At 47.2% G+C, this 115343-nt stretch carries 83 protein-coding genes, 1 tRNA gene and 1 pseudogene (2 of these 85 only partly in view); 32 read left to right on the forward strand and 53 right to left on the reverse strand.

The annotated features are described in order from the left end of the window. The 3 genes from KD145_RS03830 to KD145_RS03840 form a co-directional block, all read right to left on the reverse strand. Nucleotides 1-11372 carry the 5' portion of a non-ribosomal peptide synthetase gene (locus tag KD145_RS03830; RefSeq protein WP_212004588.1) on the reverse strand. The gene continues 2650 nt to the left of window position 1, outside the view, so 11372 of the gene's 14022 nt are visible here — the first part of the coding sequence; its start codon is at nucleotides 11370-11372; its stop codon lies off the left edge, out of view. A 50-nt stretch (nucleotides 11373-11422) separates the two neighbouring features. Further along, a complete protein-coding gene (locus tag KD145_RS03835; RefSeq protein WP_212004589.1) occupies nucleotides 11423-13048 on the reverse strand; it encodes an MBL fold metallo-hydrolase in 1626 nt (541 codons plus the stop codon). Nucleotides 13049-13603: 555 nt separating this feature from the next. After that, complete coding sequence (locus KD145_RS03840; RefSeq protein ID WP_212004590.1) at nucleotides 13604-13804, reverse strand: hypothetical protein; 201 nt, start codon at nucleotides 13802-13804, stop codon at nucleotides 13604-13606. 278 nt (nucleotides 13805-14082) lie between these two features. Between KD145_RS03840 and KD145_RS03845 the strand changes: the two genes are divergently transcribed. After that, entirely contained in the window at nucleotides 14083-14220 is a 138-nt protein-coding gene (locus tag KD145_RS03845; RefSeq protein ID WP_212004591.1) for a hypothetical protein, read from the forward strand. On the opposite strand, the gene KD145_RS03850 is transcribed toward KD145_RS03845, so the two are convergent. Continuing rightward, a complete protein-coding gene (locus KD145_RS03850; RefSeq protein WP_212004592.1) occupies nucleotides 14221-15009 on the reverse strand; it encodes a phage integrase SAM-like domain and Arm DNA-binding domain-containing protein in 789 nt (262 codons plus the stop codon). It abuts the gene before it with no gap. A gap of 1578 nt (nucleotides 15010-16587) precedes the next feature. Here KD145_RS03850 and KD145_RS03855 point away from each other — a divergent pair. The 3 genes and pseudogenes from KD145_RS03855 to KD145_RS03865 all read left to right on the forward strand — a co-directional run. Continuing rightward, nucleotides 16588-17058, forward strand: coding sequence for a hypothetical protein (locus tag KD145_RS03855; RefSeq protein ID WP_212004593.1), 471 nt, complete (start codon nucleotides 16588-16590; stop codon nucleotides 17056-17058). Nucleotides 17059-17060: 2 nt separating this feature from the next. Then, entirely contained in the window at nucleotides 17061-18734 is a 1674-nt protein-coding gene (locus tag KD145_RS03860) for a tyrosinase family protein (protein WP_212004594.1), read from the forward strand. A 165-nt stretch (nucleotides 18735-18899) separates the two neighbouring features. Beyond that, a pseudogene (locus KD145_RS03865) lies at nucleotides 18900-19978 on the forward strand (IS3 family transposase); the annotation flags it as partial. 941 nt (nucleotides 19979-20919) lie between these two features. On the opposite strand, the gene KD145_RS03870 reads toward KD145_RS03865, so the two are convergent. The 8 genes from KD145_RS03870 to KD145_RS03905 all read right to left on the reverse strand — a co-directional run bounded on the left by KD145_RS03870 (nucleotide 20920) and on the right by KD145_RS03905 (nucleotide 32180). After that, nucleotides 20920-20992 (reverse strand) — tRNA-Lys (locus tag KD145_RS03870). Between the two features lie 93 nt (nucleotides 20993-21085). Beyond that, on the reverse strand, nucleotides 21086-23023 hold the full coding sequence (locus tag KD145_RS03875; protein WP_212004595.1) for a heparinase II/III family protein: 1938 nt from the start codon (nucleotides 23021-23023) through the stop codon (nucleotides 21086-21088). 6 nt (nucleotides 23024-23029) lie between these two features. Next, nucleotides 23030-24247, reverse strand: a complete 1218-nt coding sequence (locus KD145_RS03880; protein ID WP_212004596.1) for an alginate lyase family protein — start codon at nucleotides 24245-24247, stop codon at nucleotides 23030-23032. A gap of 66 nt (nucleotides 24248-24313) precedes the next feature. Beyond that, nucleotides 24314-25333, reverse strand: coding sequence for a DUF4466 family protein (locus tag KD145_RS03885; protein ID WP_212004597.1), 1020 nt, complete (start codon nucleotides 25331-25333; stop codon nucleotides 24314-24316). Between the two features lie 22 nt (nucleotides 25334-25355). Next, nucleotides 25356-25760, reverse strand: a complete 405-nt coding sequence (locus KD145_RS03890; protein WP_113619190.1) for a hypothetical protein — start codon at nucleotides 25758-25760, stop codon at nucleotides 25356-25358. A gap of 32 nt (nucleotides 25761-25792) precedes the next feature. Next, nucleotides 25793-27649, reverse strand: coding sequence for a RagB/SusD family nutrient uptake outer membrane protein (locus KD145_RS03895; RefSeq protein ID WP_212004598.1), 1857 nt, complete (start codon nucleotides 27647-27649; stop codon nucleotides 25793-25795). A 10-nt stretch (nucleotides 27650-27659) separates the two neighbouring features. Next, a complete protein-coding gene (locus KD145_RS03900; RefSeq protein WP_249219732.1) occupies nucleotides 27660-30815 on the reverse strand; it encodes a TonB-dependent receptor in 3156 nt (1051 codons plus the stop codon). 657 nt (nucleotides 30816-31472) lie between these two features. Next, on the reverse strand, nucleotides 31473-32180 hold the full coding sequence (locus tag KD145_RS03905; protein ID WP_212004599.1) for a FadR/GntR family transcriptional regulator: 708 nt from the start codon (nucleotides 32178-32180) through the stop codon (nucleotides 31473-31475). Nucleotides 32181-32428: 248 nt separating this feature from the next. On the opposite strand from KD145_RS03905, the gene KD145_RS03910 reads away from it, so the two are divergent. Then, on the forward strand, nucleotides 32429-32596 hold the full coding sequence (locus KD145_RS03910) for a hypothetical protein (RefSeq protein ID WP_212004600.1): 168 nt from the start codon (nucleotides 32429-32431) through the stop codon (nucleotides 32594-32596). A gap of 43 nt (nucleotides 32597-32639) precedes the next feature. On the opposite strand, the gene KD145_RS03915 is transcribed toward KD145_RS03910, so the two are convergent. From KD145_RS03915 to KD145_RS03990, 16 genes are all read right to left on the reverse strand, one after another. Next, complete coding sequence (locus KD145_RS03915; RefSeq protein WP_212004601.1) at nucleotides 32640-34643, reverse strand: glutaminase family protein; 2004 nt, start codon at nucleotides 34641-34643, stop codon at nucleotides 32640-32642. A gap of 299 nt (nucleotides 34644-34942) precedes the next feature. Continuing rightward, nucleotides 34943-36271, reverse strand: a complete 1329-nt coding sequence (locus tag KD145_RS03920; protein ID WP_212004602.1) for a hypothetical protein — start codon at nucleotides 36269-36271, stop codon at nucleotides 34943-34945. A 209-nt stretch (nucleotides 36272-36480) separates the two neighbouring features. Next, nucleotides 36481-38793: a family 20 glycosylhydrolase gene (locus KD145_RS03925; RefSeq protein WP_249219733.1), complete on the reverse strand. Its 2313-nt coding sequence runs from the start codon at nucleotides 38791-38793 to the stop codon at nucleotides 36481-36483. Nucleotides 38794-38888: 95 nt separating this feature from the next. Continuing rightward, a complete protein-coding gene (locus tag KD145_RS03930) occupies nucleotides 38889-39518 on the reverse strand; it encodes a pseudouridine synthase (RefSeq protein ID WP_308219043.1) in 630 nt (209 codons plus the stop codon). 1 nt (nucleotide 39519) lies between these two features. Then, a complete protein-coding gene (locus tag KD145_RS03935; protein WP_212004603.1) occupies nucleotides 39520-40002 on the reverse strand; it encodes a hypothetical protein in 483 nt (160 codons plus the stop codon). A gap of 202 nt (nucleotides 40003-40204) precedes the next feature. After that, entirely contained in the window at nucleotides 40205-45217 is a 5013-nt protein-coding gene (locus tag KD145_RS03940; RefSeq protein WP_212004604.1) for a DUF4132 domain-containing protein, read from the reverse strand. A 47-nt stretch (nucleotides 45218-45264) separates the two neighbouring features. Further along, nucleotides 45265-45690, reverse strand: a complete 426-nt coding sequence (locus KD145_RS03945) for a hypothetical protein (RefSeq protein WP_212004605.1) — start codon at nucleotides 45688-45690, stop codon at nucleotides 45265-45267. 81 nt (nucleotides 45691-45771) lie between these two features. Then, nucleotides 45772-46182, reverse strand: a complete 411-nt coding sequence (locus KD145_RS03950) for a hypothetical protein (RefSeq protein WP_212004606.1) — start codon at nucleotides 46180-46182, stop codon at nucleotides 45772-45774. 5 nt (nucleotides 46183-46187) lie between these two features. Then, a complete protein-coding gene (locus tag KD145_RS03955; RefSeq protein ID WP_212004607.1) occupies nucleotides 46188-46724 on the reverse strand; it encodes a YceI family protein in 537 nt (178 codons plus the stop codon). A 127-nt stretch (nucleotides 46725-46851) separates the two neighbouring features. Beyond that, a complete protein-coding gene (locus KD145_RS03960; protein ID WP_212004608.1) occupies nucleotides 46852-47916 on the reverse strand; it encodes a hypothetical protein in 1065 nt (354 codons plus the stop codon). Beyond that, nucleotides 47916-54521: a fibronectin type III domain-containing protein gene (locus KD145_RS03965; RefSeq protein ID WP_212004609.1), complete on the reverse strand. Its 6606-nt coding sequence runs from the start codon at nucleotides 54519-54521 to the stop codon at nucleotides 47916-47918. The genes KD145_RS03960 and KD145_RS03965 overlap by 1 nt, the downstream gene beginning before the upstream one ends. Nucleotides 54522-54555: 34 nt before the next feature. Further along, nucleotides 54556-59937, reverse strand: a complete 5382-nt coding sequence (locus KD145_RS03970; protein ID WP_212004610.1) for a T9SS type A sorting domain-containing protein — start codon at nucleotides 59935-59937, stop codon at nucleotides 54556-54558. A 16-nt stretch (nucleotides 59938-59953) separates the two neighbouring features. Continuing rightward, nucleotides 59954-61747, reverse strand: coding sequence for a hypothetical protein (locus KD145_RS03975; protein ID WP_212004611.1), 1794 nt, complete (start codon nucleotides 61745-61747; stop codon nucleotides 59954-59956). 154 nt (nucleotides 61748-61901) lie between these two features. After that, on the reverse strand, nucleotides 61902-62819 hold the full coding sequence (locus KD145_RS03980; RefSeq protein ID WP_212004612.1) for an ADP-ribosylglycohydrolase family protein: 918 nt from the start codon (nucleotides 62817-62819) through the stop codon (nucleotides 61902-61904). Nucleotides 62820-62837: 18 nt separating this feature from the next. Continuing rightward, complete coding sequence (locus KD145_RS03985; RefSeq protein ID WP_212004613.1) at nucleotides 62838-63569, reverse strand: DUF481 domain-containing protein; 732 nt, start codon at nucleotides 63567-63569, stop codon at nucleotides 62838-62840. Nucleotides 63570-63646: 77 nt separating this feature from the next. Further along, the gene (locus KD145_RS03990; protein WP_212004614.1) at nucleotides 63647-65794 is read right to left on the reverse strand and encodes a GDSL-type esterase/lipase family protein; all 2148 of its coding nucleotides are present in this window, start codon (nucleotides 65792-65794) and stop codon (nucleotides 63647-63649) included. A 137-nt stretch (nucleotides 65795-65931) separates the two neighbouring features. Between KD145_RS03990 and KD145_RS03995 the strand changes: the two genes are divergently transcribed. Beyond that, nucleotides 65932-66351, forward strand: a complete 420-nt coding sequence (locus tag KD145_RS03995; protein WP_212004615.1) for a 3-hydroxyacyl-ACP dehydratase FabZ family protein — start codon at nucleotides 65932-65934, stop codon at nucleotides 66349-66351. Nucleotides 66352-66440: 89 nt separating this feature from the next. Here KD145_RS03995 and KD145_RS04000 read toward each other — a convergent pair whose 3' ends face one another. Both KD145_RS04000 and KD145_RS04005 read right to left on the reverse strand, forming a co-directional pair. Then, a complete protein-coding gene (locus KD145_RS04000) occupies nucleotides 66441-67250 on the reverse strand; it encodes a methyltransferase domain-containing protein (protein ID WP_212004616.1) in 810 nt (269 codons plus the stop codon). Between the two features lie 9 nt (nucleotides 67251-67259). Beyond that, complete coding sequence (locus KD145_RS04005; RefSeq protein ID WP_249219735.1) at nucleotides 67260-67739, reverse strand: DUF4920 domain-containing protein; 480 nt, start codon at nucleotides 67737-67739, stop codon at nucleotides 67260-67262. Between the two features lie 226 nt (nucleotides 67740-67965). Here KD145_RS04005 and KD145_RS04010 point away from each other — a divergent pair, with 226 nt between their 5' ends. After that, nucleotides 67966-68724 carry an SDR family NAD(P)-dependent oxidoreductase gene (locus KD145_RS04010; protein ID WP_212004617.1) on the forward strand — a complete coding sequence of 253 codons (759 nt, stop codon included), beginning with the start codon at nucleotides 67966-67968 and terminating at the stop codon, nucleotides 68722-68724. A gap of 65 nt (nucleotides 68725-68789) precedes the next feature. Here the strand turns inward: KD145_RS04010 and KD145_RS04015 are convergent, their stop codons facing one another. The 5 genes from KD145_RS04015 to KD145_RS04035 form a co-directional block, all read right to left on the reverse strand. Continuing rightward, nucleotides 68790-69533, reverse strand: coding sequence for a GNAT family N-acetyltransferase (locus KD145_RS04015; protein WP_212004618.1), 744 nt, complete (start codon nucleotides 69531-69533; stop codon nucleotides 68790-68792). A gap of 181 nt (nucleotides 69534-69714) precedes the next feature. Continuing rightward, nucleotides 69715-71607 (reverse strand): hypothetical protein, encoded by a 1893-nt coding sequence (locus tag KD145_RS04020; RefSeq protein WP_212004619.1) that lies wholly within the window; start codon nucleotides 71605-71607, stop codon nucleotides 69715-69717. After that, complete coding sequence (locus KD145_RS04025; RefSeq protein ID WP_249219736.1) at nucleotides 71604-73154, reverse strand: NAD(P)/FAD-dependent oxidoreductase; 1551 nt, start codon at nucleotides 73152-73154, stop codon at nucleotides 71604-71606. The genes KD145_RS04020 and KD145_RS04025 overlap by 4 nt, the downstream gene beginning before the upstream one ends. A 360-nt stretch (nucleotides 73155-73514) precedes the next feature. Then, nucleotides 73515-74189 carry a DUF6882 domain-containing protein gene (locus tag KD145_RS04030; RefSeq protein ID WP_212004621.1) on the reverse strand — a complete coding sequence of 225 codons (675 nt, stop codon included), beginning with the start codon at nucleotides 74187-74189 and terminating at the stop codon, nucleotides 73515-73517. A gap of 34 nt (nucleotides 74190-74223) precedes the next feature. Then, nucleotides 74224-75525 carry a hypothetical protein gene (locus KD145_RS04035; RefSeq protein ID WP_212004622.1) on the reverse strand — a complete coding sequence of 434 codons (1302 nt, stop codon included), beginning with the start codon at nucleotides 75523-75525 and terminating at the stop codon, nucleotides 74224-74226. Between the two features lie 168 nt (nucleotides 75526-75693). Between KD145_RS04035 and KD145_RS04040 the strand changes: the two genes are divergently transcribed. Together KD145_RS04040 and KD145_RS04045 are read left to right on the forward strand one after the other, a co-directional pair. After that, nucleotides 75694-76383 (forward strand): alpha/beta fold hydrolase, encoded by a 690-nt coding sequence (locus KD145_RS04040; protein ID WP_212004623.1) that lies wholly within the window; start codon nucleotides 75694-75696, stop codon nucleotides 76381-76383. Nucleotides 76384-76461: 78 nt separating this feature from the next. After that, complete coding sequence (locus KD145_RS04045) at nucleotides 76462-76965, forward strand: GNAT family N-acetyltransferase (RefSeq protein WP_212004624.1); 504 nt, start codon at nucleotides 76462-76464, stop codon at nucleotides 76963-76965. Nucleotides 76966-76967: 2 nt separating this feature from the next. On the opposite strand, the gene KD145_RS04050 is transcribed toward KD145_RS04045, so the two are convergent. The 6 genes from KD145_RS04050 to KD145_RS04075 all read right to left on the reverse strand — a co-directional run bounded on the left by KD145_RS04050 (nucleotide 76968) and on the right by KD145_RS04075 (nucleotide 80494). Next, nucleotides 76968-77474 carry a DinB family protein gene (locus KD145_RS04050; RefSeq protein WP_212004625.1) on the reverse strand — a complete coding sequence of 169 codons (507 nt, stop codon included), beginning with the start codon at nucleotides 77472-77474 and terminating at the stop codon, nucleotides 76968-76970. A 28-nt stretch (nucleotides 77475-77502) separates the two neighbouring features. Beyond that, the gene (gene catB / locus KD145_RS04055) at nucleotides 77503-78135 is read right to left on the reverse strand and encodes a type B chloramphenicol O-acetyltransferase (protein ID WP_212004626.1); all 633 of its coding nucleotides are present in this window, start codon (nucleotides 78133-78135) and stop codon (nucleotides 77503-77505) included. Nucleotides 78136-78290: 155 nt separating this feature from the next. Further along, nucleotides 78291-78434: a hypothetical protein gene (locus KD145_RS04060; RefSeq protein WP_212004627.1), complete on the reverse strand. Its 144-nt coding sequence runs from the start codon at nucleotides 78432-78434 to the stop codon at nucleotides 78291-78293. Nucleotides 78435-78600: 166 nt separating this feature from the next. Then, entirely contained in the window at nucleotides 78601-78981 is a 381-nt protein-coding gene (locus KD145_RS04065; protein ID WP_212004628.1) for an SgcJ/EcaC family oxidoreductase, read from the reverse strand. Between the two features lie 39 nt (nucleotides 78982-79020). Beyond that, entirely contained in the window at nucleotides 79021-79590 is a 570-nt protein-coding gene (locus KD145_RS04070; RefSeq protein WP_212004629.1) for an isocitrate lyase/phosphoenolpyruvate mutase family protein, read from the reverse strand. 88 nt (nucleotides 79591-79678) lie between these two features. Continuing rightward, a complete protein-coding gene (locus KD145_RS04075; protein ID WP_212004630.1) occupies nucleotides 79679-80494 on the reverse strand; it encodes a helix-turn-helix transcriptional regulator in 816 nt (271 codons plus the stop codon). Nucleotides 80495-80636: 142 nt separating this feature from the next. On the opposite strand from KD145_RS04075, the gene KD145_RS04080 reads away from it, so the two are divergent. After that, complete coding sequence (locus KD145_RS04080; RefSeq protein WP_212004631.1) at nucleotides 80637-81074, forward strand: nuclear transport factor 2 family protein; 438 nt, start codon at nucleotides 80637-80639, stop codon at nucleotides 81072-81074. Nucleotides 81075-81114: 40 nt separating this feature from the next. Here KD145_RS04080 and KD145_RS04085 read toward each other — a convergent pair whose 3' ends face one another. The 3 genes from KD145_RS04085 to KD145_RS04095 form a co-directional block, all read right to left on the reverse strand. Continuing rightward, nucleotides 81115-82395, reverse strand: a complete 1281-nt coding sequence (locus KD145_RS04085; RefSeq protein ID WP_212004632.1) for a nuclear transport factor 2 family protein — start codon at nucleotides 82393-82395, stop codon at nucleotides 81115-81117. Nucleotides 82396-82410: 15 nt separating this feature from the next. Further along, nucleotides 82411-83034, reverse strand: a complete 624-nt coding sequence (locus tag KD145_RS04090; protein ID WP_212004633.1) for a DsbA family protein — start codon at nucleotides 83032-83034, stop codon at nucleotides 82411-82413. Nucleotides 83035-83108: 74 nt separating this feature from the next. Then, nucleotides 83109-83690 carry a Crp/Fnr family transcriptional regulator gene (locus KD145_RS04095; protein WP_212004634.1) on the reverse strand — a complete coding sequence of 194 codons (582 nt, stop codon included), beginning with the start codon at nucleotides 83688-83690 and terminating at the stop codon, nucleotides 83109-83111. A gap of 85 nt (nucleotides 83691-83775) precedes the next feature. Here KD145_RS04095 and KD145_RS04100 point away from each other — a divergent pair, with 85 nt between their 5' ends. Further along, the gene (locus KD145_RS04100; RefSeq protein WP_212004635.1) at nucleotides 83776-84678 is read left to right on the forward strand and encodes an AraC family transcriptional regulator; all 903 of its coding nucleotides are present in this window, start codon (nucleotides 83776-83778) and stop codon (nucleotides 84676-84678) included. A gap of 82 nt (nucleotides 84679-84760) precedes the next feature. Then, nucleotides 84761-85594 carry an oxidoreductase gene (locus tag KD145_RS04105; RefSeq protein ID WP_212004636.1) on the forward strand — a complete coding sequence of 278 codons (834 nt, stop codon included), beginning with the start codon at nucleotides 84761-84763 and terminating at the stop codon, nucleotides 85592-85594. 159 nt (nucleotides 85595-85753) lie between these two features. Here KD145_RS04105 and KD145_RS04110 read toward each other — a convergent pair whose 3' ends face one another. Together KD145_RS04110 and KD145_RS04115 are read right to left on the reverse strand one after the other, a co-directional pair. Continuing rightward, nucleotides 85754-86587 (reverse strand): M57 family metalloprotease, encoded by an 834-nt coding sequence (locus KD145_RS04110; protein WP_212004637.1) that lies wholly within the window; start codon nucleotides 86585-86587, stop codon nucleotides 85754-85756. Nucleotides 86588-86981: 394 nt separating this feature from the next. Continuing rightward, a complete protein-coding gene (locus tag KD145_RS04115; protein ID WP_212004638.1) occupies nucleotides 86982-87815 on the reverse strand; it encodes a M57 family metalloprotease in 834 nt (277 codons plus the stop codon). 237 nt (nucleotides 87816-88052) lie between these two features. Here KD145_RS04115 and KD145_RS04120 point away from each other — a divergent pair, with 237 nt between their 5' ends. After that, nucleotides 88053-88526: an OsmC family protein gene (locus tag KD145_RS04120; protein WP_212004639.1), complete on the forward strand. Its 474-nt coding sequence runs from the start codon at nucleotides 88053-88055 to the stop codon at nucleotides 88524-88526. A 20-nt stretch (nucleotides 88527-88546) separates the two neighbouring features. Here the strand turns inward: KD145_RS04120 and KD145_RS04125 are convergent, their stop codons facing one another. After that, nucleotides 88547-89443, reverse strand: coding sequence for a LysR substrate-binding domain-containing protein (locus KD145_RS04125; protein WP_212004640.1), 897 nt, complete (start codon nucleotides 89441-89443; stop codon nucleotides 88547-88549). A gap of 92 nt (nucleotides 89444-89535) precedes the next feature. Between KD145_RS04125 and KD145_RS04130 the strand changes: the two genes are divergently transcribed. From KD145_RS04130 to KD145_RS04180, 11 genes are all read left to right on the forward strand, one after another. Then, the gene (locus tag KD145_RS04130) at nucleotides 89536-90417 is read left to right on the forward strand and encodes an MBL fold metallo-hydrolase (RefSeq protein WP_212004641.1); all 882 of its coding nucleotides are present in this window, start codon (nucleotides 89536-89538) and stop codon (nucleotides 90415-90417) included. 112 nt (nucleotides 90418-90529) lie between these two features. Continuing rightward, the gene (locus KD145_RS04135; RefSeq protein ID WP_212004642.1) at nucleotides 90530-90883 is read left to right on the forward strand and encodes an S-adenosylmethionine decarboxylase family protein; all 354 of its coding nucleotides are present in this window, start codon (nucleotides 90530-90532) and stop codon (nucleotides 90881-90883) included. Between the two features lie 15 nt (nucleotides 90884-90898). Continuing rightward, nucleotides 90899-92191, forward strand: a complete 1293-nt coding sequence (locus KD145_RS04140; RefSeq protein WP_212004643.1) for a DUF4178 domain-containing protein — start codon at nucleotides 90899-90901, stop codon at nucleotides 92189-92191. After that, nucleotides 92182-92388 (forward strand): hypothetical protein, encoded by a 207-nt coding sequence (locus KD145_RS04145; protein ID WP_212004644.1) that lies wholly within the window; start codon nucleotides 92182-92184, stop codon nucleotides 92386-92388. Before KD145_RS04140 ends, KD145_RS04145 begins: the two co-directional genes overlap by 10 nt. Nucleotides 92389-92399: 11 nt before the next feature. Beyond that, nucleotides 92400-92615 carry a DUF350 domain-containing protein gene (locus tag KD145_RS04150; RefSeq protein WP_212004645.1) on the forward strand — a complete coding sequence of 72 codons (216 nt, stop codon included), beginning with the start codon at nucleotides 92400-92402 and terminating at the stop codon, nucleotides 92613-92615. A gap of 14 nt (nucleotides 92616-92629) precedes the next feature. Then, nucleotides 92630-94129: a polyamine aminopropyltransferase gene (locus KD145_RS04155; protein WP_212004646.1), complete on the forward strand. Its 1500-nt coding sequence runs from the start codon at nucleotides 92630-92632 to the stop codon at nucleotides 94127-94129. Further along, complete coding sequence (locus KD145_RS04160; protein ID WP_212004647.1) at nucleotides 94104-95747, forward strand: FAD-dependent oxidoreductase; 1644 nt, start codon at nucleotides 94104-94106, stop codon at nucleotides 95745-95747. The genes KD145_RS04155 and KD145_RS04160 overlap by 26 nt, the downstream gene beginning before the upstream one ends. 134 nt (nucleotides 95748-95881) lie before the next feature. Next, on the forward strand, nucleotides 95882-97168 hold the full coding sequence (locus KD145_RS04165; RefSeq protein ID WP_212004648.1) for a nodulation protein NfeD: 1287 nt from the start codon (nucleotides 95882-95884) through the stop codon (nucleotides 97166-97168). Nucleotides 97169-97180: 12 nt separating this feature from the next. Further along, nucleotides 97181-97948 carry a slipin family protein gene (locus tag KD145_RS04170; RefSeq protein ID WP_212004649.1) on the forward strand — a complete coding sequence of 256 codons (768 nt, stop codon included), beginning with the start codon at nucleotides 97181-97183 and terminating at the stop codon, nucleotides 97946-97948. 47 nt (nucleotides 97949-97995) lie between these two features. Continuing rightward, nucleotides 97996-98505, forward strand: coding sequence for a GNAT family N-acetyltransferase (locus KD145_RS04175; protein ID WP_212004650.1), 510 nt, complete (start codon nucleotides 97996-97998; stop codon nucleotides 98503-98505). A gap of 18 nt (nucleotides 98506-98523) precedes the next feature. Continuing rightward, nucleotides 98524-99177, forward strand: coding sequence for a hypothetical protein (locus KD145_RS04180; protein WP_212004651.1), 654 nt, complete (start codon nucleotides 98524-98526; stop codon nucleotides 99175-99177). A gap of 140 nt (nucleotides 99178-99317) precedes the next feature. Here the strand turns inward: KD145_RS04180 and KD145_RS04185 are convergent, their stop codons facing one another. Continuing rightward, nucleotides 99318-99980, reverse strand: coding sequence for a hypothetical protein (locus KD145_RS04185; RefSeq protein WP_212004652.1), 663 nt, complete (start codon nucleotides 99978-99980; stop codon nucleotides 99318-99320). Between the two features lie 480 nt (nucleotides 99981-100460). Between KD145_RS04185 and KD145_RS04190 the strand changes: the two genes are divergently transcribed. Continuing rightward, a complete protein-coding gene (locus tag KD145_RS04190; protein WP_212004653.1) occupies nucleotides 100461-102230 on the forward strand; it encodes a hybrid sensor histidine kinase/response regulator in 1770 nt (589 codons plus the stop codon). Between the two features lie 49 nt (nucleotides 102231-102279). Here the strand turns inward: KD145_RS04190 and KD145_RS04195 are convergent, their stop codons facing one another. Then, a complete protein-coding gene (locus KD145_RS04195; protein WP_212004654.1) occupies nucleotides 102280-103230 on the reverse strand; it encodes a hypothetical protein in 951 nt (316 codons plus the stop codon). A gap of 180 nt (nucleotides 103231-103410) precedes the next feature. Beyond that, the gene (locus KD145_RS04200) at nucleotides 103411-105039 is read right to left on the reverse strand and encodes a hybrid sensor histidine kinase/response regulator (protein ID WP_212004655.1); all 1629 of its coding nucleotides are present in this window, start codon (nucleotides 105037-105039) and stop codon (nucleotides 103411-103413) included. 292 nt (nucleotides 105040-105331) lie between these two features. On the opposite strand from KD145_RS04200, the gene KD145_RS04205 reads away from it, so the two are divergent. The 7 genes from KD145_RS04205 (at nucleotide 105332) to KD145_RS04235 (ending at nucleotide 111913) form a co-directional block, all read left to right on the forward strand. Beyond that, nucleotides 105332-106192: an AraC family transcriptional regulator gene (locus KD145_RS04205; protein WP_212004656.1), complete on the forward strand. Its 861-nt coding sequence runs from the start codon at nucleotides 105332-105334 to the stop codon at nucleotides 106190-106192. Nucleotides 106193-106266: 74 nt separating this feature from the next. Continuing rightward, the gene (locus KD145_RS04210; protein WP_212004657.1) at nucleotides 106267-107433 is read left to right on the forward strand and encodes an NAD(P)/FAD-dependent oxidoreductase; all 1167 of its coding nucleotides are present in this window, start codon (nucleotides 106267-106269) and stop codon (nucleotides 107431-107433) included. Between the two features lie 103 nt (nucleotides 107434-107536). Beyond that, nucleotides 107537-107902: a hypothetical protein gene (locus tag KD145_RS04215; protein WP_212004658.1), complete on the forward strand. Its 366-nt coding sequence runs from the start codon at nucleotides 107537-107539 to the stop codon at nucleotides 107900-107902. Nucleotides 107903-108005: 103 nt separating this feature from the next. Then, a complete protein-coding gene (locus KD145_RS04220) occupies nucleotides 108006-108374 on the forward strand; it encodes a hypothetical protein (protein WP_212004659.1) in 369 nt (122 codons plus the stop codon). A 70-nt stretch (nucleotides 108375-108444) separates the two neighbouring features. Beyond that, the gene (locus KD145_RS04225; protein ID WP_212004660.1) at nucleotides 108445-108801 is read left to right on the forward strand and encodes a hypothetical protein; all 357 of its coding nucleotides are present in this window, start codon (nucleotides 108445-108447) and stop codon (nucleotides 108799-108801) included. Nucleotides 108802-108956: 155 nt separating this feature from the next. Next, nucleotides 108957-110015, forward strand: coding sequence for a hypothetical protein (locus tag KD145_RS04230; protein WP_212004661.1), 1059 nt, complete (start codon nucleotides 108957-108959; stop codon nucleotides 110013-110015). A 257-nt stretch (nucleotides 110016-110272) separates the two neighbouring features. Further along, nucleotides 110273-111913, forward strand: a complete 1641-nt coding sequence (locus KD145_RS04235; protein WP_212004662.1) for a peptide MFS transporter — start codon at nucleotides 110273-110275, stop codon at nucleotides 111911-111913. Between the two features lie 87 nt (nucleotides 111914-112000). Here the strand turns inward: KD145_RS04235 and KD145_RS04240 are convergent, their stop codons facing one another. The 3 genes in view from KD145_RS04240 to KD145_RS04250 are tightly spaced (at most 38 nt apart) and all read right to left on the reverse strand, a layout consistent with a single transcriptional unit that may run on beyond the window. Then, complete coding sequence (locus KD145_RS04240) at nucleotides 112001-113818, reverse strand: OmpA family protein (RefSeq protein WP_212004663.1); 1818 nt, start codon at nucleotides 113816-113818, stop codon at nucleotides 112001-112003. Between the two features lie 18 nt (nucleotides 113819-113836). Continuing rightward, complete coding sequence (locus KD145_RS04245; RefSeq protein ID WP_212004664.1) at nucleotides 113837-114838, reverse strand: type IX secretion system membrane protein PorP/SprF; 1002 nt, start codon at nucleotides 114836-114838, stop codon at nucleotides 113837-113839. A gap of 38 nt (nucleotides 114839-114876) precedes the next feature. Next, on the reverse strand, nucleotides 114877-115343 hold the end of the coding sequence (locus KD145_RS04250) for a Calx-beta domain-containing protein (protein WP_212004665.1). Its footprint extends 24292 nt past the window's final position; only the last 467 of its 24759 coding nucleotides appear in the window; its start codon lies off the right edge, out of view; it ends in the stop codon at nucleotides 114877-114879.

The following is a 115343-nucleotide window of genomic DNA, read 5'->3' on the forward strand; positions in this document are numbered from 1 at the left end:
TAATCTGCATACTGCACCGGCAGCGGTGGCAATGTGATGGAATGCCCCGCGGCATAGGCATTGTACAACGCGGCCAGCTCCCGCACGATGATACCGGTGGACCAGCCATCTGATGCAATATGATGCATGGTCACCAGCAGCAGATGATCTTCAGCACCCTGTGTTACCAGATGTGCACGCAGCATATGATCCTGCGACAGGTCAAAGGTTTCCTGACTTTTTACCGCCAGATATGCGGACAAGGTACTTTCGTCTGCGGTACGGAGGGTATCCGCCGCATGCGTCAGTTCCCATCTGTCGGCTGCCAGCACCTGCTGATACGGCATGCCTTCATACGGTACCATCACGGTGCGCAGCACTTCATGACGGTTCACGATGGTGCGCAATGCTGATGACAACGCGGCTACATCCAGGCGGCCATGCAGCCGCAGTACAGCGGGTATATGATAAGGTAAACTACCTTCCAATTGATCGATGAACCACAAACGTTCCTGGCTATACGATAATGGTATGCGTTCACTTCTTTGGACGGCCTTTACAGGCGGTATCTGTGAAGATTTATCCAGTCCCTTTACATATGCTGCCAGCTGCGAGACAGTAGGATAAATAAAGATATCCCTCACAGTCAGTTCTACTTCCAGTTTCTTGCGGACAGCAGCAACTACCCTTATTGCAAGCAGAGAATGCCCACCCAGTTCAAAGAAATTATCGCGGGTTCCTATACGCGGTGTTGCCAGCAAATGCTCCCATATATCTGTCAATGTCTGCTCCATTGTATCAGCTGGTGCTACATAGACATCTGTAGTATATGCCCCGCTATCGGGTTCCGGCAAGGCCTTTTTATCTATTTTACGGTTGGCGGTTAACGGCAGCTGATCAAGTTTCACAAACACAGCAGGGATCATATACTCCGGCAATTTTCCTTTCAGATAAGCCAGCAATGCATCCTTGCTGAATGCAGCACCGGGCACAATGTATCCAACCAGCAGATTATTGCCAGCGGCGTCCTGTTTCACCGTCACTACACACTGGCTTACCAGTTCACTCTTTAATACGATATGCTCAATTTCACCCAACTCTATACGGAACCCGCGAACCTTTACCTGATCGTCTGCACGACCAATGTATTCCATGTTGCCATCCGGCAGCCATCTTCCGAGGTCACCGGTACGGTACATTCTTTCACCGGGGCAGAAAGGATCTTCCACAAATTTCGCTGCTGTCAGTTCCGGGCGGTTCAGGTAGCCACGGGCTACTGCCAGGCCGGCCACACATATTTCGCCGGGCACACCCTGCGGGCACAGCTGCAGGTTGTTGTCCAGCACATACATCCGTAGGTTACGAATAGGGGTACCTACCGGCACCTGCACTACATCCGGTGCTTCATTCATGAAATAGAAGCTCACGTCGTCAGATGCCTCCGTGGGCCCGTAAGCGTTAGCTACCGTAATATTTCCAAAACGTTCGTGCGCAAACCACTGCTCCAGCAGGGAAACAGTGACCGCCTCTCCTGTCACCAGCAGGTAATCCAGCGACTGCAATGTTACATCCGACTCTTCCTGCAATACAGAGGTAAGATAGGAAGGTACCAGCTGTAACAACGTCACTCCCTGCTCCTCCACTGTTTTAATGAACAGGTCGGGGCGATGTATAAGACTTTCTGTATAGATGACCGTTCTGCCTCCGCACACCAGCGCATTCACCATCTGCCATACAGAAATATCGAAGGTATAGGGAGCAGTAAAAGCCAATATGGTGGAAGGATTCATGTCGAATTCCTCTATCATGGCCAGCAGGTGGTTTAACAGACCTGCATGTTCTACCAGCACACCTTTGGGTTTTCCGGTAGAACCGGAAGTATATAATACGTAGGCAAGATGTTGTTGCGTGGCAACGGGTGGTAATGCAGTTCGTGGCTGATTGTTTAATATATCTTCTTCATCTGCTGATATTACAGCTGCTGTTATATCTGCAGGCAGCAATACACTACTGCGCTGATTCGTAACCACCACCTGTGCTGCGGTCTCTTCCAGTATATATCGTACCCTTTCTTCCGGGAACTTAGGATCAATGGGCACATAAGCTCCACCGGCCTTCCAGATAGACAGTACCGCGATGATCATTTCAGGGCAGCGGTCTATAAACACCGGTACTTTGCTGTCGGCTCCAATTCCTTTACTACGCAGGAGATACGCCAGTTGATTGGTACGTTCATGAAGTGAGTGGTAGGTGATTTCCGTTTCTTCAAACTGAATAGCCACCGCGTCGGGATATCGCTGCACCTGTTCTTCAAACAGCGTCACCACGGTCTGATCTGCCGGCAGGTCAATCACCGCGCCGGTAGCAAACGTCTGTAACGTTTGTTTTTCTGCGGTAGTCAGTATGTTCAGTGTACTGATCTGCTGTGCCGGAGCTGCTATTACTGAGCGCAACAACTGCTCAAAATGTCTTGTCATCCGTTCGATTGTAGCCGCATCAAATAAGTCGGTACAATATTCTGCGTAGCCTTTGAGGCCATCAGCATCTGCTTCCAGGCAGAAGCTCAGATCAAACTGTGTTGTAGTTCGTTCTACATCTTCTCTTGCCAGCTGAAGATCCCCTAACTTCAGATCTGGTATATCCGGCGTGTTCAGTAAATCGAACATCACCTGGAACAAGGATGTCCTGCTCAGGTCTCTCTTCTTTTCCACCGCTTCCACAATCATCTCAAAAGGCACCTCCTGGTTATTATAGGCGGTGATCGTTGTCTCTTTTACCTGATGCAGCAATGCTGTAAACGAAGGATTATCGCTCAGATCACTGCGCAAGGGCAGTGTATTCAGAAAGAAGCCAATCAGGTTCTCTGTTTCCTGTTGTGTTCTTCCGGCAATAGAAGTACCTACGCAAAGGTCCTCCTGTCCGCCATACCGGTACAGCAACACTTTGAATGCAGTCAGCAATGTCATAAACATGGTAACGCCTTCCCGCAGGGATAGCGCCTGCAACTGATCAGTTAACGCGCTGTCCAGGCGGAACCACAGAATCGTTCCGCGGGTGCTCTGAATAGCAGGACGCGGGTAGTCTGTAGGTAATTGCAATACCGCTGTATTCTTCAGTTTATTTTTCCAGTAGTCCAGTTTTTTATTCAGCAAGGCGCCTTCCTGGTAAGTACGCTGCCATATGGCAAAATCAGCATATTGCATGGCCAGCGGAGATAACAACGGAACAGTACCCGATTCAAATGCCCTGTACAATTCGATCAGTTCATTCATCAGTATTGAAACGGACCAGGCATCAGCGGCTATGTGGTGTATTATCAACACGAGTGCATGCTCATCAGCGGCAATCTTCAGGAGATGGGCGCGTAACATATGATCACGCGAGAGATCGAAGGGAATGGTTCCCAGAAAACGGACATAAGACTGAAAAGTGTCCGGGTTATATTGGTACGGCTCATGATCTGTTGTACTGAACTGCCACAGATCTTTGTCCAGTATATGTTGATACGGAATACCTGCACCTGGTTTGATCACGGTGCGCAGCACCTCATGCCGGTTAACGATGGTCTGCAATGCCCTGGCCAGCGCCTCATGATGGAGACGACCTTTCAGCCTGAACATCCCTGACATATGATACGGCACACTGCCCTCGAGCTGGTCTATAAACCACAGCCGTTCCTGGCTGAATGAAAGCGGAATATACTCCGGCCTTTCATATACAGTTTTTGCGGGTAGCGCATGCACAGGAATTTTCTCAGATAACTGATCTGATAACGCTGCAATGGTAGGGTACTCAAATACCACGTTGACGGGAACTTCAACATTCAGCTCTTTTCCGATTGCTGTAGTGAGTCTTATCGCCAGTAATGAATGACCACCCAAATCAAAGAAGTTATCATAAATACCTACCTCTTCGCGGTCAAGTAATTTCAACCAGATCTTTTTCAGCAACTCCTCCGTTTTATTGCGGGGCATTGCCTCAGTACCTGCTGACAAAGCCTTTCCATCAGGGTCCGGTAGCGCCTTTTTATCGATTTTACCATTTGCAGTGAGCGGCAACGCATCCAGCTCCAGCAGTACAGCCGGCACCATATAACCGGGCAATCTGTTATTCAGGTAGGTAATGATGGCGGCCCTGTCAAAATTACCCTCGGGTACTACATAGCCTGCCAGATAATTGCTACCGTCACTTCCCTGCCTGGCAAGTACCACTGCTTCTCTTACCAACCCCGATCCGGACAACGCACTTTCAATTTCACCCAGTTCTATGCGGAAACCGCGGATCTTCACCTGTTCATCCCTACGGCCAAGATATTCGATATTCCCGTTGGGCAACCACCGGCAAATATCTCCTGTTTTATACATCCTTGCCCCCGGTGTTACATCAAATGGATTGGCCACAAATTTCCCTGCGGTCAGCGCTTCTTGTTGCAGGTATCCCCTTGATACACCTGTACCCGATATACAAAGTTCCCCCCAGATGCCGACAGGGCATAACTGTTGCTCATTGTTTACGATGTATACAATGGTATTATTTACAGGGATACCTATTGGAGGTATTACATCTTTGTCTTTCTCCGATAATTCATAATAGGTTGTGATTACACTATTCTCTGTAGGCCCGTAGTTGTTGAACAACCTGCATGTTAAACCGGTTATATCCGTCGGACCTAGTCTGTCGCCACCGGTAAGCAGGTATTTCAGCGCAAGTGGTTTATTTCTTATTTCTCTTATTACATCTCCGAAGATGGCAGTAAAAACAAGACTGTGTGTGATCTCATGCCGGGCGTATATTCGTTCGAGATCATGAGGGGAAGATCGTACCGTATCATCCAGCATAAATACAGTAGCGCCGCTACACAAATGCGGCCACACTTCCCAACCAAAAACATCGAAGCCTACCCCGGTAACCACTGTTGCCCTGGATGATGATGTAACATCATAAGCCTTCGTATACCAGTGAACCATGTTCATCAGGCCCTTATGTGCAATCATCACTCCTTTGGGATTACCTGTTGAGCCGGAAGTATAAATTACATTTGCCAGCTGCTCTGCATCCAGAGGTATTCCCGTCTCCGTTACCGGATAGGCAATAGCATCATCCGGTACAATTACTTTCACAGGTGTTTCTCGCCCTGTAAGGTCCAGTATAATATCATTGCTGGTAATAATTATTTCTGCACCGGTATCGGTCAGCATATAGTTGATACGTTCCGGTGGATAGGCCGGATCAATGGGCACATAGGCGCCGCCCGCCTTCATAATTCCAAGCATAGCTACTATGATCTCTGGCGTGCGTCCCATGCAAACCGGTACCAGTGTTTCCTTTCTCACACCAAGGCTGCGCAGGTACTGAGCCAGCCGGTCAGACTGTTCATGTAGCTTACCGTAAGTCCATCGGGTGTCTCCTGAAACGAGTGCTGTAGCGTCCGGAGTACGGTTAGCCTGTACAGTGAAGTAGTCCACAACCGTCTTATCATCCCCGTATATGACCTTCGTATTATTGAATACTTCCAGTAACTGATGTTGCTCTTCCTTCGTTAATACTGCCAGGTCTCTGATTTGCCTGATATCAGTAGTGGTTATCTGCTGTAATACATAAACGAAATGCCCTTGTATTCTCTCTATGTAAGCGCTATCCAGCAGATTGGTATTGTAACCGAAAAGGATGCTGATTTCCCGACCTGTGGTAACTCTTATCCCTAACGGATAATTCATTTGTTCGTGCAGTACGGCACCTTCCGTACGCGAGCGCCATGATTGGGATACCGGAAAGTTCTCGAAGGCGATGAAGCTGTCAAAAAGCTCTTCATCTGCCTCTACCCATTGTTGCAGCTCACTAAGTCCTACATACTGATACTCCCTGCTTTGTAACTGCCCTCCCTGTAATTCGTGCAGCCATTGAGTGATGTTTGCCGAAGGATCAATTTTTGTATACAGGGGCAGGGTATTAATGTAAAGCCCTACACGCTGCTCTATACCAGGCAGATCTTCAGGGCGGCCGGATACCGTTACGCCAAAGGCAACGTCATTGCAACCTGTATAATGATACAGGAGATAAGACCATACTCCCTGCATCAGCGTATTCACTGTAATACGATGCTGCTGTGAATATTGCTGTATCTGATCCGTAAGACCTGTATCCAGCCATATCTCTTTTTCAGCATAAACGCCCTGGCCTTTCGTGCGGTCAGCGGCAGCGGCAGTAAATGATAATGTACCCGTTTCAGCGATGCCAGTCAGATAGTTCTTCCAGTATAATTCCGACTGCTCTTTATCAACCTGTTGCTGATAACGGATATAATCTTCATAATTATCATCCGGCAGTACCGGCAAAGGTTTCCCAGCCACCAGTTCATCATAGGTAGTGAACAGTTCCTCCATCAGTATTTGTAGCGACCATCCATCCAGCAGAATATGATGAAAAGTCCAGAGTACATGGTAGTAGTCTGCTTTCAGGCGGATCAGCGCAACGCGCATCAACGGCGCCACTGTAAAATCCAATCCTTGCCGGCGGTCTTCCGCCTCATATGCCAGCAATGCGTTTTCCTGTTCTTCACTGTCAAGATCAGTATAATCCAGCACAGTAACCGGCAGATCGGCCTTGTGGTATACGCACTGAACAGGGATGCTGAACATGCCGTGATAAAATCCGCTTCGCAGAATACTATGCCGTTGCAGCAGCTGCTTCCAACTTTGAATGAACAGCTCTTCATGCTGTACAGACAATCTGTAATTCAATTGTTCTATATACAGGCCTGCCTGTTCATTATACAACCGGTGAAACAACATACCTTCCTGTAATGCGCTTAACCGGTACAAACGCTCTACCTGTGGCCGCCTTACAACACCCCGGTAGGTATCATTTAAAAAATCATCTAGTTCTTCATTGCTCACTACACCACCTAACCCGTAATCAGCAGGAGTATAAGCAGGAGTTGCTGCATTCGCCACACAATGATCAATCAGCGCATGCAGGTGAGATAAATAGTTGTCTGCGAGTGTCGCCACACTTTCCGGTGAAAAGTGCCGGGTGCTGTAACGCCAGTAGAACTGTAATTTCCCGTATTGTACGATACAATTGACAGCTATTTTCTCTGTTATCGTATAACCGTCACCGATACCCGCTCTCAGCGCGTCACCGGTTATATTTAAATGATCACCACCGCTCAGGAAACTATCCAGTTGCCCCAGGTAATTAAATACCACATCGGGATAAGCTACCTCTTGCAGAAAATCTGCCTTATGCATGTATTTTAACACCCCATATCCAATGCCTTTGTCTGGCACACAGCGCAACTGCTCCTTTATATCTTTCAGCAATGCGCCGGAAGAACTGCTACTTCCGGCATCCAGCAATACCGGGTAGATACTTGTAAACCAACCCACAGTATGACTGATGTCTGTTCCTCCTGTAACCTCCTCTCTGCCATGCCCTTCCAGTGCAACGGATACAGCAGAAGCACCATTCCATTCCGACAGCGTGAGCGCCAGCGCAGTTAAAAGTATATCATTGATCTCGGTGTGATACGCCTGTGAAGACTCCTGCAACAGCCGTTGTGTTTGTACAACATCAAGATTATTACTATAGGAAGATGTTTCTCCGAAGGTGACATCTCCGTTGTAGGATGTATCAGTCCTTAATGGAAGCTGTTGCTGTACAACCTGTTTCCAGTAACCGGTTTGTTCCTGCAAACGCTTTCCTTGTCCGTAGGCCTCCAGCGCATGGAGCCACTGACGATAGCTGGTACCTTTGGGCCCCAATATTTTTTCCCGGTCCTGTGGCGCTGTTTTAAGGAGCAGCTCCAGGTCCGACAACAGTATGCGCCAGGAAACGCCATCTATAGCAAGGTGATGTACTACCAGCAGCAAACGGTTATGCGATTCAGTGTCTGGTGTCAGTAATAATGCAGCACATAACAGTTTACCTTTTAAAATATCGGGCTGGCGCTGATAGTATTGCTCGTAACTTGCGATCTCGGCATGCAGTCTTTCCTCGGGTAACCCGCGCAGGTCAATTGTTTCCAGCCCGCCTTCAAAGGCGCCGTAATGCTGTTCCCAGCCCTTTTTATCATGCTTGTAAACAAAGCGTAGTGCATCATGGTAGGCGACCAGCAATTGTATCGCCTGCGTCAGTGAAGCTGTTTCGGTATGTTTGTTTACCGTTAATAAAATATATTGGTTAAAATGATTATCTGCATCATATGGCGCTTCAAAATACATTTGCTGAACAGGCAGCAGTCCGCTGTTTCCCTTCAGCTGACCCTGTTCTTCCTGTACAGTATGCTGCTGTGGCTGATCAAGTAATGCAGACAGACCGGCTATTGTCTGGTGCCTGAATATGTTATTGGGCTGTAGTTCCAGACCGGCACGCCGCATACGGCTTACCAGCTGGATCGTGATAATTGAATCTCCGCCCAGTTCAAAGAAGTTATCATATATACCCACTTTACTGGTGTGTAATAATTCCTGCCAGATATTGGCCATTAATGCCTCTGTTTCATTGCGGGGTGCAACGTAACTACGTGCAGGCATGTCCGTATCATCCGGTTCTGGTAGCGCGTGCCGGTCCACCTTCCCATTGGGATTCAGTGGCAGCAGTTTCTGCTCAATAAAGCGGGCAGGAATCATGTATTCCGGCAATCTGTCTTTCAGGTAAGCGATTATTCCATCCCTGTTAAAGTTACCTTCAGGCACTACATAAGCAATCAGCCGCATATTACCGCCGGCATCAGCTCTCGCCACCACTGCCACCTGGCTCACCATTTCGCATGAGGACAGCACACTTTCAATCTCGCCCGGCTCAATGCGGTGACCACGGATCTTTACCTGATCATCGATACGGCCCAGATATTCTACATTACCATCAGGCAGCCAACGCCCCAGATCTCCGGTCTTGTAAAGCCACTTGTTTTCTCCTCCACTGAATTTATCTGCAATAAACCGTTCAGCTGTCAACGCCGGACGATTGAGGTAACCACGGGTAACCCCTGCTCCTCCGACATATATTTCTCCTGCCACGCCTACCGGCATTATCTGCATGGAGCTGTCCAGAACATAAGCCTGACGATTATTCAACGGGACACCTATTGGTGTGTTCTCCCGCAAACCATGTTTTGTAATGGAATAACATAAGGAGAAAGTTGTATTTTCCGTAGGCCCGTATCCATTAATAATATCAATATGAGAATAAACACTACGGAGTTTTCCGATATGTTTCTCAGAGATTTTTTCACCACCGACCAATACGGCCTGAAGCTTTTCAAAGACGGTGATATCTGTATCTACCAACTGATTAAACCAGCTTGCCGAGAAAAACATCTTTGTGATCTGGTGTCCGTGCAGATCCTGTTTTAACTGCCCCGCATCCAGCAGGTTATACCGCGGACTCAGTACCAACTGGCCACCATTCAGCAATGCGCCCCAGTATTCGAATGTAGTGGCATCAAACGAAATCGATCCCGCGCACAAAATGGCATCCTCCGGAGTAAATGTTGTATAGCCGGCATTGCGGACCAGGCTTACAACATTAAGATGAGTAACCATTGCTCCTTTAGGTTGTCCTGTTGAGCCGGAAGTATACATCACATATGCCAGATGTCCCGGATTTATATCAACTGATTGTATTGCAGCACCCACCTGCTTATCTGACAGATTCAGTGTATCAATACAGACGGTTGTTACATTTCCGAACAAGTGTTGATAGGTGCTGTCAGCCAGTGCCACGGTGCACCTGATGTCTTCCAGCATATAATTAATACGGGCTGCGGGATAATGCGGATCGACAGGCACGTAAGCTCCGCCAGCCTTCAATATGCCCAGTATGCCAATCATCATTTCCAGCGATCTGTCTACGCAAACAGGGACCAGGCTTTCCGTTGTTACGCCTTTAGCGCGGAGATGGTACGCCAGCTGATCTGACTGTTCATCCAACGTGCGATAGGTTAGAAAACGATGCTCAAATACGACAGCTGTCGCCTCAGGTATGCGCGCCGCCTGCTCTCTGAATAATGAAACGATCGTACCGTTGTATGGATAATCAGCAGTCGTGTTGTTGAAACTTTTCAGCAGGGCTAGTTCCTGTTCAGGTATTACCCGGATGTTCTTTACTTTCTCCTGTAATCCTGATCCAAACTGACTGAAGATAAGCAGGATCCGCTGAAGGAATAATCTCACCTCATCGGTAGTGAAATACTGTAGCTGGAAATCGATCTTTATTTGTAGCGGATGATGTTCACTATAGTCTCTCCACCAGAACTCCAGCGGATACCGCCCGGAATTATTGGGCACATCAGAAAATACTGCCTGCAAGTCTTCGCCAAAGTCAAGTTCAAAATCAAGCGCTGCATAGTTGACAACAACTTCCACGAGATGATCATCAGCAGCGTTGATTTTAAGGCGCCTGCTAAGATCGCCTATGGTATAGTTCTGATGCCGGTAATCCCTTTTCTGGGCGGCAACGACACCTTTTATCAGATCTGCCAGCGTCATTTCGCCATCATACATTCCTTTAAATGGTAGTATGCCGGCAAACATGCCAACCACATTACGTTGTACCCGGCCTCTTCTTTTATGCAGCGAAGTGCCAAAGACCAGTTCAGACTGTCCGGATGTGCTCGCGAAATATATCATCAGTGCGGCAATAGTGAGCTGTTGCAGGCTGGAACCTGTTTTCGCCTGTATATCATCCAGGAGGTCTTTCTCAGCAGCAGTAAGGTCTGTTACAAGTGTGTCTGTCGCCTTATGGCTGTTCTCTTGCTGCTGGTACATCTTCCGCAATACCTGCACCGGTTTCTGTGGTATTATTTCCTGCCAGTACTCTCTGTCAGCAGCATAAGCAGCTGTGTTATAATATGCTGCTGCGTCCTGGATTTCCTTTTTATACGAAGGATAGGTGAACGCTCCGGGATCATCCGTCAACAAGGCTTTATACTTCGCAGCCAGGTAATGAAGACTTAATGAAACCCCATATCCATCGGTAACTAAATGATGACACTTGAGCACATACCAGTACTCATCTGGTGCTACCCTGACCAGGTAATGCTCTGCCAGAGGATTTTCGGGCTTTATGACGAAGGGAATATTAAACAGCTCTTTTATCCATTGGCCGGCGCGCTCTCGGTCATTGCTAAAATCGAGCTCTGTTAACTCCTGTTGCTGATATTCATCTTCAAAGCATACTCCAGGCTCCTGACTATCCGGATCAAATCTCATTCTGAAAGCATCGTGCACAGCCGGTAGTGATTTCACCGCCTTTATAAACGTCTCCCTGCACAGGTTTCCGGTCAATTTCGTATAGCCGCCAATATTGTAATATGGGTTCTCTGCATTGATCAACTGATCCATGTATACATCCTGCTGTGCAGGATGTAATGGAATAATCTGTTGTAACATAATTATGCTTGTTCTTATTATAAAGGAAAGGAGAGTTACCAGGTACAATGCTACTCAGTGTCGAGTATTACATCTTTCCTGTTGTAGAGAAGTTCTTTTTCGCCATAGAGGCGCTCGGCTGCAATACCTCTGTTTTTACAGACTTTCACGAGCTTATTTGACTGCACAATAGGATTTGATTCGTCCGTATACTGGATACTGCTGATAAACTCTACCCAAGGTTCCATTCCCATTGCATATACATACACTTCATCGGGTTCAAATATATCTACCAGTGTCATGCCTTTCGCACAATCAGATCCCGCCAGCCTACGGCTACCATCCTGTTCCCTTGTGACTTTCCTGGTCATCAGCGGACCATACAACCAGGTTAATGGCGCGCCATCGCATTCCATCCCGAGGAAAAGCACATCTATGTTACCTACCTGCCGCTGAATGTTGCTGTAGAGAGCAGGTTCTACCACCCTGGAATCAGCCATGAACATAAGCTTAAAGCCGCTTATCTCTACCAGGTAACAGGCCTTCCCGATGATGTTCAGGTCTGAATGTTCGCCTGTGAAAGGTAGTGCTGTAATAGCAGTATCTCCTTCTCTGAGTGTCTGCATTTCTGCCAGGTCAGTAACATTGCTGAAGCCGATATTATCGAACATAAGTTTCAGTTCAGGGTCTACCAGCTTTCCACCGGCAGTACGAGGCACTATAAAATGCTTCACCTTATGCCTGAGCGGAAGCAATGTTTCAAACAGGATATGGTCCTGGTGGTTATGCGTGATCAGCACGTAATCTATTGTCTCCGGCAGATCAACGTCTGAAAAATGCTCCAGGCCTGTACTGTAACCATAATAACTGATCAGCGGATCTACAAGAATGGACACATCTTTTGTTTCAATGAGTATACAAGCATGCCCGTAGTACCGCATACGTATTTTATCACCGGTGTACTTGTTGTATGGCGGCGGAGCTTCGTCAGTAAAAAATGTTTCGAACAGCGCCTCCTCCCGGGAACCGGATACGCCCAACAACTGTTTGATCTTACTCAGCTCAGACGGTGTTCTTTTCATCCTTGCCAACTCGTCAATACCCTTATGATCAAACGGAATATTCAGATGCAATACATTTTCTTCATCCAGTCGCGGTGTGCTTAAACAGAAAGGCCTGTGATCATTATTGGTAATCCATAGTGCCAGGCTCTGGGAGTCGGGTTTGTAATATTCGCTTTGGTACAGGAGCGGTTCGAATAATCTGAAGTCGGCATTGTTGTTCCTGTCATAATAAAGCTCCACATATCCTTTCAGGGTATCCGGCACTTTTTCGTACATAGCGTCCAGACCCATTCCCTTGGCATCCCTGGTCAGCAGCCCATCAAGTTCCTTTATGGCACTTGCCAGCTGGATAGCCTTTTCCTGCTGCTTTAATGTTTTATCTCTCAATGATTTGATCTCATCCACCCGTTTGCCGCCCAGGTCCATAAAAGGGCCTCCTTTCATTTTAGGAATGAGAGCAGCTTCAGCGTGTGCATGCGGCGCTTCAATGTAAGAATCAATGATCGACAAATGCCGGCCTACAATATTCATCGCGGCTGTAGCAGGAGAAATCAGGTGACTCCATGCGTACCATCTGTCAAATAGTGGTTCAAAAACTACGTTAGGCTTGAGGTATACTTTTTTCTCACTCATAATAATGTGTTTAATGCTCCTTATTATATATTGACATGGGAAATTTTGCCCGGAAGTATTCCGGACATAGAGGTCCTGGTCGTGCTCAAGAGACACGACAGCAGAATATCAGCCCGCCATTTTGCGGGTCGATAAAAAATTATGATAGCTTCCAGATTGTGACGCCATGGCAGACAGTATCATCTACTGTCAGATTAATTTCAATACATTTTGTAGAAAAACGGATCCCCCATCAGTGAGACAGTTCGATGGTATCGTGGTTTTTCATATGCCGCATATTACTAAAGGTGTTTCTCAATAAAGAGGCGTATTAATGTAATCTTGCTTGGCTGGACAGATTGTTATTTACTTGGTTTCCTTTGTGTTTGGCAATTCATATTACGGCTTCAATTAATGGTTTCTAAAAATATCCAGGAAATATTTACCCTATTGGCACTCGGCTAATAACACAGGAACTAAATTATAACGCAAGCCTGAAGCAAAATGGCAGTGACTATATTTTATTGATAAAAAACATATTCATGATAAAAAAAGCCAAACTTTTATCCATGAATATCATCTGTTCATCACCTCTGTAATTTTAAACAGGGGTTTGTAAATAAGTCCGGGAGTTTGAAATGTAGAGGGTTGCCCCGGTTGTGAAAGACGGTTAACTTCTTCACGCAGTAATAGACGCAGCATTTGCCAAGACCTTTCCGGTTCAATCGGGCAAAGCCTTGGCGCTGCCTTCTGCACACTGTTTTCTCTTTTGTCCATACTTTACCGATTTAAGGCACGAATATGCACAAACGATAAAAAGAAATCAGGTTAAGTTTGTCTAACAAATCAGCACATTTGTCGCTTGGGGTCAGATAGTTTGCCTTGCTGGCTTTATCGAAAACATAAAATAGCAGCACCAATGCACGGTTAGAAAGCTGATCCTGTTTGCGTTTCTCTAGCTATGAACGCTCCCGGCCTTCATAAGTAGCAATAGCCGTTTCAAGTTTAGGGAAAAATCTCTGCTGAAAAAACGACGATATACAACGTCATACAAAATGAGATACACACCAATGCCCAAAAATACGGTCGAAAGAAAAATAACAGAATGGTGGTTACTGAAAGGCAAAACAGAAACAACACTTACACCAATCAATAGCAAACATGCCAAACGGTATTATTCCAATAGTCATTAATCAACTGGTGACGTGTTGCCGTTGCAGGCCAATTTGCATATAACTAGCATTGTTAGTCGTGGGTCTGAGAAAATTGTTTGTAGATGTAATGGTAGTTAACGGGAGAATCAAATGTAAAAAAGGATTGCAGCCGCCTCTGGATTTAAAGCCGCTCAATGGACTAACAGGTAGCCACCCCTGATCTACAGCAAGTTTGAGCATTTGCTTTAAAATCTTTACATACTTCATGGCAGTGTTGCTGCCCATTTTTTTAGTAGTAGTGAGATAATGCTCAAAATCCGGGGCAAACGAAAATTTGATTTCCTCCAAAGGCTTATCCGACACATGGAAATAGTGTTTAAGAAACGCTACCACCTTGTCTTTAGTGATCTCAAAACGTTTGAGCGTTCTTTCTGATTTCGTTTTCGCCTTTACCTTCTCGCCAAACCGCCTGTTATGGAAGTCTATGGCTTCGCACAAGGTTCTTTTATGCTCAATGATGCCCAAAAAAGAATTTTTCAAGCCTTGCGCCGTTACTGGCTTCCCGCTTGTAACCGATAGGCTGTAATGCTTTTGCAGATCGGATTTCAGGGTGATCAACTGGCGATTGATTGCTTTTGCTTCTTCGGAGTTACCTTTTACACACTGTCCCGCTGCGCTCCATGATTCAGGGTTGACATACTGGTAGGTGGAGAGTTCAGCGCGTTTGTTGCCAACAGTCAGACGAAGATAGATAGCGGGTTTGCTGTTTTTGCAGCGGCTCCTGTTAAGCCATAGTAAGATAGAAAAACTTAGATGACCTTTCTTCATAAAACACTTGTTTTACGTTAACCAATTTTGTTTCAACTTCACTTATCCTGACTTCACTTAATATCAGTCAAACACAATACAGATAAGCACTTCAGGCCAGTGTAGGTTAGCACAATTTATTCATTATTCTGCTAACCGCAACGCTCACTTTTCTATCCTTATTTAACTTTACAAAACTTTACGACAAAAAACAGAAAAGCCTTGTAGAATCTGATTCTACAAGGCTTTAATTACGTAAGAGTATCTATTTTTACTCTTGGTGGTGATCCCGCTGGGATTATATCAAGAAAACCTGTAATGAAATACAATGGTCCTTTTATCAAGGGTTGATTTTATAAGCCGGGAATGCCTGGAATTTTCGGATTTTCCTCGTAATCAGTTAAAGCATCGTCGTAGCTAACCACATTGATGTGGTAGATGGAAAAGAAACCATTTTTCTTATCGTAGTCTACGTCACAAGGCAAGCACACTGATTTTGGAAAAAATTAGTCCCCGCAACTGATAGTGTCCTGAGCCGTTTGTAGCAATAACTAATCGTCATTTCACCAATTCGACTTTGACGGGTATTTTTCCCCTTTTTTAACCTGGCCACACTTCCGCCAAAATAGATGCATCGACCAAACCATCTGTACCAACAATCAAATTATTCTTTAAACACATACAAATTTAATACACATTTAAAATTCGCTCTGGCAACCCTCTTGACTAAATGGTTTTTTTATCTATTTTCGATTACATAAAAGTTATGGATTACCATTTTTTTCATCACTCTAAACCTCAAATAACTGTAATACAAATGTTGTGAAATTACCCTCAGAAGGCAGGCCGGTATTAACTTTCCACTAGGCGTTCATTTCTGTAAGACCTCTTTTCTCTTTCCTGATGGATGCGACAGCCGGATAAAGTACCAGATATCGACAGAACAGACGACAAACTGAAAGTGTATATAGATGCATTTGAAAAGCTGGAGAAAGCAGAAAAGAAAAAAGGAATACGTTGATATTTAGAGATTAAATTATTTCTCAGAAAGTCCTTATTCTTACTATAGTAAAAACCGGATCTTCCATAACAATAGTTAGTAAACCTACCAATTTAAAAGAAAAAATTTTTTTAGGACTAATTATTTTTTAATAGCTTCGGTTACCACCGATCACCAAAAAGACATCAGCTCTATTTGAATGATTCAATGTAAGTGTTTACCCATAGCATTTTCGCATAACATTTTAAACCTCATATAACCAAAGTTCACAACCTCTTTCATTATAATACCCACGTATTGATGCCAGTATTTTGCATTGTTGCAATTATCTGAGTTTATTGTCCTGACTGAACCGGCATGCATAGCGTGTCTTTGGCGGAGCTATGCTGCTGCGTTTCCCGTTCTCTGATTTCTTCCAGTGCATGAGTATACTGATTGTCTTACCTATAAAATGTTGTCTTATGAAAAATGGCATCTCCTATTTCTTTCATAGCAACCATTGCAGAGATGGTACTGCTAATTCTTCTAAAACCCTTTTCCGTGGCTGAATTACGCATAAATATCTTTCAGCCTTTTCTTTTACAAAATTAATATAGGCTATGGAAAATTTAAATGAATGCAACACTTGTAATTGCCATGTCAGGCATTCCGGTGAGCAGCAATCATCGGGGACGATACCCTCGAAAACCGTCAGGAGCGTACCTTCGGTCATATTGAGCATCCTGATTGCTTTTTTCCCGAAATGTCCTATGTGCTGGGCTGTTTATATGAGCATGTTCGGTAGCCTGGGATTGGCGAAGCTACCTTATATGAAATGGCTGCTGCCCGTAATGATGATCTTCCTGGCGATACATCTTTTCTTTTTGTATAAGCGGATAAGAGTGGCAGGATACCTGCCTTTCCTTATCAGCATGCTGGGTGCGGTTTTTATTATGAGCAGCCGCGCATTCTTCCCTGGCACACAATGGTCGCTGGTTGCGGGCGTTGGCATGATCCTGACAGGGTCTTTACTGAATAATTTCCCCAATGTATCCTTGAAACTTATTCACAAGAAACACAAAATTGCTTAACTATGGAAAAAAATGGCATAGGCGTTCGCCGCTCTATAATTGAAATTCAGAATGATTATGATGCAGGCATCAATAATGATCTGGAAAAACTAATGACAGCATGGGCGTATATTAAAGCGTTACCACCCACTGACCCTAACTCCTTTTTTGTGATAGGCGGGTATCACGGAGAACCATTTGCCGGGGAAGGCGCTACAAACCCGGAATGGTGGGGTGGCTACTGTAATCACCAGAATGTGCTTTTCCCCACCTGGCACAGGGTATATGTATACAAGCTGGAAAAAGCCCTGCAGACCACTCCTGGTTGTGAGGATGTAATGCAACCCTATTGGGATGAGACAGATTCCTATTCAACCACATATGGTATACCGCGTGCGCTTACAGTTCCGAAGTTTACATTCAAGGGAGAGTTCCCGCAGTGTTTGCGTGATAAGGGAATTGTACCTGATGATAATAATGCCATCGATAATCCACTGGCCTCATTTATATTCCCTAAAGAAATAACTGACCAGGTGAACAATGACGACTCAGTTTATAGCAAACCACAAGGTTACCAAACAGTAAGATACCCGCTGTCTGGCCTTGTGGGCACGCCGCAGGCCCAAGCCACTACTTACGAGTATAATGCTAATTTCTTTGATCCGAACGCCAATATTGCCTTGCTGAATGCGAATGTATTACAATGGCTTAATAATGTGACTTACTACATACCCGGATGTGGCCCAGGAGACGGGACAACACGACCGGCAGGTATAGCAAAGGCATTCAGTGATTGTCTTGACGCTCCTATTTATACGATATTTTCCAATACGCAATCTGCTGCTTATTATGGTAAAGGGTACACTGCACTGGAGCATCCGCACAACGATATTCATTTGGCAGTTGGTGGTTTTACTCTTCCTACCGGCATAAATAACGGAGGCTATGATGCATCTCAGCTACCGGACGCAAATGGTGATATGGGCGAGAATGATACGGCAGGACTGGATCCCATCTTCTTTTTTCACCACTGTAATATAGATCGTGTGTTTTGGTTATGGCAGCAAAAGCAGGGTTTTACAGAACGTTTTGACATCATCGAAGACCCCGCAGATCTGGGTACCTCAAATGGTTTCAATGGCGGTGCCGGACAAGGCCCTGCCAACGGGCAAACGGAGAATGAAACACTGACTATGACAACTGCGCTAAAACCGTTTATAAAAACAGATACTACCTATTTCACATCAGAAGATTGTATAAATATTGAATCACAGCTAAATTATACCTATACCGATGGCTCATTGTCGCAAAACGATGTTGTTGCGGCTGCAAGAGCTGCCAAGGCTGTTGATTCAAAGAGAAGCGATCTGCATCTCTATATTTCAGGGCTTAGCAGAGGAGGTATCAAAGGCTCTTTTATCGTTGGTGTGTATGCCACCAAGGGGGATGACAAAAGATATCTTGTCGGTTATCAGTCTGTACTGAGCCGCTGGGATGTTGGTGGTTGTGCTAATTGCCAGGCGCATCTGGGAATATCCGGAGCCGTTAGTCTGAATCAGTACACGGAGGAAGAGGTCAGCGGAATGAAATTTCATCTGGAGATTTTTGGCCGTGAGAAACAGAATACAGAACGCTTTAAACAGTTCAGAGCATTGGTTGCAGCAGATACGCCGCCTTATAAGCTGGAGGTAAGGTAGAATTCCTATTGATGAAAAAAAGAGGGCGTCTCAATGAAGTGAACCCGAAAAGTTAGACACTTTTTGGGGCACTTCACAAAAGGCTGATCTCCTCCCCAAAAACTGTAGCACTGAAAATTAGAAATTTCGGGGTAATTCTTCATAACTTAAAGGAGCAAATTGCCCATGAAAAAGACCAAATTTACTGAGGCTCAGATCGTATTTGCGATCAAACAATCCGAGACAGGGATATCCGTAGAGGAAATCTGCCGGAAATTAGGGATTAGTCAGGCTACATTTTACAACTGGAAAAAGAAGTATGGAGGCCTGGATCCATCCGAGCTACGGCGTTTAAAGCAATTGGAAGATGAAAATGCCAAGCTGAAGAAGATCGTAGCGGAGTTAAGTCTGGATAAGCAGATGCTGCAGGATGTGCTCAAAAAAAAGTATTAAGGCCAGCTCAAAAGCGAGAGCTGGCCCAATCCTTAAGCCAGATGTATAAGACTCCCATCCGTCAGTGCTGTCGTGTACTGATGATTCCTGCGTCGGTTTATTACTACAAATCTCACAGGAGGGAGGACCGCCCCTTACGGAAACGTATTAGGGAGATCGCTGATACGAGGATACGATATGGTTATCGTCGGATTCACACGCTTTTGCGTCGGGAGGGCTGGACAGACAACCATAAACGGACTTACCGGATATATAGGGAGGAGGGATTGAACCTTAGGAGTAAACGCCCCCGTCGGAACAAATCCGCAGCTCACCGGCTGGAGCGGCCATTGCTTACAGAATTATATCAATGCATATCAATGGATTTTGTATCAGACGCGCTCTATGACGGGAAAAAATTCCGATCGTTAACTGTAGTGGATAATTATAGTCGGGAATGCCTCGCTATCCACGTAGGAAAATCATTAAAAGGATACGATGTTGTAGGGGTGCTGGAGCAGCTGCGAATAGGTCAGGGAATTCTCCCTAAACGCATACAAACCGACAATGGCAGTGAGTTCATATCTAAAGAAATGGACAGATGGGCGTATCAGCATAAGGTTACAATGGATTATTCCCGTCCTGGTCGCCCGACTGATAATCCTTATGTGGAGTCCTTCAATGGGAGTTTCAGGGATGAATGCCTGAATGCCCATTGGTTCTTATCTTTGGAGGATGCTATGGAAAAAATTGAGACATGGAGGATTGAATACAACCAGTATCGCCCACATAGCTCTCTGAATGACATGACACCAGCGGAATTTGTTGAAGCATGCAAAAAAGAGGGTGTACAAAACGAAGGCCTACCGCTTATTTCTACCTCCAGTCAGATGACTTTTGTAACATCCAAACAGAACTCAACGGCATCAAAAAAGTCATCTGGCCGGACGCAGATTTTTAAGCAAAAAAACACCCCGAAATTCTAGTTCTGGGCGCTACTAAATTGGGGAGCACTTCATTACCCCGAAATTTCTAATTTTCAGTGCTACAGTTTTTGGGGAGGAGATCAAGGCGTCCTCTTTTTTTATGGAGTACTAAATTCAATGATGTGTTTTTCGTTTTTATAGTACAGCCAAAGGAAAAAGACTTTCTGCAATCGTTAAAGCAAACCTTGAGAACCACCCAGTCCGTGTAGTGGATAATGTGATCGAAAAGACAGACATCACCTATAACTATATTTCTTAACTTAGTAAAAGCCGGTTAACCTGTAACAATAGCCCTGATAAATTCTTACGAACTCAGCGGCGATGAAGTTCGGCATGCGATAACTAAATATGGAAATTTCGACGCTGTATTAAAAACAAATCCCAACGGAAATCCAACCGGAAACACTTATTCGGCAGCAGCAGAAATTGGCGCTGACCATTCCTGAAAAAATACGACGTATCCTGGAGGGTACAGGATATTTCCCTATTCATTTAATTTTTTTAACTCCGCAAGAAGAGATTGAAACTAACTTTATTAAAAAGCAAAATTGCGTTTCTATTCTGTAGTCTGGACTTTACAAATAATATTTAGTCAGAATTGATCTTTCAATATCCGCACAATGTGGTTGAATGCGTAGATTCCAACACATATATTTCATATCTTAGTAAAAGCTGATTAACCTGTATAAAGTACAGTAAGGAAATCGGAGTTATATAGAAGGAATTCGACTAAATGCTCAACTAAAAAAGAAAAACCTGCGACTAGCGCAGGTTTTAAAAGTTGTCTGTGATCCCGCTGGGACTCGAACCCAGGACCCATACATTAAAAGTGTATTGCTCTACCAACTGAGCTACGGAATCATTACCTTTTCTCTAAGGGAGTGCAAAGATAGAAAATAATTTATTTCTACCAAATATATAACCATATATTTTGCAAGCACTTAAAAAAAGAGCTTATCGTGTGGTTACAGTAAGTCCCGATCTGGCCTGTATTACAGGGGCTACACACTTAAAGCTCACCCGGTAAATATTATCGCCCCATTTCTGCCGGATACCCTGGTCTTCCATCGTTTGAAGGGTTACTTTTTCTACGGAGGCTTCCAGCTGACGGGCTGGATAAGACACCATAAAATCTCTGGAAGTAGTATGGATGACCAGCTTTCCCGGCTGAAGGATACTCACCGGATAACAGGTCATGAGGTGTTGGATGAAGGTACCGGCAGCTTTCAGAGACACCTGGTCTTCGATCTGTACAGAACGCCGGCGGTTGAGCCGGATGCTTCGCTTCCACTGCTCAATACCGGCTGCTTCCGGATAAGTAGCTGTCAGGTCCAGTGACAGCTGACTGTAGCCTGCGGCGGACTTATACTCCACCTGGGTGGCTTTATAACGGGGACCCGGTAATTGCGTATATCCGTTGACGTCAGGCAGGTTATGGTAATCGGAGCGGTTAAACCAGATATCGTAACGTTTATCACTGAAAGTACGGGCCGTATAGGTACCACGCCCCACATCGATGATGACAGGCAGACCGTCATAGTAAACGATATAGTTACCGACGTCGTTATGATTATGACTTTCGTCGTTGCTACCTCCTTTGGCTGCTACATAAAAGCCACTGACATTACCACCATGATCGCGGGCCACCATCACCTGCAGATCAGGCCACCAAACGTTTTGCGGCATCGGTAGTCCTTTGGGGGTTGCTTTCACTTCCTGTTGCAGGAAGAGGGAGAAGAAGTTACGGAAGAAATGATAGTTGCCGCCGAAGGTCCTGTCTTCCCGGAAATAATACGCGCCAAAACGCATCATATCCGTATCAGCGATCGCTTTACCAAAACGGTAGATCATCATACCGTCCATACCGGGCTGTGGGTCTGCGTCGGCAAAGTCCAGAAAATAACGTTCGCTGATCTGTGCCTGGTAGATAAACTGTCCCATTTTCCTCACTTTATCATCCTGGAAGACATAGTTAAAAGCATGATGGGTGGCCAGGTCCAGCAGCGAGATGTTGTCAAACAGCGAGGCTGCGGCTGCACCCCAGTAACCGGGTCCTTCGTCACAACCTCCGTCTGCGGGATAAGGGTCCAGGAAGTTGTCCAATGTCAGCAGTATATGCTGCACGGCGGATATCCGCTTGTGTTCATCCTTTTCGAGTAATAGTACGGCGTTGAGCCAGTTGGAGCAGATCCAGGGGTTCCAGTTATTGGGACGGCGACCGCTGCTGGCATTGCCCATCCAGCCATGATGTTTGGTCATCAGTGGCTGGAAGATACGTTTATCGGTTTCTTCGTATATGCGTTTCCGGATTTGCGGTGAAACAGCATCCAGCTGGTCTCCAACGTAATAATCCACCCAGGCGAGCAACGTGGCTGTTTCTGCAGAAAACAGCTCTACAAACGGAGAAGACACATCAGGCAGGCCCGCATAGTCTTTCCCTTTGGGCAAATGAGCCGAAGCTCCCCAGAAAGATTCTTCACAAACAGACCACACCCCGTTGATGATATCATCAGTGAAACGGCCTTTATGCTCCAATATTTCAGCGAGTAATAAAGTGGCCAATGCCTCCCGTTTACGGTTGGCAATCGCCTGATAATCGCTGCGGTTACCGGTTCGCACGATCAGCAGAGAAGTGGTGGCCGGTATGCCGGGCCATTCATAATGCAGATACCCGGTTGCTTTTTTAATGATAGCGGCTGCCTGTTCCCGATCTATAGCTGCCCAGGCAGCATCACCGGCAGGTGGAAAAGGGGTCCAGGAGGTACGCGGTATCAACAGCCGTTCCAGCTGCGTGGTGGTGTATTTCCCACTCAGGAGATGCTGTGCTGCTGCCTGCAGTGAGATCATACAACTCAGCAACAGCCCTATTGTCCAGCAAAAAAAATTACGCATAAAACATCAGTAAGTACGGTGAGTAAGACGGTACAAGTCAGAGGGAACAAATGGATGCTGCTGCCATAAAGTGGCAAATCCGGCCTCCGGATACCTATCGGCGGCCCTCACGGTCAGCGCTGTAAAACTATCCGGGTTCAGCGGTTTGATCTGCTGGTAGGTCCATTTCTTTTGGCCTGCGGCATAAGGCAGCATCCACCGGAACGCTTGCTCCAGGCTCTTTTGAGCCGGGCTTTCATAATGCCACAGGTCAATAGCTGTATTTTCCGCCAGCAGGGCCAGCTGCACAAATCCTTCCAGGTTCATCTGCGAATAGTTCCATGACAGTGTCCTGGCCAGCTCCAGTGGCTGGCGGCCATCCGGGGTCAGCTGACGGTCTATCCGCTGTTTCGTTTGTCCGTTCAGGATAGTCGCGGCCAGTTCACGCTGTTCTGTAAACAATGCCATCACTACCGCCTGCACATCGTACCAGGTGCCGTGATTGTTGAGCTGACGGGCTTCATCCAGCCCAATGGGACTGGTACGCATCCATTCCAGAAAACGGCGGTACCAGGACTGTATACCGGCATAGTCGTCTGTTGTCAGCTCCGGCGCAGCTTTCAACAGCTGAATACCATCCACCAGCATAGCGGTATTATGTGTATCTATGAGCCCTATCCCCCGCCCTTCCGTAATACCTGGTATGGCCTGACCGTAGTTGAGATGCGGATTCATCAGCGTAGCGCTGTCCAGAAACCAGGCTCGCAGCAGTTTTACGGCATGTGCCGCATAACGGGATTCCCCTGTGAAATACCAGGTTACACCCAACGTATATACGTCCCGGCACAAAGCATTGTAATATTCCGCGTCCTGTATATCGAATCTTTCGGGATTAACAACACCATCCCGGCGTACATAGGGCAATCCATCCGGCTTGGTGGAATCAGGCCACCAGTAAGGGCCTACACTCATATAGTCGTGTACGTTACCACTGGGTGGCAGTTTCTTTTTAAATGTAACGGAATAAATCCCATGCTGTAAAGTTTTCTCGGCTGTTGCCTGCAAACCTTTGAGAGCCGCCAGCAGTCCGCTATCCCCTAACTGCAGTTTTATTTTATTCGCCTCCAGGGTGGCTGATTTCAGTAAAAACGTTTGCACATCAATGCCACCAGCCGGGTGAACAAACTGCTGCGCCACCGCTCCCAACCCCGCCAGCAACAGACATATGGAGAGAAGATATTTCATATGTGGAATTTTTAAAAAATGCGAATGATGAACCTGAGGGTTCATCATTCGCATAATAGGTTGATCTTACTTCAGCGTATAACGTTTGATACTGATCCTGGCGGATTGCCCGATATTATCAACTTTATTGATGAAGATATAGGCGCGGTATTTACCATCACCGGTTTCCACCCACACACCGGCTTCTTCTTTCAGCCCCAGTGCAAAATCCGGAGAGGTAGACATATCCAGCTTTTCGAAGTCGGGATCATCTACGAAGGTAGTGCCGTATTTCAGACCCGCCAGATGGAAGTCCTGTACGTTCCAGGCTTTGCTCAGTTTCGTATCCCTGTTAACGTTAGCTGGTAATGTAACACCTGGCAGATAGTCTTTAGGCGCAGCAGGCGCTACCAGCGCATGTCCAAACTGTACAGACAAACTACGATACAGATATACCAGGTCTATCTTTCCGGGATTGGCAGCAGCCTCTGTAGCATTATACAACGCCATATCTGCGATAGACAGATAACACTTGTCGTTGTTGGTAGGAATGAGGTTCAGCTTCATGTCCATTTTGGCAATGGTATAAGGCCCCATCTCATAAGTTATTGTCTCTCCATTGCTGCTGGTAGCGCTAAAGGTGAACTTCACCGTTTTACCTCTTGCTTCTTCCGGTATTCTGTAAAAATAACGGAGGGTTACCGCATTGGTGTCTTTGGTGAAGGTTGTCACATTCATCCCTTCTTTTGTAACAGAGCGGGCACCAACACCTACCGGCACATCCACCCCGCTGCCGTTGGTATAAAAAGAGCTGTCCTGCAGATAGGTGGCAGAATTGGGCAGATCACCGGTTTTCACCTGGACACCCGGAATGGATGCCACTACCTGTGCAGACACCAGCTTGCCTTTGGATGCAGGAATAGCGATAGCATAGGCAAATTCTATATTCAATCCTACGATATTAGGTCCCAGCGAGCGTTTGATACAATCGTTCTGCAGCTCATTTTTAGGCGTAGGCACACTATAATCCTTGTTCTTCGTACAGGCCGTCATCAGTAGCAGGGAAGCGAAGAACAGCGGGATATATGAAAAATGTTTACCAGTCATAATACGTGTTTTAAAATACAACTCACTTTTGCACGGTGATAATAACGGTATAAGTCTTTCTTACCTGCCGGTTGCCGGAAACCACGGTATATTTTTTCGGGTTTGCCAGATCAGAGAAGTCAACTTTACCGGTGATCTTTGGGTCCAGTTTAGCATCGGTAACGAGGGTGAACTGTGGCCACAGGTTCTTCAGGTCTGTACCAAACAGCACTTCCTGCTGAATGGTGCAGGCAACGGTATCAATCACCGGTGCTTTGGAGCGTACCGTCTGGAAATCGGCGCCCAGCAACTCAAAATTGCTGACATAACATTCCGCACGGGCAGTGATCAGCAGGCCGTCTTCATCTACCGGGGTCTCTTTTTTGCAGCTGCTCCAAACCAATGCTGTCATCAGCAGGATACAGTTTATGATGGCATATTTTTTCATCGCTTGTTGTTTTTTTGTTAGATAGATAATCACTACATCCACGGCGTGTTCTGTGTCAGGTTGGGGTTGCGGTCACGCTCACTCTGCGGTATTTTGAAGATGTAACACTGCGCTATATCCCTGTCCGTAGCATTCTGGAAGTAGCGCTGTGCCTGCGCACCCCAGGTGTCCATACGCCATACGCCGGGGCCTCCGGGTGGGTTCCAGTTTTTCTCCAGGGTTCTCCAGCGACGTACATCAAACGGGCGCAGACCTTCTCCCAGCAATTCTACGATACGCTCTTGTTCGATGGCACTAAAGAAGGATACTTTATCAGCGGTTTTACCACCAGCCAGTGGCGGAAGGTTACCACGGCGACGCACCCTGTTCACCAGCGCGATCGCATCGGCCTGCGGGCCATATGCTTCATTGGAAGCTTCAGCATACATCAGGAAAACATCTGCCAGGCGCATTACCGGGAAACTGTAGTCCCCATCACTACGGCCCTGTCCGGCGTAGTTGCGCAAAAATTTGCGGAACACATAACCGGAGTTGGTACCATCCGTATTATACGAAAGGAAAGTAGTACCGTCTATCACGATAGGCTGTGCCCATGTTTTATAGATATAAGGTACCCAACCGGTAGATTTAAGAGAGGCCATACCAACACTCACTTCATAATCCCACATAATGGAAGCCTTCATACGATAATCGCGGTTGGCGTAGCTGGCCGGATTAACGGCGGAATTCAGTTTAGTCCTGGCACCCGTTACAGTAGAGGGATTGGTAGGTATCAGCTTCGGTGCAAAATCGCCGGTAACAGTAGACTGGTACCTGTCGGCAATTTCATAACGCGGCGTTATCCAGCACTGGGAGCCTTCATGGGAGCGGCCTGCAAAATCACGCATCAGTTCTTCTCCCTGGAAAGTACCAGTACCACCATGTGCAAAGGCCATGACCATTTCACCATCACCATTCGCTGCCGGTGTAAACAGGTAATAATAGTTGGGAAGTTTTTCTGCTTTGCCCAGGGTATCGCATTCACCGGGTGCTCCGCCACGGAAAAGGTCCAGACCATAATCATTGATTACATGTTTAAAGTCTTCTGCAGCGGCCTGATAGGCAGCGGTAGCCGCAGCCGTGCTGGGTTTGAATGTGCTCAGCTCCGGCCAGCCGTTTTTGTTCCAGCATGCCCAGTACAGCTGCAACTTGCCACGAAAAGCTAGGGCAGCGGGTTTGGCGGCACGTCCCATCTGATCAGATTTGGCAGGCAGTTTATCAAAAGCATAGGTAAAATCAGCCATGATGGAGTCTTTTATCTGCGCAATGGGCATACGGGCCAGTGAGGCCACTTCATCATTGGAGGTCACACTGTGGCCCAGGTAAGGCACATCTCCCCACATGGAGATAAGACGGAAATAAACCATGCCACGCAGCAGTCTTGCTTCGGCCAGGATACGCTCCAGTTTGGGCACAGACACATTGGTGCCGGTAGCCAGCATTCTGTTGACATTATCGATCACATAGTTGGTACGGTTCACTCCTCCGTAGAGGTATTTATACATAGCGTCAAACTGCTGCCCAAAACCGGAAGGGCTATAACCGGTAGAACCGGTGTTCACCACATAGGCACCGCCATGCTGCAAATCGTTACTAACAGTGCTGGTACCTCTGGTCCTTACATATTCTCCCTGACCATCAAAATAATAATCCCGGTCAAAGAGTGGTCTTACGTCTGCATAAGCACCCATGATGCCGGCAAGCGCATCGGCATCTGTTTTCCAGAAAACGTTTTCACCCACTTCTGTAGTAGAAGGCTGGTTCAGCAGATTTTTGGTACAGCTGCCGCCCATCACTACAAAGCTTGTAAGAGCAGCTATTAAACGTATCGTTGATGTTGTTTTTTTCATGATTACAGCTTTAGAGTCCCACATTAACACCAATGGAATAGGATTTATTCAGCGGATAGGCATTGCTTCTGTTACCAGTCTGTTCAGGATCAAGACCCCGGAAAGAAGTAAGCGTAGCAATGTTTTCAGCAGACCCGTAAATACGGAAACTGTTGATACCGATCCGTTTGATCAGACTAAGCGGAAGCATATAACCCAGCTGAATATTTTTCAGACGCAGGTAGGCAAGGTTGTCCAGCCAGAAGGTAGATTCTTCTCTGTTACCACCGGGACCGCCTATACGAGGCCATCCACCGTCCCTGTTTTCTACAGACCATGGATTAGTCCAGTGTGACCAGGAAGCCGCATAGCGGCTGGCAGAGAAGTTTACATCGTTGTAGTTGTTGAGCCAGAAATCTTTACGACCGGCAGAACCCTGCAACAGAAAAGCCAGGTCAATTCCTTTCCAGGAGGCGTTGAAGCCCATAGCAAAGTTGGTGGTAGGTCTGTCGCGTTGTACGTTGGGATAAGCGACTTTATCGTTGTCATCTATTCTACCGTCACCATTCACGTCTTTACGCAGAATATCCCCCGGGGAAGCACCTTGCGGGGTATTGTTGTATATATCCTGCCAGGTTTGTGCGATGCCCTTATCCTGATAGGCATACAGGAAGTGATAAGGCATATTCAGGAAAGTGTAGCCACGGCCCAGGTACTCGTTCCATTTTTCGAGGGAGGTCCTGTTGTAGGAAGCGTTGAGGTTTACGCCGTAACGTACCGGCCCGAAATGGTCTGACCAGTTGAGGTTCAGCTCTACGCCCTTATTGCGCAGGTTCCCGATATTTTTGCGCGGAGCTGCATAAGCGCCGCTCAGCAGGATAGACATATCGGAAGGTCTTACCATGCCGGTAGTAAGTCTGTTATAGTAATCCAGTTCCGCATTGAGGCGGCCATCCAGGAAACTCAGGTCCAGACCGAGGTTAAAGACTGCCGTGTTTTCCCAGGTGAAGTCAGGGTTGATCATTTTACGGTATACGAGCCCTTTGGCGATGGCGGCATCAACGTAGTAATGGCTGCCATACAAGGTGGACTGCTGTTCATAACGGCCTACGCCACTGTTGTTGCCCAGCTGTCCGTAGGAAGCACGGAATTTACCGCTGGTGAGGTATTTACTGAGGAAAGGTTTGAGGAAACTTTCTTCTGTAAAGCGCCATCCCAGCGCCACAGAGGGGAAGAAGCCGTACTGGTGTCCGGGCAGGAATTTCGAAGAACCATCATAGCGGAAGTTGGCCTCAAACAGATAACGATCAAAGGCGGTGTAGTTAATACGGCCGATATAGGAACGTAGTCCTTCCGTAGAGCTACCGCCGCTGGTACCCTGTATGGTGGTGAGGGCAGCATCTACTTCATGTAAACCGGGGAACAGCCTGTCATTGCGGGAGGAGCCCTGGAAACGGTCGTACCAGTATTCTTCGCTGTACACCCCTGTTACCGTCAGATCGTGGTGGGTGCCAAAAGCTTTGTGATAGGTCAGGCGTCCGTTCAGCATGGTTTTGTAACCGGTAGCGGTATTATTGGAAACACCGGCATTATCGCCTACGTATACACGGCTGCCGTTTATACCCGACTGGAAGTTGAAAGCGGTGGCCGGTGTGGCAGCAGAATAGGCAAACTGATTGTAGTAATTGAGTGAATAATCTACCCGGCCGGTCAGTCCTGTGATGGGTGTCCAGTCCAGATAAACGTTTGCATTTGCTTCCTGGCGGTTTTGACGGTTGAGGGAGTTGGTATACACCACATAAGGGTTATAGGCCTGCGGATCTTCTCCATAGGCCATTACGCCGCCGAATTTACCAGTAACGGGATCGTAGGGTGTAATACCGGCGATGGCATAACGCATATCAAAGCCCGCGGTGTTGGTAGAAGAAGTATCGGTGAAACCGTCTTCCAGTGCGTAGGTGAATTTAGACCAGTTGCCATTAAAGCGGATACCGGTGTTCATGTTCCTACGCAGTTTATAGTCGTAGTTAAAGCGTGCGTTGTAGCGGGTATAGTCGTTGTTGATCTGTAAACCTTTCTCATCCTGTACGCCAATAGAGAGGTAGAAGTTAGAGACATCATTGCCTCCGGAAGCGGAAAGGTTATAGTTCTGAGAGGTACCGGTGCGCATGATGATATCCCACCAGTTGGTATTGGGATAACGCAGCGGGTCTATCATGCCCATGGCCATCCACTGGTCGATGGTACCGTCTTTGAAGGTGAGGTTGTCGCGCAGGGTGCCCACCTGTCCCAGACGTTGTTCCAGTGTGAGAGCGCGGGGATAGTTGGCCATGAAATCGTATGCTTTCGTTGGCTTTTGAATACCATAGGTCCCGTTGAAATTGAGCGCTGTTTTTTTCTGGCCTTTGCCTGATTTGGTGGTGATCAGGATAACGCCGTTGGCTGCACGGGAACCGTATACGGAGGCCGAGGTAGCATCTTTAAGTACGGAGATACTTTCTATGTCGTTCATGTTGATACGGTTGATGTCCACGTCGGGCATACCGTCCACTACGATGAGGGGGTTGGCGTTGTTGACAGTGCCCAGGCCGCGGATAACGAGGCTGGCGCTGTTTCTGCCGGCCATGCCGGACGACTGTACGGCAGATAGGCCGGGTACCAGTCCGGAGAGTGCGGAGGACGCGTTGGGTAGTGCGCGACTGGTTATTTTTTCATCTACTTTGATGGCGGAGACGGCGCCTACCAGGTTGACTTTCCGTTGGGTACCGTATCCTACGACCACTACTTCTCCCAATGCTTTCTGGTCGGTGGTGAGGGTGATGTTGACTGTTTTTTGTCCGGCGTAGGCCACTTGTTGTTTCACAAAGCCCATGGAGCTGAATTCCAGTGTGCCGTTTTTAGCGGTGGTTTTCAATGTGAATTTACCTTCCGGGTCTGTTACTGAGCCGGCGGCGGTACCTTTCAGTGTAACGGTTACCCCTGGCAATGCCTGGCCTTTCTCATCTTTTACAACACCGGTAATAAAGTGCTGTTCATCCTGAGGCGTCTGAAAGGCAGCCAGTGTGGCGGAGGTGTGGGCTGCAGCCCCACCGGCGTAAAAGAGCGCGGTAGTGGCCATGATAGCCACAGCGCACCATCTGACGCAGTCGTTACGGGATGTTCGGTAACGTGGTGATTGATTATTCATAATTGGAATTTGTTTAATCTGTATAAGGGACATAGCACTCCCAGGCCGGTGTATATCCGGCTATTGAAAGCAAACGTTTGCATTCAAACTGTTGATTTTTTATTGATCCTCTTTTCTTTTCTGCGTGTAACTGATACCCTTAATAGTGGCTGATATAATGCTGGTTGTTTTAAATGATGATTACAAAATGTCCTGTTAAGCCTTGTCAGGTCTGAGACTGGCTGTTTTATTCTGGTTGATATAGATTTTTTAAGTGTACTGCATACACCCTACTCTTTCAGTGAACGTGGCTGTGTTTTTTCAAAAATATAAAAAACAATCGATTGTAATAATTTTATTTTTAAGCTTGAACAATTGACAGAATACTTATTAGAAAATATCTGATATAGGCGCCAGGCTTACAAGATAGGAAAAAGAAAATAACAAGCAACAAAAAAAATTACAGGAAATTCAGGAGGAATAACGGTAAAGAATACACGTTATGCATACGTTTGCAGAAAAACGGTAAAAACGCCATTGGTAAACGTATAAAAAACAAGGAGTGATACCTGTAAAAACAGCCAACGCCTTCACTTCCACGATGATGATTTAGCGAGCCGCCTCCTGCCGGCATTTCCGCTTCAGGAAAGCCAACGCCTTCACTTCCACAGTGGTGATTTAGCGAAGCACCTCCTGCCCTGCCGGCATTTCCGCTTCAGGAAACAAAGTATCCATATTTTCAAAACGTGTATGCAAATGCAAACGCATGGCGGTACGGAATGCATCAGCAGTACCACATTTCAGGATCTCCAGCAGTGCTTGATGCGAAATGATCTGTTTTACCTTCCAGTCATCCCGGCGCGGCGCATACGTGGCAAATAAAGTATTGAGCAGGTTTTGAAAAGCGTACAACGACTTGTTGCCGGACATCTTGTATAATGTACTGTGAAAGCGTATATCCAGCTTCGTGAGCAACTCAGCATCTTCCGCAAGATTTTCTTCTTCAACGATCCGCTGCAAATCATCCAGATAACGGTCTGTCTTATGCAGGAATAAAAAATCAGCCATGCCGATCTCCAGCATCAGCCGCACCTCATACAGATCTTTCAGCGCATCCTTGTCCAATGTGCCGGATGCCAGGATCGTTTTAAAACCGTAAAAGATATTCGGTGATGTCAGTACTGTACCCCGCTTACGCTTCGTTTCAATAAACCCCAGGATACGCAAGCGGCTCAACGCTTCCCGCAACACCACCCTGCTCACGCCGAGTATATCTGCCAGCTCATTCTCCTTGGGCAATGCATCGCCCACTTTATAACCTTTTTCGGAGATATATTTCAGTATTTTCCTTTCAATTTGCTCTGCCAGGGTAAGATCCTTCTGCATCGATACGGTGATATTTATGGTTTTTAACTGTTCTTAAATATAACCCTTGTGGCGCTTATTATGAGCACAAACAGTCAAAAAGCAGTATCCCGGCTGCCTGAAAAGACAACTCAAAAGCGGGGAATTGTGGACAGCGTACTGTGAAATAATTGCATCAATTCATGTTCATCAACCTTTATAAAACATTCATTATCAGACCATTAATTTTCGGCATGTTTTTATCGCGTTTCTTTAAAAAACATGTTTTTATGAAACGTAATCGTCACGGGAAGACTTCCAAATCCCATCGGGATATGCCCAGATATCAGGAAAATGAGGAACGGTCAGCTAACCAGACTCAAGGTCAATCTGAACAAAACAGAGAGCAGACCAACGAACCTATAAAGAAACACGGTGAACACCGTAAAGGAAAATAAGATCCATTCAAAGAAAAACGGTCCGGATAATCCGGACCGTTTTTTATTTACCGTTATTCAGCTTCACATCCAGCAACTTCATAAAATAGCCCCCCACCACGCTTCTTGCCTGGAAGCCGACTTTTTTGCCGTTGGTGGTTTCATGCCAGTCGCTTAGCGGAACCCGTGTAGGCGTTTCGGTTATATACCGGTAAAGCGGTTGTACAAATGCATTAAAGTCTTTGGCCATCACTGCAGTCCACATAATCCAGTCAGATTTGGTATAGGTCTTCCTGCTATCGAGCGGAAGGCCGTATGGCTGCTGACGGGCCAGGTAATAGTCTGTTTCCTTTTTATAAACAGTAGCCGGAAAAAGATGAAAACCAAGCACCTGGTCCCAAACCAGGTTATACTTCTGACTCCAGGTGGCCGGTTTACCAAAAGCCAGTACATAATGATCTCCATCATCTGCCAGCTGTATCCATCTGGCTGCCATCTCCCGGGCACTATTATCATAACGTTTAGCCGTTGCCGTTTCCCCCAGCATCCCTGCCAGCATCGCATAGGATTTAAGTCCCATAATCGCTTTCAGCGAGAGATTAGCATTGCGGGCCAGATGTCCTGCAAAATCATCAGTACACAACTGATTGGCAGGATCAAAACCTTCTTTCAGCAAATAAGCAGCCCAGGTACCCAGTGTTTTCCAATGTGCTTTGGCATAGCTGGCATTGCCTTCTGCTACAGCAATGGCGCCGGCCAGAATCAGCATATTGCCGGATTCTTCCACCGGCATATCTTCTCCATACACCTGCCCGTTGGCATGCGGGTACGTACCCAGGTCATGCGCTGCAAATGGTTGCATAAACCGTCCGCTTTCTGAATACTGAAAGATGCCCGTCATCATACCTTTGAGCAGATCAGGGTTATACAACAGGAACAACGGTGCAGACGGATATGTTACATCCACGGTATTAATACAACCATTACTGAAATTTTCCTTTGAGAGAAACAACAGCTCTCCGGCAGGACCTCTTACCAGTTTATGAGCTGATACACTCTGCCGGTAAGCCAGTTCACACAGCGCAGCATACTGCTCACCGCCGGCTGCCACGGCATCATCATGCAGTTCTTTATTGAACGCTTCGCAGCGTTGCAGCACCGTAGCATATTCTTTCCATGCTGCATTCAGCTCCCCTTCTATCGTTTTGGCAGGCGAATTTTTCCACCATGCTTTAAGGTTAGTATTAAAATACTGAATAGCATAAAGGTCATCATACCCCAGCAGAAACACCTGTTCCTTTGGCTCCGGCCCTACCATTCCCAGCGATACGATATTACTCAGCAGCTGCTGTTTATCACCTTTCACCATTGCAGGCTGTTTCTTCACAAAAGACAGTATCGCATCTTCAGCGTTGCTGATGTACTGTATTGGCCGGGAAGCAGCCGGACAAGCAACGTACATATATCCCCAGTCGATACGCAAATCATCTCCCTTTTTCTTCAACACAGGCTGTAACACAGTCCCAGCCTTCATCATAGAAAGCTGACCGGAAACATATCTTTTAGCAGTCACGGGTTGTGAAGGCCCGTTGACAGCAATATCGGTAGAGGCTCCGAAATACACTTCCACCGCATGTTTGGCATTGTCAGTGGCATTCACGCAGTAAGAAATATAAGATACCGGCCTTGACATCAGCATCAGGTCACGAATGAGCAAGGGCGAAGTAAAAGTGAGCGTGACAGCTGCCTTACCACACTGGAACTGATAAACCGTCTGCGTTGTACGGATACTGACGGCTGTTTGACGAGCCGGCAGCACTCCGGTATCATCCAAACCATTGAGTGCCCCCAGTACCCTGTAGGTGACACCATCCACTTTCACCAGGCCAACCAGGGCCTGCTCTTTACCAGTCCAATGTACGGTGGAAGCCTGATGAAGGGTATCAGTAGCAGACCAGATACTGAAATAAGGGTCGTGGGTTACCAGCGGGTAAGCAGGCGCCTGTTGCTGAGCCACCGCCTGATACCACAGGCTCCCTAAGCATAATATTGCCAGGACTCTTTTCATAACGTGAATTTTAAGCGTATTTTATACGGTTATGAAAACTAGTAACTTTTATAGGATTATTTGAGAAAAATGATGAATGGTGTGTACAAAAGAACAAAGGTGTGAAGCAATGACATGGCAGTGAGCGAACAAACAACAGAAATCTCTGCAGATAAACGCATAAAAAAACGCAGACCCTGCAAACGCCTTGGAGGCCCTGAGAAGCCTTTTTAGTACGTTATTCGGATCTGCGCGTATCTTTAATAATCACTTTCTGATATTCAGGAGCGCAAATTTAAACAATTAAAATAGATTTTCAACTAAAACCAGATAAACCACTGGGGTTGCCACCGGATGAGGCTGGCGATTGCCCATATGATAACCGCCAGACCCAGACTGCCCAATGCCTTGCGGTTTTTCCATGAATAACCCAGCAACACTGGTATCTCCCAATATTTAATGACTACATATACCAGCAGGCCATACAACCCAATCCAGTTGAGCATTGGAATAGACAGCTGTCCACCGGCCAGCACGCAGGCACACAGCCATCCTACAGTGATCAGCTGCAGCCAGATAAAATTGCGTGTGCCACAGCGGGTCACTTCTTCTATCGACAGAAACAGCAGCAGGCACCCTACCACCACCGACAACGTAATCAGTACCGGCGGTTGTGCAGGCGGTAACACTACCAGCACCAGCCAAACCAGCAGCGCAATGGCTGCATATACGGTCATACTTCTTTCCGACCTGTAGACTGTTATCGGAAAAGGCAGTAGCATCCGCACCAGTATCCGGTGCATATAAACCATCGGTGGCAGTGTAAACAATGCGATCTGCGCTGGCACAATCACCTCATAAGCATACCAGGGCTCAGGCAAACGAAACATCAGCCATACCACTGCCAGCGTGGTAGCCAGTGCAGGCAGCCCCACCTTCAGCATCGCCTCACCAGGCGGGCGCCGAAGATCCAGACAGTCTTTGATTTCGTTAAAATAATATTTGATCAGGTAATGCCGGCTGAGAAGAGCCGTTAACTGTGCCCACAAAGTAAACAACGACACATGTATGATGATGGTCCGTAACACCAGGTCCGGTATTGCCGCGCCCCAGTAAATGCCGGCTATACTCAACAGCAGCATTTCCCAGGTTACCATCAACGGAGAAAAAAGCCGGTCAAACACCGGCCTTAACAGGCGGTACAGCCACCCGAAGATCTTATTCCAGTAGCGGCTCAGTAAGTGTATCAGCGAATAAGCAGCTATCAGTGCCGCCAGCCCTAACAGCATCCGGGAAGTGGTCAGCACCCCCCTCAGCGCCTGCAGCCTTGAAGGTTTTTTAACCGTATAAACCAGTTCTGTATTATTCAGCAGTTCCCGGGCCAGTATGCCCGCATCGGCCTGCCCTATAACAGGCAGCTCCTGCCGGTGATGCTGCCAGAAACTATCGGCCACCGGCTGTCCCGCATAGGTTTGTAAAGTACCGTACTGATAAAGTAATTTCTTTTGAGAGGTAGAGAGGCCCGACAGGGTTTGAGCCAGTTGTAACTGTGATTTATGTGATGGGTCTGATGTTAACTGTGATGTTTGTGATGGGCCTGATGCTCCTGATGAACAAAGAAGGAACCAAAGAAGGGTTAAAAGATACATTCAACGGTGATTTATGTGATGATACTGATTCTCCTGATAAACGGAAATAAAGCCGGATTGGGAATCAGAAAGAGCCACCGGAATATAGGCGGCTCTTTATCATCATGCAAAGTAAAATATAAAATGCAATTTTTTGTCTTTCTTCGCTCCTTTCTTCACTTCCATCTTTGCTCTCTTCTCCGCTTATCAGGAGCATCAGTATCATCACACTAATCACAGTTACAGTTTAAGTCGCGGTCCTCTATGGCTTTCAGTTTTCCGCCGTTGACACTGTATTCCAGCTTAAGCGTGTATCCGCCGCCGCCTTCCACAAAATCCACTTTCAGCGGATGCCAGCCTTTTTCCAGGGCTATCTGGCCGCTCTTTTGCAGCGGGGCATGCCAGCCGTCGTTGTTGACTACTTCCTTACCACCGATATAAAGTCTGCCACCATCATCGCAGGTGAGGAAAAAACTGTAGATGGCTGTTTCAGGAACATAAACAAATCCCTGTAAACGGGCGCCGAAAGCAGCTCCATGCCCCAGCCCTTCGGGGATGATCACATTGGGTACCCGCATAGTGCTGTCAGCAGTGGCTTTGATCTTAGTGGTGGTTCTGAAGGCACCTTTGAAATAATCCAGTCGCAGCCCCTGTTTGGTAGGATGGGTCGTTACTGGTTTGATATAGGATTCCTTGCGGTAGCGAAGTGTATAGATATCACCCCGGTTGCCTGCCGGACTGAAAGCCGCCAGCCTGATGGTTTGCGGCGTCGTGATGGACAAAGATGCCGGCAGTATAGGTGATTGCATACCCGGGATGGAACCATCCGTAGTATAACGTATAGTCATTCCGGTTAAAGGTGCTTTTACCGCCAGGGTACCCTGATCAACAAACACATTATCCTCTGTAAAACCGTCCAGGTCGGGCAGCCGGTAATGTACACCCAGCTGGTCCAGACGGGCATACTGTACGTTTAGCCGTTGGAGGTAGTTGTCATAGTCCTTTTTATGTGTCCACAATACCTCTGCCAGCGCGGTCATGCGGGGCATGAACATATAATCGGCCCTTTTTTCTGAAGGGATATATTCTGTCCAGATATTGGCCTGGGCGCCCATAATAGATTTGGCTTCCTCTGTAGTAAGACCTTTGGGCACCGGCTCAAAGTGATACACATTACCGATGGAGTTACGATCGGGGGTGGCATCAAAGTAAAGCGGATTGCCGGGAGTCATGATCACCTGGTTGCCATGGCGGGCAGCTTTTACAGGAGCATCCGGTACCCAGGCGCGCCAGTACATCAGAATGGCAGTAGGACTGATACCGCCTTCCAGGATCTCATCCCAGCCGATGAGGACTTTCCCTTTGGAATGGAAAAACCGCTCCATTCTCTTCACAAAATAACTTTGCAGTTCCTCTACGCTTTTCAGGTTGTTGGCCTTCATCACTTCGGTGCAGGCCGGAGACGCAGCCCAGCTGGTTTTCTCCACTTCGTCGGCACCCAGGTGCAGGTATTTGGAAGGGAACAAGGTGGCTATCTCTGTGAAGACATCTTCCGCAAAACGGAAAGTGGTTTCGTTACAAGGGCAGATGGGCGTGGAGAAATCCTTGCCCCATCCGGATTTACCATCGCAGGTGAGGAAGGGATAAGTACGAATGGCTGCCATCATATGACCCGGCATATCAATTTCCGGGATGATTTCCACGTGGCGTGCAGCGGCATAGGCGATGATGTCCTTCATCTGGGCCTGTGTATAAAAGCCACCGTAAAGGGTTTTACCATCCCGCTGAATGATATGTTCCTTGTCAATCTCCATATCGGGATTGTCTTTGGCCTTCTCCATACATACGGAGTCCTGGTTGTTAAACTCTCTCCAGGCGCCTTTTTCGGTGAGCAGTGGATATTTTTTGATCTCTATGCGCCAGCCCTGGTCGTCGGTAAGGTGGAGGTGCAGCTTATTCATTTTGTAGAGGGCCAGCAGATCGATGAATTTCTTCAGATAGCTGACAGAGAAAAAGTGGCGGGCCACATCGAGGTGCATGCCACGCCAGCCGTATACCGGATGATCATTGAGTTGCATGGCCGGGATGCTCAGTACACGCAGACTGCCGGTACTGTGGCCTTCAATGGCAGACGGCATCAGCTGCCGTAATGTGGCAATGGCCCTGAAAAAGCCGGCCGGAGCTTTGGCACCGATCTGCAGCTGCTTTGGGCTCACTGTCATTGTGTAGTCTTCCTCTCCGGCGAGGGTAAGATCCTGTTTTAAAACGATTGCATTACCGGAAGTATTAGCAGCAGTGGTTTTGAGGGTAGTTCCGATACCCTGGCGTACCAACGATTGCAGCTGCGCCACCTCATTGCTGAAAAGGCGGGCATTCGCGGGCAAGACCAGCCTGGTACTGCCGGTGATCGTAAACGATCCCTCCATCGGGACCAGCTGTTGCGGGTAGGGAACAATCGGATAACGTAGATCCTGTGCATGGGCAGCAGTGCCAAGCCCCATGCCTAACGCCAGTGACAGCGTCAGTGCGAAAACTCTTCTCATAAAATTTTCTTGTTATAGCATGATTTCCAACGAAGCAAACCTAACAAGAAAAGTATCGGCATCCTAATGGGATATTCCCATTTTCGGGTTTTATTTTAGACAAACTGCCCGATTTTCAGCCGCTCAAAGAACGCCTGCTCTCCTATTTCTCTTACTTCTCCCGGCTGCATATCTCCCAGTTCGATATCTTCTATAGACACCCGGATCAGCCGCTGGCAACGGTGATGGATGGCGCCCACCATTTTACGGACCTGATGATATTTACCTTCGGTGAGTGTGATAAGCAGCCAGGTATGGGGCGCTTTGTCTGGTGGCTCCGATGGGCGGGGCTGCAGTCCGGCTGGTTTGGCGACGATGACGGCACGGGTGGGCGCAGCCAGGTAATGCGTATCTTCCGCCACCAGGATGCGCACACCGGCCTGCAGACGCTGCAGGGTTTCCGGCAGCATATGCCCTTTGGCTCTTACCAGGTAGGTGCGTTCATGCGAACGCTCTCCTTCAAACAACAAACGGGTCACCTTCTGATTGGTCGTCAGCAGCAACAGTCCTTCCGAATGGTTGTCCAGCCGGCCGATGGCATGTGTTCCTTTGGGAAATTGAAAATCCAGGTCTCCCAGCAGATTTACCTTGTCCCTGTCGGGGCTGATAAACTGTGAGACCATTTTATACGGTTTGTAGACAAGAAAATAACGATGATCCATGATGCGGCTGCAAAATAGGTACATTTCAGCGGAATTTCCACCAGGGCTTATTCCTAGGAAGTATTACACGGGGTAGTGCGGGGTTACCGGTATACAGCGGTTCGTTGGACAGCAGGCCTATCCATACCGGTGTACCTACCTCGTGGAGCGGTTGTAAGGCAGTGGCCGCCACATAGGGCTGGGCAACGATAAAACGTTTATCCGTTACCTGGTCATACATAACAAAAACAAAGGCTTCTCCCTGTATCTGTTTGTTATCGCCGGTATACAATGCATCCTTTACGTATATGGCATACCGTGGGTTATTTTCACGGATACACTGATCAAACCATTCATCTGCGGCAATAGTATTTCCTTCAGCATCCAGGACCGTCTGTTGAGAGGCGGTCACCAGCAGCAGCCGGGGTTCCAGCGGCGCTGCACTATTGTTTCTCAGGCCCACCACATACTTCAGCATAAAGGAAAAATGGTTCATCAGTTCGTTGGAAACATCCTGTAATCCATTCATGGTGGATCTGTATTAATTCGCTATTTAGGCTCAAAAACCAAACATACAGAATATTGCTGATAAAAAACGGATCATCAAGGGATTTAGAGATTTAGTTATTTATAGATTTAGGGATTTAGTTATTTAGATATTTAGGGATTTTAATAAAATATATAAATCCATAAATATCTAAATAACTAAATCCCTAAATCAGAAAATCAAATTATGCTATCTGTTCCAATACAGTAGGGTCCTGTATTTCGTGGTCCCTTGCCAGCAGCAGCACTTTGGATATCAGTTCTGCTGATTTCGGATCATCATCCACAAACGGGAGGAAAATACGGCCTCTATGCTGTGAATGTACCGGCAGGATAGAAAGGTATTTACCCGGCAACAGATGTACCACGGCACTGCCCAGGTGAACACTGTATTCACCCAGTTTTCCTTTGATGGTAGCATGACTGCCGGCCACCTTCACGTTGTTTAGTTTAAACAGGCGCAGGGTTTCTTCGAGCAGTACCCTTCTCATTTCAATGGAAGAATGGCTGGCTTCCGGATCTACCCCACCCACATGGGCCACACTGACAACCAGGTCCAGGTCACGCATCACTTCACTGAAGATCAGCGGGGATATGGTTTCAAAAGCAATCGCTTTGTATGTTTTCAGATCATGGAAGACCACTGTTTCCAGCGTTGGGCTTTCCACGTCAGCGGGTGAGAACCAGTCGGCCATCGCGTATATTTTAGCCACAAAGCCGTTTTTATGAAACACTTTCTGCAGACCGTCTTCATAGTCAACTTTCCAACCCCTTGTTTTGAGCAAGGCCACCGTTTGTGTAGGTTGCACCTGATGACCGGCATAACGACGGGATACCGACACCGCTTTCAGCTCATCTTCCAGTGGCACATACAGCTCACGGAATACCTGTTTGAACGGCTGCTGTACTTCTTTTTCAAAACAATAACGCTGGTAGTCGCTCCACACGCCTGCTTTATACAGGTCGCTGCTGTGCGCGATGCGAATGCCATCTGCGGCTGTTAACGGAACCGTGTTTCCTTTAGTATCCACCAAAGCACCATTTTGATAGAAACCATGGGAGTTCTCTGTGATGAACACCAGCTTTTCCAGATGGCGGGCAATCACCGGATGACCAAACAGTGTATTCAATTCGTCTGAAGTAAACACATCCCCCCGTACCATAGTGTCTTCCAGCGCTTTGCGGGAGCGGCGGAACTGTTCCCGCAGGGTCTTTTTGAACTCTGCCAGTTCCAGTACTTTTTTGTCATTCTTATATTTAGGCGGGATCGCTTTCAGTTGTTTATCTCCTTTGAAAGCCACTACATCTGCCTGTCCTTCTTCATCAATCACCAGTCCTATCAGCACATCATCGTACTGTACCTGTGTTTCCTTAGACAGAATGCCTTGTACCTGACGGGTTTCCATCGCCCATGTAAGCCGAACCGGATCTGCGTAGCCTGCGTTCCTGGCCAGGTTTTCCATGGCTATACGCAGTGCCAGCGACTCACTCGACTGTTTCTGTGCACCGAACTGTTTGCTTTCCTTTTTAAACATCTGGAGATATTCATAACGGGCAAGCACATCTTTTTCCGGATTAGTTTTGCTCAACGGGATAAGACCATAGAGACGCAGATAGTCCTGGTCGCGTTTGTCCTTCACCTTCTGAGTTACCTCTTTGATCTTCAGCTCACCGGTTATAACGTCGGCGTATAAACGGGCACGGCGATGGGCATTACCATCACTGATATATTTGGCAGCCTCATATACGATAGCCCAGCGTTGTTTGCCGATTTCCTTATAGGCTTTCTGGAACCAGTCTTTATCTACGGCGCCGTCTTTGAAGTCCTGTAAGTCAACCGCAGAATACCGGGCAATCTCGCTTTCAGCTTCCGCATTTTGTTCATTGCCGGCAGATTTGGTATGAGCATGCATCCACCAGATAGCGGAATCCAGGCCTTTCCAGCCGAGGTGCTGGCTCACGAACTTCTGCCACTGTGGCGCATATACGGCTGCTTCTATCAGTTGCTGTTCAGTGAGCTTTATTTTCTTCACCAGCTCATCAAACATTTCCTGTGTATCCTCCGGTAAGGGGAAACAACGTTTGAGCAACAGGCTGAAGACTTTCTGTTTGCTTAAAGGCTCTGAGCTATAGGAATAAATATAACCACGGTTAAGCGAGGTTTTGCCCAGCCCGGCCCATATCTCCGCGAAGCGTTTTACACCGTAAATGGTCTCCAGCACCTGTACCATGCCGGTAACAGCTGTTGGAGAATCTCCCCGCTTCAGTTCTATGTCCAGGAAATGTTCCCTGATTTTTACAAACATCGCTTCCAGGAACGGATGTTCATCGAAATAGTGCTGTTCCTTTTTAAGTTTAGGTTTACGTACACCAGACAGGAAGCGGAGATTATCGGCAGCAATCAGTCCTCTGTATAATTCACTTTCCGGTATAATGCCTGCCTGAAATGCTTCTACGAATATGGACATCGGTGGCAGATATCTGTCTACCAGTTCCGGGAGCCCCGAAAACTGCCGCCAGTTATAGAGATTCCAGCAATCTTCCAGCTGTTGGCCTTTCAGCCCGGTATTGGCAACTCCCTGCAGGAATCCATTCAATATGTTACTGCTTTGCCACCCCTGTTCACCATCGTATCTTTTTGTACAGCTTTGCAGGATCTCCGGTGTAAGGGCATTAAATATCTGTTTGCAGGCACCCAGAAGGAATGCATTTTTTTCTTCGAATGGATGTATCAATGCCAGTGCACTGAGTATTTTCGGCAATGGATCTGAATGCCGATACCGGCTGGTCCCACTGATCTCTTCCGTCATCAGTTCATCGTACACCGGCATATAATTTTTTAAGATCGATGCACCCAGTACCTTACCATCTAACAGCAGCAAGTTGACACAGATGAAAAGATCCCGCGGTGTCAGCCCGCCTTGCTGATACCAGGCTTCCCATACTTCCGGCAGTGGATACGAAGCATATTCTTCCTCCTTTGATGCAAACTTATGGCTGTACCCTTTTGCATTACGGAAGGTATTACCCAGCAATACGGTAACCATTGTATTATCGTAGTTTTCTACTTCATACTCATAACCGGCATGTTGCGTCAGCAACGCATTGAGCTGCTTCAGCTGTTCCTGCAAAGCCGCTATAGGCATAGAGAAACCATAAGGCGCAATCGCCGTACACTTGCTGTAGTAATCGTTTTTATCTACTGCCGGGAGTTTTGCCGGGGAGATGAGCGCAGGATCATACAAGCCAAAACCATTTTCTCTGGAGAAAGACTGTACATTGTTTTCACCGGATAACTGGGTCAGTAATATTTCTTCTTTCTGAGAGATGCTTTTTCTTTCCCTGAATGCTGTAATCCATGCAGTACGCTGTGTTTGCAGACGATTATCCTTCTGAAGACGCAAGGCAATATCCAGACCGCCGAGGCGTTGTTCCCCATCACCCTGCAATAGTTTTTCCGTTACTACCGTTACCACAGTATCCTGTTGCCTCAACACCATTTCAATCGCTTTGCTACGGACAGCGGCGCCTTTGCGTTTCAGGATATCGATAAACGTTTCCATTTCTTCAGCAGTAAACGCCTCTTTGTGCAATGCATTAAAGGCAATATTGACCACATACTCTCCCCTGTCTTTCAGCAGGCGCATCGCAAAGTTGCGCTGGAAAGGCGTAAGAGGCCCCTCAGCTTTGTCATCCTGCCAGCTGTAAGGCGAATATCCTTTCAGCAGTTTTCTGGACAGTTGCTCACGCAGGCTCAGGTTCATACCATCGAAATAGCCCAGCACGATATCCAGCCTTTCCTGCTTATTGCAGATGAAATTGATCATGGCATCGAGCGCGTTGTTGCGATCGAATTTGAAATTCATCCAGGAGAATACGATTCCTTCAAACGTTTTCTCTTTCTCGGGTGCCCGTTGTACAAGGGCATGCAGCCGGTCAAACATCGCGGGCAGATGCTGATCGAAATGAGCAGCGTTACTATTTTCGTTAATGATGGTCAGCGCCCTGGCATTAACGGCCAGATCTTCGTCGAGCAGGGCCTCATAGGCCGCGGGCATATCGATGTTATAGTATTTTGTTTCGTAAGCGAACTTCAGCGCCAGGCAACGTTTTTCCACGTTTCCCTTTGCCAGCAGCTCAAATACCATCGGGCGGGCTTCTGCCACATTGATAACACCCTGGGCCCAGAGTGCCATATATACGTCGGTGTTATTTTTGCTGAACAGGGCCGGCAGGATTTTTTCCGGTGTTTCAAGGTACTCGCTGGCTCTTTCGAGGAAAGTCCGGATAGTACTTTCTTTTTCAGCGTCCCAATAAAGCCCGGCCCATACGTCGAGTGCGCGGACTACGGAAGAGAAGCGGGTGAGTTTATTGTCGAGAACCACCTTCAGCATATGTTTCATGGCCCCGATGGAAGTTTCATCCAGTGCTTCCAGGATGGTCTGCCGCAGGCCTTCCTGGCGTTGGGCTGCCAGCAGTAGCTTTTCCACCAGTTCCCAGGCGGCAGGCTTCTCTGTGTTAAGCAGTGCCTTGATAAGGTTGCGGGTCACCTTTCCTTCCGGATCTTTGTTAAAGACGATGTCTTCACATACCTTCAGCAGGGATTCGTTGCCCAGGTCTATAGCGGCCGCCCATATCCTGTACAGATCACTACTGCCAAGATGATGATCGTAGCGGACCTGTTCTTCCAGACTCAGGTCGTAACTGGTATATGTCTGTTTAGGGTAGTATTCTGTCAAACAGGACTGTGGGATGGCCTGATGCAGAAACTCCAGTTGCAATACAAAATATACTTCCGGATCGTTGGGTGCCCGGAAGGAACGGCGGGTATAGCCCCGCTGGTACATCCGTTGCGGAACCATGTCCCATGCATATTTCACATAGGCAGCCCTCTCCTTCCCAAAAAGAAACACCAGGAGGTTGAAGCCTTCGGCAGTGTCCCAGGAGCGGTCTTTTATCAGTTCTTCAATCCTGATGTACCGCTGGTCTTTATAGGTAATGCTTCTATTACGGTAGTAGGGATTATTTTCATCCTTATCGGCCAATACTTCATTCAGTACAATCAGCGCGATTTCCGCGGTTTCCCGCGTCAGAAGCGGATCAGTGGTTTCTCCTGTAAAAACGGCTTTCAGCGCGGTGATTACATTGGTCATGTGATGGGGTATGATCCTGGTCTTCAGGAACTCTTTCACGTCCATGGCTAAACAAATTAATATGGTAATCGGGTTAAAAAATCATGTTGGCATTACCAGTAGCTACCGGCCAGGAAGGTCAACCGGATAAAGGTGACGACAGTTTCCGGCTTCAGTACAAAGGTACGGTCCAGGTCCTGTAACTCTTCCTCATCGGCAAAAACAGCGAACAGTCCATCTTCATAGGCCTGCAGGGCTACGTCCTGTGCTTTGGCCAGGTCGGCCTTATTTTCATTGTAGATGGCCCCAAAGCCCACTTTCCCTGTGTTGGTCTGGCTGTCAATCTGTTCATTGGAGAGAAAAGGCAACAGGTTTTTCTCTAAAGGTTTATCGTTATAGGCAGTTACCTGCTGTTTTACTACGGCATTCAACAAAACACGGAGAGACGGGGATTCCGGTAAATCATCAATGACAATCTTTTGTTTCTCTATCAGCGCATGTTTTCTGCCGGCTTGTTTTGCATTTATAATCAGGTCCATTCGGTATGCTTTCCGGTTTACAAACAAATGAAGAGCGAATATAGGAATACCCTGCCAATAATTATTCGTATCTGCAAAAATTTATCTTCCGCCACCAGTACGGTTCTTATCAGATAGTAATGGTTGAAGCCCCAGCCATACAAGCGCGGGGAAGAGATGCATGGGCACAACCATTCCCGGAAACAGTTCCGGTGCCGGTATATTCAGCGGGAGGCTCACAGCAAAAGGAATAGCGCTGCTCAGCAGGGAAATCGAGACCAGTATTATATTAAAGATAAGGATAGCCTTTCCATTACGCCAGCGTTCCCATAACCAGTGTCCCAGCATCATCAGGACTCCGGCGGCAATACTGGCGCTGGCCACGGCCGTCACCGGAGCTACCCCGGAGAAGTCCGCCCCCAGTGCTGCCTGGTAGACAGCTCCATATATCAGGGAAAGAACGGCCGAGATAACGCCGGTGGCTATACCCACCCAGAAAAGCTGAGGGCGCATAGGTATTATTTAGCGGTAACGGGAACGGTTACTGTAAGACGGGTATAATCAGACTCATCACCACGGGGTGTGGTAATACCGAAGTCACCACGGTTAACCTTGAATTCACCATGAAAAACACCTTTATCGCCGTTCCGGGTAAAAGTAAAGGGGATGGTAAAGGGTTTCTTTATTCCGTGCATATCCAGGGTACCTTTGGCATCATAGCCGGTAGCTGTTTTCACCACTTCAGACGATACAAAATGAATGTAAGGGTACTTCTCTGCATCGAACCATTTTTCGCCGCGGGCATGCCTGTTTTTAAGGCCGTTGCCGGTATTGATGGAGGCTACATCTACCAGCACATCGAATTTGGTAGCAGCAAGGTCCTTTTCATCAAAAACAACCGTTCCCTTCATTGACTCAAAGACACCATCGGCATACTTGCCTTCGAATTTGACGGAATAACCATTGTTGATTTTCCAGTTCTGTGTGGTAATAAAGGTAAATGCGGCCGTCACGAGCACCAGCAGGGCTACCGCCGGATAGAGGATCTTTTTCATTTGTAACAGTTTGATGGTTTGCAGGCAAAGATAAGGCCAACCTGGAACCGCCGGAAGAAGGTTACCGGAAGGTTACCAGGTTGTCTGCTTAAACCACAAAGTTACCCCATTAAATGACAAGAGCTGCTCAGGCCCGTTCGTAGATATAGAGGATATTGTTGCTATCGTTGGCGAATATATGCTGACCGTTGCCATAGGGAGCACCCCGTAAAGTGGCGCCTGGAGCCAAAGGCACGACCGTATCCCAGATGATGGTTTCTTTTTCAATATCGAAGATACCGATGCGGTCCAGAGCTCCGGCTCCTTCCCTTCCGGCAAAATACAGCCAGGAGCCTTCCATCCTGCAGTCAAAAACAAACATATCCCCGGTATGCCTGCCACTCAGCTTAAACCGGCGCTGAACAAGCATCTTTTGGCGTATATCCAGGCAGGCAAAAACGGATCCCTGGAGAATGTATCTTTTATCATTGTACATCCCACCAGGTATGGGTGCCGAAACAAAATACTTTAAAGCCTCTCCATTCATATCTGTCAACTGATCCGTTTCCCACCTTATTTTTCCCGTATTTACATCTACAGATACGATCCTCCGATTATTTACCATCGCCACGATCTCTGCATCATCAACGGTTATCAGCTCATAAAAGGTATCGGGCGGAGCATCAGCACCTATCAAATCTCCCCGGTAATAATCATTAAAATCAATGAGCACATTATGCTCACCACTACTCAGTGACATTTTATTAATGATACTTGTTCTCACCTTATACACATCATCAATCCGTATATAGTACAGCAAGTCTTTGTACTGCAAGTGCTGATTACCCAGAGACACCGGCACTTCCCAGCGGACATTCCCTTCCGCATCTATTCTGGCGAGTGTATCTTCCGGGCCGGCCTGACTGGTAACAATGATATCCGTTTCCTGTATCATTGCAGGATACAGCTCTTTCCCCAATCTGGTTTCTGCTCCCTCACCGGCAACCATCAGCAGCTCCCCGTTGCAATTAAACAGGTAAGCGTCCTGATACAGGAAAATTTTACTGTAATTGGAAACATTGTCCTGTAGCTTCCGCACTTCCAACCGCTCTTTGCTCAGAGAAAACACTGATTTATTATGACGATAATAGAGCTCATCTCTGCTATCATTCTTAACTGTATACCCTTTCAGTTGCTCTTTTAATACAAACATTATAATACTTTGACGAATTTATAAATCTGACTGTTAAGGTCATTTATAGCGGCTTCAAAAGCCCGTTTATTCAGTTTAAACAGCTGCTGCATTTTTGCATCTCCCAGGCCGCTATCATCACTATCATACCATTCAGCGAATCGATCCCTGAATGCCGCCTGTACCACACCTTTCGCCTTATCGAGTGAAAGTTTTTTGGAATCAAAAATACAGGACAGCTGGTTCAGATCACTCACATTTTTGAAATAAACGCCTAACTGTTTACTAAATGCAGACCGTTTGCTGGCATTTCCTAAAAAGTCTCTCACAGTGCTGGCTCCCCAGCTCTTGAATTCCAGGTATTTGATATCAGTGGGTGTAATGACTTTGATATCAAAGCGACATTTGGTTTTCGTTCCATCCAGGTCATCCCCTTGAAGACCATCTTCTGTATCATCCAGGTTTGCATCAAAAACGACGGTACCATTAAACAGTTCGGGATAGGCCCTCAGGACACGTAACTGAAATGCAGCGCCATACACCATACCTATCGCCCTCTGTTGTTTCAGATCGTTCCAGAGCCCTTCGAAATTATAATAATCCGAAAAATACTTGAAATCCTTGACATACTCACTCAGGTACTGATTAATTGGTTTGGAAGCATTTTTACAGGTCTTACAAGGCATTCCTTTTATAGGAGACAATGCCGTAACAAAGCCTTCGTCCTGGCCAATATTGGTCATGAAGCTGGAGGATGCCCTGGCTAGTTTAACTTCTTTCAATGCAGGGAAATCAGCCTGATAGTTGACCGATACTGATTTTCTGGCTGTAGCAACAACCTTCCAGGCCTCCAGTATCCGGGTGTCCAACTCTTCCACATGCTGACTGATATGGTTTACATTATCAGATGTTACATTAATGTCTCCCAGGAAAGTGGTCAGATCTGACAGTGGCATAGCCAGCAGATAATCCAGCACACTGCTCACCTCTTTAGAACTCAACCTGGCGCATAATTCACGGATTCCGCCGCTGTTGGTAAATCCAGCCTTCTTGTAAAGTGCATCAAACTTCTTACAGATCTCTTCTGTAAAACGTTTACAAGCGATACACTTTTCTTTTTCCTTCACCTTTGTCAATATCAGCTCATATGCTTTGGCAGAAGCATACAGCAGCTGTGGTGCATAGTTGGGTCTAGTTGCTACCATGATGTCAGCCATACCACCGGCGGGAGATCCTGCGATGGAGTAACTGATAATATTGGCGGTACCATTATAGGCCGCTGGCACCATTGTGGCCACACTTCCGGCCCCCTGCTGATATTCAACAACCGTTACACTCATCCCTTCTGCTGTTACCACCAGCTCACCCTTACCCGCCATCGTAGTAGTCACGTCTCCAATTGCCCCTCCTATTTCATCCACATATTCCGTGATAGCGCCGGTAGTTTTTGAAGCAGACAACACCATTCCCTGGCGGGGAACCATTACCAGATCTTCTGCCAGCACACCTTCTTTCGCGCCTACAGAGAATATCGCATTCACTCTAGCATCGGCGGCAAAACCTGCTACCCTGGCTAATTTTGTCTGTCCGGCCACACCTTCCAGCAACAACCCACGGGAATTGACAAACAACCTGGAATTACTTAATGAGAACCCAAAACCTCCGGGAGGCGGCGTTTTCGGAATATTTCTGATGGTATTCCATGCATTGGACAGGTCTCCTAAAGCCGTTGGTGTACCATCCAGTATGGGCCCTACACCTGCGATAGTACGGTTGAAGATCCGGAAGCCATTCAGTTTGCTGGCGCCCCAGGCTAATCCGTTGCCTACTCCTGCCAGTAATGATGCATAATCGGAAGTGGCTTTCACCTTATCCCATGCCTCGTAGAAGTCTCTATACTTAGTGTATTCAGCGAGCGTGAGATTATTCCTTGACCGCTGCACCAACACATCCATGGAACCCACTATTCCAGCCGTCCTCAACGCAAAAGCCGAATAAGCCGCCAGTGAACCACCGCCTGTTTCCGGAGTGGCCAGTATCGCTGCTGTGATCGCCACAAAATCAACCACCTCCCTGACCGTTCTACTATTTGTAGTTCTGGCCACATCGGTATTATACACCATAGCCATATAAGCCGGCACAATATGCCGGTCACCTGCATCAAACCCATTCTCATGGAAATTACGTACAGCCATGATCGTTACAGGCTCCAGCGGATTAAAGGCTTCATCCAGTTCTATATCGACTATTGTATTACGGGGCCTTCCTTCCAGTAATTGATCCAGTAAAGGATCCGGCAATTCACGGATAGTATATTCCTGCTCCAGCACTACTTTTCCTGCGTCATTGAATTCCGCTGTGGTTCCGCTGTTATGCGTCCAATAGTCAAAAAACTTATTGACGTGGTAAAGCTGTACAGGATCTGCACCAATCAGGAATTCCTGCTCGCCTGGGTAATACTTTACAGGGCCTGTACCGTTCATCTGGTCGGTGCTTGTTTTCTGAGTCGGCTGAATTCCCAGTGCTGCGTAGTTTTCCAACACCCATGGGTTGATCAGATCAAAAACATCGCGTACATCATCGTACCCTACGCCATTGAGCCATTTATTTCCTTCTCTCCACAAAGTGCGCAGCCATTGGTAATCTTTGGCGATCAAACCGCTCTTCAGTATCTCCAGGCGATCCTTCTGCGGAGCCGTCTGCAGCAGATCTTTTACAATGAAGTGCCCATCATTGGAAGTATACCAGTGCGGATCAGTATACCACAGATCATTGTCAGCTACTTTTCCGAGCAGCTGATTCAGGATGTACAGCCTGTCTTTCAGTTCCAGCGCATTCATCGCACACTTGCTATAGTTGTTGACCAGAATGGTATGAATATCAGCAGCTGGTTTACCGGCCAGTACTGCTGTATGCAGATCCGTCACCAGATTGATATTACCTTTTGCGGCCATCGCCAGCTCTGTCATCGTCAGCTCTTTCACTTTTGCGAACAACCGCGGCCCATAAGACGGGTCAACTGTCTGCAGCTGCATTTTCCGATAAGACTGAATAAAGTCCTCTATCCTGATCCCCATTCCCATACAATCTTTAAACCCTTCCAGCTCATTGGCTTTGAGGTTGGCCACTGTATAGAAGGTGATATAGTCTTTTACCGGACTGTCGGGAGCAAGTACACTCAACAGGAACTTCGAGATACTGATGTTCTGGCCGCCTTTATAAGGGAAGGTTGTATTGGCATTAGTCAGATACAGATTCTGCATCGGCAATACCAGCAATTTATTTCCTACCATTTTACTTCGCAGAAGCCCTTCCATATTCAGGAAAGCATCTATGAAGTTGATATCTGTAACTGCCAGATTATTGTTAAAGATACCTGCGCCATAATAGGTAGATGGTACACTGATAGTGGCCTGTAATGCGCCGAATCTGGAAGCATAGGAAATAAACCTACGATCCCTTGTCACCGGATCTTCCCCCACTCCCATAAACACGGCAATACCGCTCCGGGGGTGTTCCTGGCCGGTATACACATCTTCATAGTAATCTTTGCCACCTATACCGTAACCATTAAATGTTTTTCCGGTGAAATCAACTGCATATGCTTTTTTGTTGAGATCAAAGGACAACAAAGCACCCAATGGCATCAGATCTTCTGAAGGCTGGTTGACATTCGCCACACCATTCAGTTTATAGAAGGTTCTGTCCAGCGTGGAGAACTTCAGATTGGATGCGGTTGCTGGTAAAGTAATGTAGGTCCCCGCTGGTGTGATAAATGTATAGGTATTGGTAGCCTCATTTCTCAGATCCTTAAATACATTGATACTATCGTAGCCTACACTCTCCTGTTCCTGATCATTCTCAAAAATGCCCCATACATGGCCCGGATCATGTACTACATCCCACTGGTATTTCAGGAGGTTGTAGCCATTATTGTAATCCATGAGGTTGTCGGTGCTACCTCTATCCAGTCCGATACCTGCGCTGAACGTATGTTCCAGCGTAAAGGCGCCGTGACCGGTTTCGTGTGCTACCGTGCAGGCGATATTTTCGGGAGTGGCATTTTTTGTGAAGATGAAACCAAACTGACTCTGACGCGGCATTTTACCCAACAGGTCACCATCTGTCAACGCTACTTCGTTGACCACAAACAGGTAAGTGGCATCCTTATCTATATCGTGATTTTTGCTGTAAGCCTTGCGCATGGCTTTTTCCTCACCGGTAAAACCATTGCCCAGGAAAGCACTTCTGCTGTCCTGTAGTATGGTATCCTTGTTCAGGTCCCAGTCCTTGTTAGCGCGGAAACTTTCATCTTTTTTCACCGTATAGGTGACACCAATCTTTTCATAAGCATCTTTCAGGGCTTTGCTGATGGCATCTACAGGCACATCGGTGTCGTAGCCTACCGGCACCAGTACCACCCGTTTTTGTTTGGGCGCATAACTGGCCACCAGCAGTTTACCCATACTGATGTATTTGCCACCTCTCGTGTATACGGCATATACTTCCTGCGCATCACTGGCAGGGCCGCCTGTCAGCGTGATGATAAATCCATCTTTAGTGGAATCGGCTGGATAGACAATACCCTTGCCACTTACAAATCTGATCTTACTTCTGTCGATGTCTTTTGCATTGACCAGTGTAGCGATCACCTGATCCTGCTCACCCGGAACGATGGCTTTGGCGCTCACCCGGTAACGTCCATCAGCGAGTTTTTCATAACTGCTGTCGAGCACTGGTTTGCCAAAGTAACTGTCTTTCCAGCTGTCGAAGGCGTATTTATTGTCTTTCACTGAGAAGGTGATCATACCGTTACTCAGATTCAGTGTGTTCAAAGCCGCCAATGCTGCCGGGTCGCCTGCGAGTCCTTTATCACGTGTACCCGCTGCCGTTACCTTACCGCTTTTATCGACATTATAGAGGTTCCCATCAGTATCTTCTATCACCAGCGGTAAAGCCTTTCCTTTCTCTTTATAGTTGATCACCTCTTCCTGGCCGGTATTGGAATCCTTCAGGGTGATGGTACCCTTATCGGTATCTACTACGATGTTATCCTTAGTAAACAGATGCAGTTTGGTAGTGATGTCCGGAACGAGATCACCGGTTTTCACCTGCCCTACTTCATCGCCGCCACGCTGGTGTTTTACAGCGTCCCCCACGAATTTGTCGATACCGTCTGTTACGGCCTGCATCTCACCACGGGTCACTACCAGGTCAGTATTTACAGATATCCTGTTGAACTGCAGCAGCATACCAGTACCAAATCCTGGTGTAATCGCTTTACCACGGCCACTGAAAACACCGTCACCACCGGTTACTTCAGTGAGCATTACGTCGAAGTGGCCGATACGGAAGATGCTGCCGGCCATGGCTGCAGGCAGCGGCGTATTATTCTGCGGTGTCTGCAACAGTGCCGGATCACCGCAGGTGAAAATGCGGGAGGGTTTAGTCGTTACCGTTACTATATCGCTGAAGGGGCCATACACACCGGCCACGAGCCACTGCAGCCTTGCTTCGTAGCTGCGACCCGGTTCGAGGCTGTTTATATTGAGAACGGTATCACGCGGAGATTCGGCTGTACGCCAGTCGTATTCCACACCGTCCTTTTTGGTGGCCCGGTATTGTATGCGATAGGCATCTACCTTATAATTCACGTTGTCAGGGGCCAGCTGCCAGGAGAGTCTGATCGTTCTTTCGCCGGTAGCCTGGCCGGAGAGACCGGGTTTACCGATTTTGTTGATCTCAAAAGGATTGTTGCCCAGGTAGGTAAACCGGCAGCTCTGGCTCAGTCCCTGATTGCTGAACATATCACGGCCGCTTTTGTCGCGGGCCTGTACGATCCATACGTACTCCATGCTGTCTGTCAGCGCCGGTTCTCCCGGGCCATAGGCGATGGTATTCTGTTCGGTGGTGATGGTATAGATCGGGCGGGTGCTGCGGACGATATAATCAGGGTTGCTGTTTTTGGGTTTTATTTCATAGAGAGAGAAAATATATGCTGTGCCTCCACCATCCAGCGGATTAGGCGTATTGCGGCTGCTCCAGCTGAATGTCAGGAACTGCGGATCTCTCTTCTCCACACGGCTGCCACAGATAGGCATGTTCAGCAACGGCGGGTCGTTTTTCTGAAAGAAAAAGATATTGGCTCCGGCGTTACTGACCTGCACCTGCGGGCGGCGGTAGTCAAAGGCGGTGAAGGTAATGCGGTAAGAACCTTCCGGCAGGGAGCGGGTACGCTCGTCGCTGTCGCGGCTAAAACCGCCACTGAACTCAATATTATTGGTGTTGAGATAATCCGCCAGATCGGTCCCGCTGATGATGGTGGGTACGCCGGCACTGAGTGTCAGCGGGCGTGGATTAAAGGCTGGTGCTGTTCGCATGATCAGCGTACCGTTGCGCTCCACGGTCATCTGCAGCCGTACATCGTAAGAGGGTTTGGTCAGGTCGTTCTGTACCAGTATCACCCGTAGCTTGTCACTGCCGGGCACTGCATAGTCCGGAAGATATACACTATAAGGCGGAATGATCTGTGTGCTGGCAGTAACAGGATACTGTTGGGCGCGGGCCGGCTTTTGTATGAACAGCAACAGCGTCATACATAACAGGAAACGAAAAACTGGAGTCATGCCCATCTTGGACGGATTATTGATTGATAGAAAGTTAACGGTTCACTATAAAGCGTACATCTCTACTCTCGTTTTCAGCCACCACGCGCAGGATATAGATGCCGGAATTAGCATTCCCCAATGCCAAACGGTCATCTATCATCAAAGCAGGACTATACTGCTGTTTGGCCAGCACTCTGCCATTCAGGTCGAATACCGATACGATCACCTGTTGCTTACGGCTCATTTTAATCTGGAAACGGAAGTTGCCATCATTCGGATTAGGTGACAGCATCACGGTATCGATTACACGCACCGGCAGACTGTTAGACGGGCCTGCCAGCGGGTCGTAGTCGCTGATCTGGATATCTTTGCGCACTTTGTAATTGCATTCGCCGAAGGTGCCCTTCATTTCCACCCAGTAGGTGCCCGGGCTGGTGAATTTTATCAGTGGGGTGCCCCGGTCATAGCCCAGCAGGATGGCCTGCGGGTCGAAGGTCCAGCTGACAAAGTCAGGTGCCGGCAGGCTGATTTCCTTGATCACCAGTGTATCATAGGCGTTTTTACGGGAGGCTACCAGGAAGTTGGCATCCGGCTTAACATTCCGTTTGGTGATGGTGGTCTGCTGACTATTGCCGCAACCTTTTGCATCCTGCACCTTCACGGTATAATCACCGGCAGTCAGGTTGCCGAAGACATTATCGCTGCCCCAGTTACCGCTGCCCAGTGCATATTGATAGGGAGTGGTGCCACCTTGTACCGTAGTGGTGATGGTACCATCGTCGATACCGTCGCATATCTGAGAGCCTGTCACCGTGAATGCGAGTAACGGCGGCTGGGTTACTTCATAGCTATAGGACTGGCTGCAACCTTTACCATCTGTGATTTTCACAGCGTAGTTACCAGCTTTGAGCTGTTGTACCTGTGCACCATTCAGCCCGGCACTGCTCCACTCATAATTGTAACTACCATCTCCACCCACTGGTTGCAACACCACAGATCCATTGGCATCACCATTGCATCGTACGGCCGTTACCGTAGCAGTAGCCGTTACTGGTGGGAACATGGCTGTTACTGCCGTGGTGGCCGATGCAGCACAACCGTTCACATCTTTTACCTGGAGGGCATAATTGCCGGCCGGTAATGTTGTAAATACTCCATTCGGCTGTGGAGCTCCATTGTTGAGCGTATATTGATAAGGCAAGGTACCGCCTGCTGCCTGCAGGGTGATTTTTCCGGTAGGACTGCCACCACATGGCAGGTGTGCGATATCTGAAATCACCAGCGACAGCGGTGCTGATGGCTGCTGTAATACAATATTTTTAGTGATTTCGCAACCACGTCCATCCCGGACTTTGATGGTATAATTGCCGGCACCTATATTTTTATATTGAGCATTATTCGTGTAGGCACCGCTGTTAACACTGTATTGATACCCCTGATAGCTACCGCCGTTGCCGCCGCTGGTGGTCAGGTTAATTTCCCCATCGGTCAGGCCATAGCAGGATACCTGCATACCATGATAATCGGAAGTGCTAATGGTAGCACTCAAAGGCGCTGCCGGTGCGGTAATGCCCAGCACACCACTTTCCGGAGAATAACAGCCTGCGGCATCTTTCACACGAACAGTATAATTACCCGCTCCCAGCGGAGTATTGTTATTAAAAGACGTATAGGCGCCACCGTTCAGGGCATATTCATATGTCAGGCCACCGGTACCGCCATGGGCCTGTACCTGGATGGCTCCTGCCGTACCAAAACAAACAATATCCTGACGGGTAACATTATCAATCACAATAGGCACGTTCAAAGAAGCCACCTTCACCGGTAAGCTGATGCCGCAGGTATTAGCATCTCTGACCGTAACGATATAATCACCGGCCATCAGTCCGGTAAACACCGGACTGGCATTCCAGTTGGTGTTGTCTATGCTGTACTGGAGGCTGCCGGTGCCACCACTGCCCGCAACGGTAATACTACCAGCAGGAATAGCCGCACAGGGCACATCCTGCTTGCTCACCAGTTGCACGCTCAGTGCCTGGGCAGACTCTGTAAAGGTATAGCTCTGTGATGCCACACAACCTCGACCATCCTGTACTTTCAGGGTATGCTGGCCGGCTTTGATACCGGTGAACATAGGATTACCCGCAAAAGTACCGTTATCGAGCGCATAGGTGTAACCGTTGTAAGTGCTTCCGTTGCCGCCGTTGGCAGCTATTTGTGCGGTTCCGTTGTTACCGCCTGCACAGGAGATATTATGACCATTGTAATCGGAAAGGGTGGCTGAGAAACTGATCACAGCAGGTGGAGCAGTCAGGGTCAGTTTGTTATTATAGATAAGGCTGCAGCCATGTCCATCGGCTACCTTCAATGCATACACGCCGGCATCGATACCGGCACCACTGCTATAAGTGCGGGATGTGGCCCAGTTATCGTTGCTCAGGCTGTACTGGTAAACACCATCACCACCTGCTGCACCGAGCGCAATGTTGCCCTGTCTACCAAAACAACGGATATCCGTTACCGTAGCCGTCGTGATATTTAATGCCGGGTACCGATAGTTAACAACAATCGTGGTGTCTTTGGAACAGCCATTGGCATCTGTCAGATGCAGCGCATAAGTGCCCTGTGCCAGGTTATTGATGGTTGTGCCAGCCACCAGGGTACCATTGACATATAGTTTATACGGTGTAGCTCCACCCTGGATACTGGTTGTAATACTACCCGTAGCAAGGCCATAACAATCAATATCCTGATGTGTGGCACTGATACTGAGGTTAGGTTGTATCAGCGTTACGCTACCAGTAGCCACACAACCACGGGCATCTTTCACGCTCAATGTATAGGTACCAGGACTGAGATTAGAAAATACATTCCCAGATTGGTAAGCTCCATTATCGAGTTTATATAGATATCCCGTATAGGCACCGCCGTTACCACCTGTCGCCAGTATGGTGATTTTACCGTCAGCCGCGCCATTACAGGAGATATTAAAGCCGTTGAAGGAAGAGAGCTGTGTTGTAAACGCCAGCGCTGTGGCAGGCAGGCTGATAACGGATGGATCCGGTAGATCCAGCGTACAGCCTTTACCGTCTTTAATCCGGAAGTAATAGGAACCGGGCGTATGCAGAGCCGTGCCTGAAGTAAAGGTGGTATAATTGGTGCCGTCCAGTGTCCAGGCGTAGGTATAGCTGTTGTCACCACCGGTAGCGGAGATTGTAACAGTAGCACCATCCGCCAGGCAGACAGCTTCTTTGATGGTCACCCCGCCGGATTGCAGGGCCGGCAGTTCGGTGATCGTAACTGTATTTGAAAGCAGGGAGCAGTTAGTAGATTTACTATCGGAAACGGTTACACGATAAGTACCCGAAGCCAGTGCATCAATCTTAGTATCGGTATCATACCAGAAGGGGTCGGTCACCCACACGCCTCCTTTCAGTTGCTCCCATTTGTATTGATAGAAGCCGGAACCTCCGGAAACAGTGGCTTTCACCATACCATCCCGGGCATCATTACACGTGATGTCTGTTTTCTGCAGACTTACCTGCAGCGGCAATGGTTCTGTGATGCTGACCGTTTGCGTGAGTACATCATTACAACCGGGTACACTGTTTTGTACCTTGATAGTATAACTACCTGCAGTTAATGCGCTGAAAATACCGTTGCTATTGCTGACCGGGCTGCCGCCGGATTTTGTAAGGGTGAATATAAAACCACCGGAGCCACCGGTAGCGGAGTATTGTAAGGAACCATCGTTGCCACTGGCGCAGGTTACCATACTGCGTGCGTCCATGGAAAGCGTCAGTGCTGGTACTACATTCAGTGAGGTAGCCGTACTCCAGCCCGGACAGGAAGGTTTGTCATTATTTAATATCTCCACGGTATAGTTTCCTCCAACCAATCCGCTGAAAGTATAGTTGGGGGAAGGGATTCCACTGGTTTGCTGCAGGAGCACCCCATCTTTGTACAGATTGTATTTATAGTTGGTGATACCAGGATCAGCCACCACTGCGATGCTGCCGTTACCCGGGCTGGCGCAGGTGGGAGCTGTAGGAAATACCTCCCCTTTCACCTGGTCAGGCTGAGAAAGCGTAGTGCCTACCGACTTAACCGGCGCACAGGTACCATCGTGTACTTCGGCGGTATACACGCCCGCCGGCAATCCTGTCCAGGTCATGGTGTTGGTGGCAGCGCGTTGTTCCGAACGAAAGACAACCCCGTCTTTTTTGAGGGTAAAGAAATAGCCGCTGTTGGCACCATTGCCTTCGGCTGCTGTAACGCTGATAGCGCCATCATTGCCACCAAAACAGCTGATATTACTGGTAGTACCCAGACTGATGGTAAGCTCATTCAGCTCCGGCATCGTGATAGGAATGGGTGTAAAACAGTTGCCTGCATTCTGCGAAGGGTTGATCACCCATAAGGTATAATCACCTTTAGGAATATTTTTAGAGAATATACCACCGGAAACAGGCACTACTCCCCCGCTCCAGTCCTGCTGATCTCCACAGGCAGAAGTCGTACCCGACAAACCCGGATCACAGGGTGCAGGATTATTACCTTTACGCAAAATCCAGCGCATACCGGTAAAGCCGCTGACAATGGCACTTGCAGGAATAGTGATAGTGCCCGTAGGCTGTCCGGGACAAGCCGGAACAATCACTTTCTGGCTGGCATCCACCGCGGGCCCAGGGGGTAAAAAAGTAATCACATTAGTTCCTGCAGAATAGGGAGAATAACAGGTAGCCGCACTATATACCGCTTTAGCGCGGCAACGGAACTTGATATTGGTAATGCCCGAAGCAATCTGAGGGAACAGCTTTACCGGTATAAATGTATAGTTGTAATAATTTTCAAATCCGAACTCCGAAGGAGGCATATCTATCCAATTATCAGGCGAACCGATACTATACTGCCACTCTACCGATGCTGTGCCATAACTGAGTGGAAACAGGTCCCAGTTAAGGGGGGACCTGAGGGTTACCTTTGTATCACCGCAGTAATTATTGGCATCCGTTTGCACCGGATTGGGAGCGATCATGACATACATCATCTTTATCTGGTAACTGCCCTTGGGTGTATACGGCTGTGGGAAATCTTTTCCCGACAAAATCCAGTTCTGATCTACCGGAAAACAATATTGCTCAGAGAAAGCCGGTGAACCATTGACATAAAAAAATAGTTCAGGCGTGTAGTTGGTCTGGCCCCGAAAGGTATTTCCTGCGCCAATTGGCGAGCTACCAGACACGATCGTTCTTCCGGGAATTGTGGGGATTCCCAACTCCAGCAGACCTGCGGGAGGGTTTTTAAGATTCAGGTAATAGGTTACCGGTTCAGACAACAGCACATTTTCATTCTGCCCCATTACAATATCCTGGTACAATATACCCAGGCTAAGTACTCCGATGAAGAACAGGTATTTGTAGAAATTTTTCATCCAGGATTATTTTCTGTTAAAATGAATAAGTATAGTTCAGCGTGCTGGTCAATTCATTGTATCCCGGCTGTGTGCCGCTGGCACTGCGCAACAGCCACATCACAGTGGCACCGATGTTATGCGATTGTTTGTTGTTGAATAATTTTTTCTTCCCCTCTCCTCCCATGCTTTCATTTTTCTGTTTTGTTTTGGGAGAATAATTGATAGTGAAGCCGGTATTAAAAAGCGTGCTGTTACTGGTGGTGGCAACGCCAGCCTGTTGTGAAGTGGCCTGCGTCATGTTATAGGTGGCTGTGAGGCCGGTGCGCAGTGTTTTATCAAAATACTGTTTGTTGATGTTTACACTGGGCCCCATGAAAGTGGTGTTCAGGCTGGCGGCTGTATTACGATAATAGTTCACCGCACCACCCAGCGACAAGGCCTGTGGTTGCAAGCTGTAGGAATAACTCAGGTTGGAGGTAAAAAATTTATTGAGATTTTCTGTGGCGTCTTTGGCGCTGCTTTTATCACTGGCAAACTGGTAGGAAGTGTTGAGGGAGATGGAATGCTGCACCTTTTTGTTGCCGGTGCGGTACATGACCATGCCGTTGTAGTTGTTGTTGACCTGATAAAAATCCAGTGTATCCAGTGGGTTGGTGAAATAAGGATCTACCAGCGGGCGGATACGGGTGTAATTGCTGAAGTTGGAATAACCGCCGTTGATGGCCCAGTGATCGTTGGGCACCACATTCATATTGATGTTGGCCACTAGCCTTTTTGCATCACTGTTTTTGCTGTTGTCCAGGTTATTGACCTGCATACCGGCGTTGGCAGCGATGTTCACCCGGCCGCCGAGTAACTGAAAGGCCGGTGCAATCGTGATGTTGCGCATATCATTGACCACGTTGTAGGCGCCCAGCGTTACATAATCGGGGGCTACTCTTTCATAACGCAACTGTATCGTATAAAAACTACCTGTATAGCCCAGGCCGGCCTGTATCGCATCAAAATAACGGGTACTACCAGTGGGCGCCAGAAACTTACCTAGTAAGTTGGACGTACCGCGACTGCTGTCGAAAGCATTTTTTTCAGAACGCGTATCACGGTTGAGGGCTGATACCGAATACTCTACGTCCACGAATACACGCTTGAGGATCGTCTGCCTCACATTGAAGGCCATGGCCACATTCTCCCGGGGTGTGATCGTGGCATCATCCGGGATATAGGGAATAGAGCCCGCATTGTCTTTTGCTTTGAATAAGGAAATACTATAGGCGTTACCTTCATTTTCATATCCCATCTTCACACCATAACCAATACGCTCAAAAGCAGCACGGTTGTAACTTTCAGGGTTCAACACATCAAAGGGCACTGCTTTCAGTAGTTTACCATACATGGCAGACAAACGCCATTTGCCGGGTGTCAGTTCTACCCCTAATCCGTCGAACATATGCCCCGCCAACGTGTAGTTGCTGAAGTTCATGCTGGTAGTGCCGATATAGGCCCTGGCCCATTTGTAGGAAGGTGCAAACCGGAACTGGTTGAACGGCTGGGAATAGTTTCTCCCCTGATTACTGTAACTGAAGGAGAAAGGCATGTCATAGCCAAACAGGTTGATATTGAGATTACCATTGAGATACCAGGCAAGAGGATCGCGGCGGCTATCGATGCCGCTGGCACTATAAGCTGTTGTGCTGGCACTGATAGAGCCGCTCATGCTCACTCCTTTTTTGACGCCCAGCTGGTCCAGCGCCTGGGCATATATGACAGTAGAGGCTAACGACAACAACAGAGCCAACAGCATAGCCTGGCAACAGTGCTTTTTACACATGAGTATAGGGATAGGGCTTGAATATATTTCCAGCCAAATATATATTTATTTTTAATCTATCAATATTATTTATTTATTAAAAAGAATAATGTGTTAACAGTCAATTTTTTAATTTAAAAAAGAAAAAAGATGCAGAAGAAGGGGGGTATTTGTTTTAAGCGGGGAAGAGAGTGTCAGCGGTGATATCTACTACCTGTCGTATCCAGCTGTAATCAGGCAGTGTCTTCAGTTTATGCAGCAAGGATGCCGGTATCCCGGCAGTACCGACCAAAGCTCCGGCCACCTGCCCGGCGATAGATGCATTGGTATCTGTATCGCCACCGGCGTTAATGATTTCCATCAACATACCTTCCATACCAGTTTCCAGCACTCGCGAAGCTGCAAAAAGTGCCAGGGGAACAGAGTTTACCACATACCCGTTTGTACCAAGCCTGGCCACATCCGTGATGGTAATGCCGCTGCCCATTTCATTTATCTGTATCAACCGGTCGCGCAGGTTGGTATCCGGCAATTGCGGAATCAGCAAGGTAAAGAGACTATGCTGTCCGTTCCAGTCTCCGCTCAATACAGCCCGGATAGCTAATACAACTGCCAAAGCGCCGGTATAAGCTTCATCATTACGATGCGTAATTCTACAAAGGTCTCTGACAATCTCCCTCGAACACAAAGGATGAAAAGCATAGGGTGCTATCCTCATAGCAGCCCCATTACCTGCTGCATATTCTCCGGTTCGCCCCACCTGGCTCCAATGCCCACCCACGGCCAGTTCCTGTAAAGCTTTTAATGTACTGGCTCCTATTCCGGTCAGCCGGCGTTCCCTGAAGAACCTGAGCATACATGCCGCCAGCGCGTCAGCTGTTGGCACACCCGGTTGCTGCATCGCTTCACAGGAAGCCAGTGATAACTGCGTGTCATCCGTGATCGCCCACACTCTTTCAGGTTCCCTTGGCGCCGTCCAATAATAAGTAGTGGCAGATCGAGCCAATGGTTCATTTTCATAACTGCTCCCCCAGGCATCACCAATTGCACCTGCTAAAATACAGGCCTTAAACCTGTCTTTCTTCATTAACATTAAAACTATTTTTTCCTGTTAAAAAAACTTCTCCAACGTCACGCCATAGTTCATCAACAGATTCTCGCGTTCGGTACGATTTAGTTTATTGTATGTCAACGATGCCGTTACACTCAGCCAGCTGCGCAGCTTTACAGACATACTGTTGATACAGCGGATAATGTAGTCATCTCCATGTGTCAGCGATTGCTGGAAGTAATTGCCGCCTTCCAGCACAACGATATTTCTGATCGTCCACTTATACTGCAGGCGGAAGGAGTTTCTGACAGTGCTGTAAATATCCTGTATGGTATCATGCAGAAACAGGTTGCTGTTCTCAAACAATAATCCATCTGTTACATTGATAACGGCATTGGGTAAACGAACAAGATCATAGCCAATACCCAGGCCTCCCTGAAAACGGTTGTTAATCTTGAGGGAATAACTTCTGTCATAGTTGGCCAGGCCCCAGTAGTAGATCTTTGCAGTATCTGTATACATATTAAAATCCACCGCCGCTGACACGTCGCTGTTAGTAAGGGATGCATTCTGTTTTCCATATACATAGCTGGCACCCGCATTCAGACTCACTTTTCTTTTGCTTACCTTAAAACCGAAGTTATTGTTAAGCAGATAGGAATTACCATCCTGGGTATGATTGATAGAACCTGTAGAGGCATATTTTATAAGATAGTGCGTAGAGTCACTGAACTGGGCAAAGGAACAAAGGCAATAAAGCATGGCAACCGTCAGGGTAACTATTCTCTTCATAATCAATCAATTTCTTAATATGTTATCGGTGGCAAGCCGCAACAATTAACGTGCCCGAAGTTATCCTGACAGTTCCTTTAAAACAATTCCGGCTTCAATGCTTCGGCCCATATCCGGTACCCCTTTTCTGTAGGGTGGCAGAAATCATAGGTGATTTCTTTCAGTAAAACGCCATCCGGTGTGAGGAGTTGCGCACCGATGTCTATCAGCCGTATATGCTCGCTGGCTGCGAAATCGGCCAGCAGCCGGTTCGTTTCACTGATAACCCGTCTTCTGGGACTATCCGGCTGCTGTTCTCTTGGAAAAACAGCCATCAGTATAATCCTGGCCTGGGGCACTTTGGAACGTACCCGGCCACAGATGGCTTTAATGCCTTCCACTATTTCAGCCGGCGTGTTGGCGCGGGCGTTAGCCGTTTCGCTGGTATTATTGGTGCCTATTTCGATGACCACTGTGCGGGGATGCAAACCATCCAGCTCTCCATGGTCCAGGCGCCAGAGCACATTCTGTGTACGGTCCCAGCCAAAGCCCAGGTTCAGCACCCGGTGTGTACCAAAGAGACCGGCCCAGGCCTCCGCCCCATTGGCTTTAGCGAGCTGGCCAACAGCGTTTCTCAACAAAGGATAACCTCCCCAGAAATGAGTGATGGAATTACCCGTCATAACAATTTCCGGGTTGATAGAGTCTTTGATACTTAACACTTCCGCATGGCGCGCCCACCAATCGTAGTTATCCTTTTCCAGTCGGGACACTGGAATAATGGCTGTATTGGCAGGTTTGGCAGTGTCTCTGCTCTTATCTCCCATCAGCTGCGACAGCAACGGCTCCATAGCCCGGGCCCATGCCATTGCACCTTCCGGGCTGGGATGCAGCCAGTCCGGCATCATATCCTGCCGGATGCTACCATCGAGGTTCATGAACACATGATTGACATCACAATAAAATACGTGTTTGTTATCCGCCAGCCTGGCCACTATATCGGATGCCCTGTTCAGGATCATGCGATGGGATGTAGGATTGGGCCCATCGTAACTACCTGGGAAACTGCGTAACAATAGAATTTTGGTATCGGGCAGTTTCTCCAGCAGCAGTTGCACAATGGCGGCAATACCTCCTGCAAGCTGCCCGGCAGTATGTCGTGTAGGATAGTTTTTTTCGTCGATGTTGTTGGTTCCTATTTCCAAAGTCACCACTTTCGGTGATTGTCCTTTTAGTTCTCCATGTTCGAGATTCCAGAGGATGTTTTCCGTGCGGTAACCGCTAAAGCCCAGGTTGAGCGCATGACGGGGCGCATAAAACTGCTCCCATACCGGTTGATAGGCAGGCTTCTCGAAGTTGTTGGTGATAGAGTTGCCAATCATGATAAGATCAAATTTCTGACTGGCCACCGTTGCCACCTTTTGTTCATGCCGGTCATGGCTATAACCTTCTGTCGCTATGGCCGCAGGATTGATGCTGGTATGGACAATGCTGTCTTTATTTTCCAGAAACGCCCGCAGCATGGAAGGCCATTGTGCAGCAGCACCGCGGAGCGGTGTTATCATTCCGAAGCCATGTCCTCCATCCGGCAGCACCTTAAAAGTACCGCAGCCGTCATATCCTTTCCATATCTTGCCATATTGCGTACAGCTGCTGACCAATTCAGGCTTGTCGTCTGCAGCGATCAGGGTAAAAAGCCGGGACCTTATTTCGGCCGGAGGTAACACTGACGGATATACGGAGCCGGGACGGGTTTCATTCAGAAAGGCGGGATAAATCAGCATCAGGTTGTCTGGCTGTGCAGCAGGTGCCAGCTCCTGCATCAGGCTGGCCGCCAGATGTCCGCCGGCAGAAAAGCCCATGATATTCCGCTCTTTCCCGCGCAATCCCAGCGTGGCAGCTTTTGCCTGCAACAGGTGCCACGCAGTCCTGGCATCCTCCAGCGCCAGCGCTCTGGTATTCGCACCTGCTGACACATGATACTCCAGCAGGGCCACATCATATCCTAACTTGTTCAGGAAAGCAGCTATCAGGCTGCCTTCTGTTGTTACCTCCACTACCTTGTAACCGCCACCAGGAAATATCAGCACCGTTCCCTTCACCTCTTTGTTATCAGTCCGAAACAACTGTAAAACCGGAGACTGGATAAGATAAACTTCCCCATCTTTTGTGGGGTTACCCTTGGGCCGTAAATTCCCTTCCAGTGATACCCATGTAGTGCGGGCCTTCCGTGGCGACTGCGCCATTGACATAACAGGAATACAAAACAATAAGCAATAAAGCCACCACTGTTTCCGTTTCAGGATGATCAGATGAATATTCATATCTTTCAGACGGACGGGGAATTTTCCGGCCGATACAAAGTAGAAAAAAAAATTCAGTTATGTATAGCTCAGATGCTGTAGAAACGTTGATTCCTCACAGAGCACCTTTTTTATTTGCTGACAGGGTGACTGCTGTTTCCAACGAAGAAATTATCGGTTACAAAACTTTCAGTGAAGACAATGAATTACTCAAAGGCAGTTTCCCTGCCCACGGGTTTGTTCCGGGAGTTATTCTGATAGAATCAATGGCCCAGTGCGGCGGTGCGGGCATTAAGTTGCTGGGCCTGGCCGACGGCCTTTTCGGGCTCGCAGGTATAGAAACAGCCCGGTTTATGAAAGGTGCGCGGTATGGGGTGCCTATCCGTTATGTTATTAAAAACATCCGCGTAAGCGAAAAAATTATCAAGCAGTCCGGTATTGCCTATATGGATGAAGAGCCGGTTATGGAGGCCACCTGGACCTGTGTAAAAATCGGATGATCCTGACTTCACTGCTGTTAAAATAAACAGGCCCGTAGTCATCGCTACGGGCCTGCTTATTTTCATACAAATAATGATCGTAATAATGTTCAGGATGAAAGCACAGCCTGGATATCCTTCAGTTTCATGGTCATGGACAAAGCACCTTCCTTCAACCAGGCATCATAATCATCGATAGCCTGTAATCGTTCTGTTTCAGTAATGAAGCCGCTTTGTACCATCTGCGGGCCTCTCAACCGAGCTACTGCAGACCAGATGGCAGCCTTATCGGCAAAACCGGCCTCTCCTCTCCCGCAGGATTCATTGGCTTCCTGCACCTGTATCTGAGAAAAACCAGCCTGTTGGAATAACAGCGGCAGATGATCTGCCATTTGATTGTCCATACCTGCATCTGCACGCCAGTCGAGAAAGGCGCTGTAAAAACGCTGCATAGCGGGCGGTGGAGCAGGTACCCATTCCAGTCCGGCATGGTTGTAATCCAGTACAGACAATTTACCTCCCGGCACCAGCATTGCCGCACATTTCTTCAATGCGTCTGCGGGGTTGCTGAGCCATTGAAAAACACGGGCAGATACGACCAGGTCAAATTTTCGTATAGGCTGCCACGTGAAGATATCGGCGGTTAGTAGTGCCAGATTGGAAACACCCTGATAATCTAATTGGCCCTTGTCTATCAGATGTCCGCTGTTATCGATACCGGTAACAGTGCCTGAAAGGCCCACAGCAGCCGCAATACCAGCGGAAATAGCACCCGTACCGCAACCCAGGTCCAGCACATGCATCCCTTCTTTCAGCAATGGTATCAGGGTAGCATAACTGTTTTGCAATGTTCTGCTGTCGAGTACAACCGAAGTTCCCTTCGGCATGGCAGCTCTTTGAGTGGCTTTATCCCTGTTCATAAACAATCATTATTCTACTACCAGTATACCATTGGCAGTATACCTGATTTCTTTTTTCGGATGTTGGATGGCATCAATTTCTGCCTGTGGCTTGTGGGCATCTTCGGCATAGTGTTTTAACTCCGCCACAGAAGTCTCGTGCAGATAGGCAATACCATCCAGTACAACAGTTTTACCTTTAATGTCGAGGGGAACAAAGAAAGCATAGTCCTTCATTTTTACAAAGGCCGTAGTGCTGTCATTGATCTGCAATTTCATCCAGCAACCTTTTTTGGGACAAACATCCAACACTTTTGCTTTGATCTTGATAGACAGTTTACCACTGTCATTCTGAAGCATCCTGGGAAGTTTCAGGGCATCCATGGCTCCTGACGCCGTAGTGGCGGCACCGTAAACAGTGTTGGGTTTAGCCTGACCTTTAGGCGGTTGGGCAGCAACAGTCAGAGACACAGCCAGCAGTACAGCTGATAGTAACGCTTTGTACATCATGGTTTAGATAGGTTTTATGCTAAGTTAAGGAACCATTTACTATAATTAACATATCTTACCAAAACGTTAAAACTACCGCTGCAGTTTATTTGCAGCACATACCCCTACCACTTAAGTTGTATATTTGCCGTATTGAAAAAATCTCCCTGACCTGTTTACCTTCTGCCTACCACTGCCACTGTTACCGTTCTTTGTTTTGATTAAATGACTTCTAAAATATACTATTATGAACAGACTGGAGAACAAGGTAGCGCTTATCACGGGCGGCGCAGGAAGCATCGGACAAACCACCGCAAAGTTATTTATTGATGAAGGCGCCAAAGTAGTACTGATTGACCTCAACGAAGACGCTTTGAAGAAAGCGACAGCTGAGCTGGGCAACCATGCCGCTTATGTGGCAGCAGACGTTACGTCAGCCAAAGATGTAGAACGTTATGCGCAGGAGGCCGTAAAAAAATTCGGAAAGATTGATATCTTCTTTAACAATGCCGGTATCGAAGGCGTAGTGAAGCCCATCACAGAATTCCCGGAAGATGTATTTGATAAAGTAATGGCTGTTAACGTAAAAGGTGTTTTTCTGGGTTGTAAATATATACTGCCGCAGATGAATGATGGTGGCAGCATGATCATTACCTCTTCTGTAGCGGGTTTGGGGGCTTCTCCTAACTTTGTGGCCTATACGACCAGTAAACATGCTACCCTCGGCATCATGAAAACAGCAGCCCTGGAAGCTGCACCGAGAAAGATACGGGTCAATACCATACATCCGTCACCGGTAGACAACCGGATGATGCGTTCTATCGAAGAAGGTTATGAACCGGGGAAAGCGGCAGAGATGCAGAAAATATTTGCAGCAGGTATTCCGCTGGGAAGATATGCTGCACCGCTGGAAGTCGCCAAACTGGTGCTTTTCCTCGGATCAGATGACAGTCAGTTTATCACCGGCGCACAATATGTGATCGACGGCGGCTCCAATGCTAAATAATTATACTAACCTGTTAAAGTAAAGTAAGGCTTCCTGCAAAAGCAGGAAGCCTATTTATTATTGGATTACAGAGAGAGTGCATAAGTGATCACTTCCTTTACCGGTTCAAAACCCAACCGGCTATATATCGGCAAGCCCGCTTTGGAGGCATGCAATACACAATAACGTTTACCATCCGCTACACATTCCCGGAGCAAACGGGTAGTCATGGCTGCCGCCAGGCCCTTACCCCTGAAATCCGGTAATGTGCCGATAAAATGCAGACCGGCATTACCATTGTTGTCATAATAAATCACCCCGCAACAGGCAGCTGCTCCTTTATAGGTTCCGGTGAACACCTTTATCTTATCTTCCTGATGCAGCAAACGGGCCACTATGGCACCATCTACCCGGTAGTTAAACGATTGCGCCGCAATATCAGCAAATACAGCAGCTTCGGTAGCAGCTGTTACCAGACTGAATTGCACATCGCCGGACTCTTCAGCGGGCGGGTTTTCTCTCAGGTAGATAATCATGCCCTGCAGACGCATCTTTACCTCGAAACCGGCTGATGATAATGTATGTTCATATTCCATCGCCTGTGATTCCGTAAACGTTACTGCGTCCGGTAATGCTCCTGCTTTTATCTGTGCAGCGATGAGTGCCAGCTCTTCCGGACCCGCCACCTCAAATACTCTTTTAGGCCAGTCTGACCCATCCGGTATTACCGCTTTATAACGGGGAGCTGTCGTGATCAGTCCTGCTTTTTCTCCTACATAGGTCCAGTGCTCAAACAAATTTTCAATGATATGTCTTTCCTCTTGTGTCATACTATTCTTAAATTTCATCTGATCACAAAAGTAATAGTCTCCTGGAGCAGTAAAGTAGTCCAGTGTGGAAGGACGAGGTAGTCCAGTTACTGATTTTCGGATTTCTTGATTTTGGGATTTTTGGATTTACATATCAGCAAATCCCAAAATCAAGAAATCCGAAAATCAGAAAATCATTGTGTTATTTACAATAAGCCTGCAACAGCGGCAGTGCCTGTTGGGAGCCCATCAATGCTGCCTGATTCAGATCCCGGCAGCCGCTGGCCTTATCGTTCAGCAACAGATAACTGACACCACGGGCCAGGTATATGTCCGCTCCGCCAGGATTCAAAGCCAGCGCCGCATTGAAGTCCTGTATGGAAACAGCCGCGGCTTTTTTCCGATCCCGCTCATAAATACCCTTGAAATAAGGTATCCGGTCATTCTGAGGAAATTCCTTCACCAGGTCAGAGAAAAAGCGGTCATTATCCTGCATTTGCGGGTATAGTCTTACAAACAGCACCGCAACAGCCTCCTTATCCTTGTTCTGTGAAACATATACCGGCGCAAAAGTTGTATCATTCAGGAAAACAGGCAGCGGCGTATTCGTATAGTGCTCACCGGTATAGTGGCCTTCCCATATGACCAGCTGGCCGGGCTGTATACCAGGTTTGCTCCTGACAGACACCTCCCCCGTGGTAACGGTATCGTTTGGATGACGGCCCGTAGCCCAAAAATACCAGGGATGACTGCAAAATATTTTACGGTCTTTCAGACTACTGTTATGGATAAACGCAGTCATATCGTTGATACCTTTTCTTTCTTCATTGCCATGGCTTTGGGGATTTTCGTACCAGAGTGTAAAGGTAAGCTGCCATACAAACAGCATTCCCGCCACTACGTATACCCTTTTCCGTGCAAAACTGAATACCGGCATAATAGCCAGCAGGCAGCATACTATCAGAAACCAGAAAATCGTGTAGTCCTTCTTGTTGGGATCATAATTTTGCCGGAATACCAGTTCGTTGGTAAACGAAATCCAGGCCAGCAGACTGATAAAAACCACATATACCCACAGTTCATCTCTTTTTACAGGAGTCTCCGGCTGTGCAGATTTTCGTTTAGCCGTTTTAGTATTAGCGGCTGGTACTGCCCAAAGGGTCATCCAATAGTTAAACCCATACAGGCAGATGACCGCCGCCAACGGCGACAAAGTGATGAGGTTGCGTAACGCACCACCAGACTGGCCCAGGTCCATATACACCGCAAAGATGACATATACCAGGAACCCCACTGTAAACTGCAACAGGATAAAATAATCGGACAACAGTTTTCTAAGACTGCCCAGGTAGCCCCACAGAAAGAAGAAAAAGGCTACCGGTCCCAGTACGTAAACATATTTACCGGAATGATGGGTAAGACTGACATGCGCATAGCGGTTTTTACTGTTCCCACTCGACAACAGCTCCTGCATAAGCGACAGGGGCCTGCCGGAATATACATACCAGCCCAGCGCCCAGGCAGCCATACCTGCGGCCATCAAAGGAATATAACGGTACAGGCGACGCTGCAGCAGCGGGTACAACCAGAAAGGCATCAACAGAATTCCTTCTGACCGGGCCAGGGGCAGCAATCCGCCTACAAGCGCAAACCAGTGAAACTTCTCTGTATAAAAACAATAGAGACCCAGACATATCAGGAAAGAAGCCAGCGGCTCTGTCATAGCATCCCTGGCGATGCCGAAGAGGAAAGTCTGAAACAACAGGAACACCACCGCCACCGAAGCATGCGGTACCCCTTTATGACGGAGACCTTTATACAACAATATGCCGGATAACGCTGTCAGCGCCACCATGAGTAACATGGCTCCTGTTTTACCGAAGGCCTGAACCGGCAAATAAAACAGTACCACAAACAGTGGCCGGTTCCATGCAGATAGCCACTGCAGGCCATTATGACGGGCATCCTGCACATTCATCAGGCGGGTAATGGCATCGTCATCCCAGGTAAAATTCGACAGCTGCGACCAGACCATCGAAATGACCACAAAAATAAAAGTATAGATCAGGTAATCGTAACGTTTCAATGATTTCATACGGTCTGTTTTTCTTCGTGATACTCCTGTTCGGTATTGATCTCCCAGATATTACTCCGGTCTGTAATGCCCTGGATGATATTATCTACAGCAGTCATAGCGGTGAGCATAGAGTGATCGGCGTTATTGTATTTATGCATACCGTTTCGACCGACGAGAAACAGATTGCTGATGGTGTCCATATATTTTCTGAGTTCATCAAACCGGTGATAGGTGCCGAAATAAGCCGGATACGTTTTTTGCATCCTCACCAAAGTACTGTCCAGTACATCTTCCTGGCGGATGATACCGATCTTTTGCAGTTCGGCGATGCCAAAGTTAATAAACTGGTGGTTTTCCATACTCCATAACTCATCGCCTTCATTACAAAAATATTCCAGGCCTATCCATACTTTGGAGGGATCACTGACCATATAAGGGCTCCAGTTGTTAAAGATCTGGAGGCGGCCGACACGGACATCATTTTCCTGAATATAGATCCAGTTGTCTTTCACGAGTGCATGGTCTGGCGAAAGCACCAGTTTGTTTACCAGGAGTCCAACGGTGACAAAATCGCGGTATTCCAGTCCGCGGGCAATTTCCTGTATAGGGCCGGGTACAGCTTCTTTCATGGCTGCCGCCAGTTCCTTCACTGGCATGGTGGAGAAAAAATAGTCTCCGCTGTAGCAGCCATCGGGAGTACTAACACTTTGTATAGTACCGTGTTCCAGTTTTACACCCGTTACCGGTTGGTGGAGCCGTATCTCTCCTCCCATGGCGGTAATGCGGGCGGCTACTTCTTCCCAAAGCTGACCCGGCCCAAATTTTGGATACAGGAATCTTTCTATAAGACTGGTTTCCGTGTTCTTTTGTGCAATATCTTCCCCTCCTGTTCTGGTAAAGAGTTTTTGTAATGCATGCAGGATTGTTTTGGACACCGATAGTTTTTTGATACGCTGATGTCCCCATTCTGCATCAATTTCATGGCAGGGCTTTCCCCAAACCTTTTCCGTATAGTCTTTAAAGAAAGTTTCATATAGTACACGCCCGAAACGTTTGATAAAAAATTCTTCGAGCGTTTTTTCCTTTTTACGGAAGAAAAGCCGGGCATATCCGTAAGAGATTATGATCCGGAAAAGCCGGAACAGTCCCAGTTTGGAAATGGTGCTGACCGACAGGGTAAGCGGATAAAGAAACAGCTTCCGCTGGTAATAAATCCTCGACAACCTGTCACGTACCAGCATCACCAGATTACCATCCGTTGTTTTTTGTTCGGCCTTTACTGTTCTGGTTTTCTGCTGATAAGTGATATTAACTTCTTCCTCTCCCGAAGCGATAGGCATGATATCAAGCCACCATTCCATCACACGGTCTGACTTGGAAAAGAAACGATGGCCTCCGATGTCTATTCTGTTGCCGTTATAGCGGACCGTTTTCGAGATCCCCCCAATATCTCCCGACATTTCGAGTATGATGGGTTTTATGTCCGTTCTTTTAAGCAGTTCATAAGCTGCAGTCAATCCCGCAGGACCAGCGCCGATAATAACAGCCGTTTTTTTATTTGTCATAACAAAATAGTGTTTGGGAATCATTTCTTTCTTTCAGCACTATCCTTGTTGACAAAAGGCAGGCATCTCCATAATAAATCCCATAAAAAAACCAGCAGGTATAAAGGGAAAAACAGAATCCTGACAGCTGCTTTCCAGCATAGTATGGCATAATAAAAAGCACGTTCCATCATCATGAAAAATTAAGCATGGTTGACTGGCATACGCAGCGCTAACGCAGGACAATCAGTAGTGATAACTGCTACTAATACACGATGATGAAATAAAACCCTTATGCAGGATAAAAAAATATTTTGGGAGAAGACGGGGGCGGGATAAAAATGAACCCAGGGCTTAAGCCCTGGGCTATAAATATAAATATTATGACAGCTTGCCATTGAGGCTGGCAAGGCGGTTCAGTTCATCGAAAGTGGCTACTATACTATTATTATTGTGGGTGGCAGATAATTCGTTACCGGAAACAGTGATGGCAAAGTCCCTTGCTTTCAGGTAACTGGTAAATGCCTCGCGGTGGTTCATTTCAAACAGTGATACCAGCTGAGGAAACACGGTAAGAATACGTTGAGGCGTATCCGTGCGGGCGGCATCAATGATATCGCTTTTGATGGTTACCAATAAGGCGCCCTGTCCGTAGTCGGCCACATAATAGGCACTGGAGCCAAACATACCGGAGGCGATCATACCTATATAATGTACGTCGTTGAGCGAAGCTTCAAACTGGCCGTTGGCAAAAAGCGCCACCTGATGCTGTTCTCCGTATTGTTTCAGCTGTAAAGCTTGCTGTAACAGGTTTTCAGGAATATCAGACTGTACATTGGCCCATCCCCACAGAAAGGTATTGGACACATGAGAGAAAGTACCCAGTACCTGGATCGGAAATACCAGCTCATCACCGAAGCTGAGGGTGCCTTCTGACAGATCTGCATTCCAGTCGTTATTGCCGATTACAGCGGCGAGGTCATTCTGTTTATCCAGTGCAATGCCGCCGTACTGTGCTATCAGGTCTGGGACTGTTAATGCTGCGGAAGTTGACATGATGTTCCGTTTTTTAAATTTTGGGCAAGATAAGTTATTCAGTGGGAACTGTTGTTTTGCTGTCCTTATTTTTTAAGGCGTTGATAACCGCTGCCTGCCGTGTTATCTGTTCCTGCTGGCTTTCAAGTTTTTTATTCAGTTCGATGATATAAAGTGTCAGCTCTTCTATTTTCTGCATCTGCAGTCTTTGCATTTCGCCAAGGTCGAGCCCTTGAGTGGTCACTTCCGCAGCGGAAGGGATGCCCGGAAGGTGCTTATTTTGTTCAATGTGCGCTGCTATTTCCTTTAGTGATGGCAGTTGATAAGCAGGATCAAATACCATATCCGCCCAGGTTTCCTGCGTAACCTTTACTTTACGGACTCCTAGCGCGCCACCGACTGTCAGTTTATAATCCTGTTGTGGTTGAGCCCCGATGCCGATATTCCCGTCCGGGCTGATCCGCATTCTTTCCAGCGGGAGACCTTTATCCGCCGTAGCAAAGACCAGGAAACCGGAAGCGTCTGTAGTAGCAGCCTTGTCCATAATGGCGCCGATGTATGCCACTCCTTTGCCGCCGGAAGCATTGGGCGCTGTCCATGTAACCGAACCGATACTGCTGGCAGTGGCCGTGGCGCCGGTGCTTAATATCAGATGTGACTGGCTGTTCTGTGCTGTTCCGGGATTATGTATTTCCAGTACACGGTTATTGCCGCCATGGAAGTAAGCCTGTGCATCTGTTTTACCGATGCCCACATTACCGGTAAGATGATCGATACTGAGTTGATCGTTGCCGGAAGAGCCATCATCTTTCAGTGTACCAAACAATGTTTTACTACCGCCAGTGTATATACGATAATATCGCTGATCCGGCAGGCGACCATTATTCTGGAATACCAGTTCAGGGTTATTATCGGCTGCCAGGGTAAACAAGCGGATAGGTTTATCAGTGCCCAGGCCCAGGTATCCGTTGGAAGTGATCACAGCACGCTGAAGCGGACCGGCTCCGGCGGAAGTGGCAAACACCAGGTCGCCCTGCGCGTTGGTGCTAGCATCACCGCTGATATGTCCGCCAATGAAAGCCATCAGTTTCATTCCGGTGGAATTGGGCGTAACCCAGGAAACGGAACCTACAGATCCTTTGTTGGCAGTGGCCCCGCTGCTGAGTATGAGGTGGGCCTGACTATTGGTGAGGGTACCTGGGTTCATGATTTCCAGTACACGATTGGTGCCGCCATGCGTATAGGCGTTGGGGGTAGTGGTGCCAATACCCACATTACCGGGGAATGAAGTATCCTGGGCATAGGTTTGATACCCAACAGTACAGCAGAACGCTGAGAGCGTTAAAAACAATTTCATGGGAATAAGGATTAAAAATAAAGATCAGCATTTATTATTCCATCATGATAAAATAAATTTCCCTGCCTGAAAAGATTACAGTAACTTTTAAAGGTATTCCTCCAGACTGGCATTAGATCGTCATGTGATTATAACCCGCAGTTTTTGTACCCATAAAAAGCTATCAAGATGGCAAACAAAGTAAACATCGTCCTGGTACATGGTGCCTGGGGCGAAAGTATGCATTGGAACAAGGTGATTCCCTTGTTGACCGCCCAGGGCTATACGGTAGTGGCGCCTCAATGCCCGCTGACCTCCCTGGCCGATGATGCAGAGTCTGTCCACCGAATGGCCGGACAGCTGGAAGGTAAATCATTACTGGTAGGGCATTCCTATGGTGGTGCTATCATCACTGAAGCAGCAGCAAAGGCACCTGGTACAGCCGGATTGGTGTATATCGCCGCCTTTGCTCCTGATGAATCTGAAAACCTGGCAGCACTATTACAAAGAGGTCAGCCTGCGCCTGGTGGAGCTAATATCTACCCCGACCAGTATGGTTTTCTATGGATCAAACGGGACAAATTCGGAGAGAGTTTTTGTCAGGATGCTTCACCGGACGATGCCACTGTGATGGCGGCTACCCAGAAACCCATAGCCGGCAGATGTTTTGAAGACAAGCCCAGTACTATCGGCTGGAAGAATTTTCCGGTATGGTACCAGGTATCTGAAAACGACCGGATGATACCGCCCGACACACAACGTTTTATGGCTGACCGTATGAAGGCCCAAACCATCTCACTGGCTGCCAGCCACGCTTCCCTGGCTACTCACCCTAAAGAGATCGCCAGCTTTATCAGCAAAGCCGCCGAAGGAATTTAATTCATATTCCGGGAGCCACGCTGTATGCGGCTCCCGGAATACTTCGTAATTTAGTGGCTGTAGCATTTAAAAGAACCCATGAATCAATTAAACCCGGAAGTAACCCTCCGCCGTATTACTGTAGACAATGTAGAAGACATTTGCGATCTCAGTAAAACCCTTAGTTCTGTACAACGTGGTATGGTAGCCGATAACGGTGAGTCCATCGCTGTAGCCCATTATTCAGAAGATGCCTGGTTCAGGGCCATCTATGCCGATGATACCCCTATAGGGTTTATCATGTTACATACCGGTGCCGACTGGAGTGACGGACTCGATTTCCCCAACATGTTCCTCTGGCGCTTTATGATAGCAGGCCCCCATCAGGGCAAAGGCTATGGCAGCAAAGCCATCGGACTGGTACTGCGTAATCTCGCCGGACGCGGCATCTCTGAACTGTATACCAGCTGTGGCGAAGGCGAAGGCAGTCCCCTCTCCTTTTATCAACGACTGGGCTTTACACCTACCGGTGAGTATTATGACGATGAGATGGAGCTTAAGCTGACATTTACGGCTGATACCGTAAAAGCCATGCTGGGCTGATATTACAGCATCTTTTCGCGGATACCGGCCAGATGGTGGTCATCATGTTCAGCCACAAAATAAGCCAGGTCAATAATACGCATCGGTGTTTTTAAACGCGGATGCAAGGCTGTTTTCTCCAGCTGCGTTTCTTCCAGCTGCCACAGCCTGGCCACCATCAAAGCCCTTTGTTCCCGGAACCGTTGTAATAACTCAGTCAGGCTGACAGCATTATGATTGGCATTATGTGTCCGCTGATTGGTAAGGTCTGCCGCACTTAACTCCGGCAGGCCTTTTACAAAATCATCAAAACGTCCCAGCCAGAGTGGTTCCATATCCGACAGATGGCCCACCTCTTCTTTAACAGACCACTGTCCATCCGCTTTACGGACCAATAGACTTTCTTCCAGGCCACGGGTCATTTCTTCTACCCTGGCAGGTGTACCACTCAGGCGCTCAATAATGGAAGGCATTATTCCATTGTCTGTGATAACCGGAAACACCCGGTCAAACCATGCAGTTCTTTTCATGACTATACAGGAATTTTATAGTTTTTTTTCAGGGACGATGCTTCTGGAAAAAATCATACAGTGCTTTAACATTACCATCGCACAGCAGCGGCATAGCCTGTTCCAGCAACGATTTAGGCCAATTCCACCATTCCATTTCCAGGAGCAGTTGTATCTCCTCTTCCGGAAAACGTTTACGAATTTCTTTGGCTGGGTTACCGCCCACTATTGTATAAGGAGCTACCTCTTTTGTAACAAGCGCCCTACTCCCAATTACAGCACCATGGCCTATTTTCACACCCGGCATGATCATCGCTTCAGCACCAATCCACACATCATTACCTACCACGGTATCTCCTGCTCCTTCATAAGCATTGATACTTCCATGAAAAGCCGGTTCTTCCTGCATATAAAAGAAAGGAAAACTGGAAATCCAGTCGTGCCGGTGGCCCTGATTGCCACACATGATAAAAGCAGCTCCGCTGCCGATAGAACAATAACTACCGATAATCAGTTTATCTACATCGTTACGATCAGGAGGCAGGTAACGGGCGCAGTCATCAAAGGAATGTCCGTGGTAATAACCGGAATAATAACTGTATTCACCGACAATAATATTAGGATTGGTAACCTGCTCCGATAATAATTTCCCCCGGAAAGGGCTTTCAAAATAATTCTTCATTTGACTGTATATATGGGTTACGGGGAGCAATTTACGAAGAAGTAACCTTATATAACGGCCAAAGATGTACGAAGTGCCAGCATCAAAAAAACAACCGGCGTATGGAATATCCCATACGCCGGTTGCCATCTCTTATGAATAGGTTGCCTACAGTACTAACACACCCAATTGGTCGGAGGACAGGTTTTGTGTTGTGTAATCGGCAGGGTACGGTTATGATCTTCCATCACAACAGTCTGACCGAGGGCAACAATCTTGATTTTAGCCAGTTTCAACCTGGCTGCGGGTTTCTTTTTCATAACTTACAGGTTTGAATGATTAGAAATACTAACAATGTATAATAAAACAACCAGACATAAAATCCCGCTTTTACGTGATTTTCCCTGCAGACACACCGCGTGAACGAAACTAACCATCAGACGCTATTCACCCGGGGCTTTCGAATATTAACTGCGCATATGAAACTTATGCCAGCATATTTTCCAGCGCCCCGAAAGCATGGTCTATGATAATCTTCCAGGTGCCATCTGCCTGCTGCTTCATCACTTCAATACCTTTGGCACTTATTTTCACTTCGTTGTCATTGGTGATGTTCCATTCAGAACGCCCTACTGCCACATCACCTGCCTGAAGACAGTATACCGTTCTGATCTCCATCGTTCCTTCTATGGACAAAATTCCCCGGACAGCCTCCTCAAAATTCTCTCTGCCGGAAACCGGCTTCCCTGGCTCAGGAACAATAACACCGTTAAAATCATAGACACGGAGAATATTGGACATATCCCGCGTATTAAAGGCTGCAGCCAGTGCCGCATGCACATCTTCTGCTCTTCTGGGTAAGTTCATATGATTGATTTTTTATGAGAATGAAAATAAATGAAAGGATCAGGAAAAAAGTGGTGCAAAACCATCTGCAACGGTGATCGCATGGGAAAGCGTCCCGATATGGTCATATACCTTATTGAATAAAAAAGGGCCCATACTCACCCGTTTCACGCCCAGCTCGCTGAGTTCCTCAAAACCAGGCAGCCCTGGAACACACATCACATTCAGCGGTAAACGGGTTTGCGCAACTGCGTCCGCGATATCCTCTACAGCACTGATGCAGGGCAGAAAGATGCCATCAGCGCCTGCTGCTACGCCCAGGTCCGCAAGCTGTCTGATATTCTTATAAATCTCTTCAACAGTAGTCCCGTAGCCCATTTCCAGGTCTACCGACAAAGGAATACTGACAGCGGCCAGTATCCTTCTGACCACAAAGAGATAATCATCAAAAGGCATCTGTTCACCATCTTCATAACCCAGACTACCGGCCACGGCTGCACTGGAAGTGGCCACAGCAGAAAAACCCTTTTCCTGAAAAAGCTGTGCACTCCTGGCATCCCAGGCATTGGGCAAAATAAACAGCTTATCTGTTTGATGCAGTTCTTTAAATACATTCAACGTTGAAGACATCATCTTTCCATTAAAATGAGCAATGTTGTTATTGACACAACAAAACTAGAACAACAGCAAACCCTGGAATTGTATAAAACGGAACAGCTCAGCTATTGACGGTTGCGAGCGTGACAGGAGACTGATCAGGAGAATAACCGGAAGGGGTAAAACCGGTAAAGGATTTAAATTCGCGGATGAAGTGGGACTGGTCAAAGTAGCCACAGTCGTAGGCAATAGCCGTCAGGGAGTCTTCTTTCCTGATCACCAGCTGAAGGCTGTTTTGAAAACGGTGTATTTTACTGTACAGCTTCGGAGTAAGGCCGGTATATTGCAGAAACAGTTTCTGCAGATACCTGGATGTAATACCATAACGGGCCGCCACATTTTCGATATTATCAAAAAAACCGGGTTGGTTTAACTCCTGCATAACATGCCCTACTATGGTCACTTTCCCGGTACGGCTTTGTGCACGCAGCAGCTGCTGCCACAGGAAGTCTTCCACCAGCGCAATTCTTTGCTGCCAGGAAACCGTTTCCAGCAGCCGGTTATGCAACTGTCCTGCTGAGCTGCCGCATATATGACGATAGTCGGTAACCCGGTCATTAAACAGATCTGCCTTATCATTCAGAAAAAAGGCTGCCGCATGCGGAAAAAAACGGACACCCAGCATATTGTGTTTCCCTACAGACCTTACCGGCAGCGGCCGCAGCAGCTGCCCCCATAACTCTATAGCAGGATGGGTTACAAAATCTCCCTGCGTGGCTGTTTGCCACAGACCATCACCCAGGTTGAAGATCATCTCCATACAGCCACTGGGAAAAACAGTATCTTCAAATGCAGCCCCAGCATCCGACTCATACGTGTAATAACATTTCACATACGGCTTTAGTCTGGCTCCCGGTTCAATTTCCTTGTAATGCATGATGGTATTAGTGCGTGATCCTATGAAAGTTACGAAAAATGCAATATTAACCGGTAGCAGGATTTTAACATTGTACAAAACGGAACAACGCCTGTTATTAAATTTTATAACTTCAGCCCGCATTACCCACAAACTATCAATCATGGAAACTGAAAAAATCACATCGGTATTACATTCCGTGTTCGGCGGAGCAGACAAAAGGGATTGGGAACAGGTAGAAAAAGCCTTTGCGCCCCAGGTAATATACGACTACACCTCTATGGCAGGCGGACAGCCACTGGTACTACAGCCGCAGGAGATCATCCGCATGTGGAAACAATTACTGCCCGGGTTTGACAAAACAGCGCATCATATTGCTGATTTCGACATTACTATACAGGGAGATACTGCCACTGCCCGGTTTACCGGCCATGCCAGCCATCTGATTGCAGATGCGGAATGGATAGTAGAAGGCAACTACGAAGTAGCGTTAGAAAAGAACGCTGCTATCTGGCAAATCACTGCATTCAAATTTAATCTTCAAAACCAGGGCGGTGACCTGCAACTGCCGCAAAAAGCTATGGCAAGGGTTGCCGGATAAAAAAGCGGAAGTCCGCCTCCGGGGCGGACTTCCACATCATTTATTTCATAACATCCATTACCTGCTGGCTGTCCACAAACTGTTCAAACCGGATAATCTTTCTGTTCTTCAGCTCATAATGATGGGCCACACGGGCCTTGAAGGACTTGCCGGTTTTCCTGTTAGTACCGGAATATGTACCGAAAGCCACTACCTCATCTCCCGTAGCAATGTAATGATCTATTGTAATTTTATAGTCGTCCCAGTCTGCCGTGATCCTTGCGAATACCTGTTTCAGAATATTGTCTTTACCGATATAAGTGCCTCCATAAGGGAATCCGGCCGCTTCCGTCCATTCAGTTTTGTTGGTCAGCGCATTGGCGAGGTTTTCAGCATTCTTTGCCGTACTGCCTCCTTCATAGGTGCCTTTTACCACGGCCAGGTTTTGAGCTGTTTCATCCGGAGGGGCACCCCATTGCATTTCGCCAGTGTTGACTTTAGCACCCAATTCCAGGCTTACGCCGCCCAGGAGTGTGGGATATTTTGCTTTTAACGCATTGATCAGTGCCGTTGAAGTAGTATGCTTATGGAGTAGTTCAGCATATTTCCGGATATAGTCCCGGGTGTGCTCAACAGATCTTAAGTCAAGATGCGCCCCACTGGCAAAGTGAGCCGGGATCACCCATTTCGGGGAAAGCGCCTGAATACGGTCCAGTGCTGCCAGCCATTCTCCACGTTTGGCAGGAGTAGCATCATCTGCCATCCACAGATGGAGGTTATCTCCAAACACGCTACCACCACCGATGACCGCTTTGATAGCTGGTATCCATATAAAAGACCGTTCCTTGCCGGCATTCATCACTTCCAGCGACTGGCCTTCCAGCTTCAACACACTGTCTTTTAACAGTTGCGGCAGTACAACATTATGTGGCGCAGCTTCTTTGAGTTGCGGTCCCCATACATCCAGTTTACCCTGGGCCGTTTGCTGGATATGATCGATCACCGGCCCGGTAGCGTATACCGTTACCTGCGGATAATATTTTTTGAAGACTTCCAATCCGAAATAAAAATCCGGATCTCCATAGCTGATAAAGATTGCCTTCAATTGTTTACCTGAAGCTTTAATGGCCTGCGCCACCTTTTCTGCGTCTGGCAATGTAAACTGGGCATCTACCAGCACGGCATCCTTTTTACCGCTGACTAATACAGATGTCACTCTCATAGAAGACTCCGGCGCGTTGTAGTAGGTCAGCTCCAGTGGCGATGTGCCCAGTGATTTTAATTCCTGTGCCTGAGTAGTCATGACCGTCATGCTTAATAAGATGAACAATAACTTTTTCATGTTTTGATGATTTCGTCAGTTTACAATAGAAGCTACGCTTTCATCCAGCTCTGCATAGGAAGCATAGCCCTGTTCCAGTAGTATACGGCGTCCATTGTGTTCGATAAACAGCGAAGGATATGCGGATGCATAAGACGTAGCCTTTTCAAACGCATGCAGGGTAAGCACTTGCAGTGATGCCGAAGTAAAACGTTCCTGAAAAACACCGGTATCTATTCCAAGCTCCTGACAGATATTGAGGTATACTTGTGTATCGTTGAGGTCTTTTCCATGCTGATAACGGGCCTGCTGCACCTTTACCATAAAAACTACTGCCTTTTCGGGAGCCAGCTGTTGAACCGCCATAATGGCCCGTGAGGGGACTTCACTATCAAGGACGACCTCTTTTCCAAGAAAGGCGAAATAATCGGTACCAAATGCGGTGCCGGTGAGGGCTTCAATTTGCCGGTCGTGCCGGATAAAATACTGGGCCATAGCGCGTGACTGTGTCCGCACGTTGACACCAGCCCACATGCCTGCGGGAATTATTTCCACCGCAAGGCGGCCGGCATACTGTTGTGTCAGTTTAAGGAGATTATCAGCGCTCCCGTAGCACCAACCACAGAGCGGGTCCATAACGTATATTAACTTTGTTTCCATCATGATTGTTTTTGATGGAACAAATCTAGTGCGGGAAAAATCCTTAAAAGTTGAACTAGTTCAAAATCGGGGCATCAGCCTTTATGCGCCAGTTTGCGCCTGATTTTGCTCAGGAATTCATGGGTAATGCCCAGGTAGGAAGCCACCTGTTGCTGGGAAAGCCGCTGTTCCAGGTCGGGGTAACTTTCCACAAACTCCAGGTAACGCTGATCAGCTGTTTTGCTGAGGTTGGAGATCATACGGCGCTGCAGGGCCACATGGGTTTTCTGTGTCATGATCCTGAACAGCTTCTCCACTTTCGGCAGCTCTTCATATAAAGCCTGTTTATAGGGATAGGTGATCAATAACACTTCCGAGTCTTCCAATGCCTCGATAGACAGGATCGCGGGCACCTGGTTGGTAAAACTGTCGATATCCGTCACCCACCAGCCTTCTGCTGCAAAATAGAGAATGCTTTCGTCACCGTTGTCATCCTGATAATAAACCCGGAAGCAGCCTTTGTTGACGAACCCTTCAAATTTGCAGATCTCACCGGCCCTCAGCAGCAACTCCTTTTTCTTTACGGTCTTTTGATAAAAGGGAGCGCTGAAGATCTCAAATTCTTCATCCGTGAGATGGATATGTTTTTCTACCGCACTACGGAGGATTTTATACATGATGGTGCTGTATTTTATGATATTGATGAGTAAATGTACCGATTTTTTGAAGATGACTTTTGTTTGATTTTCGTAACTTGTGAACATGCCTAAAACAGAATCACTTACCGACTTTTACCGGCAGAAAATGATCCCGGTGCCCGGCAACCTGCAGCAGGACATCGGCCATTTCAATGTATTCAGTATGGAGAACTGTATGGTCAACGGACGACCTACCATGTCCTATAGCCGCCGTGACTTCTATAAAATAAGCCTGATACGGGGTAAAAACCTTTATCACTATGCAGACAGGACTATTGTCACCGAAGGGAACACGCTGATGTTCTTTAACCCACAGGTGCCTTACGCCTGGGAAGGACTATCAGACGACAAAAGCGGTTTTTTCTGCATCTTCCGGGAATCCTTTTTAACGGACATAGGCCGGCATCCGCTGCGGGACCTGCCTATGTTTACCGCCGCCGGCATGCCTTCCTACAATCTTGACCGTGCCCTGGTAGCCCAGGCGACAGCGCTTTTCAATAAAATGCTGGTTGAAATCAACAGTGATTACCGTTATAAATATGATCTGCTGCGTAACTATCTGATGGAACTGGTACATATCGCCTTAAAAATGGAGCCCTCAGAGAAACTGTATCAGCATCACGATGCCAAATCACGCATCACGGCGGTTTTTACCGAACTGCTGGAACGGCAGTTTCCTATCGAAACACCTATGCAACAGTTCCGCTTACGCTCTGCCAGCGATTTCGCAGCAGAACTATCGGTACATGTCAACCATCTCAACCGTGCCGTAAGAGATACTACCGGTAAAACTACCACCACCCATATCTCCGAGCGTATCGCTTCCGAAGCCAAAGCCTTGCTGAGGCATACCAACTGGAATGTGGCTGAAATCAGCTACAGCCTGGGATTTGAAGAGCCCTCCCATTTCAACAACTTCTTTAAAAAACATACCAATATGACCCCGACCGTTTTCAGGACTGTTTGATTTTTGCAATGATTGGTTTGTTTCGCGTAATAGCCCGTGTGTGTCAGGCCCCTAATTTTGTTCTCGTAAAAATGGAAATCTTATGAGCAACAAAAAAGTATGGTTTGTAACAGGCGCCTCCAAAGGACTGGGCCGTGTACTGGTAGAAAAACTGCTGGCTGCAGGTTATCAGGTGGCCGCCACCTCCCGCAACGCTGAAGAACTCCGTAAAATAAGCGATGACAATAACTTCCTTCCCCTCACTGTTCAGCTGGGTGATGAAGCCAATGTCGCCAAGGCACTGGCTGACACAGTATCCCGCTTTGGCCGTATCGATGTGGTAGTAAACAATGCCGGCTATGGCCAGGTAGGCACGCTGGAAGAAACAACAGATGCTGAAGCCAGGGCCAGTTTTGAAATCAATGTTTTCGGTACACTCAATGTGATCCGGAAAGTAATGCCTTACTTCCGCGAACAAAAGTCAGGGCACATCTTCAATGTGTCTTCCATCGCTGGTTTCTTTGGCAATTTCCCCGGCTTCGGTATTTACACCGGCACCAAATTCGCCGTGAACGGTCTTTCCGAGTCACTGGCTGCAGAAGTAAAACCCTTCGGCGTACACGTGACCATCGTTGCACCCGGTTATTTCCGTACCGAATTCCTGTCATCCGGCTCTCTGGCAGTGCCTGCGCAGCCGATCGCAGCTTATGAAGAAGTGAGGAAAATACAGGCACAGCACCAGTTTGAAATTCATCACAACCAGGCAGGTGACCCGGCCAAAGCAGCTGCAGCATTTATTCAGGCCAGCGAAGCCGCACAACCGCCCCTGAACCTGTTCCTGGGAGAAGATGCCTATCAGCTGGCATATGGAAAAATAGATGCTGTAAAAGAAGATCTGGAAGCCTGGAAGGCAACTACTATTGCTACAGCGTATTAATAGTAGCGTTACAACGCCTATAAGCATCTCTTTAAAACAACAAACCCGCTTCATAAGCGGGTTTGTTGTTTTAAAGAGCAGTCCTTTTATTTATCTGTGACTGGTGATATTTCGTTTATACATAACAGTTACCATCTATCATACCTGTACGCTGCTATATTATTGATACAAATATCTCAGCGCTATAATATCGTTAGCATTGAACGGACGGTTCACGCCATTACCGATACAGGACAGCATCCAGCTATTAGGATCAGCCGCTATAGGAGTACCGGGGATATTAATTGCGCCAACACCGGCTTGTCCTTCGTTGTAAGGAAAACCACCGCAGCTATAGGCGCGGTTAAAGTAGTCAGTATGTCTGAAACCGATGGTGTGGCCGATTTCATGCGCAATAACAGTAGCCAGATAGTTCCGGTCAGGGCTGCTGCCCAGCGCATTAGCATCAGAATTGAGTTTAATTGGGCTCGGAGGATTCCCGGTACTGCAATCAGGGAATCCGGCAGATTGACCCAATGCTCCCGCACCCAGGCTGGCATACTGGATATCCACCATACCACCGCTGCTTACGCGTACGAAATTAATCCGCAGGCCCAATGCATTGTAACGGGCAATAGCAACATCAGTAGCAGTATCATAACCAAGAGGCAAACCAGTTACAGAAACCGTAATCGTCCGTGGTAATCCGGTAATCAGGCAACTAGTCTGGTACTGCTCGGAATTAGCAACACGTAAAACAGGTGAATTGCTCTTGTGGTTTAATGATTGATGAGACAGGAAGATATCGCCTTCTACTACATAACCGCCATCGACAGTTCTAATATTCCGGGTATCATATCCCAGACTGGCGATCTGGTTCTTTACCGCATCCGGAAGACTTTGTTGTGATTCTTTAACAGTCTGGTCATTATCTCTTTTGCAGGAATATGCAACTACGCAGAGAAAGGCAATCAACAATGAAAGGCTTGCAGCCTGTTTAATAGTAATTTTCATTTGTTGTCAGGGTTTAGAAGATTTAGGTAAAACTTAGATGTCACAAAAAATACGAAGCAGGTTGACAGATTTGGGTTGCTATTCGTTGATTTGGGCTCTTGATTTGCGACTGCAGATAATTTTATAAGGACTCTCGTAATAATGAAATTAAACAGTATCGCTGTATTAAACTTGCAATGTGTCATTTTTATTTCTGCCAGCATGCGCTCCCTGTTCCTGCCATAAAACAACAAACCCGCTTATAAAAGCGGGTTTGTTGCTTATTTCGTACTGGCATCACTGTTATGATCAGCCATGCCAGTACTACTAATGAGAAGCCCCATTATTATACTGTAACTGATGAAATGCCGTGTATACATGACAGTTACCCTATCATGCCTGCATTCTCCTGATATTATTGATACAAGTATCTCAGTGCTATAATATCATTAGCATTGAACGGACGGTTTACACCATTGCCGATACAAGCCAGCATCCAGCTGTTAGGATCTGCAGCTGTAGGAGTACCTGGGATATTGATAGCGCCAACACCGGCAGATCCTTCATTACCGCCGATACCGCAGCTATAGGCGCGGTTGAAGTAGTCGGTATGTCTGAAACCGATAGTGTGGCCGATTTCATGAGCAATAACGGTAGCCAGATAATTCTGGTTAGGGTTGCTACCCAGTGCATTGGCATCAGAGTTGAGTTTAATCGGGCTCGGAGGATTTCCGGTGCTGCAGTTAGGGAATCCGGCGGATTGACCCAGTACACCGGCACCCAGGCTGGCATATCTGATATCCACCTGACCACCGCTGCTTACACGTTGGAATTTCAGCCGCAGGCCCAGTGCATTGTAACGGGCAATGGCGATATCTGTAGCAGTACTATAAACTGCAGGCAGACCAGTTACAGAAACAGTAATGGTTTTGGGCAATGGCGTAATCAAACAAGTAGTTCTGTATTGCTCAGAATTAGCAACACGTAAAACTGGTGAAGTGCTCTTGTAATTTAAAGATTCGTGAGTCAGAAAGATATCACCTTCTACTACATAACCGCCTTCGACAGTTCTAACATTCCGGGTATCGTATCCCAGACTAGCGATCTGGCTTTTCACCGCATCAGGAAGACCTTGTTGTTCTTCTTTAACAACGGTTTGGTCATTATCTCTTTTGCAGGAGTATGCTACTACAGAGAGAAAGGCAACCAACAATGAAAGGCTTGCAGCCTGTTTAATTGTGATTTTCATTTGTTGTCAGGATTTAGAGGGTTTGGGTAAACGCTTAAATGTTACAAAAAGTCTGAAGCAGGTTGACAGATTTTGGTAGCTATTCGTAGATTTTGGCTATTGATTTTTTCAGCGACAGATTCTTTTATAAGGCTCTCATTAAAATGAAATTAAAAAGTGTTACTGCATTAACTTTGCAATGCGTCTTTTTTTTACGAGATCCGAAAAAGAACAGTTCGTATTTTTGTCTAAAAAAATATGCGGCAGCATCATTACCATACGACCGTTGAATGGACCGGTAACGAGGGCACAGGCACTTCCGCTTATGCGGCCTACGGACGGAATCATACGATACAGGCGGCCGGGAAGCCTGTCATCCCTGGCTCTTCAGACCCTTCTTTCAGAGGAGACAAAACACGATACAATCCTGAAGAGTTGCTGGTAGCCTCTCTTTCTTCCTGTCATATGCTCTGGTATCTGCATCTCTGCGCAGTAGCAGGCATTGTTGTTACATCTTATATTGACCATGCAGAAGGAGTAATGACCGAAACGGCGGAAGGAAGCGGGCAGTTTAGACAGGTAATCCTGAAACCCATTGTTACCATCGCTGATCCGACGCTGGCCGGGAGTGCCTTGGCGCTGCATGAGGAAGCCCACCAATACTGCTTTATCGCCAGGTCCTGTAACTTTCCGGTAACGCATGAACCAGAATTGAGGATCGAGGCGCAATAAACAGGTGTTAGTCTGATTTGTTATCTCATCTTTTTTGTTTGACGGCCGGGCGTTTTCAGCAATGCCGCCAGGGTGTCCTGCAAAATTTCCGTTAAACGGATTACCGCTGCGGAAGGTTTTTTCCGATGTATCAGGAGGTAAACAGTTATTTCCGGTAATGCAGGCAGCCGGCTTGATGCGGGCAGTGGTTTACAGTCTGGCGGCAACCCTATTTCGGTGCGGACAGTGACGCCCAGCCCTGCACGGGCAGCTGCCCACATACCCGCCACACTACTGGCAGTGAGCACAGGACGCCAGGGCCGGCCCGCCTGCTCCAAAGCAGCAAGGCCCGCAGCCCTGAACAGACAGGGCGGTTCAAACAATAATAAGGGTAAAGGAGATTGTTGTGCAATAGATCTGTTATGCCCACCAATCCAACGAAGCGGCACATTTCCTATACTAATAGCCCCTTCGGGGGCCTGTGTACCAAAGCCCACTACCACATCCAGTTTACCGGACTGGAGTTTTTGTTGCAGTACTACCTGCTTGTCGATCGTCACTTCTATCTGTACCTGCGGATGCAGCTCCGCGAAGCGCGCCAGTACTTCCGGCAGGCCCGCCTCCGAAAAATCCGTTAGCATCCCCAGCCTGACAGGGCCTGAGATCTGCTTCCCCGACAACGCCTGTATAGCCTGATCGTTTATTTCCAGTAGCTGCCTGGCATAGCCCAGCAGCAGATCGCCACTGGCCGTTAGCTGCCAGCTACGCCCCTGTTTTACAATCAGCTGCCGGCCAACGATCTCCTCCAGCCGCTGCATCTGTAAACTCACGGCCGATTGCGAACGGGATACCTGGTCTGCCGCTTTTGCAAAACTCCCCAGATCTACTGCCAGCACAAAAGTACGGAGCAGGTCCAGGTCAAGCAGGTCTGTAATCATACTTGAGTTTTATTAAAGTATCAGGTTAAATCTTTCAATTATACAAAAGTATGAAATAAGGATATGTTTGCATCCACATAAAATATAACACCATGCAATACTTATCTTATCAGCTGTTTCCACCAGGCGACATGGAACTCTTCCTCCTCAGCGACGGCCATCAGGTAATGGCACCCGCCCATCCCATACTCGGTCCCTACGCACCCTCCGAACAGGTACAACAGCTGCTACTGGAACACTCCCTGTCTCCTACTCATGTCCATCTCGACATCAACATACTTCTTCTTCGAAAAAAAGACCGGCTAATTTTAATCGACTGCGGTCTGGGCCAGGAAGAGCCCACAGCCGGACTGCTGCCCCAAAGCCTCGCCGCCGCCGGTTTTCAACCTGAAGACATCACCGACATTCTCATCACCCACGCCCATACCGATCATATCGGTGGCTTGTTGCGCGCCAATGGTACAATGGTCTTTCCTAACGCTCACGTCTATATGACAAAAACAGAATACAATTTCTGGATGTCAGGACAGCCCGACTTTTCAGCAAGCCCGCTGCATAATCAACCTGCTATTACCGCTGCCCTGGTAAACCGTGTCAGGGAAATACTGACGACGGCAACACCGCAGCTGCAGCTGGTAAAAGAAGATGAAATATTATTCGACTGTATCCGGCTGATACCGGCGCCTGGACATACACCCGGTCATGTGATGGTAGACATCCATTCAGGAGGCATATCCCTCCTGCATACGGCCGACCTCCTTCATTCAGGAATTTTGCTGCAGCATCCCGAATGGGGCATGCAGTACGATATCAACTTCCACCAGGCAGTCACTACAAGACGTAACACGCTGGCAGCACAGGCTACCAGCGGAAAAATGACCATGGCATATCATATGCCCTGGCCCGGCCTCGGATATATAAAACAGCGGGAATCAGCTTTTGAATGGGAACCGGTTAATAAAAACTGTTGTTAAAGTTTTCATGCAATGCTTTAAAACAGGCTACGCACGAAGTTTTCAGCCTCCACCCAAGGATATTCCAATTTATAGTATTACTTTTCCTGCCGGAAATTTTTATGTAGCCTATATGGAGTACCAACCGGGATTGCATTTGTTAGCAACATTGTATACCCAAAGAATCGACCTATTGCACGAAAGCAGCCACTGGAGAGCATTCATTCAACATCAGATAAAACAGCATGCGCTGACGGAAGTAGGTAATTGTGTGCACGACTTCCCCCTTGGAGGATATACCGCTGTACATTGCCTCACCGAATCTCATATTTCTATCCATACATGGCCGGAATATGGACTGTGTACCTGTGATGTGTTTCTGTCTAATTTCCGTAAGAACAACGATGCTATTACAACAGCCATCATGGAGGAATTACAGCGTTTCTTTGAGACAACGCGTCATGAATCCCATTGTATCAGAAGATAGATTTTACAAGTTTTAATGAGTGCTATTATCCCACCTGTATTAAAATGCCCTTCCTGCCAGCAATCGCATTCCGTATTCGATGCTGAAAAAACGGCGATGTACGTTTGCGGAAATTGTTATGCCGTGATTGAAGCAGGGTCTAAGGCCATTCATTCTCCCTACAGCCTGAACAAGCCCAAAGGCAAGCCTTTGCTGCCACTGGGTGCAAAAGGGGTTTTGAAAGACAAACACTATACCGTGATTGCAGTGGCCGAACGGTATGAACTCAATACAGCCTATTACTGGTTCGAATACACGCTTATGCGGGAAGGCGATCATGAAGTAGCCTTTTTATCGACTTATGATGGGCACTGGCTCCTGCTGGAGCCAGTATCCGGCAGCGCGTTGCCCAAAGCCACCTTTACGCCTACACAGGAAGGCATGACCTGGGACTCGGTATTTTTTGAGCGTTTCAGCCGGTATAAAGCCAAATACAATTATGCCAGTGGGGAATTTCACTGGCATGCCAATCTGCGTAAAGGCGTGGAATGTGTAGAGTACATTTGCCCTCCACGGCTGCTGGCAGTGGAAGTCGATCCATCCGACCCTGCCGGAAAGGATGTTTTCGGAGGAGAATATATTTTACCATCAGCAGTCAGTAAAGCATTCCTGAACGGAAAGGCCATGCCCCCGCGCGAAGGAGTGGCACCTGCCCAGCCTTCATGGATCACGATCAACCCCAGACGCTTTCTGATAGGCACCCTGGTATTCTGTATCCTGGCCCTGATCATCCAAACCGTTTATTCTTTCAGCCGTAAACAGCTACCGGTTTTCAATGAAAGGATGTTTATGGATACGACCAACATCAATAAGCCCATTGTCTCTCCTTCTTTTAAACTGGAAGGCGGCACTTCCAACATGGAAGTACAGCTGGAAACAGACGTAGATAACAGCTGGTGTGAAGTGGAGGTCAACCTTGTAAATGAACAGACCGGCAAAGAAACAGCCTTTGTGGTCGGAGCAGAATATTACAGCGGCGTATCAGAAGGAGAACGCTGGAGCGAAGGGTCGCACACACAAAAGGAATTTGTTTGCAGCGTCCCTTCAGGCAGTTACCATTTTGTGACAACATTCAGCAAAGACACCAACGGTCCGCCTGTAAGCCTGGGCCTTACCGTATGGTGGGATGTGCCCTCCTGGTGGAATGCAGTAGTGGTATCCATGACGATGGCCTTGGTAGCCATTGGCATCTGGCTGCTACACCGGTCTTTTGAAGCCAAACGCTGGGCCGGAAGTAATGTGACTAATTATCGTAACCGATGGAATTAATTTTAAAAACAATTGCAAAACTATGGCGGACAGACAAATTACTGATCTGCCTGTTCACTTTCTTCCTCACTGTACTGCTACTGAGCAACTATTACGGCTACCGTATCTGTAACTGTACCAGCACAGAAAAATGGGAACCCGGCAAAAGCCGCTCCGGCAGCTCACACGGAGGCGTAAATCGTTTTTATCATAAATAACACTATATCTTATGGAAGCATTACAATTCAAGTATATCCTTGCATCTATCGTTTATTCGTTACTGGGAGTAGTGATCCTGGTTATCGCCTTCTGGCTGGTAGACCGTATCACCCCGGAGAACGCCTGGAAGGAAATTGTACAGAACAAAAATATTGCGCTGGCCATAGTGGTTGGTGCTTTCATTATCGCCATGGGGCTGATTATCAGCTCAGCGATTCATAGTTAAAATTGTAGGGAAGCGTGGAAGTACTGTTGCTTTTTTCTGTGTTTATCATTGCTACCTGCGGGCTGATCTACGAACTGGTAGCCGGCACGCTGGCGAGTTATCTGTTGGGCGATTCTGTGACACAGTTTTCTACCATCATTGGCGCGTATCTGTTTGCCATGGGCATTGGCGCCTGGCTATCGCGTTTTTTTAAAAAGGAACTGTTAAGCTGGTTTATCCAGCTCGAAATCCTGGTAGGATTGGTGGGCGGTATCAGCTCTGCAGCCCTGTTCCTCCTGTTCGAACATGCCCTGTCTTTCCGGCTGATACTGTATCTGCTGGTAGGGCTTACCGGCATACTGGTAGGGCTCGAGCTGCCGCTGCTGATGAATATCCTGAAAAACCGGTATGAATTCCGTGACCTGGTTTCCAGGGTATTTACCTTTGACTATATCGGCGCATTGCTGGCCTCTATTGTATTTCCGCTGCTCCTCGTGCCCTACCTCGGCCTCATCAGGACCTCCTGCTTTTTCGGTATCCTGAACGTATTGGTAGCCATGATAGTACTGGTAAAGTTCAAACAGGAGATCAAATGGGCAGCTTACCTGAAGATAAAGGCCGTGGCCGTGATCCTGTTTCTGGTCGGCATCTTCTTCTGGGCCAATGATATCATGACTTTTTCAGAAGGGATGGCTTTCCGCGACCCGGTGATATTCACGCACTCCTCCCCTTATCAGCGGATTGTATTAACCAGGAGTAAATCCGATCTCCGGCTGTACCTCAATGGGAATCTGCAGTTCAGCTCCGCTGATGAATACCGTTATCATGAAGCACTGGTACATCCGGTGATGATGTACAGCGGTAACCGCCGCCGGGTACTCATTCTGGGTGGAGGCGATGGTGTGGCGGCCAGGGAACTGCTCAAATATCCGGATGTGGAACATATCACCCTGGTAGATCTGGACCCCGCTATGACCCGGCTTTTCCGGGAAAACACCCTCCTGACGAAACTGAACGATCATTCCCTGCAGTCGCCCAAACTATCGGTCATCAATGCAGATGCCTTTCAATGGATCAAGGAAAATAAAACCCTTTACGACATCGCCATCATTGATTTTCCGGATCCTGGCAACTATGCCGTTGGAAAGCTGTATACCACCGCCTTTTACCGGCAGCTGCGTCATTCCCTGAGCGACAGCAGCGTTATTGTGGTACAGTCCACCTCACCTTTTGTAGCCCCCAGGGCCTTCTGGTGCGTAGACACCACCCTCCAATACTGTGGATACCACACGGTCCCCTATCATACTTATGTGCCTTCTTTCGGGGAGTGGGGCTATGTAATGGCTTCTCCGACAGTGCTGCATCAACAGCAGGATAAACTGCCGGAAGGGCTTCGTTATTTCGCAGCCGCTGTATTCCCGCAGATGCGGTTGTTTACAGCCGATATGGATAAAAGGGCTGTGCGCCCCAATCAATTAAACAACCAGGTATTGGTGCAATATTTTGAAGATGAATGGGGAAAATACCAGGAATAAAACACTTACCAGAAAAGACTTCCTGCGCTACATGGCATTGATCGCCGGCGGCACCATCACCGTGGGGCAATATGTTGCATGCAGGAATAAAACAGACAAATACGCCCACATCACAGGCAGGATCAACGGCGCATCGGCTGCTATAGGACATCGTTTGCGGTCCGGAGGATTTTCAACACCCAACGTTGTCGAATATACGAATACAGTAATTACCGGCAGCGGCGTGGCAGGCCTTGCTGCCGCCCGTAAGCTGCACCAGCAGGGTATTTCTTTCAAGGTACTGGAACTGGAGCCCCGCCCCGGCGGCAACGCTGGCTTTGGCGAAAATGCCTATTCCGCCTACCCGCTCGGAGCCCATTATCTGCCTTTGCCCAACCTCAGCAACCAACCACTGCTGGAACTTTTGCAGGAAGCGGGTATCCTTACCGGTTATAATGATGCCGGCTTGCCGGTATACAAAGAGACCGACCTTTGTTTTGACCCGGAAGAACGTTTATACATTCACGATAGATGGCAGGAAGGACTGGTACCTCAACTGGGTATCTCTGCTTCAGCATCCTCCGAAATCCAGCGCTTCCTCTCAGAGATGGACCGCCTACGCGGGATAAAGGGCGCCGATCAGCGTTTCGCCTTTGATATCCCGATGGCCGATAGTTCTACAGACCCGCAGTTTACAGCCCTCGATCATATCAGCATGAAAACCTGGATGGAGCAGAACGGCTATCATTCGGAAGAACTAAACTGGTATCTCGACTATTGTTGCCGTGATGATTATGGCGCAGGTACCGCCGCCATCAGCGCCTGGGCCGGTATTCATTATTTCGCCGGGCGTAAGGGAAAGGCCTCCAATGCAGAATCTTCACAGGTATTGACCTGGCCACAGGGCAACGGCCGGCTGACGCAACATCTGCTGCAGTTCAGCAAAGACGCGCTGCAAACCGGCTGCCTGGTATACCAGGTAACTCCTGCCGGCGAAAAGGTGCAGGTGGACTATTTCGATGTAAAAAGCCAGACCACGCACCGCATCATCGCAGACCATTGTATCCTGGCCACCCCTCAGTTTGTAACACATCGTTTACTGCCAGCCATGCCTGCGGCGGGCGGTTTCGTATATTCGCCCTGGTTAGTGGCCAATATCACACTCGACCAGATCCCTGCCTCCAGCGGGTATCCGCTCTGTTGGGATAATGTGGTATATAAGGGAAGATCTTTGGGTTATGTAAATGCGCAACAGCAGACACTTTCACAGATAGCCCCGGACAAACAGGTCATCACCTGGTACCTTCCGCTGGATCATCTGGAGCCTGTCGCCTCCCGTCAATATGCGCTGGCGCTGGATCATGCCCATTGGGTGAAACTGATTACTGACGACCTTGAACAGGCACACCGGGGCATTCATCAACTCATTCGCCGGATAGATGTACAGGTATGGGGACATGGTATGGTCCGTCCCTATCCGGGTTTCCTCAGCAGCCACGAACGGCAGGCTGCACGTCAGAGTGGATTTCCGAATATTTTCCTGGCTCATTCAGACTTAAGCGGTATCTCAATTTTTGAAGAAGCATTTTACCACGGTAACAGCGCCGCTGAACAAGTGATTGCCCGTTGCCATCGTTAACATAACAAGACAAGGCTCTCTACAAAAGCCTTGTCTTTTAATCAGCCGGCAAGCAGCCCCAGCCCTCCATTGCAAGGAAATTGCGTACCTTAGCAGTAATCTATTCCGCTTCATCCGGGTGATACATTTCTTTTATGAAGCAGCTTGTCATCCATCTCATCTTCTTACTCCTGATCCCGTCAATACTTACGGCCCAGAAGGTTTTTATCATAAAAGTTGACGGTAGTATCAATCCTGTATCTGCTGATTTTATCCATCACAGTATCAGCAAAGCCAATGCTGAAAAGGCCACCTGCCTTGTTATCTATCTGAATACGCCGGGCGGGCTGCTGGAGTCTACCCGAAGTATTGTGCGGGATATGCTGGAAGCGCCGGTGCCCATTGTGGTATACGTTGCGCCCAGTGGAGCACATGCCGGTTCTGCCGGTGTTTTTGTGACCATGGCCGCCCATATAGCCGCGATGGCTCCGGGAACCAATATCGGGGCAGCTCACCCTGTAACACTGCAAGGCCAAATGGACTCCATAATGAGTGAAAAAGCCACCAACGATGCTGCAGCGTTCATCCGGTCCATTGCTACCAAACGGAGCCGGAACCTGCAATGGGCGGAAGAGTCTGTACGAAAAAGTCTGGCTATCACAGAAACGGAAGCGCTGGATAAAAAAGTAATAGATCTGGTGGCTGACAACCAACAGGACCTGCTGAACCGTATTGACGGCAAAAGCATTACCACGGCGGATGGTGTAAAAGTGCTGCATACCAGACAGGCGCAAACACAAACGCTGGAGATGGGCATGCTGGAAAAATTACTGGCTGCACTCACCGACCCCAACGTGGCTTATGTAATGCTGTTGCTGGGGTTCTATGGAATATTATTTGAGCTGTACAACCCCGGCGCCATACTGCCTGGCATCGTAGGAGTGATCGCGCTTATTATCGCCTTCTACTCATTACAGGCCCTGCCTATCAATTATGCCGGTCTGGCGCTGATCATATTTGCCATCATCCTATTTGTACTGGACCTGAAAATCATGAGTCACGGTATGCTTACGATCGGTGGTATCGTTTCCCTGTTGCTGGGCTCTATCATGCTGATACGCTCAGACAACACGCTGGAATCCGTCAGGATTTCTATCAGTGTGATCATTGCTGCGGTGACCGTCACCACCCTGTTTTTCCTGTTTGTAATAGGCGCCGGATTAAGGGCGCAGCGGGCAAAGCCTGCTACAGGAGTTGAAGGTATGGTAGGTCAAACAGGGGAAGCTCTGGATATGCTGAACCCCTCCGGCAATGTGTTTGTACGCGGGGAAATATGGAAGGCAGAATCAGTGGAAGGACTGATAAATCGTGGCGAAAAGATACGGATCATAGCGGTGAACAATCTCAAACTACTGGTAGGACATCTTATTACCTCACCATAAAACAGCAAAGCTATGGTAACAACTTATTCTGTGTGGATGATCGTAATCGTCCTTTTTGTGGTCATCCTGCTGGCCAATGCAATCCGTATTCTGCGTGAATATGAGCGTGGTGTTGTATTTCGTCTTGGACGGCTGGTACCGCCCGATGGTGTGCGGGGACCGGGTCTGATACTGCTGATCCCTATTATTGATAAGATGGTGAAGATCAGCCTGCGGACAGTGGTGATGGATGTGCCCTCCCAGGATATCATCACTCAGGACAACGTATCTGTTAAAGTCAATGCAGTGGTATACTTCCGCGTGATACAACCCAACAAAGCCGTTGTTGAAGTGGAAAACCACCTGGTGGCCACTTCCCAGCTTTCACAGACTACCCTGCGTAGTGTACTGGGGCAGTCAGATCTCGACGATCTGCTTTCACAAAGGGAAAAGATCAACCTGAAACTACAGCAGATCATAGATAAAAATACAGAGCCCTGGGGTATCAAGGTATCTAATGTAGAAGTAAAGCAGATAGACCTTCCACAGGAAATGCAACGTGCCATGGCCAAACAGGCGGAAGCTGAAAGAGAACGCCGTTCCAAAATCATAGCGGCGGAAGGTGAGTTCCAGGCATCCCAACGGCTGTCCGATGCCGCCAAAGTGCTGAGCGAACAACCCAGTGCGCTTACGCTTCGTTATCTGCAGACACTCCGGGAAATTTCTACAGAGAAAAACTCTACCACCATCTTCCCTGTACCCATAGACCTGCTCAAACCCTTTTTAGGCAAAGCCGGATAGCTGTCGTGACAAATTCATTATATTAGCGGAACAGATCGCCTTTTCAAATGAATGAGACTAAATTAAGGAAGTTAACAGCAACAGATAACACCGAACTGGCCAGGATGGCCAATAACAAACTGATATGGAACAACCTGCGTGACAGGTTTCCTCATCCTTATTCTCTGGAAGACGCAGATTTTTTTATTAATCTGGTAAAGGATGAAGACCCCTGCTACAACTTTGCGATAGAATACAATGGTAAGCTGGCAGGCGTTATCACCCTCATGCCGCAGGAAGATGTTTATCGCCGGAATGCGGAAATCGGCTACTGGATAGGGCAGGAATTCTGGGGTAAACAAATTATCACCCAGGCAATAACATTGATAACCGATTATGGTTTTAAATCCTTACAGCTCAAACGGATATTCACCGGGATATTTGAGTACAACCCTGCCTCCATGAGAGCATTGGAAAAAAACGGTTATGAAAAAGAAGGGATTGCCCGACAGTCTATTTATAAAAACGGACAATACTGGAACGAGCACAAATATGCAAAATTAAACCCCGATCTGTAACCCCCGTCTATAAAGCGTATGATACCCCGCATCAATGAAGGTTCTGTTTTCGAATACAACAATGGCATCGTGAGTGCCAGGGAAACAACGTCTTACAACGACCGAGGCAAGTTCCTGGAAAGAATCAACTATCATCCCGATGGTACTGTCGATCAATGGTGGAGCTGGCAGTTCAATGAGCTCAACTGCATCATCGAATGGAACTACCACCACCCTGATGGCAGCCTGAATTATCAGGAAACCGCTACTTACAATGAGGCCCGCCAGCAAACGGAGTTCATAGGCCGCGATCGCCGGCAAACCACCGCCTATGATGAACAGGGCCGCGAGGTTACATTCGGCCTTTATCTGCCGGACGGTTCGCTGAATTATATACGTGAACGGGTATACGATGACAGCGGGAATATGATACAGGAAAAATGGATCTGGGGCATTCATAAAAAAACAGATATCACCACCTATACCTACAATGAGCTTAACCAGTGTATAGAAGAAAAAGGTGACCCCGGTAACTTCATGATAACAAGCAGAAGAATGGTCTTTATTTACAATGAAGAAGGATTGATAAAAGAAGAAATAGAATTTACCGCAGCCGGTGAGTTTGTTGGCCGTTATTTTTATGAGTACAATGAATTTGGGGAGATAATTACAGAGCGGTATGCAGAGGAGTAGGGGAAGAATGTCACAGCTTCCCACAACAAGAAGCTGCCTCCAATAATAGCTCAGTGTAGTAGGTAACAACGGTTTTTGAAATTACCATGGGAAATTTTTATCGCCATTGGCATGTAGGAAGATAGGAAAATTCTATTTCATCAATGTGCAAAAGTTATCAGATCCAGTCCGGCATCCAAACAGGTTTTGGTGCATTCGTGAATGGATTTCAGCGTAAACTGTACTTCATCAAAATCTATATTATCAGCAGCCTCTTCGTCAATCTCAATCGTTTTGCTGACCACATGGATATCCACGATCTCTTCTACTGAAAAACAATTGATGCAGGGAAAATCATCGATTGGTGGAATATCAAATACTGAGTGGGAGCCGAAGATCTGGTCTATATCTGTTTTCAGTCCGTTTTTCCTTAGTATATCACAGGCCGTATTCCAATCGCGGCCGGCATAAAAGCCGTCGGAACCACGCATCAGATGAGTGCCTAGATAATCACAGATCACCAGCAGTGTATAGCCATAGGCGTATCCCATCCTGGGTTTCAGTCCCGAGTATTGCCGTGATTGGAACATCCCCAAAAAACCTCTTGAACTCTTTCCCTTTTTAGATGGATCGTAGTTGAAAATAATATCTTCCAACATCTCATCCATATCATATTTGTATTGAGGATTACCAAAATCAGGGTCCGCATAGTGCTTATATAAATTGGCTGTCTTGATATTCTCAAGTAGTTGCGGGTCTTTTGATCCGAAAACATTTTTCACCTTCTCAAGAGATACCGCGAAAGGAATAGCTACAATACTCATCAGTATAAGTGTTTAAAACACAATTTAAATAAACTCCACGTAAAAATATGAAGCCTTGTAGGCACTACCTGCAAGGTTTTCATGCCCCTCCACCGTTCTCGATGCTATCAATAATGGATATCTACTGTGCTGTTAGGCGTACCCTGGGTAACAGAATTGGCCATTTTTTATTTATAATTTATTATATTAGTAGATAAGAATTGTTCGTGAATCTTAATAGATTTTTTTGCTTCACCAAAACTCAAAGCTCAAAACCACACACTCATTATTATATGCACAAAATAATTAATGAATACTACACTGATTACAAACTACTGTCCACGTATCAACAAAATACAAACACTCTTTCATTAACAAATAATGCTCCATCCTCTTTAAATTTTTTCTGCATATTTGATAAAATAATCTAACACTAACCCAACAGCTAACAAGTGGATATTGGTGAATTAGCCATTGTTACAATCCTTCAAAATAAGCCTTATGATGAACCCTACAACAAGTAAGAAGACTAATATTTTTTTAAGAATCTCCGAAACATTCAAAAGCTATCTTCGAACCGGAGTCGAAAAAGCAACAACACCGGAGGAAAAAAGAAATATTTACAATATCAATCTTCTCAATATTGTAACTAGCACTTTGATACTGACCATTGGATTTGGCTATTATACAATAGCCCCTAAGATATATTTAATTATCCCTGTAATAGTTGAAGGTATATTATTCGGACTAATCCCATTAATAAATAAGTTTGGTACCGTCAGGCTGGCCAACAATATAACCTACTATCTTCACTGTATATGCGCCTGCTATTTTGGTTGCATACTCGGAATTGTTATTGAGATACAATTGCTGATTGCATTCTTCATAATGGCAGCATTAACATCCCTCTTTACCCAGGAACCCACTGACAGAATAATCTATATCGCCTGTTCTATCGCCACGCTGATAGCCATGGAGATTAATTATTATTACAACATCATTCCTGCATTGGATTTAACCCGAGACCAGAGCTTTATCTTTCGATGGGCTGCAATGTTCGGTATATTGACCCTGATCATAATGGTCTTTAGGCTTTATGACAAACGTACTACTGAATCGCATCAGAAACTTACATTGGCAGATGAAGCCAAAACGGAATTTGTGAGAACAATCAGCCATGAAATCCGCGTGCCGCTCAACTCAATTCTGCAGGTCAGCACAATACTTGAGCGTGAAGTAAAAAACAACCCGGAACTGGAACATTTGCACCCATTTATAAAAACCCTTTACTCATCAGCCTTTCTAACGAAGGGTATTGTAAACAATGTGCTCAGCCTGGCTGCTATTGAAGAAGGTAAATTGCATACGATTGATAACAGGGAATTTAATCTCAAACGGACACTGGGAAATGTCATTGACATGAATCATAATGCAACATCAGCCAAGAGAGTAACCATTAAGCTTCAATATGATGAAAATATGCCATCCGTAATACTGGGGGACGAACTAAAGATTACACAGGTATTTAATAATATACTCATCAATGCTATAAAATACACCCAGCCTAAAACCTCCATAAAGGTTAATGTAGAACAAACGGAGCACCAATGGATACTTTCCATATGCGATAAGGGCCCTGGAATGACACCGGAGCAGGTTGCAGCAATAGAACGGGAACAGTCCTTTAATACTACTGCTTCTGATCTCAAAATTGAGGGTACCGGACTCGGATTATTCATTGCCACCAAACTCATCAATCTCCTGAACGGCAACTATAAAATAGTGAGTAGTCCCGGTTCAGGTACAACTTTTATAATTGACTTTCCGTTAAACATCCCTGCAAGTAACCCGGCTACGGATGAAAAAAGCGCCATCACACTTAATCTATATGGATACCGTACCCTGGTAGTAGAGGATGATCCTTTATCAACCATGTTGCTCAAATACTTCCTTGGTAGTTTAGGCGCCGATGTATATACTGCCAGTAATACCTCCGAGGGCATTATGAGTGCTAACAAATATAAGCCTCACATTATTCTGGTAGACGGCTGCCTGCCAAAGGTGGGTGACGGAGAAAATACGATAAGAGCGATCCGAAGTAATCCAGCGTTTGAGAAAACAATGATTATAGGTGTCCCTGGAAATGCATTTGAACCGGATATAAATAGTTTGCTAACTGCAGGAGCAAATGCCTGCTGCCCGAAACCGATATCCCATAGGGATCTTGAACAGATTTTATACGCATTCACAGAAAATTACCAGGAAGCATAAAACATCCAGGAAGGTATTGCGGGCAATACCTTCCTGGAGTACAAAACACTTAATGAGAAAACTGATATCGTGTAGTTTCCTCATGACTCCAGTCCACATTGCCTCTTATGATATGCTTTAAAGAAGCATAATACAATACCAACTCTTTGGAGTTATGCGTTCTTACCAACCTATCTCCCAGGAGCAAAAACTCCCTCATATCCCGGTCATGTTTCTCCACAGCCTTGGTGATAGCCTCATCCAACGTAAGGTCATCTTCATGCTGAATTAGCAAAACCAGATTATATATATCTCCGTGCTCCAACTCCTTGGACAGCGAGTACAAATCATTGGCCCAACAAACGATATTCCGGCAAAGGAGCGTAAGATCATACACCTGGGAGTGTATTTTCCCCCAACTTCCATTCATTCCATGTACAGCTATAATGCTGTCTGTAGCAATGTTCGCTGCACCTAGGAAATTCCGGCGTTTGATAAATTCAGCGACAGTTGGTATTTTTTTTTTACTGATATTATCCAGTTGCCACAATGCGGCATCAAAGGTCTGTTGCACACTGTGAATAAACTGAGACTGCCAGAAGATGGAGGTCATGTTGCACATTCTTTCCCAAAATTCAGCAAGAGCCGCGAGGGCTGGATTGGTTTGTTGAGTATACGGACTTCTTTCCGCCAAAACCGAGATAAAATCTTCAACAAAGGACTTGAGAAATTCCTTTTGCCCTATACCACTGCTACCGTTCAATTGATGATCAATCTGATCATCCAGCAGAAACAGTAAGGAATTAATATCGGTAAGTGCAAAAAGCATCGGCGGGGAAGCCGTAGGAAACATGCGGGCTACCATATATGCGAACCCCTGTCTTCGGTAGTACTCATATTGATCCTCATCAAGTAATTTAAATTTTTTCAACCATTGGTCTGTGTGACATTCTGCTTGTCGAACATACGGATTGATAGCCGATGCAATAGGGCATTGCAAGGCAGGCAAGGTAATTTGCATTTTCTGTGTTTTTAAAAGGTGAGAAAAAGAAAAGTTGCATACTGTTTGGAGAAACAAGCTCGCTGACAATAAGTTAGTATTAAATTACATATATCCAACGTAATTAAGGAGACTCCTATCCTTAAAATGACATAGGGTCGTGCATATGCACGACCCTATCCAGTTATACGAAAGCAATAATCAGTTGGTGGTCCGGACTTGATGCAGGAGTGTAACCATTCTATTAAACTCATTCATCTCCAATGGTTTCAAAATCAAGCCATCTGCTCCCTGCTCACACACCATCTCGCGGGTAAGGTAGGCATCCCCCGAAACAATGATAGCAGGTACCTGTTTCAAAGCCGGCATTTGCTTAATCCTTCTTATAAGTTCCAGTCCTGTAGTATCCTCCAAACTATGATCTACCAGTAACAGATCCGGTACATAACCCGACTCCAATACCTTCATCGCACTTTCACCACTTTCAGCCCCTTCTACCGCTACCCCTGCCTGCTTTAGCAATCGCATCATGCTATACCTTTGCATATATTCATCTTCAATTACCAATATTTTATGACAGAATTCAATCCAGTCGGGCGTCTCCATTTTATCTTTAACAGGAGCAGTTGTCTCCACTAATTTAAAGGTGGCCGTAAAAATCACCCCATTCCCGGTGTTACTGTTAACCTGAATTGTTCCTCCCAGAAGGGTCACCAGCCTTTCCACCATGTACAAGCCCAAACCCGTGCCTTCAGAGGCATTCCCTCCTTGCGTTTCAAAAGGCAGAAAGATCTTCTCAATTTGCTCTGCTGTCATACCAGTTCCCTCATCTGCCACTGAGAGTTGCCAATTTCCAGCACCTGCGCGGAGGGATATGTCAATTTTACTTTTTGGCGCTGTGTATTTAATAGCATTATAGATAAGGTTATTAGCAATACGGGTAAGCTTTTCCTGATCTCCTTCTATACAAGTCGGGAAATCCTCACTGATATGTAACCGGATCTGTATACCATTCTTTTGCGCGCTATAAGTTCCTACACTTAGTATTTTTTCTATCCACTCCTTTATGATGATTGGCTGTGCATGTAACTCATATACCTTACCGGCTTCCAGTCGGGACAGGTCCAGGGTAGCGTTGATAATGTGCAGCGCCTGGTAACAGGCAGCATCGAGGTTCCGATACACCTCCTTCACTTCATCTGTTGCAGAACGAAATTGTAACAAATACTGGCTGATCAGGGTAATCGTATTCAATGGCTGTCGTACTTCATGAATAGTCTCCCGAACATAAACTGTTTTTGCTTCATTCGCCCGGGCCAGCTTATGCATGAGCGTATTAAGATTTTGCTGCAACCGTAGATTGGTTGCATCGTAGAAATACAGAATACCTGCATTTAACAACAGAATGATACTTTTTGCAATCCATTGTGCTGTATAGGAGTCGTAAGGTCGGGGAGTAATGAATGCATATGTTTTATTTATTTCCAATGCCACCATCGTACAAATGCTAATGGCAATACACAACAAGCGGCCAGCCTTATTCCGTAAGATCAGCATGGGTAACCCTACCAGAAATATAGCCATCAGATTGACATCCAAAAACGCTCCCAGTACTAACCCGAAATACAGTACAGCAGCATTCATGATAAGATGAGTAACAACTGCCGCGACTGTATACTTTCCTTTAGAGTTGATCCATAACACAATTACAAAAAGTATAATCTCCAGATATGCCCCCAGCAACACCCGCCTGGAATCCAGCAGGTAGCCCAACAAGCTGCCAAAAGTAATCGCCAGACTTATATTAATCAGTGCAACAGTATTAATCAAAAAAACAAGTCTTTTTTGCTCCGCGTCATTCGCATGATTTTCCCCGAGACGAGGTAAAGAACGTAATACATGAAACAGGTTCATTGTGGGCTATTTTTGAGTGACCAGTCTGGGATGGCTTAAAATAAGGATTTATGAGGTTTGTTTATCAATTTGTCTTATCATGGTGGTTCTATAAAAACAACTGTTCAATTTAGTATTTTATCAAAGATCTACAAAATCCCATTTAGCGGCATAGGCTATATTTGCATCCTGAAACTAACCATGATTCACCATTTCAAACCCACCATCCATGAGCCGGGAGCGATCATCAATACCCATCAATACACTGGAAGCAGCTCCCGGAGCAGACATCGCTATCCGCCACCTCCTTGCTCTCAGCTCGGCCGACATTTACCAACAACAGGCCCACCGCGACGATCACTATCTTTTTTTATGGGTAGAGAAAGGCAGCTGTCTTTTCATGATTGATTTTGAGACGCTGCCGCTGAAGGCCGGAGAAATCATTTACGTATATCCGGGGCAGGTACATGCATGTGTTGAGGCCGCTCATGTGCAGGTGACGGCTTTATCTGTTGCTCCGCAGCTGATACATACTATCTATAGAAGCACCCTCGAAGCGGTAAACGGGATACAGCGCCCTCTCCTGCTGGATACCGCTGCTGGAGGCATACTCAGGCAAGGCTTGCTGCTGCTGGAGCAACTACTGGAGCAACCCACCCATACGCCATTCCGGCAACAGGTATTAAGCGGCGGGACAGATATATGCATGGGTATTTTTGTGGCAGCTTTTAAAGACAGCCGGCATGAACCCACCGGCAGCAGCCGGCCGGAAACTATCATGCGCCAATTCAGGACGCTGTTGATAAATAGTTACCTGTCTGTCAGAACACCTTCCGACTATGCTGCAGCCTTGCATATCTCCGTATCTTACCTCAGCGAAATCGTGAAACAGCAATCCGGCTTTACCGTCAATCACTGGATACATCAGCAGCTGATACTTGAGGCTAAGCGGCAGTTATACCATACCGACCGTACCATTAAGGAAATCGCCCATGAGCTGGGCTTTGAAGATCACGCCTATTTCTCCCGCCTGTTCCGGAAAAAAACAGGGCTGACACCACAGCAGTTCCGTATCGAATGCCGAAAATAGTCCTAAGCATCCCCGGTTTTGTCCATTTCCCGTGACTGCATGATACCCGAGCTTTGCGGGTAAATCATGAAACGATGGAACAACTGAGGGTAATAATTGCCGGAGCTGGTCTGAGCGGCCTTTGCCTGGCACAGGGATTGAGAAAAAACGGTATTGACTGTTGCGTGTATGAAAGAGATGCCGCTTTCGACAGCAGAACACAAGGCTACCGGATACGGATAGACGAAACAGGACAAAATGCATTGTCCTCCTGCCTCTCCCCTGCATTATATACTGCATTTGAAAACAGTGCTGCCCAACCCGCAGGCGTATATACGCTGGATACGGGCATGCAGACCCTTACCGACAAATGGGTAGACCAATGGATCATGGATGAACGGGAAATACCTGCTGATCTGAAAGCAGATCGGCATACCATGCGAAAGGTGCTGATGACAGGAATAGAAGACCGTGTATTTTTCGACAGTGATATCAGCGGTTATACTGTTCTTCCTGATAACAGGGTAAAGTGCCTGTTCGCCAACGGTGATACCCGTGAAGCCGATGTGCTGGTGATTGCCAATGGCGCATCTTCTTCATTGATCGCTGGCTGTTTCCCGGGTACCATGCTGCGGGACACCGGTGGTGTTTGCATTTATGGCAGGGTGGCGTTGCGGGAGAAACAGCAGCTGTTGATAGGAGATGTCATCCGGCTAGGGACCAACGTTATCTTTGACGGGGATATGGCGGCCATTATAGACGTGATGCAGTTTGATCGTGCTTATAAAAATGTCTCCCTGCCGGAAGACTATATCTATTGGGCATTGATTGGTAAACGAAGCAGCTTTGGATTGGAGAATGATCAATCCTTAAGACTTGCGCCGGAAATACAGGGAGACTGTGTCCGTGAAGGTACCAAACGCTTCTCTCCAAAACTAAACCCGTTATTTTCCCAGACAGAAATCACCGCTATGTCTATTGTTCCGGTACGGCATTCTGTACAGGGGAAACGATCCGGCCTTTCCCCTGTTACTGTTATGGGAGATGCCATTCATACCATGAGCCCCGCAGCCGGCCTGGGAGCCAATACCGCCCTGCGTGATGCGGCATTACTGGCAGAGAGCCTGCAACAGGCCGCCAATGGGAGTTTACAGCTGATGGAGGTAATAACCTATTATGAAAAACAGATGCTGGAATATAGCGCCGCTGCCATAGCTGCTTCTGAACGGGGAAGCAAATTGCTATATAACGCCGGAGAGTGATGCAACCAAAGCCGCCACCGCTGCAGTGCCACACCATTCCCGCTTCGTAGCTTTACATACAGATTGGAGTCCGGACATTTCATCACTTCAAAATCTTTGTTGTATGAAAACACTTACCTGTATACTCGTAGCACTACTGCTACTGAGTGCCACTCCAGCATCTGTAGAAAAAAAAGTAACAGCTCGCCGAAGCAATGTCACCGTGCACGTCTGGTTTTACAGTCGAGGTACCACTACCGTTTTCCCTATCTGTGGCGTGCCGTTGCAGTCGCCAAAGGTGTACCAATGGGGTGTTCAAACAGTTGATGTCAACTGTCCATCCAGCTCTGTTGTGCTGGATGTCACCGAAGGGCAAACACTTTCTGCCGCTGCATGGCTGGATTTGACACATTACCTCGCCAGCGATCCTCTTGTTGTAAGTGCTGATATGATAGGAGCAGGCTCGATTGATTTGATTATTGAATTCTAATCAGCCGGTATCTATTCGTGCTGCTGTGACACGCCATTCCCGCTTCGTAGCTTTACAGACAGATTGGAGTCCGGACATTTCATTACTTCAAAACCTTTGTTGTATGAAAGCACTTACCTGTATACTCGTAGCGCTATTGCTACTGAGTGCCACTCCCGCTTCTGTAGAAAAAAGAGCACCAACTAGTCAAGGCAATGTTACCGTGCACGTCTGGTTTTACTATCCACGTTCTGGTGCCGTTATCGGTATCTGTGCCCTGCCCATATGGGAGCCTTTAGTGTACGTATATGGTGTTACAACTGTCAATGTCAACTGCCCATCCAGCTCCGTTGTGGTGAATGTCTCCGAAGGAGACACCGTTTACTGTAGCACATCGATATATCTGAAATGGAATGTCGTCTGGAGCGATGTTAACATTATAACTGCCGATGAAATTGGAGCAGGGTCGATTGATTTGATTATTGAACAGTAATCAACCGGTATCTATCCACTATTCATGCTGTCCGTCAGAAAATATTATTCACAACCTTAAAATTTGTAATATGAAAACACTTACCTGTATACTTATGTCCCTATTGCTACTGAGTGCCGCTCCCGCATCTGTAGGAAAAAAAGTAAACGCTCAAGGCAATGTTACCGTGCACGTCTGGTATTTCCATCAAGGTGCCGTTGTCGGTATCTGTAACGTGCCGGTCTATGGGCCCAAGGTGTTCATATGGGGTATTCAAATAGTTGATGTCAACTGTCCATCCAGCTCTATTGTGGCGAATGTCACCGAAGGGCAAACACTTTCTGCCGCTGCCTGGCTGGATCCTACAAATTACATCGCCAGCGACCCTCTTGTTGTAACTGCAGATATGATAGGAGCAGGATCGGTTGATTTGATTATTCAGGTGTAATCAGCCAGTATTGCAGTCAGAAAATAAAACAAGGCGGAATCAGTATTCCGCCTTGTTTTATTTTCTGACTGCCACTGTTGGTCTATTTGGTTGCATTGGTTAACTTACAGCCGTTTGAATTTTAAGAAGCAGTGTTTACCCACCCCGGTTTTCGCATGGAAAATATAACAATACATGATCTCGTTCGTATGATCGGACGTAAGAGTACAGATCCGGAATTCGTTCAATGGTATACTAAGCTGGGAATAGGAGCTCCTCCCCCAGCCCTCAAGAACGGCGGCAGACTTTTCGAAGACAAGCAGCACCAGTTACAGATTGGTTTTGATTATGAGATCATGAATGATAGATTTTACCCACCTGTGCTCTCAGATGAAGATTTTAATTATGATTGTTACTGTTCCCGGATAGAAGTATTCCAAATCAGTTATGGTGCTAATGAGGATGAATACCAGGACAGGAAGCCTGCAACATTCTGGCAGGATTTCATTCATCCCGGTAGTACCATTGAAGAATGTATTGAATTTTTTGATGGGAAATATGAGAAGGGCGGAGCTTTTGATTGTTACTCGTTTCACAAAAATCTGAATGAAACCGTTGAACTGATCGTATGTTTTACCAGTGACAATCGCCGGATCAGATGGATAGAGATATTCATTAGTCAGTCCACGGAAATTTTTGGATACCGGCAATTGAGCCTCGATTGGATGAGTAAATTTCCGACCTGGAGAGGTATGGAACTGGAACTCCGAAGACTGCAACCCTATCTCCTGCTCGTAAAATGGCTGTTTGATCAACGCTATCTGCTCCTACCGGAGGACGTATATCAGCAGCCCCTGGGCCTGGATGAACAACCGTTACTGGATTTTACCAACAAATATTTAAATGGTCACCTCTGGGACAACCAGCTCGTTGATGTCCCTTATTTATGTGAATTTTTATTCTCCGTAGTCCAATCAGGATACAACACTATACAAACCCCAGAAGGTAAAACGTGGGATATACACATCGACCACCTGTATATTAAAGCAGCCGGACTTGAGGAAACCTATAAGAAACTGAAAAAAAATCACAGGGACCCGAAATGGAATACAAAGATGTATAATATAACGACGCTTCTTCATTTAGATGAAGAACAAAGTCTGACCATGCTTCGCATCCTTACTGAGGCCTTTGAAATTTTTAACCGATACACAATGGAACAAAGAAGATATTAATATAACTCAGGCGTAAATGCAGGGGAAGTCCTCCGCTTTTTGATAATACCGGCGCTAAGATACGCCCAAGGATACACTAACAGGGAATGCCGGTGTATCCTTTTTAGTATCCCTTCACTGCTGAAATACTGCAAACACAACCCCATTGAGCTTATATTCCCATCTTTCCCTTATTTTAGCGGTTTGGCAGTAACGGGTAATTCCCTTTTTACTGCCACAACATAACCTGTATCACGTACTTAGAGCATTTTATTTACATGGAAAAAACACGTAATCATCCGGCAGCATTGCCATTCCTGTTTCTCTCCGAAATGTGGGAACGTTTTGGATTTTATCTGATACTCGGCATTTTTCAGTTGTATCTGACTGACACGGCAAAAGGTGGCTGGGGCATGGACCGGGCCACTGCTGCGGATATCTTCGGTACCTTCATCGCTTTTGTATACCTGACGCCTTTTCTTGGAGGGCTGATAGCTGACCGTAAACTCGGCTACAGTAAGTCAATTATCATCGGCGGGATACTCATGGGCATAGGCTATATAGGCCTGTCTGTACACAACCTCACCGTTTTTTACCTGTCCCTCGCACTGATATGCATTGGTAATGGCTTCTTTAAACCCAATATCTCCACGCTGCTGGGAAACGTATACAATGATGACAGATACCGTAGCCGTAAGGATGTAGGGTATAATATTTTTTACATGGGGATTAATATCGGCGCCTTTATCTGCAACTTTTTTGCAGCCTTCCTGCGGAATACCATCGGTTGGGGTGCTGCATTCATTGCTGCCGGTATAGGTATGTTCCTCGGGGTATTGATTTTCATTATCGGGATGAAACACTACCGCCATGCTGATGTACGCAAACCTGTGCAGGAGGGCGACATGCCATTAAGCAGGATTTTCTCTGTTGTATTTCTGCCGGCAATTGTAGTAGGACTGGGTGCCTGGTTTATTCCCGGCAACATCTTCGGGTCTGATTCCACGGATGCCTTCATTTTTGCCTGTATCCCGATATTGATGTTTTTTGTATCACTGCTGGTAAAAGCTGATGCGAAAGACCGTAAACCGATATCTGCGCTGCTCGCCATTTTTGCGGTATCTATCGTATTCTGGGCTGTATTCAAACAGAATGGTACGGCACTGACTACCTGGGCTCAATACTATACTAACAGGGAGATTCCTGCCGCCATCCAGCAACCGGCCCAGCGCCTTTACCTGGTAGAAACGGTGACGAACAAACAGGATTCAGTAACTGCCTATGATGATGAATTCAGGGTGGTACGTGACGCAGCAGGCAAACCCACGAAAGTATGGGACAAAGTAGTCTATTTCAAGAATGTGGCGCCAGAGAAAATGCCGGCTGAAGGACAAAGTATCGGTTTGTATAATACAGAGTTATTTCAGTCCATTAATCCTTTCTTTGTAATCACCCTAACACCGCTGGTGGTCCTCTTCTTTGCATTGCTGCGCAAACGGAACAGGGAGCCTTCCACCCCGTCAAAAATAGCCTGGGGCCTGCTAATATCAGCCTTATCAACGCTGATGATGGTCGGCGCAGTATATGTATGCAGCAATGGCGCTATAAAGGCATCACCCTGGTGGCTAATCGGTTGTTATGGTATTATAACGGTTGGAGAATTATTCCTGAGTCCCATGGGATTATCCCTGGTATCCAAACTGAGCCCTGCCCGCCTTACGTCTCTGATGATGGGCGGCTGGTTCCTCGCTACTTCTATCGGTAACAAACTATCCGGTATCCTGGCCACTTTATGGGATACCTATGACAACAAAGCCAATTATTTTCTGGTCAACTTCCTGTTACTGGGAGGTGCAGCAGCTGTGATATTCCTGATGCTACGCTGGCTGAACAGGATTTTCAAAGAGTATGTGAAATAATCACGATGTCTTTCAATAAAAAAAAAGCAAAGCGACTCAACGTTGCTTTGCTTTTTTTTATTGAAAAATTTCAGGTCTGGTAAATCATCACCATTTTATCCGCAGTTCAGAACGCCTGTTCTGCCTGTACTCTTCTTCCTTGCACGGCACACCATCCTTACAGCCATTCACCGGATTACTTTCTCCTTTATTGCTGTAATAAAGGCGTTTGGGATCGATGCCTTTATTAGCGAGGTAATCTATGACCGCATAACAACGTAATGCAGACAGATCGGTGTTATACTGATCACTACCGCGGTTATCCGTAAAGGAAGAGATCACGACCTTCCAGTCGGGGTGGCGTTTCAGTACTGCTGCCACCTGGTCCAGTATCCTGCGGGATTCGGTGAGCAATGATGCACTGTTATAATCATACAGAAACTTCAGTTCTTCCAGTTTCTTTTTATCTGTTTCCTCTTCTGCGGTATGTGTTTTTACAATAACCGGAACAGGCTGTTCAGGGGTTACAGGTGGCACGGTATGGGTCTGATCTGTGGCAGGCGGTGGTTCCTGGGTACGATCGACCCTGGTAAAATAATTAGGGTCTGAGAAGTAATAGACATCATCCCTGCCTAAGCCGCCCTGCCTGTTGGATGCCAGGTAACCTTCATAGCCGTTGCGTTTCAATATCAGCCCTATATCATCTGCGCCGGAGTTGAAAGGCAACTTCATGTTCTCCGGTGTTTCCCAGGTGGACTTCGCTCCTCTTACACGATAGATATCATAACCTCCCATCCCTGCATGCCCCCTGCTGGAAAAGTAAAGGATACCTTCTTCGTTTACAGTGGGGAAGGATTCTGCGCCCACCGTATTTATCTGGTTGCCACAGTTAACCGGCGCTCCCCAGCTGCCATCCGCCTGTTTCTCCGAGTACCAGATATCTGTCTGGCCTTGTCCTCCCGGGCGGTCAGATACAAAATACAGTATATCTCCATCGGAACTCAGCACCGCATGACTGGAAGAGTATCCCTCCAGATTGATGCCGGGCAGCAGTACCGGGGTTTCCCATTTGCCGTTCTTTTTTACGGACTGATAGATCTGCAGCTGACGGACACCATTCACAAGGCCCTTGCCGGTATAAGGCACTTCTTTGCCTTGTATGTTGATGGTGGCGTAAAGTGTGTCTTCCGTGCTATTCAGGCATACCGGCCCGATATTGTAATCATATTTGCCCAACAGTGCCGGTACCAGTTCTTCGAGATAGGCGTTGGAGTTATCGCCGGCATATTGCTGGTAAACATATGCTTTGTAATAAGGCTGTTCCGTACGTTTATCGATCGGTGGTTTGGCCTGAGAGCCGCTGGTGAGCGCCATGGAGCGGTAACCATTTGACATCAGCAGTAAACCTTTCTTTACGACTCCGCTCACCACGTCAGATCCGGGCGTATTCAGCTCTTTAAGCGGCTTTAATTGTACAGGGGCTCCCTTCCCGATCCATACGATAGCACTGTCGCAGCCCCGCAACGCGGCATTTTTTAACTGAAGGCTGTCTGCATTGGAGGTGGTGAACAAAGCATATTGCGCTTTGGCCGCGTCGTACTGCTCTAGTTGGCGAAGCGCCTCTCCATATACAAAATAAGCATTCGCAGGACGGTCAGGACGAATGGTAATCTCCTTGTATATATCAGTAGCTTCTTTATAGTAACCGATCTCCTGAAAGCTACGGGCCATTTTCATCAGCTGCTCTACCGGCATTTTATCCCCTTTCTGGCGGGCAATCCGGGTATAGAGCGCTCCTGCCATTGCATACTCCTGTCTTGCATAAGCTGCTTCAGCCAACTGCAACACGCTTTTCTGTTCCTGGCCATATAGATTGGCGGCAGACAAAAACATCAGCGGAATAATCATTCTGGTACAACGTATCATACGGGTAGTAACTAAGATTTAAAAATACCGGGGGTTCTTTACTGTATAATTTTTTGAAGGAATCAAAAAGCCAAGTGATATTTCATGTGATCCTCCCTGATAACCGGCCATTTTGTTGATGGTCAGATCATAAGCATAGCCGATACGCAACTTCTCTGTGGCGTAAAATTCCACCATCACACTGGCTGCGTCCAGTTCACTCAGGTCTTTCTGCAGATTGGTTTTTCTCCATATACCTACACCGGTACGATAAGAGGCCCCCACCCACAGCTTCTCTCCAATCAACAGGAAGGCGTTAATGTCTACGTTGGTAGGCCCTTTAAAATCTTCTTTTATCAGGATCGATGGTTTCAACTGCAGGTTGTCACCCAGCGGGAACATAGCACCCGTAGTAATATACAGGTGCTGTGTTTTGCGGATAGTGGAGTAGTTATTCCCTTTCCAGTTGTAACGCGAAGCATCGGTATACAACGAAAACAGGTCCATAACGGAAGCGCCGGCATAAAAGCGGGGCGTATAATAGTAAATCCCGAAGCGGGCATCCGGTACCCACACACTCTTTTTACCCAGGGGTATGGCTACATCCTCATTATCGGTGTATTGCAGGGCGTTACCATCAATGGAATACTGGGTAACGCCAGCGCCTATACCGAAACAAAGCCGGCGTGTATTTTCATCATCCAGCGGAATCCGGTAGGAGTATGAGCCGTAGAGCGACAAGGCATCCTGCGGCCCCGATTTGTCAAACAACATTTGCACTCCCAAACCTACCTTGTTGTCGCTGGCGGGCGTCACCCCGTCGAGCGACACGCCGCCCGTACGGGGTGCTCCGGGGAATCCGGCCCACTGATGACGATAAATGGCATTCGCATACAAGTCTTCCTTATAACCAGCATACGCAGGGTTAATACTTAACCCGTTGAAGATGTACTGGCTGAACTGTATGTTCTGTTGTGCCACGCTGTGCATACTTATTGCCAGCAGCAAGACCATTATTCCCGCTCTGAGTACTGTTTGCATCTTTTACACTTTTTTGTAGCAGATAATATTGTTGTCTCTTACCGTAATATTGTTACCCAGCCTTTATACTTTTTGATACCATCTGGTTTTCTTACCTCCAGGACATAGTAGTAAGTGGCTTCGTTCAGGCCTGAACCATCCCAGTCGTTTTTGTAATCTTTGGACTGATATACCATACTGCCCCATCTGTTATAGATGTAGATAGCAGAGCCGGGATATTTTTCCAGACCACCGATGATGAATCTTTCGTTTTTACCATCACCATTCGGCGTGATCACGTTCGGGAATGACAGGTCTGATCCTTCTATTTCCACTGTGGACACCGCCACGTTATTGGAGCTATCGGCATCCGGCATGTTGGTGCTGTAGGCAGTAGCTTCGTTGCTCAGCTTTCCGCCTTCTATTACGCGGGATGTCAGCGTCATTTGCACGGTAGCACCCACTGCCAGGTCACCGATATTCCATTCTACCAGTTTGGTGGCTGCTGTTACCACTACCTCTCCCC

The organism is Chitinophaga sp. HK235 (assembly GCF_018255755.1).
Classification (GTDB): Bacteria; Bacteroidota; Bacteroidia; order Chitinophagales; family Chitinophagaceae; genus Chitinophaga.

Excerpts from the sequence above, each read along its gene's own strand:
- KD145_RS03945 (WP_212004605.1), bottom strand. The coding sequence starts at position 45,690 with ATGGACCTGATTATAAATGCAAAACAAGCCGGCAGAAAACATGCGCTG.
- KD145_RS04165 (WP_212004648.1), top strand. The coding sequence starts at position 95,882 with ATGAAGCAGCTTGTCATCCATCTCATCTTCTTACTCCTGATCCCGTCA.
- KD145_RS04235 (WP_212004662.1), top strand. The coding sequence starts at position 110,273 with ATGGAAAAAACACGTAATCATCCGGCAGCATTGCCATTCCTGTTTCTC.
- KD145_RS04180 (WP_212004651.1), top strand. The coding sequence starts at position 98,524 with ATGATACCCCGCATCAATGAAGGTTCTGTTTTCGAATACAACAATGGC.
- KD145_RS04135 (WP_212004642.1), top strand. The coding sequence starts at position 90,530 with ATGGAGTACCAACCGGGATTGCATTTGTTAGCAACATTGTATACCCAA.
- KD145_RS03970 (WP_212004610.1), bottom strand. The coding sequence starts at position 59,937 with ATGAAAAATTTCTACAAATACCTGTTCTTCATCGGAGTACTTAGCCTG.
- KD145_RS03850 (WP_212004592.1), bottom strand. The coding sequence starts at position 15,009 with ATGAAGAAAGGTCATCTAAGTTTTTCTATCTTACTATGGCTTAACAGG.
- KD145_RS04130 (WP_212004641.1), top strand. The coding sequence starts at position 89,536 with ATGCAATACTTATCTTATCAGCTGTTTCCACCAGGCGACATGGAACTC.
- KD145_RS04080 (WP_212004631.1), top strand. The coding sequence starts at position 80,637 with ATGGAAACTGAAAAAATCACATCGGTATTACATTCCGTGTTCGGCGGA.
- KD145_RS03845 (WP_212004591.1), top strand. The coding sequence starts at position 14,083 with ATGAGATACACACCAATGCCCAAAAATACGGTCGAAAGAAAAATAACA.
- KD145_RS04075 (WP_212004630.1), bottom strand. The coding sequence starts at position 80,494 with ATGCATTACAAGGAAATTGAACCGGGAGCCAGACTAAAGCCGTATGTG.
- KD145_RS04175 (WP_212004650.1), top strand. The coding sequence starts at position 97,996 with ATGAATGAGACTAAATTAAGGAAGTTAACAGCAACAGATAACACCGAA.
- KD145_RS04070 (WP_212004629.1), bottom strand. The coding sequence starts at position 79,590 with ATGTCTTCAACGTTGAATGTATTTAAAGAACTGCATCAAACAGATAAG.
- KD145_RS04005 (WP_249219735.1), bottom strand. The coding sequence starts at position 67,739 with ATGATGTACAAAGCGTTACTATCAGCTGTACTGCTGGCTGTGTCTCTG.
- KD145_RS04160 (WP_212004647.1), top strand. The coding sequence starts at position 94,104 with ATGAATGGGGAAAATACCAGGAATAAAACACTTACCAGAAAAGACTTC.
- KD145_RS04240 (WP_212004663.1), bottom strand. The coding sequence starts at position 113,818 with ATGATACGTTGTACCAGAATGATTATTCCGCTGATGTTTTTGTCTGCC.
- KD145_RS04195 (WP_212004654.1), bottom strand. The coding sequence starts at position 103,230 with ATGCAAATTACCTTGCCTGCCTTGCAATGCCCTATTGCATCGGCTATC.
- KD145_RS03910 (WP_212004600.1), top strand. The coding sequence starts at position 32,429 with ATGAAACGTAATCGTCACGGGAAGACTTCCAAATCCCATCGGGATATG.
- KD145_RS04225 (WP_212004660.1), top strand. The coding sequence starts at position 108,445 with ATGAAAACACTTACCTGTATACTTATGTCCCTATTGCTACTGAGTGCC.
- KD145_RS04205 (WP_212004656.1), top strand. The coding sequence starts at position 105,332 with ATGAGCCGGGAGCGATCATCAATACCCATCAATACACTGGAAGCAGCT.
- KD145_RS04110 (WP_212004637.1), bottom strand. The coding sequence starts at position 86,587 with ATGAAAATTACTATTAAACAGGCTGCAAGCCTTTCATTGTTGATTGCC.
- KD145_RS03900 (WP_249219732.1), bottom strand. The coding sequence starts at position 30,815 with ATGAATAATCAATCACCACGTTACCGAACATCCCGTAACGACTGCGTC.
- KD145_RS03895 (WP_212004598.1), bottom strand. The coding sequence starts at position 27,649 with ATGAAAAAAACAACATCAACGATACGTTTAATAGCTGCTCTTACAAGC.
- KD145_RS04015 (WP_212004618.1), bottom strand. The coding sequence starts at position 69,533 with ATGACACAAGAGGAAAGACATATCATTGAAAATTTGTTTGAGCACTGG.
- KD145_RS04170 (WP_212004649.1), top strand. The coding sequence starts at position 97,181 with ATGGTAACAACTTATTCTGTGTGGATGATCGTAATCGTCCTTTTTGTG.
- KD145_RS03925 (WP_249219733.1), bottom strand. The coding sequence starts at position 38,793 with ATGAGAAGAGTTTTCGCACTGACGCTGTCACTGGCGTTAGGCATGGGG.
- KD145_RS04245 (WP_212004664.1), bottom strand. The coding sequence starts at position 114,838 with ATGCAAACAGTACTCAGAGCGGGAATAATGGTCTTGCTGCTGGCAATA.
- KD145_RS03905 (WP_212004599.1), bottom strand. The coding sequence starts at position 32,180 with ATGCAGAAGGATCTTACCCTGGCAGAGCAAATTGAAAGGAAAATACTG.
- KD145_RS03995 (WP_212004615.1), top strand. The coding sequence starts at position 65,932 with ATGTATAGCTCAGATGCTGTAGAAACGTTGATTCCTCACAGAGCACCT.
- KD145_RS04090 (WP_212004633.1), bottom strand. The coding sequence starts at position 83,034 with ATGGAAACAAAGTTAATATACGTTATGGACCCGCTCTGTGGTTGGTGC.
- KD145_RS04040 (WP_212004623.1), top strand. The coding sequence starts at position 75,694 with ATGGCAAACAAAGTAAACATCGTCCTGGTACATGGTGCCTGGGGCGAA.
- KD145_RS04190 (WP_212004653.1), top strand. The coding sequence starts at position 100,461 with ATGATGAACCCTACAACAAGTAAGAAGACTAATATTTTTTTAAGAATC.
- KD145_RS04060 (WP_212004627.1), bottom strand. The coding sequence starts at position 78,434 with ATGAAAAAGAAACCCGCAGCCAGGTTGAAACTGGCTAAAATCAAGATT.
- KD145_RS04035 (WP_212004622.1), bottom strand. The coding sequence starts at position 75,525 with ATGAAATTGTTTTTAACGCTCTCAGCGTTCTGCTGTACTGTTGGGTAT.
- KD145_RS03955 (WP_212004607.1), bottom strand. The coding sequence starts at position 46,724 with ATGAAAAAGATCCTCTATCCGGCGGTAGCCCTGCTGGTGCTCGTGACG.
- KD145_RS04125 (WP_212004640.1), bottom strand. The coding sequence starts at position 89,443 with ATGATTACAGACCTGCTTGACCTGGACCTGCTCCGTACTTTTGTGCTG.
- KD145_RS03975 (WP_212004611.1), bottom strand. The coding sequence starts at position 61,747 with ATGTGTAAAAAGCACTGTTGCCAGGCTATGCTGTTGGCTCTGTTGTTG.
- KD145_RS04085 (WP_212004632.1), bottom strand. The coding sequence starts at position 82,395 with ATGAAAAAGTTATTGTTCATCTTATTAAGCATGACGGTCATGACTACT.
- KD145_RS04120 (WP_212004639.1), top strand. The coding sequence starts at position 88,053 with ATGCGGCAGCATCATTACCATACGACCGTTGAATGGACCGGTAACGAG.
- KD145_RS04050 (WP_212004625.1), bottom strand. The coding sequence starts at position 77,474 with ATGAAAAGAACTGCATGGTTTGACCGGGTGTTTCCGGTTATCACAGAC.
- KD145_RS03915 (WP_212004601.1), bottom strand. The coding sequence starts at position 34,643 with ATGAAAAGAGTCCTGGCAATATTATGCTTAGGGAGCCTGTGGTATCAG.
- catB (WP_212004626.1), bottom strand. The coding sequence starts at position 78,135 with ATGAAGAATTATTTTGAAAGCCCTTTCCGGGGGAAATTATTATCGGAG.
- KD145_RS03860 (WP_212004594.1), top strand. The coding sequence starts at position 17,061 with ATGGAAAAAAATGGCATAGGCGTTCGCCGCTCTATAATTGAAATTCAG.
- KD145_RS04210 (WP_212004657.1), top strand. The coding sequence starts at position 106,267 with ATGGAACAACTGAGGGTAATAATTGCCGGAGCTGGTCTGAGCGGCCTT.
- KD145_RS04025 (WP_249219736.1), bottom strand. The coding sequence starts at position 73,154 with ATGACAAATAAAAAAACGGCTGTTATTATCGGCGCTGGTCCTGCGGGA.
- KD145_RS04010 (WP_212004617.1), top strand. The coding sequence starts at position 67,966 with ATGAACAGACTGGAGAACAAGGTAGCGCTTATCACGGGCGGCGCAGGA.
- KD145_RS04140 (WP_212004643.1), top strand. The coding sequence starts at position 90,899 with ATGAGTGCTATTATCCCACCTGTATTAAAATGCCCTTCCTGCCAGCAA.
- KD145_RS03890 (WP_113619190.1), bottom strand. The coding sequence starts at position 25,760 with ATGAAAAAATATGCCATCATAAACTGTATCCTGCTGATGACAGCATTG.
- KD145_RS03980 (WP_212004612.1), bottom strand. The coding sequence starts at position 62,819 with ATGTTAATGAAGAAAGACAGGTTTAAGGCCTGTATTTTAGCAGGTGCA.
- KD145_RS03880 (WP_212004596.1), bottom strand. The coding sequence starts at position 24,247 with ATGAAATATCTTCTCTCCATATGTCTGTTGCTGGCGGGGTTGGGAGCG.
- KD145_RS04230 (WP_212004661.1), top strand. The coding sequence starts at position 108,957 with ATGGAAAATATAACAATACATGATCTCGTTCGTATGATCGGACGTAAG.
- KD145_RS04185 (WP_212004652.1), bottom strand. The coding sequence starts at position 99,980 with ATGAGTATTGTAGCTATTCCTTTCGCGGTATCTCTTGAGAAGGTGAAA.
- KD145_RS04065 (WP_212004628.1), bottom strand. The coding sequence starts at position 78,981 with ATGAACTTACCCAGAAGAGCAGAAGATGTGCATGCGGCACTGGCTGCA.
- KD145_RS03960 (WP_212004608.1), bottom strand. The coding sequence starts at position 47,916 with ATGTTTGTATTAAAAGAGCAACTGAAAGGGTATACAGTTAAGAATGAT.
- KD145_RS03935 (WP_212004603.1), bottom strand. The coding sequence starts at position 40,002 with ATGAATGGATTACAGGATGTTTCCAACGAACTGATGAACCATTTTTCC.
- KD145_RS03920 (WP_212004602.1), bottom strand. The coding sequence starts at position 36,271 with ATGTATCTTTTAACCCTTCTTTGGTTCCTTCTTTGTTCATCAGGAGCA.
- KD145_RS04045 (WP_212004624.1), top strand. The coding sequence starts at position 76,462 with ATGAATCAATTAAACCCGGAAGTAACCCTCCGCCGTATTACTGTAGAC.
- KD145_RS03875 (WP_212004595.1), bottom strand. The coding sequence starts at position 23,023 with ATGCGTAATTTTTTTTGCTGGACAATAGGGCTGTTGCTGAGTTGTATG.
- KD145_RS04220 (WP_212004659.1), top strand. The coding sequence starts at position 108,006 with ATGAAAGCACTTACCTGTATACTCGTAGCGCTATTGCTACTGAGTGCC.
- KD145_RS04105 (WP_212004636.1), top strand. The coding sequence starts at position 84,761 with ATGAGCAACAAAAAAGTATGGTTTGTAACAGGCGCCTCCAAAGGACTG.
- KD145_RS03855 (WP_212004593.1), top strand. The coding sequence starts at position 16,588 with ATGGAAAATTTAAATGAATGCAACACTTGTAATTGCCATGTCAGGCAT.
- KD145_RS04150 (WP_212004645.1), top strand. The coding sequence starts at position 92,400 with ATGGAAGCATTACAATTCAAGTATATCCTTGCATCTATCGTTTATTCG.
- KD145_RS04145 (WP_212004644.1), top strand. The coding sequence starts at position 92,182 with ATGGAATTAATTTTAAAAACAATTGCAAAACTATGGCGGACAGACAAA.
- KD145_RS03950 (WP_212004606.1), bottom strand. The coding sequence starts at position 46,182 with ATGCGCCCTCAGCTTTTCTGGGTGGGTATAGCCACCGGCGTTATCTCG.
- KD145_RS04095 (WP_212004634.1), bottom strand. The coding sequence starts at position 83,690 with ATGTATAAAATCCTCCGTAGTGCGGTAGAAAAACATATCCATCTCACG.
- KD145_RS04115 (WP_212004638.1), bottom strand. The coding sequence starts at position 87,815 with ATGAAAATCACAATTAAACAGGCTGCAAGCCTTTCATTGTTGGTTGCC.
- KD145_RS04215 (WP_212004658.1), top strand. The coding sequence starts at position 107,537 with ATGAAAACACTTACCTGTATACTCGTAGCACTACTGCTACTGAGTGCC.
- KD145_RS04000 (WP_212004616.1), bottom strand. The coding sequence starts at position 67,250 with ATGAACAGGGATAAAGCCACTCAAAGAGCTGCCATGCCGAAGGGAACT.
- KD145_RS03965 (WP_212004609.1), bottom strand. The coding sequence starts at position 54,521 with ATGACTCCAGTTTTTCGTTTCCTGTTATGTATGACGCTGTTGCTGTTC.
- KD145_RS04020 (WP_212004619.1), bottom strand. The coding sequence starts at position 71,607 with ATGAAATCATTGAAACGTTACGATTACCTGATCTATACTTTTATTTTT.
- KD145_RS03835 (WP_212004589.1), bottom strand. The coding sequence starts at position 13,048 with ATGAGTGAGAAAAAAGTATACCTCAAGCCTAACGTAGTTTTTGAACCA.
- KD145_RS03885 (WP_212004597.1), bottom strand. The coding sequence starts at position 25,333 with ATGACTGGTAAACATTTTTCATATATCCCGCTGTTCTTCGCTTCCCTG.
- KD145_RS03930 (WP_308219043.1), bottom strand. The coding sequence starts at position 39,518 with ATGTACCTATTTTGCAGCCGCATCATGGATCATCGTTATTTTCTTGTC.
- KD145_RS03990 (WP_212004614.1), bottom strand. The coding sequence starts at position 65,794 with ATGGCGCAGTCGCCACGGAAGGCCCGCACTACATGGGTATCACTGGAA.
- KD145_RS04030 (WP_212004621.1), bottom strand. The coding sequence starts at position 74,189 with ATGTCAACTTCCGCAGCATTAACAGTCCCAGACCTGATAGCACAGTAC.
- KD145_RS03840 (WP_212004590.1), bottom strand. The coding sequence starts at position 13,804 with ATGGACAAAAGAGAAAACAGTGTGCAGAAGGCAGCGCCAAGGCTTTGC.
- KD145_RS03940 (WP_212004604.1), bottom strand. The coding sequence starts at position 45,217 with ATGGACGTGAAAGAGTTCCTGAAGACCAGGATCATACCCCATCACATG.
- KD145_RS03985 (WP_212004613.1), bottom strand. The coding sequence starts at position 63,569 with ATGAAGAGAATAGTTACCCTGACGGTTGCCATGCTTTATTGCCTTTGT.
- KD145_RS04100 (WP_212004635.1), top strand. The coding sequence starts at position 83,776 with ATGCCTAAAACAGAATCACTTACCGACTTTTACCGGCAGAAAATGATC.